This is a genomic window from Variovorax sp. TLI9-5A (genome assembly GCF_056867935.1).
Genome location: NZ_CP200310.1, coordinates 5,001 through 115,953 on the forward strand (window position 1 = coordinate 5,001; position 110,953 = coordinate 115,953).

Sequence of the window (110,953 nt, forward strand, 5' to 3'; positions counted from 1 at the left end):
GGGCCGTGTCTCAGTCCCAGTGTGGCTGGTCGTCCTCTCAGACCAGCTACAGATCGAAGGCTTGGTGAGCCTTTACCTCACCAACTACCTAATCTGCCATCGGCCGCTCCATTCGCGCAAGGTCTTGCGATCCCCTGCTTTCATCCGTAGATCGTATGCGGTATTAGCACAGCTTTCGCTGCGTTATCCCCCACGATTGGGCACGTTCCGATGTATTACTCACCCGTTCGCCACTCGCCGCCAGGATTGCTCCCGCGCTGCCGTTCGACTTGCATGTGTAAGGCATGCCGCCAGCGTTCAATCTGAGCCAGGATCAAACTCTATAGTTCGATCTTGATTTTTGCGTCCAATCTCGCGATTGAACAAAACTCACAAAAACGGAATTGAAGTGAACTTCACTTCTATTCTCATGAGCGTTTTAAGTCTTGCGACTTGTTCCGAAGAACTTGTGCAATTACCTTCAAACGCCCACGCTTATCGGCTGTAATTTTTTAACGATCACCGAAGCAACTTGTCGTTTACTTCGTTTGCTTGCTGCGATCAGCGAAGCCTTGTAGTCTAGCACGATTTTTAAAGAATCGCCAAACTTTTTTCGCTTTCCATTTCTTCGTTTTTCGCAACTCACAACTTTCATTGTCAGCCGCCGAAGTCATTTCAGCGAAGCCTTGCAGTCTAGCACGATTTTTTCAAATCTCACCAACTATTTTGGCCTTTTCACATCCACCAACTTCTTTCGCAACCCGCAACTTTCATCGCAAGCCACTGAAGCAGTTCGTTTCAGCGAAGCCTTCGATTATGCACCGTTTTTTAAGAACCGGTCAACTTTCGAAGACTTTTTCTTCACCACCACAACCAGAACCCCGAAGAGACCGGCCGCATCAACAACCAAGCGGCTGTCAGTAGCGAAGCCCACGAGTATATGACAGATTTTGAAGCGCTGGCAACTGGCTGAAGATCTTTTTCACCGCACGACCCCGCACACAAGCAAGGCAAGCAGCGCAGCCATGAAAAAAGCCGCCCTCGGGCGGCTTCCTCGTATCCAGCGCTTCGCTACTCAGTAATAGCGCGAGCTGTTCATGCGGCGCATCGCTTCGTACAGCGTGGGCATGCGCACTTCCTGCGAACGGGCGCTCATGCGGGCCAGTGCATCGATCTTTGCGGCTTCGGCTGCGGGCACGGTGCCTTCCGATTGCTGACGCCACATGGCAGCCTGCAGTTCTTGCATCACGCGCGGGTCGCTCTGTGCGGTAGCAAGGAAACGGGCATCCGCACGCGCTGCAGCGCGGCGTCCAGCAGCGGCACGCCAAGCGGCGGCAAGGCCGCTCTGACGAACCGAGCCGGCGAACAGTGCGAACAAGGCAATGGCTGCAACGCAGAACACCGTCCAGGCAGCGAGCAAACCGCCTTCGTTCCAGTTGGAAACGAGCGATTCGGTCACCACCAGCACTGCCGCAGCAATGGCGACGATCAACAGGGCGATGAGCGGGCGGCTGCCATTGGCGCCGGCACGGGCGGCCTGGATCTGGCCGAACAGGACTTCGGCGCGACGCACGCCGGGGTGGACAGTAGGTTGGTCAACGTGAACGAAGCTGGTCATGATGCATCCCTCCTGGGACAGTGGTAATCAGTGGTGGCGAACAAGGCCGATGGGGTGATATTAGGGATTACCCCAGTGTTTATCCACTTTATCTTTCTGATGTTTATCATTCACGAGACTGATGGACGTCAACTTTCGCACGCTTGACCTCAACCTGCTCCGCGTCTTCGACGAGGTGATGGCCGAGCGCAACCTCACGCGGGCCGCCCGGAACCTGTCGATCACCCAGCCGGCGGTGAGCAACGCACTACGTCGCCTGCGCGAGGTTCTGGGCGACGAACTGGTGCGCCGTTCAGGCGCAGGCGTGGAACCCACCCCTCGAGCGCTCGCCCTGTGGCCAACCGTGCGCGACGCCCTGCGCCAGCTTCAGCACACGCTGGCCCCCGGCGAATTCGATGCAGGCACGGCCGACACCACCTTCCTGTTGGCGATGGCCGACGCCACCGCGGCCGAGCTCATCCCGGGCCTGGTGCAGATCGCGGAAAAGGAAGCGCCCGCCATTTCCCTGCGAGTGCTGCCGCTGACCACGCGCGACCCGCGCCGCATGCTCGAGCAGGAAGAAGTGGACATGGCCGTCGGCTACTTCCCGGCCGTGATCGCAAGCCTCGCGGCGCGTGGTCAATCGGGGGTGGGGGTGCCGTTCGAGACCCAGCGGCTCTATCTGGGCCAATATGTATGCGTGATGCGGCGCGGCCATCCGCTGGCGGATGCGCCGCTGACGCTCGACGACTATTGCGCGGCCCGGCACCTTCTAGTGAGTTTTTCAGGCCGGCCATACGGCTTCATCGACCAGACGCTGGGCGCCATGGGCCGCGAGCGGCGCATCGTGGTGACGGTGAACCAGTTCTTCACCGCGGGCCGGGTGGTCGCCAATTCGGATCTGCTGACGGTGCTGCCTCGTCACTTCGTGACCGTGACCGGCATCGACGACCAGCTGGTGCTGCGCGACCTGCCTTTCGACCAGCCGCCGGTGCACGTGGATGCGATCTGGCACCGGCGCGCCCAGCACGGGCACTCTCACGAATGGCTGCGGGATGCGCTGTTGCGCTCGGCAGCCGCGGCTTTCGCCGGGTCGGTCCTCGGACAGAAGGTGCCCGACTGACCTGTCTGCTAACTACTTACTAGCCAATCAGCGAACGACGCTGAGCCAGGCGCTGGCTGCGGCGCGCAGTTCCTGGGCGTGGTGGGCACCACGGCCGGCGCGCATGTCGGCGCTTTCCATCAGTGCGGCGGCGTGGCTGGCCGGGGCATTGGCGCTGGAAGAACGGAAGAAACGGGCCACTTGGGCGATGAGGCTGAACATGATGGTGCGCGGCTCGTGGCTGCGCTGGAGTGGTTGATGCCTCAAGAATAAGGGTTAACCCTAGAAGATCAAGCCAAACCTTATGCGTGTCATGCATGGGGCAATTCACCTAGACTGCCTCGACGATGAAGCTGCAACTGCTGTCCGACCTGCACCTGGAGTCCCATCCCAACTTCCGCGCCGAGCCCCTGCCCGGCGCCGACATGCTGATCCTGGCGGGCGACATCGGCTCCTACCAGCAGGGCTCCCGCCTGACCGACTCCGATTTCGGCCTGGGCCGCTTCTCCCCCCGCAATGGCTGGCCGGTGCCCGTGATCTACGTGCCGGGCAACCACGAGTACGACAACGTCGACTTCGACGAGACCCATCAGCGACTGCGCGCCCTCTGCGACGAGCTCGACATCATCTGGCTGGAACGCGAAACCCGGGTGATCGAAGGCATCCGCTTCGTCGGCACCACGCTCTGGGCCGATTTCGACGCGCTCGCCGAGCCGACCGACAGCCTCGCCGAGGCGCTCAAGAAGCGCGGCAAGGCCATGCGCGCCGCCGATTTCTATCTTGAAAAAGCGGCCACCATGCGTAACGGCGAGCTCTTCCTCGCCACGCAACTGCGCGACCAGGCACTGGCCTGCCAGGACTGGCTCAAGCAGGCACTGGTCGAGCCTTTCGACGGCACCACGGTGGCCATCACCCACTTCGCGCCCAGCCTCGAGAGCGGCGATCCGCGCTACGGCCTGACACCCGGCACCGCAGGTTTCTGCAATGCCCTCGACGAGCTGCTGCCCCACGCCAAGCTCTGGCTGCACGGCCACCTGCACTGCCCGTCCGACTACGTGAAGAACGGCTGCCGCGTGGTCGCCAATCCGCTGGGCTACGCGCGCAACGGCGAGCAGGAAGGCTACAAGCCCCAGTTGCTGATCGAGGTGCCAGGCGCCCGGTAACGGCCGGCAACGCCTTCGCCGCCACGGCTGTGTAGACTGGCCCGATTCCATCGGACCGATGGGGGAGCGCGCCATGACGCAGCAGCAGAAACAACAACGACGTCGCCACTTCCTGCAGCAGGCCGCCGGCGCAGCCGCGACCACCGGGCTGCTCTCCTTCTGGCCGCAAGCCTTCGCCCAGAAACCGGCCGAGGCGACCGGCGGCAGGGCCATGGGCCAACTCTCGATGGCCGAGATGTCGCGCCGCCTCGCCGCCGGCAGCCTCAGCAGCAGCCAGCTCGTGGAAGAAGCACTGGCCGCCATCCAGAACCCCGCGGGCGAAGGCGCGCGCACCTTCATCCGCGTGCATGCCGATTCGGCACGCGCCACCGCGGCCCGGCTCGACGCCGAACGCAAGAGCGGCCGCCCCGCCGCCTCGCCCATCGCCGGCATCCCGATCTCGCTGAAGGACCTGTTCGACGAGGCCGGCGTCACCACGCTCGGCGGCTCGATGGTGCTGGCCGGCCAGCCGCCGGCTGCGCGCGACGCCATCGTGGTCGAGCGGCTGCGGCGCGCGGGCGCGATCGTCATCGGGCGCTCCAACACGGTCGAGTTCGCCTACACCGGCCTGGGCATCAACCCGCACTACGGCACGCCGAAGAACGTCTACGACCGCGCGACCGGCCGCATCCCCGGCGGCTCGACCTCGGGCGGCGCGATCTCGCTGACCGACGGCATGGCGGCCGGCGCCATCGGCACCGACACCGGCGGCTCGCTGCGCATTCCGGCGGCCCTCAATGGGCTGGTGGGCTTCAAGCCGACGCAGCGGCGCATTCCGCTCGATGGCGTGCTGCCGCTGTCGACCTCCTTCAACTCGGCCGGGCCGATGGCATGGACGGTGGAAGACTGCGCCCTGCTCGATTCCGTGCTCGCCGCCGAACTGCCGCGCCCGCTGCGCGTGCTGCCGATGCGCGGCCTGCGCTTCGCGGTGCCCAAGACCTTCTTCCTGGACGAGCTCTCGCCGCCGGTGGCCGCAGCCTTCGCCTCGGCGTTGGCCAAGCTCTCCGCCGCGGGCGCGACGATCACCGAGCTGCCGATGGCCGAGTTCGCGAAGGCGCCGACCATCAACCCACGCGGCATGATCACCGCCGCCGAAGCCTTCACTTGGCACCGCGAGCTCATCAAGACAGGCGCCGCCAAGTACGACCCACGCGTGCTGGCACGCATCAAGACCGGCGAGACCATCACCGCGCCCGACTACCTGCAGCTGCAGGCGCTGCGCCGCCAGTTCATCCGCTCGATCAACACCGCGGCCGCGAGCTACGACGCGATGCTGATGCCCACCACGCCCGACATCGCGCCGCCGATCGCCGAGGTGCTGAAGGACGACGACACTTATTACCGGATCAACGCCCGCATGCTGCGCAACCCCTCGGTGGTGAACCTGTTCGACGGCTGCGCGCTCTCGGTGCCCTGCCACGACGCGGGCACAGCGCCGGTGGGGCTGATGGTGGCGAGCATCGGCAACACCGATCACCGGCTGCTGGCGGTGGGCGCGGCGGTGGAAGCGGTGGTGACGCCACGGCGCGCACTCAGCATCAGCAGCTGAGCGCCGAAGCCGAAGCGGCTCTCAGCGCGCGGCCAGGCCGTCGAAGCAGGTCGCGAGCACCAGTTCGACGATCTGCTCGTCGCTCTGCTGCCCGCCGGCCTTCAGGAAGCCGAGCACCGGATCGCAGGCGCGCGCGAACAGCGTGTAGAGCACGGCGATCGCCGGCAGCTTGGAATTGAGCGATCCATCGACCTGCGCGGCCTGGATCCAGCCGCCGAGCCGGTCGCTGATGGTCACGAGGCGGTCGAGATAACCGCGGTTGTTCATCAGCGCGGCGCGCAGGCTTGAGTTCTGGTGCGGCAGCAGGGGCATCTCGCCGGCAAGCTGCACTTCCACGGCCCGGCGCACCACGGCGCGCAGCTTGGCGACCGGCTTGTCGTCTGCCGGCAGCGAGTCCAGGAAGTCCAGCGTGCGCTGCATGATGCGCACCATCGCGGCGGCCGCCAGGTCTTCCTTGCTCGGGAAGTGCTTGTAGAGGCTGGCCTTGGCGATGCCAACCGCCGCCGCGACCTCGTCGACCGTCATCGATTCGAAGCCCTTTTCCGCCAGCAGGCGGTTGGCGGTCTGCACGATGGCCTCTTCCCGGGCCTGCAGCATCTGCTCCTTGAACGAGATCCTGGCGGGGGCGGTAGCGCTCATATGGCCGGAATTCTAGTCAGCCCCGTCACCAGACAAACGGGGCGAGTGCAGAAATACCGGACAGTCTCTTGCGGACCGGCCGGTTGCCCTCGTCAGAACTCAAGCTCCGCCGCGGCCCTTGGACACCAGCTTGATGCCCGGCATCAACTCGGCCGCCAGCTCGGGCCGTTCCAGCGCGTAGTCGAGGTTCATGCGCGCGATCTCGACGTGCTCCTCGCCCAGCGCCTGCGCCCGCGAGCCCTGGCCGCGCTCGATGGCCTGCACCATCGCATGGTGCGTGCGGTGGGCCTGCCGCATCCATTGCTGGCCCTCTTCCATCGACGACTGCATCGGCAGCATCGCGCTCGGAGCGGCGAAGGGCTGGCCGCCGAGCATGTCCATCACCCGCTTGAGCGCGAGGTTGCCGCAGCCTTCGATGATCAGCTTGTGGAAGCGGTCGTTCATCTCGACGTAGGCCGCGTAGTCGTCGATCTCCATGCTGGGCTTGTTCACGGCGCGGTCGCCGTCTTCCAGGCATTCCTTCAAGTCGCGCAGCAGCTGGCGCGAGGCGCCGTCCTCGGCCAGCAGGCGCGCGGCGAAGCCTTCGATCACGCCGCGCACGCGGATGGCGTCGGCCACTTCCTGCGAGGTGAAGCGGCGCATCTGGTAGCCGCCACTGGGCGACTGCTCGATCAGCCCTTCGTGCTCCAGGCTGGCCAGTGCCAGCCGCACCGGTGTGCGCGAAGCCTCGAGCTTCTCGGCCAGCGGGATCTCGGCCAGCCGCTCTCCGGGCCCGAATTCGCCCTTGAGGATCATGTCGCGCAGTTGCACGAGCACGCGGGATTGTTGGGAGTCCATGGGCGAATTCTAGGAGACGGGCCCGGCATTGCACGCAGCGTATTTACTCTGGCTCGGTTGTTGCATGCATTGCTTCACAACCAGTGTCAAAAACCGACGATACGCTCAGCGTTTACCCTGATTTTGGCCCTTCCAGGCCCCAGATTGGGGCGATTTGGCAGATGAAAGTTTGACCGTGATCGAGGATCACCAAGACAATGCATGCAGTTGCATGCAATGAATGCAAGCCTCTTTCCACAGTCCCCACGATGGAGCCCGCACGATGATCAGCGCCGAGCAAAACGATTTCATCACCCGCGTCGGACCCGGCGCCCCCGCCGGCAAGCTGCTGCGCCGCTACTGGCAGCCGGTGGCCCTGGCCGACGAACTGGCGGGCCCGCGCCCGGTCAAGCCGGTGAAACTCATGGGGCAGGACTTCGTCCTGTTCCGTGACGAAAGCGGCCAGCTCGGCATGCTCGACCGCGACTGCCCGCACCGCGGCGCCGACCTCGCCTTCGGCCGGCTCGAAAACGGCGGCATCCGCTGCGCCTTCCACGGCTGGCTGTTCGACGCCAAGGGCAACTGCCTCGAGACCCCGGCCGAGCCCGCCACCAGCAAGCTGTGCAGCCGCATCAAGCAGTCGGCCTATCCGGTGGTCGAGAAGAGCGGCGTGGTCTTCGCCTACATCGGCGAGGGTGAGCCCCCCGCCTTTCCCGAGTTCGACTGCTTCGTCGCACCAGACAGCCACACCTTCGCCTTCAAGGGCCTGTTCGAGTGCAACTGGCTGCAGGCGCTCGAAGTGGGCATCGACCCCGCGCACGCCTCGTACCTGCACCGCTTCTTCGAGGACGAAGACACCTCCGGCAGCTACGGCAAGCAGTTCCGCGGCGCCTCGGCCGACTCCGACATGCCCATCACCAAGGTGCTGCGCGAGTACGACCGCCCCGACATCAGCGTGGAGCCAACCGACTACGGCTTTCGCCTGAAGGCGCTGCGCAAGCTGTCCGAAGACACCACCCACGTGCGCGTGACCAACGTGGTGTTCCCGCAGGCTTTCGTGATCCCGATGAGCGCCGAGATGACCATCTCGCAATGGCACGTGCCGGTGGACGACACGCACTGCTACTGGTACGCCATCTTCACCAGCTTCACCGGCCCGGTCGACAAGCAGCAGATGCGCGACCAGCGCCTGAAGCTCTACGAGCTGCCCGACTACACCTCGCGCAAGAACAAGCGCAACAACTACGGCTACAGCATCGAAGAGCAGCTGACCGAAACCTACACCGGCATGGGGGACGACATCAACGTGCACGACCAGTGGGCGGTGGAGTCGCAAGGCGCCATCCAGGACCGCACCCGCGAGCACCTGGGCAGCACCGACAAGGGCATCATTGCCTACCGCCGTGTGCTGGTGAAGGCCATCGAAGCCACGCTGGCCGGCGAGAGCGCGCCGATGCTCATCGACGCGGCACAGGCCAGCGCGATGACCGGCCCGCCCTCCATCGACGGCATTGGCCGCAACGTCAGCGACGAGGCAGCCACCGAGGCCTACTGGCAGGACGCCGACCGCGCGCGCCGCCTGAAGTCCGACTGGGCCTCCGCACGGCTCGCCGCCTGAGCACGCACGCCATGAGCAGCAGCCACACATTCGTCGACCGCTTCGGTCTCTGGTCCGACGACCAGCACGCGCAAGCCAGGGAGCTGGTGCGCCGCATCGACAGCGGCGAGGTCGACCTCGTGCGCTTCGCCTGGCCCGACCAGCACGGCATCCTGCGCGGCAAGACGCTGGTTGCCACCGAGGCGCGCTCGGCCCTCTGGGAAGGCGTGAATCTCACCTCGACCCTGCTGGCCAAGGACACATCCCACAAGACCGTGTTCCCGGTGTTCACGCAAGGCGGCGGCTTCGCCATCGAAGGCCTGCAGGGCGGCGCGGACTTCACCATCGTGGCCGACCCCGCCACGTTCAAGGTGCTGCCATGGTCGCCGCGCACCGGCTGGGTGATGTGCGACGCCTACATGGCCGACGGCAAGCCCTGCCCCTTCGCCACGCGCCAGATCCTGCAGCGCGCGGTGCGCCAGCTCGACGAGCTGGAGCTGGACTTCATCGCCGGCCTCGAGGTGGAGTTCCACGTCTTCAAGCTCGACGACGCCCGCATGGGCCTGTCCGATTCGGGCCAGCCCGGCGAGCCGCCGCGCGTGTCGCTGCTGTCGCACGGCCACCAGTACCTCACCGAGTTGCGCTACGACCGCGTCGACGGACTGATGGAACTGCTGCGTTCGCAGCTGCTGGCGCTCGGCCTGCCGCTGCGCTCGCTCGAAATCGAATTCGGCCCGAGCCAGTTCGAGCTGACCTTCGGCCCTACCGCCGGCGTGATGCCGGCCGACACCATGGTGCTGCTGCGCAGCGCCATCAAGCAGATCTGCCAGCGCGCCGGGCTGCACGCCACTTTCATGTGCCGCCCGAAGATTCCGAACGTGATGTCCAGCGGCTGGCACCTGCACCAGTCGCTGCGCCGCAAGAGCGACGGTGTCAACGCGTTCATGCCCGAGACCGAGGGCCAGACGCTCAGCGAGATCGGCATGCACTACCTGGGCGGCCTCAAGGCGCACGCCTGCGGCGCGGCCGCGCTCGCGAGCCCCACCATCAACGGCTACCGGCGCTACCGCCCTTTCTCGCTGGCACCCGACCGCGCGATCTGGGCAAGAGACAACCGCGGCGCGATGCTGCGCGTGCTCGGCGGCGTGGGGCAAGGCGCCTCGCGCATCGAGAACCGCGTGGGCGAGCCGACGGCCAACCCGTACCTGTACCTGGCGTCGCAGTTGTTCTCGGGGCTCGACGGCATCCGCAACAGGATCGACCCCGGCCCCTCGGCCGATGCGCCCTACGAAACGCCGGCCGAGCAGCTGCCGCGTTCGCTGGGCGACGCCCTCGCCTGCCTGCGCCGCGACGAGATGCTCAACGCGCAGCTGGGCAAGACTTTCGTCGACTACCTCTGCCACATCAAGGAAGCGGAAATCGCCCGCTTCAACCTGGAAGTCTCGGAGTGGGAACACCGCGAGTACTTCGACATGTTCTGAAAACCATGCCCACGATCCACTACATCCTCAAGGACGGCACCACGCGCGACGTCGACGCCAAGGTCGGCGCCAGCGTGATGGAAACCGCCATTCGCGGCAACGTGCGCGGCATCGACGCCGAGTGCGGCGGCTGCTGTTCCTGCGCCACCTGCCACGTCTACGTGGACGACGCCTTCATCGATCTGCTGCCGCCGCCCGACGACATGGAGAGCGCGCTGCTCGATGCCGTGGCGTCCGAGCGCCGGCCCGGCTCGCGCCTGAGCTGCCAGCTCGGCATCACCGCGGCCTTCGATGGCCTCACGGTGCGCGTGCCCGATACCCAGGTTTGACGCCTTCCTCGGGCATCATCGGCCGCCTTGCTTGCACCCGGTTACACGACAGCGGCGCCCGAGCGGGCGCATCCATTCCACCTGAAAGGCCTTTTTCCATGACGCCAATGACGACGATGACCAAGAGAACCATCCTCTCGACCCTGCTGCTGGCCGGCCTCGGCCTAGGCCTCGCGGGCGCCGCGATGGCGCAGACCGGCGGCGAGCCGCTGCGCATCGGCCTCATCGCCACCTACTCGGGCCCGTACGCCGACTACGGCCGCCAGTTCGACGCCGGCATCGCGCTCTACCTGAAGGAGCATGGCGGCAAGGTGGGCGGCCGCGCGGTCGAGATCATCAAGAAGGACACCGCCGGCCCCGCGCCCGACGCCGCCAAGCGCATCGCGCAGGAGCTCATCGTGCGCGACAAGGTGAGCGTGCTCACCGGCCTGGACTTCAGCCCCAACGCGTACGCCGTGGGCGCCATCGCCACGCAGGCGAAGATTCCGACCATCGTGATGAACGCAGCCTCCTCGGCCATCACCACCAGCTCGCCCTACGTGGCGCGCCTGTCGTTCACCGTGCAGCAGGTGACGGACCCGATGGCGCGCTACATGCTCAAGGAAGGCATCAAGGACGCCTACACCGTGGTCGCCGACTACGCCTCGGGCGTCGATGCGGAGACCGCCTTCAAGAAGACCTTCACCGCCGGCGGCGGCAAGGTGTCGGGCGAAGTGCGCACGCCGATGAACAACCCCGACTTCTCGGCCTACGTGCAGCGCATCAAGGACGCCAAGCCCCAGGCCGTGTTCTTCTTCTTTCCCTCGGGCGTGATGCCGCCGGCCTTTTTGAAGGTGTGGAAGGAGCGCGGCATGGAGCAGGCCGGCATCAAGCTCTTCGCCACGGGTGAGGCCACCGACGACAGCTACCTCGACGCCACCGGCGACGTGGCGCTGGGCCTGGTCACCAGCCACCACTACTCGTTTGCGCATCCCTCGCCGAAGAACCAGAAATTCGTGAAGGACTTCGCCGCCGACAACGGCACCAAGCTGCGCCCGAGCTACTTCGCCGTGACCGCCTACGACGCGATGGCCGCCATAGACCTGGCGCTCGCCAAGACCAAGGGTGATACCGCCGGCGACAAGTTCATGGAGGCGCTCAAGGGCCTGAGCTTCGAAAGCCCGCGCGGCCCGATCGAGATCGACCCGGCCACGCGCGACATCGTGCAGACCGTCTACATCCGCAAGACCGAGCGGGTGAACGGCCAGCTGGTGAACGTGGAGTTCGACAAGTTCGAGCGCGTGAAGGACCCGGCCAAGGAAGCCGCAGCCAAGTAAAAGCCAGCCAGTTCGTCAGCCAGCAGGAAATTCATGGGCATCGTGATCTTCGACGGAGTGGCCTACGGCATGCTCCTCTTCCTCATCGGCGTGGGCCTGTCCATCACGATGGGGCTCATGAATTTCGTCAACCTCGCGCACGGCAGCTTCGCGATGGTGGGCGGCTATGCCGCGAGCGTGCTGATGAGCCGGTTCGGCCTGGGCTTCGGCCTCTCGCTCGCGGCCGCCTTCGTGGCGGCGGCCGTGCTGGGCGCGGTGCTGGAATTCGTGTTCTACCGGCGCCTGTACCGCGCACACCCGCTGGACCAGGTGTTGCTGTCGATCGGCGTGGTGTTCGTGTCCATCGCCGCCTTCACCTACTTCTTCGGTCCGACGATGCAGCCCTTCGCGCTGCCGCCGGCGCTCGACGGGCAGGTTTCGCTGGCCGGCCTGGAAGTGGGCCGCTACCGGCTCTTCCTGATCGTCTGCGGCGTGCTCGTGCTGGCCGCGCTGCTGCTGGGCCTGGGCAAGACGCGCTACGGCGCGATGGTGCGCGCGGCGGTCGACAACCAGCGCGTGGCCGGCGGCACCGGCATCCACGTGCAGCGGCTCTTCTTCCTGACCTTCTCGCTGGGCTGCGGCCTCGCGGGCCTGGGCGGCGCGCTGAGCCTGGGCATGCTGGGGCTGGAGCCCTCGTTCCCGCTCAAGTACCTCGTCTACTTCCTGATGGTGGTCTGCGTGGGCGGCGCGGGCACCGTCACCGGGCCTTTCGTCGCGGCGCTGCTGGTCGGCATCGTCGACGTGGCGGGCAAGTACTACCTGCCCGAGGCGGGCGCATTTCTCATCTACGTCTTCATGATCGTCATGCTGCTTGTGCGGCCGAACGGCATCGTCGCGAAAAAGGGGCTCGCATGATGACGAAAGCCCTGCTGAACCTTTCCCCCGCGCAGCTGCGCATCGCCGAAGCCGCCTTCTGGCTGGCGCTGGCCTCCAGCTTCTTCCTGCTGCCCGACAAGCTCACGCTGATGAGCCAGGTGCTGATCTTCGGTCTCTTCGCGGTATCGCTGGACATGGCGCTGGGCTACGCGGGCATTCTCACCGTGGGCCACGCGGCTTTCTTCGGCGCGGGCGCCTACGCGGCCGGCCTGCTCGCCAAATACGGCTGGAGCGAGCCCTTCAGCGGCCTCGTGTTCGCGCTCGCGGTGTGCGGCGCGCTGGGCTATGCGCTGAGCTACCTGGTGGTGCGCGGCGCCGACCTCACGCGGCTGATGATCACCATCGGCGTGTGCGTGCTGCTCTACGAGCTGGCCAACCGGCTCTCGGGCATCACCGGCGGCACCGACGGGCTGCAGGGCGTGGTCATCGCGCCGGTGCTCGGCCTGTTCGACTTCGACCTCTACGGCAAGACCGCGTTCTGCTACGCCTTCGGCGTGGTGCTGGCGATGTTCCTGCTGGTGCGGCTGGTGCTGCGCTCGCCCTTCGGCCTGGCGCTGCGCGGCATCCACGACAGCCGCAAGCGCATGACCGCCATCGGCTCGCCGGTGGAAGCGCGGCTGCGCATGGCCTACGCCTTCTCGGCGGCGGTGGCGGGCGTGGCCGGCGCGCTGCTGGCGCAGACCACGCAGTTCGTGGGCATCGAGTCCATCAGCTTCAACCGCTCGGCCGAGGTGCTCATCATCCTGGTGCTCGGCGGCACGGGGCGGCTGTACGGCGGGATGATCGGCGCCATCGTCTACATGCTGGTGCACGACTGGTTCGCCGACATGAACCCGCAGTACTGGATGTTCTGGCTCGGCATCTTCCTGATCGCCGCGGTCATGCTGGGACGCGGCGGGATCATGGGCGCGCTCTCGCGCTTCGTGCGCACGGGGAATGCACGATGAGCAGCACGACGACGACAAACACCCTGCGCACGCGGGACCTCGGCGTGCGCTTCGGCGCCTTCCAGGCCGTGGCCGACGTGAACCTCTCGCTCGAACCGGGCGCTCGGCAGGCGCTGATCGGCCCCAACGGCGCGGGCAAGACCACGCTCATCAACCTGCTGACAGGCGTGCTCAAGCCCACCAGCGGCAGCATCCACATGGGCGGGACCGACATCACGCGCCTGCCCGGCGACAGGCGCGCCCGAATGGGGCTGGCGCGCACCTTCCAGATCAACACGCTCTTCCCCAGCCTCACGCCGCTGCTGTCGGTGGTGCTGGCGATCAGCGAGCGAGAAGGGCTGGGCGCCACCTGGTGGCGGCCGCTGAAGGGCTGCACCGCGGTGTTCGACGAGGCGCATGCCTTGCTGCGCACGCTGAGGCTCGACGGCCTCGCCGAGGTGCCCGTGGCAGAGCTGGCCTACGGCAAGCAGCGGCTGCTCGAGATCGCGCTCGCGCTCTCGGCCAGGCCCCGCATCCTGCTGCTCGACGAGCCCGCCGCCGGCGTACCGGAGGACGAGAGTGGCGAGCTGTTCGAGGCCATCGCGGCGCTGCCGCCTGACATCAGCGTGCTCTTCATCGAGCACGACATGAAGCTGGTCTTCCGCTTCGCCCGCCGCATCTCGGTGCTCGTGGGCGGCCGCATCCTCACCGAGGGCACGCCCGCGGAAATCGGCGCCGACCCGCGCGTGCGCGAGGTCTACCTCGGCAGATCGCACATCCATCACCACCCACACTCTCATGCCTGAAGCACTCGCCTTCGACAACGTCACCGCCGGCTATGGCAACGCCGTGGTGCTCGACCGGCTCGATTTTTCGCTGCAACAGGGCGAGAGCCTCGCCATCCTCGGGCGCAACGGCGTGGGCAAGACCACGCTGCTCGAGACGCTGATGGGCAACACCCGCGTGATGCAGGGCGCGATCCGCTGGCAGGGCACGGACATCGTGCGCTGGCCCTCGCACCAGCGCGTGCGCGCGGGGCTGGGCTGGGTGCCGCAGGAGCGCGAGGTGTTCCCCTCGCTCACCGTCGAGGAGAACCTCACCGTCATCTCGCGGCTGGGCGGCTGGAACCTCAAGCGCGTCTACGACTTCTTCCCGCGCCTGCGCGAGCGTCGCGGCAACTACGGCAACCAGCTCTCGGGCGGCGAGCAGCAGATGCTCGCCATCGGCCGCGCGCTCATGACCAACCCGAAGCTGCTGTTGCTCGACGAACCCATGGAAGGCCTGGCGCCGATCATCGTGGAGGAACTGGCTGCGGCGATCCGCCGGCTGTGCGAATCCGAAGGACTCGCGTCGATCGTGGTCGAGCAGCACCCGGTGCTCGCGCTGGAGATGACGCACAAGGCGATCGTGCTGGAGCGCGGCACGGTGGTGCATGCGGGGCCGAGCGCGGAGCTGGCAGCCGACCAGGAATTGCTGGAGGGCTTGCTGGGCGTCGGGGTTTGATGCCGGGACACCGCGGAACCGGCTTTGCCGGGCCGCAGGTGTCGCCCCCGGAGAGGGGGTCGGCGCACGACACGAAGTGCGAGGAGCCTGGGGGAGTGCCTAGCTCAGCATCTGGCCGCGGCTGCCGATCACGGCCACGTCCACGAACTGCCCGCCTTCGCGGTTGGTGCGTCCGTAGTTGATCTTCACGCCGCCGAGGTCGAAGTTCTCGATGCTCGCGAGCCCCGACATCACCGATGCGCGGGTAAGCGAGGCGCCGGCGCGGCGCATGCCTTCGGCCAGCACTGCCGCATTGAGGTAGCCCTCCAGGCTGGTGAGCGAGAACTCCTTGACGCCGTTGGCCGCCATGTCGGCCTGGTAGCGGCGCACGATCTCGAACTTGGTCGAGTACGGCGAGGGCACCACGATCACGAAGCCCAGGCCCTTGGCCAGATCGCCCATGGCCGACAGCGCGCTGGCGGTGATCGACAGGCCGTAGGCCGAGCTGCTGTTGCCTGCCTCGCGCAGCGCCTTCAGGAACACCGGCGCCGTGCCGGCCAGCCCGACCACCACCACCTGCGGCTTGGCCTTGGCGACGGCGATGGCGGCGGGGCCCACTTCCATGCTGGTGGTGTTGGGCGTGGTCGCGATGACCGCCGGCTCCAGCTTGGCCTTGGCCAGCGCGTTCTTGAAGGCCGCGAGCACCGACTGGCCCAGCGGGTCTTCGGAATGCACGAGGCCGATGCGGCTCTGGCCCAGCACGGCGGCGGTGCTCACCAGCTTCTCGACTTCCTGGTCGTAGTTGGCGCGCACCCAGAAGGTGTTGGGAGAGTTCTTCTTGCGCAGCGAGATGGTGCCGGTGATGGGCCCCACCACGGCCATGCCGGGCACCGCGTCCATCACCTCGGCCGTCTGGCGCGTGCCCAGCGGATGCACCAGCGCGAGCACGGAGCTGTCCTTCTCGAAGGCCAGCGCGTTGGCCTTGGCCACGTCGGGCTTGAAGGTGTCGTCGGCCATCACGAGCTCGACCTTGGTGCCGTTGATGCCGCCCGCCTTGTTCAGCGCGTTGAAGAAGGCGCTGGAGCCCTGGTACAGGCCCTGTCCGTTCGCCTTCTCGACGCTGCTGTTGTCGAAGGTCGTTCCCACGCGCAGCGGCCGGTTCTGCGCGAGCGCCGGAAAGCCGAGGCCGGCGGCGGCAGTGGCGGCGGCCAGCCCGGTCAGCGCACGCCGACGGCTATTGGAAAGCGGCGCAATCGACTCGCGCGGCATAGGAACGGTCATGGTCGAAGTCTCCGGAAATGAATGCGTCTGTGACAAAAGTTCACACTCTTGCGAGGAATGTAACGCACCTTCCCTCGCCGGAGATGACCTCGGCGGCTACTTCGTGGCCGGCTTCGGCATGGCCGCCACATAGCGCGCGTCGGTCAGGGTGCCGAGGAAGGCGCTGATCTCGTCGATCTCCTCGTCGGTCAGCGCGGGCGTGGTGCCGGGGCGACGGTTCATCGGCGTGGAATTGACGTTGATGTTGCCCCGGTAGGCGGCGGGCACGTCGTCGAAGGTCGGCTTGCCGTGGTACCACTTCGCCGGGTCGGTGGAGCGCGTGGCGTAGAACGCGACGGCGTCGCGCAGCGTGGTGAACACGCCGTTGTGCATGAAGCTCTGGCGCACCGCCACGTTGCGCAGCCCCGGCGTGCGGAAGTAGCCGCACCACTGGTTCGGCTCCGGCCAGCGCAGTTGGGCCGCCGTGCGGCACAGGCCGTTGTCGAAGCGGCGGAGATCGCGGTTGGCCGGCAGCGAGAGGTTGCGCGGCACGGCGATGGCGTCGTAGCCGAAGTCGGTGAAGAGCGAGCGCTCCGGCCGGCTCGCCGTGTCCGACAGCGTGTGGCACGACATGCAGTTGCCCTTGTCGGGGTTCTTGAACAGCGCGAGGCCGCGCATTTCCTGCGGGCTCAGCGGCGTGCGCTTGCGCAGGTAGTCGTCGAAGCGCGAGCTGAAGGGCGCCATCTCGTCGCTCTGAAGGTAGGCCTGCAGCGCCTGGCCGATGCCCTTCACGGCCTGCTCCGGGTCGCGCAGCACGCGGGGACCGAAGGCCAGCGACATCGCGGGCGCGAGGTCGGTGCCGTGCAGCTTGCGCAGCAGGCTCTGCGGCGAGGCGTTGTTCATCTCGTCGCGGTCGAACAACGGGCCGCGCGCCTGCTCGGCCAGCGTGTCGGCGCGGCCATCGGCGAAGAGGCCGCCGAAGGGCGAGGCGAAAGGCGCGTCGTCGTCCTGGTAGAAGTGCCGCCGTGGCACATAGCGCACATACAGCAGCGACGGCGCCGTGCGCGCGCTGAAACGCCCCGGGCGGCTGCCCTGCGGCGTGCGCGGCCCGGCCAGCGAGGGCGCGTTCAGCGTCGAGGTGAAGGCGCGCAGCGGATCGTGGCAGCTCGCGCACGAAGTGCCCTGCGGCTGCGACAGCCGCGTGTCGAAGAAGATGCGCTTGCCCAGCGCGGCCAGCGCCGGGTCGGACTTGAACGTGGCTTCGGTGGGATCGATGCGCGCGGAGACCTTCGGCGTGGCGCCGATGCGCTCGATCACCACGCTCGGCGGGCCGCCCGGGTTGATCTCCACGGTGGTGGCAGCAGTGGCGGCCACGCCCGGCCAGACCAGGCAGGCAGCCACCATCGCCAGCGCGGCACGCATCGTCACGGCGTCAGGAAGCCCGTCTTGTCGCAGGCCAGGGTCCGGCCGGTCTGCACGCAGGTGGCGAGCAGCTTGCCTGCCACCGTGTAGGCCTTGAAGGTCCAGCCCACGCCGGGCGAGGCCTTGCGCTCCATCAGCATGAAGCCGAAGCTGCTGTGGTGCGTGATGCGGTCGACCGTCACGTCCGGCGCGGGCGTGGTACCGGGCGCCAGCGGATCGGGCAGCGCCACGTCGAGGTTGTCGCCGCCGTTGCCCGACACCAGTGTCGCGGGATGGTCGGTGGCGAAGTTCAGCGCCTGGAAGTCGTGCACGTGGCCGTGCAGCGCGATGTGCACGCCGCTCGGGTAGTAGGCCTTGGGGTTGAGGTTGCTCATCACCGACTGCAGCGCGAGGTTGCCCGAGGCCGGGGTCTGACCCGCGACCGGCGCGAAGGCCAGGATCGGGTGATGGTTGGTGAACATCGTGGTCGTGATGCCGGGCTTGGCGGCCAGCGTCGCGACGGTCTGGAACTGCTTCTGGTAGGCGATGAACTGCGGATCGTTGGTCGCCAGCGCCGCCTTGCCGGCCTTGGCCGAATCGAACACGATGACCTGCGAGCCAGTGCCCAGCTGTACCGCGTATGGCTCGGAATAGTTGCCGGTGCTGTCGTTGGCCGGGTCGTTGCACGAACGCTTGTCGGAGTACGGGCGCGGATCGAGGAAGCGCATCCAGCCCTGGCCGCCGCGCGCGCATTCCTCGTGGTTGCCGCGCACCACGATCCAAGGCGCCTTGGCCAGCAGCGGCGCGGCCGGCTTGAAGAAGTCGGCCTGCCAGGTGTCCCAGCCATAGCCCCAGGGGCTGTCCTTGCAGCCGGCGATGTCGTCGGGGCAGACGTTCTCGCGGTAGTGGTAGTCGCCGATGTGCAACACCAGGTCGGGGTTGAAGCCCGCGCCGGTGGCCGCGAGCGGTGCGAAGGGCCACACGGTGCTGTCGTTGCAGGGCTGGTAGGCCTTGTCGGCCTTCTTCAGGCGGCAGCCGGTGTCGGCCAGCACCAGAACGCGCTGCGGCTCGGCCTTGGGCAACGGCAGCGTGCGGCTGCCGATGGCGGCCTGCTTGGCGTCGGCCGGCAGCGTGGTCTCGCAGGCCGAGACGGGAAAAGCGGAGGGCTTGGAATCGGCCGGGTCGCTGGCCGTGGTGCGCAGCGCCATGGTGCCGGCGCCCACGCGCAAGGTCATGCGCGTCACCTTGCCGTCGATCGTGATCTGCGGGCACACGGCGTTGGCATCGGCCGTCGTGTCGGCCGACGGTGCGGTGTAGCTGGTGATGGCACGCGCGATGGCGGCATTGTTGTCGCCGATCTCCACCCAGGCGGCCTGCAGGTTGGCATCGGCCGAGGCGGCGTCGGGCTGCGGGGCTGGGGCCGGCGCCGGGGCCGGAGCGGGTGCCGGGGCCGCCGGCGGCCCCAGGACGATCGACTGGCTGTTGCCGCCGCCGTTGCAGCCCTGCAGCAGGATGGCGGTGCAGGCCAGGCCGGCCAGCCAGCGCAGGTCGCGCATGGCGCGCGGCGCGGGGGCCGCGGTGAGTGTGGTGCGCATCTTGGAATCCCTCTGGTTGTTGTGTCGTGGGACGCCGCAATCTAGAGGGCCAGTGTGCAAGCCGTATTACATGGCCGCAGGCGCGCCGCGGGCGCGCATCGATGAAGGAACCGCTACAGCAACTCTTCGCCCACGATGGGCAGCAGCAGCCAGTTCTTGAAGCGCAGCCAGAGGAATTCGCCGGGCTCGTCCTCGTGGACGATGTCGCCGCCGGCATCGTCGTACTCCAGCCACTGCACGCGCCGGCCGTTGGGCGCGAGCCGCAGCCGGTAGCCGAGGTTGACGCGCTCGCCGCTCATGAGCCTGTCGTAGTCCTTCACCAGCTCGGGGCTGTCGATGACCAGCCCCATCTCGGTGTTGACCGCGGCGGAGCGGTGGTCGAGGTTCATCGAGCCGACGAAGAACCGGTCGTCGTCGACGATCGCCAGCTTGGCGTGCAGTCGGCTGATCGATTTGCCGAAGTCGCCGAAACGCCCCGATTTTCCGGTGAGCGTGGGCGCGATCTCGTAGATGGTGACGCCGATCTTCAGCATGTCGGCGCGGTAGCGCTCGTAGCCCGCGTAGGCCAGCGGCTCGTCGGTGGCGCCCAGCGAGTTCGTCACCACCGTGATGCGGCCGCCGCGCTCGATGGCCGCCTTCATCATCGCCATGCCGTGCGCGCCCGGAATGAAGTACGGCGAGCCGATCTTCACCTCGCGCTTCGCCGAATTGATGACGCTCAGCGCGCCTTCGGTCACGCTGCCGGCGTAGGCGGCATCGGGCTTGCGCGTGATCTTCTCGGGGTCGTCCACGAACAGCGTCGACGGCGCCCAGTAGCGCTCGACGTTGCCCGCGATGAGCTGCTGCCCCACGGGCGACTTGTCGAGCACGTCGCGCTGGTGCATGGCCACGTCGGGCACCGCCGTGCGCGCGATGGCGTCGAAACGCTTCTGCGCCTCTTCCACCGGCATGCGCAGCGGCGCGATCTGCCCGATGGGGCGCACGTGCTCGCTGTTCCAGTAGCGGTCGAAGCCCTCCGACATCTGGCGCACCACCGGGCCGCTGGACAGCACGTCCATGTCGATGAAGTTCGCCGCCGTGCTGCGCATGAAGTATTCGTTGGCGATGTTGCGGCCACCCGAGACCGCGAAGCTGTTGTCGGCCACCAGCAGCTTGTTGTGCATGCGGTGGTTGATGCGGCCGAAATCGGTCAGCGAGAACAGCAGCCGCGTCGCCAGCGAGTCGGCGCGCGATGGCAGCGGGTTGAACAGCCGCACCTCGATGTTCGGGAAGGCCGACAGCGTGCTGAACACCTCGTCCTCGCCCGCGGTGTAGAGGTCGTCCACCAGCAGCCGCACGCGCACGCCCCGCGCCGCGGCCTCGCGCAGTTCCTTGAGGAACAGCAGGCCGACATCGTCCTTCTGGATCAGGTAGTACTGCACGTCGAGCGACTTCTCGGCGTGCCGCGCGAGCGAGATGCGCGCGTCGAAGGCGAAGGCCGCTTCCGGCAGCAGCCGGAAGCCCGAGAGCGCCGTCGATCCGCCCGGCGTGCCCTTGGCCGCCAGCTGCCCCAGTTCGGTCTGCGAAACGTCGGTGATCGCCGTGACCACCGGGCGCGGCTGCGGCGGCGGCAGGCTCGCGCAGCCCGCCAGCCAGAGGGCGGCGGCGCCCAGTGCGAGAGCGGCGAATCGGCGGACGATGGAGGCGCGCATGGGCCGAACTGTAGCTCGCGGCGGGCCCGGATGGCGGGCCTATCATCGAAGCGAAACAAAAGGAAAAGAAGCGTGCTCAACGGCTTGTGGCTGGGTTTCTTCGGGGTGGCGGCATTGGCGGCGCTGGTGCGCTGGCTGGTGGGGGGCGACCCGACCGTGTTCGCGGCGCTGGTCGAGGCGCTGTTCGCGATGGCGCGGCTGGCGGTCGAGGTGATGGTGCTGCTCTTCGGCACGCTCACGCTGTGGCTGGGCTTCCTGCGCATCGCCGAGGCGGCGGGGCTGGTGGGCTGGCTCGCGCGCCTGCTGGGGCCGCTCTTCCGGCGGCTCATGCCGGGCGTGCCGGCGGGGCATCCGGCCCTCGGCCTCATCACCATGAACTTCGCGGCCAATGCGCTGGGGCTGGACAACGCCGCCACGCCCATCGGCCTGAAGGCCATGCGCGAGCTGCAGCGGCTGAACCCCGACCCGGTGACGGCCACCAACGCGCAGATCCTCTTCCTGGTACTCAATGCCTCGTCGCTGACGCTGCTGCCTGTCACCATCTTCATGTACCGCGCGCAGCAGGGCGCGGGGGACCCGACGCTGGTGTTCCTGCCGATCCTGCTGGCCACCAGCGCCTCCACGCTGGTCGGGCTGCTGTCGGTGGCGGTGGCGCAGCGCCTGCGGCTGTGGGACCCGGTCGTGCTGGCCTACCTGGTGCCGGGCGCCCTGCTGCTGGGCGGCTTCATGGCGCTCCTGGGCACGCTGTCGGCGGCGGCCATCGCTTCGCTGTCCTCGCTGCTGGGCAACCTGACCCTGTTCGGTGTGATCGTCGTGTTCCTGCTGGCGGGGGCGATACGGCGCATCAAGGTGTACGAATGCTTCATCGAGGGCGCGAAGGAAGGCTTCGACATCGCGAAGAACCTGCTGCCGTACCTGGTGGCGATGCTGTGCGCCATCGGCGTGCTGCGCGCGTCGGGTGCGCTCGACTTCGCGCTCGGCGGCCTGCGCTGGCTGGTGACGGCGGTGGGTTTCGACGCGCGCTTCGTCGACGCCATGCCCACCGCGCTGGTCAAGCCCTTCTCGGGCAGCGCGGCCCGCGCGATGCTGATCGAGACCATGAAGAGCCAGGGCGTCGACAGCTTCCCCGCGCTGGTGGCCGCCACCATCCAGGGCAGCACCGAGACCACCTTCTACGTGCTGGCCGTGTACTTCGGCGCGGTCGGCATCCAGCGCACGCGGCACGCGGTGTCGTGCGCGCTGCTGGCCGAGCTGGCGGGCGTGGTGGCCGCCGTCGCGGTGTGCTACTGGTTCTTCGGCTGAGCCCTGGGCTCGACGACCGGGAACATCGGCTCGAAGGTGTCGAGCATCGACATCAGCTCCGCCAGCTTCGCGCGGTCGCCGTCGATCTTCACCTTGCCGGCGAGCACCGCCGCCGGGAAGCTGGTTTCCTTCAGCGTGATCGCGTCCAGCGTGGCGCGGCTCAGCGTCACGGTGGCGTCGGCGTCCGGCTGGCGCCCGGTGATGTGCGTGAGCGCCGAGTTTTCCAGCGTCAGCACGAACTGCTGGTTGGAATCGGTGAAGTTCCAGTTGATGGCCATCTTCTTTCCCTCGGCCTTGGCGGCGTTCAGCCGCACCCCGAGAAAGTCGAAGAACAGGTCGTTGCTCACGGCCTTGAGCGAATCGGCATTGGCGCTGTTGCCGGCCGCGATCTTCGGCACGCCGTTGCGCAGCTCCATCGCGCCCACGAGATACGCGCTGCGCCAGGTGCCGGCCTCCGACTGGTAGCCCATCTGCTCCAGCGCGTCGGCGCCCAGTTCGCGGGCCGCACGGTTGGCCGGGTCGGCGTAGACCACCTGGCTCATCGCGCTGGCCACCCAGCGGAACTCGCCCTTCCTGAAATCTTCGCGGGCGCGCGCGAGCACCGCATCGGCGCCGCCCATGTACTCGACCGTCTTCTTCGCGTAGGCCACCGGCGGCAGCGGGTTCAGGTTGGCGGGGTTGGCGTCGTACCAGCCCAGGTACTTCTGGTACACGGCCCTGGCGTTGTGCCGCAGCGTGCCGTAGTAGCCGCGCGCCGACCACTCCTGCTCCAGGCTCGCGGGCATGCGCAGCGTCTCGGCGATGTCGGCCGCCGTGTAGCCCTGGTTGAGCAGGCGCAGCGACTGGTCGTTGATGAATTTGTACATGTCGCGCTGCTTCTTCAGCAGATCGACGATGCGCTCCTGCCCGAAGGTGGGCCAGTGGTGCTGCGCGATCAGCACCTCGGCCTTGCCGCCGAAGGCCACGCGCGCCTCGTCGATGTACTTCGACCACAGGTTGCCATCGCGCACCTCCGCACCGCGGATGGTGTAGAGGTTGTGCATGTTGTGCGTCACGTCCTCGGCCATGTTGAGCACGCGGAACTGCGGCAGGTACATGATCATTTCCGACGGCGCCTCGGAGCCCGGCACGAGCCGGAAGACGAACTGCACGCCGTCGATGCTGCGTTCCTCCGTCGGCTTGTCGATGGTGGACGTGGGCGCGATCAGCGACATGGTGCCGCGCGCCAGCGCCTTGCCCAGGCCGGTGTCGACCTGCCCGCGCACGCCCGGCGGCAGCAGCGTGCCGAACTGGTACTGCGAGCGCCGGCTCATCGCGTTGCCCGCGAGGATGTTCTCGGCCACCGCCGTTTCCATGAAGCCCGAGGGTGCGAGCACCTGTACCTTGCCGGCCTTCACGTCGGCCTCGTCGATCACGCCCTTCACGCCGCCGAAATGGTCGGCATGGCCGTGCGTGTAGATCACCGTGCCCACCGGCTTGCGCGGGCGGTGCTGGTAGTAGAGCTCCAGCGCGGCGCGCGCGGTCTCGGCGGCCAAAAGTGGATCGATGACGATCAGCGCGCTGTCGCCTTCCACGATCGTCATGTTCGCGATGTCGAACCCGCGCACCTGGTAGACGCGCTCCGTCACCTTGAAGAGGCCATGGATCGCGTTGAGCTGCGCCTGCCGCCACAGGCTCGGATTGACGGTATCGGCCGGCGCGTCGGTCTTGAGGAAGTCGTAGGGCTTCATGTTCCACACCGGGCGCGTGCCGGAGCCCGGTACCAGCGCGTCGGGCACGGTGCCGACGAAGCCGTGCATCGCGTCCTCGAAGTCCTGCCGGTTGGCGAAGGGCAGCGTCTTCGCCATCTCGGCATTGGCCTGCAGCGTGGAGGGCTCGGACGCCTTGGGCGCGGTCTGCGCGACGGAAGCCGACGGCGCGCCCAGCATGCACGCAAGGGCAACGAGCGCAACGCAGAAGGAGGAAGGAGCGGACGAGGAAGATGTCATCCGGCGATTCTGCGAAGCACCAGAACCATTGGCAAATGCAAAATATGCGCTTCCTTTTGAAGCAAAACGCAAAATGCAGCTTCGCCAGCTCCAGCATCTCGTCGCCCTCGCCGACCAGGGCAGCTTCGGCCGCGCGGCCCAGGCGGTGCATCTTTCGCAGCCTGCCCTCTCGCGCAGCATCGAGAACCTGGAAGAGAACCTGCAGGCGCGCCTGGTCGACCGCGCCTACGGCAGCGTGCGCTTCACCCAGGCCGGCGAACTGGTGCTGGCGCGCGCCCGCGAGCTGCTGGCCGATGCGCAGCAGATCGCGCGCGACGTGCTGCAGCTCGAAGGCCTTGCCATCGGCAGCCTTGCGGTCGGCTTCGGCCCCTTTGCCGCCGGCACGCTGGGCCGCGCGGCGCTCTCGCTCATGACGCAGCGCCACCCGCAGCTGCAGATGCGCATGGAAGTGGCCGACACCGCCACGCTGTGCGAGCGCCTGCACCGCCGCGAGCTCGACCTGTTCGTGGCCGACACGCGCGACCTGACCAAGCAGCAGCCCGGCCTGAAGCTCGCGCGGCTGCCCAACCTGCCGGTGTCCTTCTTCGTGCGGCCGAAGCACCCGCTGCTGAAGCTCAAGCCCCAGCCGACGACGCTCGAAAAGCTCATGGCCTACCCCGTCGCCGGCCCTCGCCTGCCGGCGGAGGTGGCGCTGCAGTTCGACCGGGTGGCCCCGCGCGGCGACCGCGGCGTGTTCAACGTGACCTGCGACGACGCCGGCACGCTGCGCCACCTGGCGCTCACGGCCGACGCGGTCATCCTCGCGCCGGTCGCACCCGTGCCGGGCCACGACACAGACACCCTCGTTCCCCTGCCCGTGGCAGGGCTGGAGCGCATGCAGACGCACTACAGCCTCGTCACGCTGGCCGCGCGCACGCCCTCCCCGGCCGCCGCCGCCTATACCCGGCTCGTGGCCGAGTTGATGGACCCGCTCGGGCAGGCCGGCGGGCGCTGAGCCAAAATGGCCCTCCGCCTTCAAGCCTTTGCTTCTTTTCAGTGACCACTCCCCGCCGGGCCCAGCCGCCCTCCTTTTCGTCCGACGAGTTCCGTGAAGCCCTCGGCATGTTCGCCACCGGCGTCACCGTCGTGACCGCGCGCGCGGCGAACGGCACGCTGGTCGGCCTCACGGCCAACTCCTTCAACTCGGTGTCGCTGACGCCGCCGCTGGTGCTGTGGAGCCTGTCGCGCGCGGCCGGCTCGATGCCCGCGCTCAGCGCCGGCTCGCACTACACGGTGAACATCCTCGCGGCCAACCAGAAGGCACTGGCCGAGCGCTTCGCCGCCAAGAACATCGACCGTTGGGCCGACGTGGCCTTCACCGAGGGCCTGGGCGGCGCGCCGGTGCTGGTGGGCGCCGCGGCCAGCTTCGAGTGCTTCAACCGCAGCCGCTATGACGAGGGCGATCACGTGATCTTCGTCGGCGAGGTGGAGCGCTGCTCGCACGATGCGGGCGCATCGCCGCTGCTCTTCCACGGCGGGCGCTTCTACACAGAGCATCCCTTGTGACCTGTCGCCCTGCGCTCCTGCTTGTCCTGCTGCTCGCCGCGCAGACCGGCACGGCGCAGGAAGCCGCGGCGCCGGTCAAGCAGAACTGGTTCGACGACCCGTTCTTCCAGATCTCGTCGGGCCTGCCGGCCTGCGCCGTGCCCGAGGGCCCGTTCTATACAACCGAGGAACGCCGCCTGCAGACCCACTCGCGCCTGGAGCGCGGCACCACCTGCTGGCTGGCCGGCAAGTGCGCCGACAGCAACGCCTACCGCTACGACAAGCCGCTCGCGCCCAAGGTACGCGCCGCGCTGCTGGCCGTGCCGGGGGTGAAGAAGGGCAGCGTCTGGGTCGTCATCCAGCGTCGCTGGGTGTACCTGCAGGGCTGCGTGCCGGACGCGGCGCTCGCAAAGAAGCTGGAGCGCGCCGCGCGCGCGGTGGCCGACGTGGAAACCGTGGTGCCCGACCTGATGACGGGCACGCGCGGCAAGCCGCCCTATCCGGTGGCAGATCGCTAGTGCGACCAGATGTCTGCCTTCAACGAGCTGTCTACTGATCAATAACAGTCACGATGGCACCGAGAAAGAATGCCGGGCCATAACAAGGGCGTAGAAAGTGATCCTCGATACGCCAGACTGAGGCAACCGAACAGTTTTCTCTCGGGGCGGAAAAAAAAGTCCTCAACCGGACGACGCCTCCCGGCAACGTCTTGGGGATTGCGAGCTCGCGCTCCAGGGAGACGAGTTGCAAACGAGATTTCGCGGAAAGGTGCTCGGCGGATTGCCCGGCGGGGTCGAGGCTCGGATTGTCAATTCGCGCAAGGCGCCTTCCTGTCCAGCAAATCTCCCCGATGTTCTGGACTTCCCAAATTTTCTCGAAGACTTCGCCGCCATTGACGACAGCGTGATGAGGAACCGTGACATCGGCGTTGAGCAATGCAACATCGCGCTCATCATGCAACCCAACAGCACAGCTGGACTGCAAAAATCCGGGTGCTTGCTCGCTTCTCGGGGTGTTCATGTTCCCGTACAGTCGAAGCAGCGCAATGGGTGAAACCTCCACCGCCACCGCGAGGCGCAGCAGGGTCTGCACAGAGGGATCACGCGTCGTGCCGTCTATCAACTTATAGAGATAGGATCGCGCGAGACCTGCTTCGACCGCGATGGTCTTGAGCGTCTTTCCAAGTTCACGAGCCCTGCGCATCAAAAGTCCGCGGAGCCTCGCCTGAGTGTTGGCCTCCATCGCGGCAGCGGCATGCTGTGCCATATGCATCGACATCAGTGCGCTTCGAAATTAAGCGCCACTACTCCGATCACGATCATGACGACACCCGCCACTCTCTGAAACGTCATCGACTCGCCAAACCAGGCGATCCCGAGTACAGCCGTCAATGCGGTGCCACAACCTGCCCACACGGCGTATGCCAATCCCACTTCCAGGTGTCTGACTGAGATGGACATGAGCCAGATAGCTGCCGCATAAGACGCGCCGACCACCAGCGAAGGAAAAGGGCGTGTGAATCCATCTGCATACCGGAGAGCGATAGTCCCGACAACTTCGGCGACAACGCTGGCCGCGAGCAGCAGCCACGATAACGTTTGCAAGCCCACCAAAATACCTCCCGTCCCTGCATCTATACCGGATGCAGAGCCATACGAGGGGAAGCGGTACCCGAAACGAAGGTCGAATGCTAACGGAGGCGGTCCGCGAGCCTATGTAAAAACCTAGATGCGTCCCAGCCTATCGCGCAGAAAACCATGGAAGTGCTCCATGCCCGCTTCAAGCTGCGACTGATAGGGGCCGCATTCCGTTGTGCCTCGACTCCTCAGCGCAAAGCGCCCTTCCTGCATTCGCTCGCCGATCTGGTTGTCTTCTATCGCTGTCTCAAGATACGCACTCGCAGCCAGCGCGGCCATCGCCTCGCCATCTTCGAACGCCTTCAAGCGTTGCGGGTGGTAATACTCCACCACGTTCACAGAGCGCTCCGGTCCCCTGGGATAGATAGTCGACACCACAGTCACCAACGGGTACCACTCAATCATCACGTTCGGATAGATCAGCAACCACATGGCTCCTATCTGCGGCAGACCGTCCGCATAGTAAGTTCGCACCGCCTGATGCCACGCCTCATAGGTCGCACTGTTCCCAGGCTGCTCCAGTCCTTTGTGGAAAGCGACGGTCTGAGCACTCCAGTTCGAACCGAAGAACCATTGAAGCTCATCACAGGAAACGAAATGTCCTAGCCCGGGATGAAACGACGCGACGTGATAGTCCTCCAGATAGAACTCCAGGAAGGTCTTCCAGTTGTACTTGCAGTCATGAACTTCCATATGCCCGAAGTAGCAAGAATCGAATTCAAGCAGCGATTTAATGGACGGCGGCACATCGTCGAGCTCCGCAATCGCATTTGTTTCCCCCATGAAATACAGACCATTCCATGCTCTGGTTGGAAACCGCTCGAGCTGGACACATGGCAACTCTGAAAACTTCGGTGCCGCCACCAAGACACCTGAACCGTCATATGTCCATCTGTGCATAGGACACGACAGGCGTTTTGAGTTGCCCATGCCTTGAAGAATCGTCGCTTGGCGATGGCGACAGACGTTGGACATCAACTGGATCCCCTGCCCTCCATGGACGAGAGCCAAGCCATTGTGATGGTGCGGCAGCACACAATAGTCATAGAGCGACGGTACGAGCAGGGAATGCCCCGCGTATCGCGGCAATTTGCTGAATATTTCTTGTTGCTCGCGCTCGAGCAATGCCTCATCGAAATATGCAGTGACTGGCAGCTGCGGTCCTTGCCGCAGCGTCGCTGAAAAGTTCTGATCTGAGCGCCACATTCTTGAACTCCCTTGGAAAAGAAGCTCAGTCTGGAATTGGCGATTGCTCTCAAAGTGACGGCGTGTCCACCGAAGAGGACGCTGTGCTCGAGTCAAGCACCTGTAGTCAAAGCGGCAATCAGCTCCCCAGCGCCGACTCGTGCCAATGCCGCAGCAGCAGCCGCCCGATCGCGCTCACCACCAGGAAGAAGAGAAAGCCCAGCAGCGTCGCCGCGATCACCTCTGCGAACAGCAGCGCGGTGTACATGCGCCCCTGCGCGAACACGATCTGCACGCCGAGCCCGCCTTCGGCATTGCCCGAGCCGATGATGAATTCGCCCACGATGGCGCCGATCACCGAGAGCCCCGCCGAGATGCGCAGCCCCGCGAAGATGTGCGGCAGCGCGCCCGGCAGCCGCAGCTTCCAGAACGACACCAGCCCGCCCGCGCGGTGCAGCGCGAACAGCTCCGCGAGATTGCGCGAGGTCGAGCGCAGGCCGAGCATCGTGTTGTTGATGATCGGGAAGAGCGACATGATGAAGCTCACGATCACCACCGACAACTCGTTGTAGCCGAACCAGAGCACGATGAGCGGCGCGATCGCCACCACCGGCACGGTCTGCAGCAGCACCGCGTACGGATACAGGCTGCGCTCCAGCAGCCGCGACTGCGCCAGCACCGCCGCACCCGCGATGCCGATGACGATGGCCAGCGCGTAGCCCAGCAGTGCCTCCTTCAGCGTGGAGAGCGTCGCACCCGCGAGCGTTGCGGCGTTCTCCACGGTGGCGGCCGCGACCTCCTGCGGCGATGGCAGCAGGTAGCCCTTGCCCTGGTAGACGGTGGCGCTCAGCAGCCACCAGAAGCCGATGGCGAGCAGCGCGACCACCAGCACGGGGGCGGCGTTGCGTGCGAAGGCCAAGGCAGGCGAGGAAGAAGATGAGGAAGAACGCGTCATCGTCGTTTCCTCAGGCGACCGCCTGCGCATGATGCTGCGCGCGCAGCACCGCCGTCACCTGTCCGGTGAGCGCCGCGAAGTCCGCGCTGGCGCGCAGCTCGGGCGCACGCGGGAATGCGAAGGGCACGTCGATCACGTCGAGGATGCGTCCCGGCCGCGGCGACATCACCACCACCCGGTTCGAGAGATACACCGCCTCGTGCACGTTGTGTGTCACCAGCACGCCGGTGAAGCCGGCCTGCCGCCAGAGTGACGAGAGCTCCTCCTGCAGCACGTCGCGCGTGAGTTCGTCGACGGCCGCCAGTGGCTCGTCGAGCAGCAGCAGCCCCGGCCGCAACGCCAGCGCGCGCGCCAGCGACAGCCGCATGCGCATGCCGCCCGAAAGCTGGTGCGGGTACAACTTCTCGAAGCCCGCAAGCCCCACCAGCTTCAGCGCCTCGGCCGCACGCGCCCGGTAGCTCGCGGGCGCATGGCCTTCGAGCTCCATCAGCAGCTGCGCGTTGCGCTCCACGGTGCGCCAGGGCAGCAGCGCGGCTTCCTGGAACACGAAGGCGGTCTCGATGCCGTCGGGCCGCGTGCAACGGCCCGTGCTCGGCGCGATGAGCCCCGCCATGATGCGCAGCAGCGTCGACTTACCGCAGCCAGAAGGTCCGACGATGGAGACGAATTCGCCGGAGCGCAGCGCGAGGTCGACCGTGCCCAGCGCCTGCAACCCGGAGTCGAAGCGCTTGGACACGCCCTCCAGCCCGACGGCCGCACCGCTCATGGATTGCAGCCCGGCACCAGCGTGCGGTCGTAGCCCTGCTTCACGTCGAAGTCGGCGGGCAGAAAGGCCACGCTGCGCAGCTGCCCTCCAAGCTCGCTCCAGCGTGCATCCGTCATGCAGCCGATGCGGCCCAGGTCGTGCGAGATCAGCGTCTCGATCATTTCCTTGTTGGCCGCGTCGTAGACCTCGGGCGTCATCTGCTTGTTCATGCCGGTGATGAGCGGCTTGAGCCCCGAGGGGTTGCGCACGTAGTTGGCCCAGCCCTTCTGCACCGCGGCGATGGTGGCCTTCACCAGCGCGGGGTTCTTGCGGATCATCTCGTCGGTGGTGAAGAGCACGTCGTAGGGCCGGTAGCCCAGCGAGGCCAGCGTGATCTGCTGCACCTGCACGCCGGCCGCGGCCATGCGCGCGGGCAGGAAGAGCGAATAGCCCTGCTGCACCATCTTCGGGTCGTTGCGGAACAGGCCGAGGTCGCCGCTCACCGGGATCTCGCGCGTGCCCGCGAGCTTGAACTGCTTCTTCGTCCACTCCCAGTAGGCGTTGCCGATGTTCACCGCGAAGGTGCGGCCTTGCAGGTCGGCAATGGACTTCACGGCCGGGTCGGCGTGGTAGACCAGCGTGTAGGGCACGTAGTCGAGGTGCGCGAACACCGCGCGCACCGGCGCGCCGCGCAGGCGGGCCAGCAGCACGTCGTCGGCGTTGCCGATGCCGAACTCGGCTTGGCCCGAGGCCACCTGCGGAATGGTCTGGATCTTCGGGCCGCCCTGCAGCACGCTGATCTCGATGCCGGCCTCGCGGCCGAGCTTGTCCTGCTGGGCCTGCCAGTAGCCGGCCTGGTCGGGCTGGGCGAACCAGTTGCTGAGGATGCGCACGGGCTTCGGTGCGTCGGCAGCCTGCGCGCCGAAAGGCAGCACCGCCGCCAGGGGCAGCGCGAGGCGGCGAAGAAGGGAGGAAATCATGATGCGGAAGCCTCGAGCCATGGAAGTTGGGCGGCGGTGTAGCGGAAGGTCTGGAACACGCTGTTCTGGCGGCCGGGTACGTACTTGCGCGCGGCCTCGTCGGGGTATTCGGCGAACCAGGGGATCACGTACTCCCACACCACCTCGCCGGCCGGCGTGACCTCGAAGAGCCGCCCCGTGGCCGACTCGGTGACGTGCGTGTTGCCGTTGGGCAGGCGCTGCGCGCTGCCCATGTAGGCGGTGTAGAAGGCGTTGACCAGCTCGTCCGCGTACTGCCACACGACCTCGTTGGAGGCCGGGTCGATTTCGAGGACGCGCGAGAACGCCACATGCTTGCCGGTGCGGAAGTTGCCGTTGTCGAAAGCAAGAACGTTGCCGTTCTCCAGCGCGACCGGCGCGTGCTGGTGCGACAGCACCGACGGCGGGATGTGCAGCTTCACGCCGCCCGTGGCGCGGTCGATGCCGACGATGCCGGAGGTCGTGCGCAGGCTCATCAGCACCAGCCCCTCGGCCGTCACGTCGAGGCCGTTCACCAGCGGCCAGTGGGTACGGCCGAAGCCGGGGTGGATGGGGAAGTCTTCCGGCGCGAGGTGCTCCCAGGCCTTCCATTCCCACACCAGCCGGCCGTCGCGGTCGACCTCGCGGATCACGTCGCCGTACATAACCTCGTCCGGACCATGGGCCGTGCCGCCCGGCACCCGTTCGGCGAAACCTGCCGGCACCGGCGCGCATCCGGCGTAGAGCAGGTGGCCGTTAGCGAGCCAGCGCGCGTCATGGTGGTGCGTCGGGTCCTGGAAGCGCCAGACGATCTCGCCTTCAGGCGTGGCCTCGTAGAAATCGCCGCCGTGCCACAGCGACCAGGCGGGGTAGATCTCGGGCGAGTCGGCGTGGTTGCCGTTGTAGCCGAGGTTGCCGTTGGGCAGGATCACGGCCGCGCGGCCCGGGCGCACCGGCATCTTCCACTGGTGCGCGACGCGGCCCTCGATGTCGATCAGGTAGACGTTGCCGTCATCGGTCTGCGGCGCGATCAGGGTGTAGCCGCCGGCGCTCAGCGCCGGGTCGTGGGCGATCAGGCCGGTGCCGCGGCGGCGCTGGGTGATCTGGTCGACGGTGGTGGTGGTCACGGAAACGAACCTCGGGAGATTGAAGACGGTGCAAATCTAGGCTGCATCGCCCGTCAGGAAAATCTGTTTGTTTCGTACGGTGCGTATAGAAAATCCATACACTCGCCACCCATGCGCGCCATCTCCCAGACCTTCCGCTGTTTCGACGAAGTGGCCCGGCGCGGCTCGGTGCGCAAGGCCGCCGAGGCGCTGCACCTCACGGCTGCTGCCGTGCACCAGCAGGTGCTCAACCTCGAGGAGCAGGTGGGCACGCCTCTGTTCGACCGGCTGCCGCGCGGCATGCAGCTCACCACCGCGGGCGAGATCATGGTGGCCGCCGTACGCCGCGGGCAGCGCGACTTCGACAACGCGCTGGCGCAGGTGGAAGACCTGCGCTCGCTGCGGCGCGGCCACATCAACGTGGCGGTGCCGCATTCCTCCGCCGAGCAGCTGGTGCCGGAGGTCATCGAGACGGCGATGAAGAACTACCCCGGCGTGACCTACGGCGTGCGCTCGGGCAGCGGCGAGAACATCCTGAAGTGGGTGGCCAACGGCGAGTCGGACATCGGCTTCTGCCTGCGCCGCAAGCCGCCGCCGGGCGTGGAGGAGATCCGCAGCTTCCCGCAACACCTCGGGCTGGTCACGCCACCGGGCCATCCGCTGGCGGCGCTGGGCAAGCTGCCGCGGCTGCGCGACTGCCTGGACCACCCTCTGATCCTCATGACGCCCGACACCGAGCTGCGAGCCATGGTCGACCAGATCGACCACCGCGAACACCGCAAGGTGCGCCCGCTGGTGGAGACCAGCTCGGTCGCGATGGTGCGGCGGCTGGTGGCCGGCGGCACTGGCATCGGCTTCCTCATTCCCGAGAACGTGGCCGAGGACGTTGAGCGCGGCAGGCTGGTGTGGACCGGCCTGGCCGACCCCGGCGCGCGCTCCTTCAGCTGCCTCTACCAGCGCACCGGCCAGACGACCACGGTGGCCATGGGCATGTTCCTGCAGTTCCTGGAGGCCGCGCTGCAGTCCATCGGCCAGCGCTTCGAGCGGCAGGCGCCGCTGCCCGCGCTGGATGCCTTCGCGCAGTGAGCACACGGCAGAGAAAACGCGGGCGCGATACGATCATCGGATGAATCCGGCGACTCCTCGCCGCGAACGACGATCCGAATGATCCAGCGCAAGACTCACCTCGACGGCCTCGCCATCGGCCTGCTCATCGCCTGCTGCGCCTTCTGGGGCCTGCAGCAGATCCTCATCAAGACCACCGTGGCCGAGGTGCCGCCGATGTGGCAGGCCACGATCCGCATGGTCGGCGCGACGGCGCTGCTGTGGCTGTGGTGCGTGTGGCGGCGCGTGCCGCTGTTCGAGCGCGACGGCACGCTGTGGCCGGGCCTGCTGGCGGGCGTGCTGTTCTCGGGCGAGTTCGCCGGCATCTACCTGGGGCTGCAGCACACCAGCGCGTCGCGGCTCACCGTGTTCCTCTACACCGCGCCCTTCTGGGTCTCGCTGCTGCTGCCGCGCTGGGTGCCGGCCGAGCGGCTGCGCGGCTTCCAGTGGCTGGGGCTCTTCATCGCCTTCTCGGGCGTGGTGCTGGCCTTCAGCGAGGGCTTCGGCCACCTGAGCTCGTCGCAGCTCATCGGCGACGGCATGGCGCTGGCGGCCGGCATGCTCTGGGGCCTGACCACGCTCACGCTGCGCACCACGCGCCTTGCCACGGCCAGCGCGGAGAAGACGCTGTTCTACCAGGTGGCGGTCACGGCGGCGATGTGCCCGGTGCTCTCGCTGGTGCTCGGCGAGCACTGGGGCTTCTCGTACTCGGCGTGGGCCTGGACTTCCATCGGCCTGCAGACCGCGGTGGGCGCCTTCGCCAGCTACCTCGCATGGATGTGGCTGCTGCGGCACTACCCGGCCACGCAGATGTCGTCCTTCACATTCCTCACGCCGCTCTTCGCGCTGGTGTTCGGCGTGGCGCTGCTGAAGGAGCCGCTCACGGCGCAGCTGATCGTGGCGCTGGTCGGCGTGGCGCTGGGCATCGTGCTGGTGAACCGGCGGCCTGCGGTACAACGCAGCGCATGAGCAGCAAGACCACCCGATTCCAGCCCGTCCTCGACGAGATCTTCGCCACCCTGCGCCCCAGGCTAGGCCAGGGCGGCACCGTCGCCAGCTACATACCGGCGCTCGCGCGCGTCGATGCGCGTCAGTTCGGCATCGCGCTGCGCACCTGCGAGGGCGAGGAGGCCGGCGCGGGCGACTTCGAGACGCCCTTCTCCATCCAGAGCGTGTCCAAGCTCTTCACGCTCACGCTCGCCATGCAGCGCATGGGCGACGCGCTATGGGAGCGCATCGGCCGCGAGCCCTCGGGCAACCCGTTCAACTCGCTGGTGCAGCTGGAGAACGAACAGGGCAAGCCGCGCAACCCCTTCATCAATGCCGGCGCCATCGCGGTGGCCGACCGGCTGGTGAGCCAGGCCAGGGCCGGCGGCGGCAGCGCCAAGGCCGACATCCTCGCGCTCATGTCGAACCTGTGCGGCGAGCCCATCGCCTTCGACGACGAGGTGGCGCAGTCGGAGGCCGACACCGGCTTTCGCAACATCGCGCTGGCCAACTTCATGAAGAGCTTCGGCAAGATCGACAACGACGTCGAGACCGTGCTGGACACCTACTTCCACCAGTGCGCGCTGCGCATGAGCTGTCGCCAGCTGGCGCGCGCCGCCGCCTTCCTGTGCCGCGATGGCGCCCACCCCATCGACGGCGAGCCCGAGGTCACGGGCGAGCGGCAGACGCGCCGCATCAACGCGCTGATGCTCACCTGCGGCACTTACGACGCGGCGGGCGACGTGGCCTTCTCCATCGGCCTGCCCTGCAAGAGCGGCGTGGGCGGCGGCATCGTCGCGGTGGTGCCCGACAGGCTCACGCTGTGCGTGTGGTCGCCCGCGCTCGACGCCACCGGCAATTCGCTGCTGGGCATGAAGGCGCTCGAAATGTTCGTGGCGCGCACGGGGCTCTCGGTTTTCTGAGCCATTGCCCCAGGGCGATCAGGCGGCCGCGGCCACCGGCGCGGTGGCCAGGCAGCCCATGCCGTCGAGCGCCGCCTCCACGGCCTCCTCCAGCGGCGTGTGCGGCTCGCGGCCGAGGAAGGCCACCAGCTTCGCGTTGTCCATGCCCACCGGCGTACGCCACAGGTAGCGCATCTCGCGCATTTCGCGAAAGGTGACGAAGAAGGGCGAGGCCAGCGTCAGCAGCCACCACGGAAAGGCCGACACGCCGACCCTGGCACCGGTACGCCGCGCCACCACCTTGCGGATGGCGCCGCTCATGCGCGTGCCGTCGGCGTCCCAGTGGCCGGCCATGTGGAAGCGTGCGAAGGGCTCCAGCCTCTCGCGGCGCGCGAGCAGTTCGACCATGGTGCGCGCCACGTCGGGCAGGTACGACCACTGGTGGCCGACGCCGGGGCCGCCGGGATAGCTCACGGCCTTGACCGGCTGCCCCGCCTTCACCAGTCCTTGCGAGAACCAGTTGTTGCCGGCCTTCGGCCCGAAGAAATCGCCAGCGCGCACGATCAGCACGCGCGCGCCCTGGCGGCTGGCCTCTTCCAGGCGCCGTTCCATCTCGACGCGGATCGCGCCCTTGCGGGTGAGCGGGCGCTGCGGCGAGTCCTCGGCCAGCAGCGGGAAGGCATCGGGTCCGAAGTTGTAGACCGTGCCCGGCAGCACGATGGTCGCGCCTTCGGCCTTGGCGGCGGCGATGGTGTTGTCGAGCATCGGCAGCACCAGCTGAGACCAGCCGCGGTAGCCCGGCGGGTTGACCGCATGCACGATGACCGAGCAGCCCGTGGCGGCGCGGCGCACTGCCTGCTCGTCCATCGCGTCGCCAGCCAGCCAGGTGATGCCTTCGCGCTTTCCTTCCTGCGTATCGCGCTTCAGCGCGCGCACCTGCCAGCCTGCATCGCGCAGCTGGCGGGCCACTTCGCCGCCGATGCCGCCCGTTGCGCCGAGAACCAGGACCGTGTCCCCGCGTGCCGTGTCGTTTGCCATGGAATGCTCCAGAAGTTGTTGCCGATGGAAGAATTCTGGAACCACGCCGGCTCTATTGGAATTGCCGAACATGAGCTATCAGCCATACATTTATGTATGACCTCGAACATCGGCTGGGAGCTCTACCGCACTTTCCTGAGCGTGCTGCGCGAGGGCTCGCTCTCGGGCGCGGCACGCGCCCTCGGCATCACCCAGCCCACGGCCGGGCGCCATGTGGCGGCGCTCGAGGAAGCCTTGGGCACGGTGCTCTTCACGCGCTCGCAGACGGGCCTGCTGCCCACCGAGGTGGCGCTGGCGCTGCGCACGCATGCCGAGGCCATGGAAAGCACCGCCGCCTCGCTGGAGCGCGCTGCCAGCAGCCAGGGCGAAGGCGTGCGCGGCGTGGTGCGCGTGTCGGCCAGCGAGGTCGTCTGCGCGGAAGTGCTGCCGCCCATCGTCGCGAGGCTTCGCGAGACACACCCGGCGCTGAAGGTCGAGCTGGTGTCGACCAACCGCGTGCAGGATCTGCTGCGGCGCGAGGCCGACATCGCCGTGCGCATGATGCGCCCCAGGCAGGAGCAGCTGGTGGCGCGCCGCATCGGCAACATCGAGCTGGGCTTTCACGCGCATCGCGACTATCTCGAGCGCCACGGCACGCCGCGCAAACTGGACGAGCTGGCCGCCCACTCGCTGATCGGGTACGACCAGCCCACGGCCTTCGTGCGCAACGCGGGCAAGTCGCTCAAGGGCTTCACACGCGACACCTTCTCGCTGCGCACCGACAGCGACCTCACGCAGCTCGCGTTGATCCGCGCCGGTGCCGGCATCGGCATCTGCCAGGTGGCGCTGGCCGCCTGCAACCCCGCGCTGGTGCGGCTGGTGCCGCGCGGCTTCTCGCTGAAGCTCGACACCTGGGTCACGATGCACGAGGACCTGCGCGGCAGCCCGCGCTGCCGCGTCGCCTTCGACGCGCTGGCCGACGGCCTCGCGCACTACATCGGCGCAGCCGGGACCGGGGCGAAAATGCCCCGTGCCAGAACGATAGCGACCGAATGACCGAACACACGACAGACCCCGACACCCTCCCCCTGCAGGAAGACCGCCTCTGGCGCGACGACCGCTGGACCGCACGCATCATCAAGAACGAGGAAGACGACGGCTGGGCCGTCGAGATGACCCGCCACGGCGACCCCGAGCCGGCGCTGGTCGGCCCCTGGACCATGGGCCGCGACAAGAAGAACCCCAAGCCGCTGGACGGCCCCGCCTTCTCCACGCTGGTGAAGACCGCCGCCGAAGTCATCCGCCGCCACGAGCAGCAGCTGCACGCCAGCCTCAACAAGAGCGTGACCGTCACCGCGCGCGACGAACGGCGCGTGCGCGTGGCGCTGGCCATCGTGCCCGACGAGGACAACCCCACGGCCACGCTGAGCGCCTACGACGACGCCGACGACTCCGAACTCGCCAGCGTGAGCGTGTCGCCCGCGTTCAGGCTCACGGCCAGCAGCGCGAGTGCGTGGATCGAGTCCGGCTACGCGCGGCCGCGCTGACGCACCGGGTACCAGCGCAATCAGCGAAATGACGTATGTGCAGCCCGCGCTGAGTTGAGAACAATCGGCTTCGACGACAGAACCCGTTGCACCGCAAACAAGCCCGAATCGGTTGAACACCGGCTCGGGCTTTCTTGTTCGTGCCTTGCCTTTCTTTCTCAACCACCCTTCAGGAGCAGCGTCATGAGACATGGTGATATTTCGAGCAGCAGCGATTGCGTGGGCGTCGCGGTCGTCAACTACAAGATGCCCCGCCTCCACACCAAGGCCGAGGTGCTGGACAACGCCCGCAAGATCGGCGAAATGCTGGTCGGCATGAAGAAGGGCCTGCCGGGCATGGACCTGGTGATCTTTCCCGAGTACTCCACGCACGGGATCATGTACGACGAGAAAGAGATGTACGACACGGCCGCCACCGTGCCGGGCGAGGAGACGGCCATCTTCGCCGACGCCTGCCGCCGCGCCAATGTGTGGGGCGTGTTCTCGCTGACCGGCGAGCGCCACGAGGAGCATCCGCACAAGGCGCCCTACAACACGCTGATCCTCATGAACAACAAGGGCGAGATCGTCCAGAAGTACCGCAAGATCATGCCGTGGGTGCCCATCGAGGGCTGGTATCCGGGCGACCGCACCTACGTGAGCGAAGGCCCCAAGGGCATGAAGATCAGCCTGATCGTCTGCGACGACGGCAACTACCCCGAAATCTGGCGCGACTGCACGATGCGCGGCGCCGAACTCGTCGTGCGGTGCCAGGGCTACATGTACCCGTCCAAGGAGCAGCAGATCCTGGTGTCGAAGGCCATGGCCTTCATGAACAACACCTACGTGGCGGTGGCCAACGCGGCCGGCTTCGACGGCGTGTACTCGTACTTCGGCCACTCGGCGCTGATCGGCTTCGACGGCCGCACGCTGGGCGAATGCGGCGAGGAGGAGATGGGCATCAACTACGCCGAGCTGTCGATGAGCCTGATCCGCGACGCGCGCAAGAATGGCCAGTCGCAGAACCACCTGTTCAAGCTGCTGCATCGCGGCTACACCGGCACCATCAATTCGGGCGACGGCGACAAGGGGCTGGCGGCCTGCCCCTACGACTTCTACACGAAGTGGATCAACGACCCCGAGGGCACGCGCGAGATGGTGGAAACGCTCACGCGCAGCACGGCGGGCACGCCGGAGTGCCCCATCGAGGGCATTCCGAACGGGCTGGCGCAAGGCCGATGAATATGGCTCAGGCCTGGCTGAAGGTCTTCAGCACCTCGAGCACGCTCAGCGTGGCGCCGTCGAGCAGCGCATGCTGGCGATGCGCGATGCCCACGCGGCGCGTGAGCTTCGGGCTCACCGGCAGGATCTGCATGCGGTCGTTGGCGGGCACGATGTCGGTGGACTGCTGCAGCGGCAGCAGCGCGGCGCCGTAGCCGGCGGCCACGAGGCTGCGCATGGCGGCGTCGTAGTTGAGCTCGATGCGCGCGCGCGGCGCAAAGCCGGCGGCAGCGAACCATTCCATGGTGAGGCGGTACATGTGCGTGGTCGCCTCGTTGAAGATCAGCGGCTGCGCCGCCAGCCATGCCGGCGTGACGCGCTTCGGCGCTTTCCAGCGGCGCGGCACGAAGGCCATCATGGGCTGTTCGCACCAGGGCGTGACGACGATGCCGCGCAGCGGCGGCTGGGGAATGGCGACCAGGCCGATGTCGAGCGTGCCCGCGGCCAGCCGCTCCATCGCCTCGAAGGAGCCGCGAATGCTCACCTCCACGTCGATGCCCGAGTGCTCCGCGCCCAGCGCCTCCAGCACCTGCGGCAGCAGGTCGACCAGCACGCCGGTGGATGTGCCCAGCCGCACCCGCCCAACCCGACCCTCGGCCTGCCGCTTGACCGCCTCCACCGCGTCGTCGGTGTCACGCAGCAGCTTGCGCCCGCGCTCCACCAGCGCCGCCCCGGCCGCCGTCGGCGTGATGCGCCGGTTGCCGCGCACCACCAGCGGCGCGCCCAGGCGCGATTCGAGTTCGCTGATGTGCAGGCTCACCGTGGGCTGGGCCAGGTGCAGCGCCTGGGCCGCGGCCGAGAAGGTGCCGAGGTCGACGATGGCGATGAGGGTGCGCAGTTGGTCGAGGTTGAGCTGTCGCATCGGGGGGTCCAGTATCAGGAAGCCTGATTGGCAGGCTCAGGATTCTCAACTTCCACAATATCACGCCCGGCGGGAAGATGAGCTCACCAACCAAGGAGCCCATCGTGACAGCGCACAAGCCAACGTCCTTTCATCAACGCCTGATCCAAGCCCTGCGCGGCTGGCGCCGCCGCGTGGTGAATCGCCGCCGCGCACACGCCGACTCGCAGCACCTCGCCGGCATGAGCGAACACGAGCTGCGCGACCTGGGCATCGGACGCAGCGAAGTGCCCGGTCTGCTGGACGAGCACCGGTACTGAGCGCGGGGCCTTTCTCCGGCATCTTCTTCAGGTAGCGCTCCTGTTTTGAGGTTCAAATCGGGGGCGTGCCCAAGCCAGCCTCACACGCCAACCAGGTTTCCATCGAACTCACCTCGCCGCAGTCGGTGAATGGCCGGCGCGCGGCTTTCCAGTCGCTGTGGCTGCTGGTGCGCATGCAGCATGCCCACGAGGCCGGCGCGGGCCTCGTACGGCTGGCCGACCTGCGCGGCGAGGTCTCCGACGCCAGCACCCTGCGCATGGTGGTGAGCCGCGCCTTCCGCGACTTCAAGACCTGGGGCATCGACGCCGGCTGGGGCGAGGACACGCAGCGCGAGCCTCGCTTCCTGAATGCCGAGCGGCGCAGCCAGGGCCCGTTCTGGCTGCCCGCCGCCGAAGCGAAGCGCGTGCGTGTGCTGGTGGAAGGCCGCGCCGCCACCGCGGCCGAAGTGGCATCCTTCCTCGGCCTGCGCTCGCGCGCCTCGCGCCAGGCCGCCGGATCGCCGCCGCCCGACGCGGTGCATCTGCAGGACGCGGCGTTCTGGAAGCAGCTCGTCGCCTCGCAGCAGGCGGCGCGGCAGGGTCGGTTGATGGCGCCCGTCGCCGGCGAAAACGCAGGAGGCAGCGCACTCGAATCGATCCGCCTCGCCGGCACGCTGGCCGCCACCGACTTCCAGCGCGCGCTGGTCACGCTCAACGAGGCCATGCTGTGGCGCCGGCTCGGCGACAACGAGCAGGCGCGGCGCCGGCTGCAGGCGCTGAAGAAGCAGCGGCTCGCGCACCACGTGGCGGGCAACGACTACCTGGGCGCGATGGAGTGCATCGTCTCCGCGTGGTGCGCCTACACGGCGCGCGACCTGCCGCTGGCGCAGTCGCTGCTGAGCGGCATGGCCGAGGACGCGGTGCGCGCCCTGGTGCTGCGCCATCACCCCGACGTGCGCTTCGAGTGGTGCAACCTGTGGGCGCTGGCCTGCCGCTCGCGCGCGCTGGCGCTGTCGACCGACGACAAGCCCGCGGCGGCCGCACTGGCCGAGGAGTCGCTGCAGCGCTTCGGCGAGGCGCTGGCGGCCGCCTTCGAGTCGCACTCCTTCGACGCGGCCCAGCACGTGGCCGCCAACATGGGCATGGCCGCGTGGCTGTTCGACCGCGTGGGCCTCACCGACCTGCCCGCGCTGGCGCACGACGGCAACAGCGACACCACCCGCCGCGCGGTGCAGTGGATCGCCTTCAGCGAATGGCTGTGCGGCCACACCGACGGCCAGGGCCGCTCGGCGTGGAACGCGATCTACCTGATGCGCATCGCACGCGGCCACTGCCGGCCCGAGCGGCAGCCCACGCTCGCCCAGTTCCGCGCGCAGAAGCCGCTGGACCCGGCAGCCATCTCCAAGCTGGCCGGCCCGCTCGCCGACGCCTTCGACTCGACGAACTGGCCCGCGCGCTGGGTGCAGGTGGCGCAGGCGCGGCTGGCCGACCACCAGGCCGGACGCCGCCGCTATCCGGGCCTGCAGCACTGCAGCCTGCTCTTCGAGCACGCGTGGTACGCGGCGCATGCCGGCGAACTGAAGGCGGCCGAGCAGTCGCTGGCGCTGCTGCGCGAGGCGCTGCCCCAGCTGGTGCCCAGCGACCGCGCCTACTTCACCGAATCGTGGAACGACACGCTGCCGGCCGAGCTGGTGCTCGAAGCGAAGCCGCCGCGCCGCCCCGCCGCGCGCAGGAAACCCGCGTCGCGCGTGGGTGTGGCACGCTAGCCGGATACGTTGTCATCCCAGCATGTCCGACAAGCCCGACGACCCCATCGACCTGTCCGCGCACCGCGAACGCCGCGCTCGGCAGCAGCAGCAGCAGCGCCAGCGGGAAGAGCAGCGCGGCGCCGGATCGCAGCAGCCGGAGCCCGGTCCCGAGGAGGTGCCCTGCGCGCGTTGCGGGGAGCTGATCTACGGCAAGGTGCGGCAGTGCCCGCACTGCGGCGTGCACTTTCTCGGCGGCGCCGCGGCCTTCGCTCCGAAGCCGAAGATGTCGCTGCGCGCCAAGTGCTTCCTGGTGCTGGTCGCCGTGGTGCTGCTGATGATGGGCCTGAGCGACGACATCGCCCGCTGGTGGTGGTAGCGGCTCAGCGCGTGGCGCCTGCCGGCGCGGCCGTCGACTGGCGCACCACCAGCTCGGGGCGCAGCACCACGGTCGAAGCCGACATCGAGTGGCCGTCGATCTCCTCGAACAGCATCTCGGCCGCGCGCCAGCCCAGCTCGCGGTGCGGCAGGCGGATGGTGGTGAGCGGCGGGTCGACCATGTCGACCAGCGGCATGTCGTTGTGGCCGGTGACTGAAATGTCCTGCGGCACGCGCAGTCCCGCCTCGCGCAGCGCGTCGTAGGCGCCCAGCGCCACGAGGTCGTTGCAGCACACCACGGCCTGCGGCGCGGCGCCGGCATCGAGCATCTGCTTCATCGCGGCGGCGCCGGCCTCGCGGCTGTAGCTCGCGCACTCGACCACGCGGAAGAGCTTCATGCGGTGGTCGCGCAGCGCCTGCTCCACGCCGAGACGGCGGCCCACGCCGGTGGGAATGGTCTGCGGGCCCGCCAGGTGCGCGATGCGCTTGTGGCCCAGGCCCACGAGGTGGTCGACCGCGAGCTTCATCGCGAGCCGGTCGTCGCTCACCACCGCCGGCAGGCGCCCGGTTTCGTCGGCGCGGTTGACCAGCACGGCCGTCATGCCGGCCTTGGTGACGAAGTCGACCAGCGGATCGTCGCGCGTGGCAGTGGCCATGACCACGCCATCGACGCGCTGCGCCAGCATGCGCTCCAGCACCGGCCGCGCCAGTGCCGGGTCGACCACGTTGGTGACGAACACGAAGTAGCCGCGTGCGGCCGCGCTGGCCTCGATGCCCTGCAGGATCGGCGGGAATACCGCGTTGGTGATGTCGGGCACCAGCACGCCGATGGTGTGAGTGCGGCCGGTGCGCAGCGCCGAGGCCGCGCGGTTGGGCCGGTAGCCCAGGCGCTGCGCCGCCTCCTCGACCACGCGCAGCACCTCGTCGCTGATGAGCGAGCGCTTCTCGGGGCTGAGCGCACGCGAGACGGTGGACACGTGCACGCCAGCGGCGCGGGCGACGTCGCGGATGGTCACGGTGGCTGAAGTGGAAGGTTGCTTGGCGCTCATTGGTGCAAACGATTGTCGCCGGGCTGCATGGCTTCGGGTGGCTTTCCCTCATTCCCGATCCCCGGATTCCCTCCATTTTACTTTTCGGCGATTTGGACTAATATCATGCAAACGATTGCAGAGACTCGCCATGAACATCGCCACCTCCCCCCACTCGGTGCTGGGCCATGTGCTCGACGCCATGCGGCACACGCCCGACCCACGGCTGCGCACCGTGATGGAAGCAGTCACGCGCCACCTGCACGCCCTGGTACAGGAAGTGAAGCTGACGGAAGAGGAGTTCGAGCAGGCGCTCGAATTCATCGTCGCCATCGGCCACGCCACCGGCGAGACCAAGAACGAGGTCGTGCTGGCTGCCGACATCCTGGGCGTGTCGACCGTGGTTGCGCTGCAGAACAACCAGGACCCGCAAGGCGAATCGCCCGCCGCCCTGCTCGGCCCCTTCTGGCGCGCGAACGCACCGGCCTGCGCGCAGGGCGAGAACATCGCGCGCTCGGGCACGCCGGGCGTTCCGCTCGAGGTGACAGGCACGGTGCGCGACCACCAGGGCCGCCCGGTGGACGGCGCCACCGTCGACGTGTGGCAGGCCTCGCCCGTCGGCCTCTACGAGAACCAGGACCCGTCGCAGGAGAACATGAACCTGCGCGGGCGCTTTTCCACCGACGCCGAGGGCCGCTTCCATTTCCGCAGCGTGCGTCCCGCCGGCTACCCGGTGCCGACCGACGGCCCCTGCGGCGTGCTGCTGCGCGCGCAGCGGCGCCACCCGAACCGGCCCGCGCACCTGCACTTCATGGTGAGCAAGCCGGGCCACAAGGTGCTGATCACGCAGGTGTTCGCCGATGACGACGAGAACCTGGAAAGCGACCCGACCTTCGGCGTGACGCGCCGGCTCATCGGCCGCTTCGCGCTGGCGCCCGACGGAAAAAGCGCATCGCTGCATCACGACTTCGAGCTTGAACCCGGCGAGATGAAGTTTCCCCGCCCGCCGATACCTTGACCACCCCCAGGCTTCGCGCACTTCGTGTCGCTGCGCCAACCCCCTTCGAGGGGGCAACACCAGCGGCCCGGCAGAGCTGGTTCCGCGGTGTTCCACGAAACGGCACCGCCCCCTTCAACCCACTCTTCTCCAATCCATGAGCTTCGACCCAGTCTCCAGACTCGACGGCAAGGTCGCCGTCATCACCGGCGGCCTCGGCGCCATCGGCTATGCCACGGCCACGCGCCTGGCCGCGCTCGGCGCCAGCTGCGTGCTGCTGCACCGCAAGGGCGACGATGCGGCGGCGCGCGCAGCCGCCCTGCCCTCGGTCAGCGGCCAGCGCCATGCGGCGATCCGCGCCGACATCGTCGACACGCCCAGCCTCGTCGCCGCCGCCGCCGAGGTGAAGGCCACGTTCGGACGCTGCGACATCCTTGTCAACAGCGCGGGCCATACGAAGCCGGTGCCGGCCGGCGACCTCGACGCGCTGACCGACGAGCTCATCGACGACATCGTGCGCGCCAACTTCCGAGGCGCGTTCGCCACCATCCGGGCCTTCGCGCCGCTGCTGAAGGCGAGCGGCGATGGGTTGGTGGTCAACATCTCATCCATCGCGGGCTTCACGGGCGTGGGCAGCAACCTCGCCTACGTGGCGGCCAAGGCGGGGCTCGACGTGGTCGGCGACGCGCTCGCCAAGGCGCTGGCACCTGCCGTGCGCGTGGTGTCGGTGTCGCCGGGCGCGGTGGAATCGGGCTTCGTGCCCGGGCGCGGCGCGGAGTTCGCCAGCAAGATGGCCAGCACCACGCCGCTGGGCCGCATCGGCCAGCCCGAGGACGTGGCGGCCACGGTCGAGGCGCTGGCCACCACCATGCGCTTCGTGACCGGCACGCGCATCGTGGTCGACGGAGGGCGCCACCTGTGAGCAACAACACCAAGACCCTCATCACCTGCGCCGTCACGGGCAATCTCGTGAAGCCAGAGCAGACACCGCACCTGCCGATCACGCCGGTGCAGATCGCCGACGAATGCCTGGCCGCGGCCGAGGCCGGCGCGAGCCAGGTGCACATCCACGTGCGCAACCCGGAGACCGGCAAGCCGTCGATGGAAGTGGATCTGTACCGCGAGGTGGTGGACCGCATCCGCCGCGGCAACCGCGAGCTGATCGTGAACCTCACGACCGGCCCGGGCGGGCGCTTCATTCCCGGCGAGGACGACCCGAAGATCGCCGCGCCCGGCACCACGCTGCTGCCGCCCGAGAAGCGCGTGGAGCACATCGCGCTCATCCGGCCCGACGTGTGCTCGCTCGACCTGAACACCATGAACTCCGGCCCCGACGTGGTCATCAACACCCCGAAGAACGTGCGGCGCATGGCGAAGGTGATGCGCGAGGCGGGCGTGAAGCCCGAGCTGGAGATCTTCGACTCGGGCGACATCAACCTCGCGCTCGACCTGATCGCCGACGGCACGCTCGACGGGCCGGCCATGTGGACCTTCGTCCTCGGCGTGAAGTACGGCTTCGCGCCCACGCCCGAGACGCTGCTTTACGCACGCAACATGCTGCCGCGCGGCGCCTTCTGGAGCGCCTTCGGCATCGGCCGCATGGAATTTCCGATCGTCGCGCAGGCCTGGCTGCTGGGCGGCCATGTGCGCGTGGGCATGGAGGACAACATCTACCTGGAGAAGGGCGTGCTCGCCGAGAGCAACGCCCAGCTCGTGGCGAAGGCGCGCGACATCCTGCAGAGCCTGGGTGGCGAGATCGCCAACCCGCGCGAGGCGCGCGCCATGCTGGGCCTGCCCGGTGCGAGGAGCTGAACGATGAGCGTCGCAGCCATGCACACCGCCCACAGCTCCCGCGCGTTGCGCGTGAACGAGAAGGCCGCCGACCTCGATGCGCTGCGGCTCGAAGCCGCGCCGCAGCCGGAACCCTCGCCGCCGCCCGGCCACGCCGTGGTGCGCATCGCCGCCGCGGCCGTGAACCCCAGCGACGTGAAGGCCACGCTGGGCATCATGCCGCAGGCCGTGTGGCCTCGCACCCCGGGACGCGACTTCGCGGGCACCGTGGTGAGCGGCCCTTCGGAGTGGATCGGCCGCGAGGTCTATGGCTCCGGCGGCGACGTGGGCATCACCCGCGACGGCTCGCATGCGCGCTACCTGGTGCTGCCCGAGCAGGCGCTGCGCGCCAAGCCCCGGGGCATTTCGATGGACGAGGCCGGCGCCGTGGGCGTGCCCTTCGTCACCGCCTACGAGGGCTTTCGCCGCAGCGGCATGCCGCAGGCCGGCCAGACGGTGCTGGTGCTGGGCGCCAACGGCAAGGTCGGGCAGGCGGCGGTGCAGCTCGCCTCGCAGGCCGGCGCGCGCGTGATCGCGGTGCAGCGGCACGCGGGTCCCTTCCAGGGCTTCGCGAGCGGGCCGGTGGACACGATCGACGCGCGCCACCATGCCGACGTGGGCTCGCGGGTGCGCGAGCTGACGGATGGGCGCGGCGCACACATCGTCTACAACACCGTGGGCAGCGCCTACTTCGAGGCCGCCAACAAGGCGATGGCCAAGGGCGCGACGCAGATCTTCATCGCCACGCACGACCGCGCGGTGCCCTTCGACATCTTCGCCTTCTACCGGGGCATGCACACCTACGTGGGCATCGACTCGCTGGCGATGGACTGCATCGCCAGCACCGCGCAGCTCGACGCGATGCGCGAGGGCTTCGAGCGCGGCACGCTCAAGCCCTTTCCGGTGGCGCGCCACTTCACGCTCGACGAGGCGCACGAGGCCTACCGGCTGGTGCTCTCGGGCAGCACCGACCGCGTCGTGCTGCGGCCCTGAACCCTTTCCGGAGCACATACATGCACGTTACCCGCTTCGCCGAGGCGCCGCACTACGAGGCGCCCAACCATTTCGACATGCGCTGCCTGCGCCTGCAGGGCAAGGAGGCCGGCCCTTCGACGCAGATGTGGATGGGCATGAGCCAGATCCTGCCCGGCGGCCACACCGGCCTGGACGGCTCGCCGATGGAAAAGCTGTATCTGGTGCTCGAAGGCCAGCTGCACGTGGTCGGCGAGATCGACGGCGCGCACCAGGAAGAAGTGCTCGGCCCCTACGACAGCTGCCGCTTCGCGCCCGGCGAGAAGCGCCAGCTCGAAAACCGCGGCAACCGCCCCGTGCTGGTGGCACTGGTGATGCCGAACGCGCCGCCCGCGTAGCGCCCTTTCCTCTTCTCTTTTCCCGGTCATTCATCGCTCAACCAAATAGATCAACGGAGACAAGACGCATGAAGAAGACTTTCAACTGGAGCCGCCGGCAGACGCTGGCAGCCGCGACAGCCATCGCGGCCTGCGCGCTCACGGGCGCCCACGCGCAGGGCAACTGGCCCGGCACGCAGGCGGTGAGGCTGGTCGTGCCCTTCACGGCAGGCAGCGGCACCGACATCGTCGCGCGCCTGGTGGCCGAGAAGCTGGGGCCCGCGCTGGGCACCAGCGTGATCGTGGACAACAAGCCCGGTGCGGGCGGCACGCTGGGCGCGGCCATCGTGGCCAAGTCGCCGGCCGACGGCTACACGCTGCTGGTGCACTCGGCCGGCCACCTGGTGAACCCGTGGATCTACAAGGGCCTGTCGTACGACACCATCAAGGACTTCACCGGCATCACGCCGATGGCCAGCCTGCCCAACGTGCTGGTGACCGCGCCCTCGCACTTCGCCGACGTGAAGGACCTGGTGGCCAAGGCGAAGGCCAAGCCCGGCGGCCTCAACTACGGCTCGGCCGGCAACGGATCGGCCACGCACATGAACGCCGAGGTGTTCCGCCTCGCGGCCGGCGTCGACGCGCAGCACGTGCCCTTCCGCGGCACGCCCGAGGCGATGACAGAGGTGATGGCCGGACGCGTCGACTGGTTCTTCGCGCCGATGGTGTCTGCCCTGCCGCTGATCCAGAGCGGCAAGCTGCAGGCGCTCGCGGTGGGCACGGGCAAGCGCTCTTCCGCGCTGCCCAGCGCGCCCACCACGGTGGAAGCCGGCGTGCCGGGCTCGGAGTACCTGTTCTGGGTCGGCCTGTTCGCGCCCGCGAAGACGCCGCAGCCGGTGGTCGACCGGCTGCAGGCCGAGGTCGCGAAGATCATGGTGTCGCCCGAGCTGAAGGAACGGCTGGAGAAGCTGGGTGCGGAGCCCTTCACCATGCCTTCGGCGCAGTTCAACAAGTTCATCGTCGAAGAGACGGCGAAAGCCCAGCAGGTGGTCAAGGCCGCCAGCATCAAGGTCGACTGACATGGCACGCACACTCTTCACGGCGGCTGCCATCGCCGCCAGCCTGCTGCTGCCTGTCGCAGCGCGCGCACAACCGGCGGACCTTGTCGTCACGAACGCGAAGATCGCCACGCTCGATGCGGCCGGCACCATGGCGCAGGCGATCGCTGTGCGCAACGGTCGCATCGTGGCCGTGGGCAGCGCGGCGCAGATGGGAGCCTTCACGAGCCCCGCCACGCGCACGGTCGATGCGGGAGGCCGAACCGTCATTCCGGGCCTGATCGACTCGCACATGCACGCAGTGCGCGCGGCGCTGAGCTACTCCACCGAGGTCAACTGGATCGGCGCCGGCACCATCGCCGAGGCGATGGCGCGCATCCGCGCCGCTGCCGCCAACGCACGCCCCGGCGGCTGGCTGATCGTGGCCGGCGGCTGGACCGAGCAGCAGTTCGCCGAGCGCCGCCGCCCCACGCTGGCCGAGTTGCAGGAAGCGGCGCCGAACAACCCGGTGTACGTGCAGCTCTTCTACGAGGCCGTGGTGATGACGCCCAAGGCGCTGGAAGCGCTGGGCGTGGCGCCCGGCACGCTGCCCGCCGGCATGAAGCCCGTGGCCGACGGCGCGCCTGGCTGGATGAGCGGCGACATCGTCGGCATCTCGGCGCTCTTCGACAAGCTGCCCAAGCCGACCTACGACGACAACATCGCCGGCACGCGCGCCTTCTTCACCGAGCTCAACCGCCTGGGCATCACCGGGCTGGTGGACCCGGGCGGCTTCAGCATCGCGCCCTCGCAGTACGCCGCGCTCTTCGAGCTGTGGCGCGAGAAGGCGCTGACGCTGCGCGTGGCCTACAGCGTGTTCGCGCAGAAGCCCGGTGCCGAGCTGCAGGAGTTTCGCGACCTCACGCAGATGCTGCCGATGGGCTTCGGCGACGACATGCTGAAGTTCAACGGCCTGGGCGAACGCGTGACGCTCGCGATGTACAACAACAACTTCCCCGACGAGGCCGCGAAGGCCAAGTTCTACGAACTCGTCAAGTGGGCCGCCACGAAGAAGCTGGCCGTCACCATCCACTGGCAGGAGAACGGCTCGGTCGACCACCTGCTGGGGCTGTACGAGAAGCTGAATGCTGAAGTGCCGATCAAGGACCTGCGCTGGTCCATCGCCCACCTCGACGACGCCTCGCCCGAGACGCTCGCGCGCATGAAGGCGCTGGGCATCGGCTGGACCATGCAGGACGCGATGTACTTCCAGGGCGACCGCGCGCTGGCCATGCGCGGCGACGCCGCGCGGCGCATGCCGCCCATAGGCACCGCGCTGCGCGCCGGCGTGAACGTGGGCGCGGGCACCGACGCGCACCGCGTGGCCTCGTACAACCCCTTCGTCGCGCTGCAGTGGATGCTCGACGGCAAGACGGTGAGCGGCAAGACCATGCGCGGCCCCGACGAGACACCGACGCGCGAGCAAGCGCTGCGCCTCTACACGCAGGGCAGCGCCTGGTTCAGCTTCGACGAGAACAGGCGCGGCACGCTCGAAGTGGGCAAGCTCGCCGACTTCGCCGTGCTCGACCAGGACTTCTTCAGCGTGCCGCTGGAGCGCATCGGCAAGACGACCTCGCTGATGACGGTGGTGGGTGGGCGCGTGGTGTATGCGGCGCGGCCGTTCGGTACGACGGGCACGGCGGGCACCACGGGTGCCTCGGCGCCTTCCGCGCCCTGAGGCGGGCTCAAAGCCCGAGCGCGTGCCGCACCCGCTCGCGCAGCACTGGCAGCACGTCGCTCTCGAACCACGGGTGGTGCTTGAGCCAGCCCGTGTTGCGCGGCGACGGATGCGGTAGCGGAATGAAGCGCGGCGCATAGTCGGCGAAGGCCTGCACGGTCTCGGTGACGCCGGCGCCCGCCTTCCTGCCGAGGAAGTGGCGCTGCGCGTACTGGCCGATGAGCAGCGTCAGCTCCACCTGCTTCATCTGCGCGAACAGCTTGTCGTGCCACAGCTCGGCACATTCCCTGCGCGGCGGCAGGTCGCCGCTCTTGCCGCGGCCGGGGTAGCAGTAGCCCATCGGCACGATCGCCACGCGCGCGGCGTCGTAGAACACCGCGCGGTCGATGCCCAGCCAGCGGCGAAGCTGGTCGCCGCTCCTGTCGTTCCACGGCACGCCCGTCTGGTGCACCGTGAGGCTGGGCGCCTGGCCGACGATCAGCAGCCTGGCGCTCGCGCTCGCCTGCACCACGGGCCGGGGGCCCAGCGGCAGGTGCACCGCGCACGCGCGGCAGGCGCGGACCTCGGCAAGCAGTGCCTCCACGGCCTCAGTCTGCGAACGGCTTGAAGAAGGCGTTGAGTTCGGCGCCCGGCGCGGCGTCGGCAAAACCGTCGAAGCGCCCGTCGGCCAGCGTGCGCGCGGCGCGGATGAAGCCACCCCATGCCGCGCGCGCCAGAGCGCCGCCCACGCTGACGCGGCGCACGCCGAGTTCGGCGATGTCCTTCATCGTGAGTTCGCTGGGCGCGCCCACCAGCACGTTGACCGGCCGGGGTGCGACGGCGGCGACCACCGCCGCGATCTGCTCGCGGGTCTTGATGCCCGGCGCGTAAAGGCAGTCGGCGCCCGCGTTGGCGTACGCCTTGAGCCGCGCGATGGCGTCGTCGAGATCGGGACGGCCGACGAAGAAGTTTTCGGCGCGTCCGACCAGCAGCACGTCGGCGCCGGATGCGTCGATGGCCTTGCGCGCGGCGCGCAGGCGCTCCACGGCCACGTCGACGGGGAACAGCGGATCGGCGGCGTTGCCCGTCGAGTCCTCGATGGACAGGCCCGCCACGCCCATCTCGATGGCGAGGCTCACGCTCGCGGCCACACCCTGCGCATCGGCGGCGAAGCCGTTCTCGAAGTCGGCGTTCACCGGAAGGTCGGTGGCTTCCACGAGTTCGCGCAGGTGCGCGAGGATGTGCTCGCGCGACATCGCGCCGTCCGCATGCCCCTGCGACCACGCGAAGCCGGAGCTGGTGGTGGCCAGCGCCTTGAAGCCCAGGCCTTCGAGAAAGCGCGCGCTGCCCGTGTCCCACGGGTTCGGAATGACGAAGCAGCCTTGTTCATGCAGGGCACGGAAGTCGGCGCGTTTCTGGGCGATGGTGCGGGTCATGGGGCCTCGGCTTTTGAGAGAGTTCAAGACGGTGGGCCGGCCATTCTGACGCAGCCCCGCATCTTCAGCACGCCCTCAGCACTCGACCACGTTCACCGCGAGACCGCCGAGAGAGGTTTCCTTGTAGGTGGCCTTCATGTCCTCGCCGGTCTGCTTCATGGTGCGGATCACGGCATCGAGCGACACGTAGTGGCTGCCGTCGCCTCGCAGCGCCATGCGCGCCGCGTTGATGGCCTTCACGGCGCCCATCGCGTTGCGCTCCACGCAGGGAATCTGCACCATGCCGCCGACCGGGTCGCAAGTGAGGCCGAGGTTGTGCTCCATGCCGATCTCGGCCGCGTTCTCGACCTGCGCAGGCGTGGCGCCGAGCACCGCGGCAAGCGCGCCGGCGGCCATCGAGCAGGCCACGCCCACCTCGCCCTGGCAGCCGACCTCGGCGCCCGAGATGGAAGCGTTGGTCTTGTAGAGCATGCCGATGGCCGCGGCGGTGAGCAGGAAGTCGACGATGCCCTCGTCGCTGGCCTGCGGCACGAAGCGCTGGTAGTAGTGCATCACGGCGGGCACCACGCCCGCCGCGCCGTTGGTGGGCGCGGTGACCACGCGGCCGCCGGCGGCGTTCTCCTCGTTCACCGCCATCGCGAAGGCGTTGACCCAGTCCATGGCCGCGAGCGGATCGGCCGCGCCGGCCTGCGCGAGCAGCTCGCGGTGCAGCTCGGGCGCGCGGCGGCGCATGCGCAGCGGGCCGGGCAGCGCCTGAGCGGCCAGCGGGTTGTCGACGCCGAAGCCGCGCTGCACGCACTGCTGCATCACCTGCCACACGCGCAGCAGGCCGGCGCGCACCTCGGCCTCGGGCCGCCATGCGCATTCGTTGCGCATGACGAGCGCGGCCACCGAGATGCCGTGGTCGCGGCACTGCGCCATGAGTTCGTCGCCGGTGGTGAAGGGATGCGGCACGGCGGATGTCGCCGCGGCCGTCTGGGCCACGGCCTGCCCGCCCTCGACGACGAAGCCGCCGCCGACGGAGAAGTACGTGCCCTCGGCCAGCACGCCGCCGTCGGCCGCGAAGGCGGTGAAGCGCATCGCGTTGGGATGCTCGGCCAGCGACTCTTCGCCCTTGAAGGCGATGTCGCGCACGCGGTCGAAGGCGATGGGCGTGGTGCCGAGCAGCTCGAGCCGGCCGGTGCGGCGCAGCGCCTCCAGCCGGGGCTGCACGGTCTCGGGCCGCACGGTGTCGGGCGCGTCGCCGAAGAGGCCGAGGATCACGCCCTGGTCGGTCGCGTGGCCGTGGCCGGTGGCGCCCAGCGAGCCGAACAGGTCCACATGCAGCCGCGCGACCTGTGCGAGCACACCGCGCGCTTCGAGCGACCGCGCGAACATCAGCGCGGCACGCATCGGCCCCACGGTGTGCGAGCTGGAGGGACCGATGCCGATCTTGAAGATGTCGAAGGCGGAGAGCATCAGCGCATCATGCTCTCATCTCTCGATGCAGGAAGCTGCTGTTTGACCAGTGCCACCCAGTAGGCCGCGCCCAGCGGCAGGATGTTGTCGTTGAAGTCGTAGTACGGGTTGTGCACGTTCGGGTCGTTCGGGCCTTCGCCCGCGCCGATGCCGATGTAGGCGCCGGGGCGCTTCTGCAGCATGAAGGCGAAGTCTTCCGAGCCCATGGCGGGCGGGATGTCGGTGTGCACCTGCGCGCGCTCGACCAGGCTGGCGGCGGCGGAGATGGCCGCATCGGTCTCGGCGGGCGTGTTGACCACGCCGGGGTAGCCGCGGCGGTAGTCCAGCGCCACCTTCGCGCCGTGAGTGGCTGCCACGCCGTCGCAGATCTGCTGCATGGCGGCCTGGGTCTGGTCCTGGATGCCGGCATCCAGCGTGCGCACGGTGCCGCGCAGCACCACGGTCTCGGGAATCACGTTCCAGGTGTCGCCGCCGTGGATCTGCGTGACGCTGACCACCGCCGAGTCGGTGGCGCCGGTGCGGCGGCTCACGATGGTCTGCAACGCGTTCACCAACTGCGCCGAGACCACCACCGAGTCGATGCCGGTCTCGGGCATGGCGCCGTGGCTGCCCTTGCCGGTGACGACGATCTCGAAAGTGTCGAGAAAGGCCGTCATCGTGCCCTTGCGGATCGCGAACTGGCCGCGCGGCAGTGCCGGAAAGTTGTGCATGCCGTAGACGGCGTCGGCGGGGAATTGCTCGAACAGGCCCTCGTCGACCATCACGCGGCCGCCGCCCTCGTTCTCTTCGGCGGGCTGGAACACGAAGTGCACCGTGCCCTTGAAGGGCCTGTGGCGCGAGAGGTGCTCGGCCGCGCCCAGCAGCATGGCCGTGTGGCCGTCATGGCCGCAGGCGTGCATCTTGCCGGCGCACTTCGAGGCGTGCGGCTGGGTGCCCAGCTCCTGCATGTTGAGGGCGTCGAGGTCGGCGCGCAGCGCGATGCTCGGGCCCTCGCCGTTCTTCAGCGTGCCCACTACGCCGGTGCCGGCCAGGCCGCGATGCACCGGCAGGCCCATCAGCATCAGCGCGTTGGCGACGACGTTGGCGGTGCGGTGCTCCTCGAAGGCGGTCTCGGGGTTGGCGTGGATGTCGCGGCGCCAGGCCAGCATGCGGGCGCGGGTGTCTTCGGCGATTTCGGGGTCGCGGTACATGGGATTGATCTCGGTGGGTGGATAGGAACTGGACGGACTTTTCGGGGGTTGGCGAAGCGACACGAAGTGCGCGAAGCCTTGGGGGCGAGACTTGTTCGTCAGTGGAAGAATTCGGCGATCACGGTGGCACCCAGGAAGGTGCCGGCAGTGGCGGTGAGCGACACCACCACGATGCGCCAGCCCAGCTGGCGGAACACGGGCATGTCCTTCGCGACCGAAAAGCCGGCCAGCGCGAGCACCGGCGTGGTGAAGGCCAGGAAGTTGAGCTTGGCGGTGATCGCGATCAGCGCGTCGGAGAACGGGAACAGCCCCGGGATGCCCGCCACCGTGGCCACCACCGACAGCACCAGCACCATCGGCAGGCGCGGCACCAGGCGCTTGATGCCCTCGACGATCAGCGCGATGGCCACCACGGCGGCCAGGCCTTCGAGCGACACCAGCACCGGCACCTTGTAGGTCAGCGAGTTGCCGATGAGCACGCCGCCGCCCACCACCGCCCAGGCGATGAGCGTGTCGCGCAGCGGCAGCGCGCCGCCATGCCCCACGCTGACTTGCGACACGGCGCCCGTGCCCGCCGCGTCCTGCGCGCCGCGCTTCGAGAAGCGGCCCAGCACCGGCTCCAGCTTGCCGTAGAGCCACGAGCACAGCGGCAGCGACAGGAACAGCGTGAAGTAGAAGCCCACCACCGTCGTCAGCAAGTTCGACGCGGCGGCGATGGCGGTGAGCTGCGGCAGCATCTCGGCCGGCTGCTGCGCCGCGATGGCGCCCAGCGCCGCAGCCATCAGGCTGCCCGAGCCCACGCCGGCGCCCATGGCCAGCGAGCGCGGGTCGAAGATGTGCAGGCTGGCGACGAAGCCCGCCAGCACCGCGATGAAGAGCGCGCCCAGCACGGTGCCGGTGATGTACTCGGCCAGCACGCCGCGGCCCTCGGGCGAGGCCATGCCGTACTTCTCTCCGATGATCACCAGGTTGCCCTCGCGCCCCACCGAGAAGGTGGCGCCCACCGCCTCGCGCTTGATGCCCAGCAGCAGCGCCAGCGGCAGGCCCAGCGCCAGGGTGCCCAGCGCGTGGCCGAACTCCTGGAACAAGAGCGCCCAGCCGGCCTGCTTCACCTGCGGCAGCGCGGCGCCCACCGTGAGGCCCAGCTTCACCACGAACAGCAGCAGGCCCGCGTTCAGCAGGCCGCCAGCGAAGGATTGCTCGGCCGTCGCCACGCGCACCACGCCCGGCAGGCGGCGATGCGCGATGCCCCATGCGGCCGCGATCAGCAGCGCCCACAGCATCGGCAGCAGCGCCACCTTGCCCGGGCCGACGCTGAACTGCACCGGACCGATCAGCTCGGCCACGGCCACGACGGCCAGGGTGACGAGCGCGAGCCGGAGTTTTCCGGAGGCCGACGACGAAGCGCCGGGAGCGAGCGAAGTGGGGGTGGAAGCAGCGGATGTCATCGGTTGGGGCATCGTGTGGCGCAGCGGCGGCTGCGGGCTGCCGGGAAGTTTCGGATCGCCTGCCTCTTGCATCAATGGCCGCGAATCGAGATATTCGTTGCATTGAATGCAACACTCAGGAGACGAAGGCCATGGACGACAAGCTCGACACGCGCCGCGTGCGCTACTTCATGCAGGTGCTGGACAGCGGCTCCGTGCGCGGCGCCGCCGAGGTGCTCGACATGGACCCCTCGGCCGTGAGCCGCGCCATCGGCATCCTGGAGCAGGAGTGCGGCCTGCCGCTGCTGGAGCGCCACGGACGCGGCGTGGTGCCCACCGACGCGGGCCAGATGCTGGCCGGCTACGTGCGGCGGCAGAACAGCCAGAAGCAGCACCTGATGGCGCAGCTGGACAGCATCCGCAAGATCGAGCGCGGCCACATCGACATCGTGGCCGGCGAGGGTTATGTGGACTGGCTCATGCGCCACAGCCTGCGCGACTTCATGACCTCGCATCCGAAGATCACCATCGACCTCGACGTGGCCAGCACCGACGAGATCGTGCAGCGGGTGGTGGAGGAGCGCGCCCACATCGGCATGCTGTTCCAGCCGCCCAAGGACGAGCGGCTGACCTCGCACCAGTCGCACTCGCAGCCGATTCAGGCGATGGTGCTGCGTTCGCACCCGCTCGCCCAGTTGAGCCGGCCGCTGACGCTCGGCGACCTGCAGCCCTACCCGGGCGCCACGCTGCACCGCAGCTTCGGCGTGCGCCAGCACATCGAGGCCGCCGAGATCAGCGAGGGCGTGCGCCTGCCATCGCTGCTGACCACCACATCCTTCAGCGCGCTCGGGCACTTCGTGTCGGCGGGGCTGGGCTATGCGCTGGGCACGCGCATCTCGCTCACGCCCAATGCCAGCAACCCGGAACTGGTCGAACTGCCGATGAAGAACCCGCTGCTGTCTCAGGGCCGATCGCACATCGTGTCGCGCCACGGGCGCATGCTCTCGCCGGCCGCGGCGGAGTTGCTTCGGCAGGTGGTGGCGGACATGCGGCGCTTCGCGGAGACCAAGCCTTCCGAATGACGATGAAGGGCTTCGTTTGCGCGCCGTGGCCCTTCGGTGTTCTGATCGGGCCCCACGATGCTCTACGTTACCGCCCTCTTCATCCACCTGCTGTGCGCCGCCTTCTGGGTCGGCGGCATGGCGACCATGCACTTCGCCGTGCGCCCCTCGGCCGTGGCTACGCTCGAACAGCCGCCGCAGCGCCTGCGCATGATGGCCGCGACGCTGCGGCGCTTCTTCGTGGGGGTGGACGCATCGGTCACGCTGCTCTTCGTGACCGGCGTGGCGATGATCCTTGCCGGCGGCGGCTTCCGCGGACTGCACTGGCGCATCGAGGCCATGATGAGCATCGCCATCGTGATGGCCGCCATCTATATCTACATCCGCGCCTCGGTGTTCAGTGCGATGCGCCGCGCGGTGGATGAAAGCGCCTGGCCGGTGGCTGCTGCGCGGCTGAACATGGTGCGCAAGCTGGTGACGGTGAACCTTGCGCTGGGCGTGATCGTGTTCGGCGTGGCGACCATCGGGCGCGCGGGCTGAACGGGCCCCGGGGCTGTCGCGCAGCCGCGAGCCCGCGTCGTCGATCCGGCCAGCGGTCTGCTCAGACCAGGTTGAGCTCCACCTCGATGTTGCCGCGCGTGAGCTTGGAATAAGGGCAGGTCTGGTGCGCGGTGTCGACCACGGCGCGTGCGGTCTCGCGGTCGAGGCCGGGCAGGGTCACGTTCAGGCGGGCCTGCAGGAAATACTGGCCCTCTTCGAGCACGAGGTCGACTTCGGCATCCACCGACAGGTCGGCCGGCAGCTTGACCTTCAGCGTGCCCGCGGCCTTGCCCATCGCGCCGATGAAGCATGCCGACCAGCCCGCCGCGAACAACTGCTCGGGGTTGGTGCCCGTGCCGTTGCCGCCGGGGGGCGACAGCTGGATGTCGAGGTGGCCGTCGCTGCTGCGCGATGCGCCGAGGCGGCCGCCGGTGGTGTGGGTCTTGCCGGTGTAGAGGACTTGCTTTTCGGTCATGGTGGCTCCTTGCATGAACAATGATTCGGAATGAGGCCCGGCTGTCGAAGGCCTCGTCGCTTCGTGCGATGTGCGTCGAAAGCGATGCAGGAATTACATCGACGCGCTGTATCCGCGATGTGTCGAACCACCGGCCGATTTGCATGCGCGTGTGTACGCTGCGCCATGCAGACACAGTGGCGTACAAATCTCCGGACGGAGGGAATCAGGAAAAAGGAAGGCTCAGGCCGCCGGGCCCTTGAGCTCGATGGTGTTGCCGTCGGGGTCGGCGATGTAGATCGAGGGCCCGTTGCCCTCGGCGCCGAAGTTGTTCTGTACCTCGCCGTGCACCGCGACGCCATGCTCGGCCATCAGCGTGCGGATGACGGCTTCGTCGAAGGGCTCGATGCGCAGGCAGACGTGATCGACGTTGCGGCCTTCCGCACCGGCGAGCGCCCCACCCTGCCTGCCCAGCGGGCCATCGTGCGTGACGAGGTCGATCAGGCTGGTGCCCGCGCGCAGGTGCACGAGCCCCAAGTCGTCGCGGCGCTTCTCGACGGCGCAGCCCAGCACGCCGCGATAGAAGGCGATGGAACGCTCGGCATCCTTCACGCGCAGCACGACATGGTCGATGCGCAGCACCGAGAAAGCGGGCATGGGCATCGGGCTGACCATGGCCTCTTCCTTCTTTTTCTCTTTCGTCTTCAGACCACGCCGGCCGACCGCAAGGCCTCGAAGCGGGACGCGTCGATGCCCATTTCCGCCAGCACTTCCTGCGTGTGCTGGCCCAGCGCCGGCGGCGCATGGCGCAGCACGGGCGGCGTGGCCGACAGGCGCAGCGGGCTCGCCACGCCGGTGATGCTGGCGATGCCGTCGCCCGCGTCGCGCGGCAGCGTGACCGCCAGGCCGCGCGCCTTGACCTGCGCATCGTCGAAGGCCTGCGCGATGTCGTTGATCGGGCCGCAGGGCACGGCCTTGTCTTCGAGCAGCGTGACCCACGCGGCCGTGGTGCGGGTGCGGGTGAGCTCTTCCATCATCGGGATCAGCACGCCGCGGTGCTTCACGCGCAGGGTGTTGGTGGCGAAGCGCGCGTCGGTCGCCCACTCGGGGTGGCCGCCGGCCTCGCAGAAGCGCGCGAACTGGCCGTTGTTGCCGATGGCCAGCAGCATCGCGCCGTCCTGCGTCGGGAAGTCCTGGTACGGCGCGAGGCTGGGGTGCGTGTTGCCCTGGCGTCCGGGCGGCTTGCCGGTGTTGAGGAAAGCGCTGGCCTGGTTGGCGAGGATGGCCATGCCCACGTCGAGCAGCGCCATGTCGATGTGCTGGCCCTCGCCGGTGCGATCGCGCACCTGCAGCGCCGCGAGGATGGCGGTGCTGGCGTAGACGCCGGTGAACAGGTCGGTCAGCGCCACGCCCACGCGCAGCGGGCCGCCGCCGGGCACGTCGTCGGGACGGCCGGTGATGCTCATCATGCCGGTCATGGCCTGGATCATCAGGTCGTAGCCGGCGCGCTCGGCGTAGGGGCCGTCGTGGCCGAAGCCGGTCACGCTGCAGTAGATGAGGCGCGGGTTGGCCGCGCGCAGGCTCTCGTGGTCGAGGCCGTACTGCTTCAGGCCGCCGGTCTTGAAGTTCTCCACCACGATGTCGGCCTGCGCCGCCATCTGCCTGAGCAGCGCCTGCCCGTCGGGCGTGGCCATGTCGACCGTGACCGAGCGCTTGTTGCGGTTGCAGGCCGTGAAGTAGCTGGCCTGGTCGGTGTCGTTGCCGTCCGCATCCTTGATGAAAGGCGGGCCCCAGGTGCGCGTGTCGTCGCCGACGCCGGGGCGCTCGATCTTGACGACGTCGGCGCCCAGGTCCGCGAGGATCTGCGTGCACCACGGGCCCGCGAGCACGCGGGAGAGGTCGAGGACCCTGATGCCGTCGAGTGCTGCGGGCTTGGTCATGCGGCTCAGTTGGCGAAAGCTGCGATGCCGGTGATGGCGCGGCCCAGGATCAGCGCGTGAATGTCGTGCGTGCCTTCGTAGGTGTTGACCACCTCCAGGTTCACCAGGTGGCGGGCCACGCCGAACTCGTCGCTGATGCCGTTGCCGCCCATCATGTCGCGCGCCATGCGGGCGATGTCCAGCGACTTGCCGCAGTTGTTGCGCTTCATGATCGAGGTGATTTCGACCGCAGCAATGCCCTCGTCCTTCATGCGGCCCAGGCGCAGGCTGCCTTGCAGGCCAAGCGTGATCTCGGTCTGCATGTCGGCCAGCTTCTTCTGGATCAGCTGGTTGGCGGCGAGCGGGCGGCCGAACTGCTTGCGGTCCAGCGTGTACTGGCGGGCGCGGTGCCAGCAGTCTTCGGCGGCGCCGAGTGCGCCCCATGAGATGCCGTAGCGGGCGCTGTTGAGGCAGGTGAAGGGACCCTTGAGGCCCTGCACTTCGGGGAAGGCGTTCTCTTCGGGGCAGAACACGCCGTCCATCACGATCTCGCCGGTGATGCTCGCGCGCAGGCCGACCTTGCCGTGAATAGCGGGGGCGGTGAGGCCCTTCATGCCCTTCTCGAGCACGAAGCCGCGGATCGGGCCGACGGCACCGCTCTCGCTGACTTCCTTGGCCCACACCACGAATACGTCGGCGATGGGCGAGTTGCTGATCCACATCTTGGAGCCGGTGAGCGAGTAGCCGCCGGGCACCTTCTTGGCGCGCGTGGCCATGCTGCCGGGGTCGGAGCCGTGGTCGGGCTCGGTCAGGCCGAAGCAGCCGATCCATTCGCCGGTGGCGAGCTTGGGCAGGAACTTCTGCTTCTGCGCCTCGGAGCCGAATTCGAAGATCGGCACCATCACCAGCGAGCTCTGCACGCTGGCCATCGAGCGGTAGCCCGAGTCGACGCGCTCGACTTCGCGGGCGATCAGGCCGTAGGCGACGTAGTTGAGGCCCGGGCCGCCGTACTGCTCGGGGATGGTGGGGCCCAGCAGGCCGAGGGCGCCCATTTCACGAAAGATGGCGGGGTCGGTCTCGCCGGTGCGGAAGCCTTCGAGCACGCGGGGCGCGAGGCGCTCCTGGCAGTAGGCATTGGCCGCGTCGCGGATCATGCGTTCTTCGTCGGTCAGCTGCTGGTCGAGAAGAAGGGGGTCGTCCCAGTGGAATTGCGCTTTGGCGGCCATGTGGCTGTCTCCGGAAAAGGGGGAAAGAGAAGAGAGAGAGAAAACAGGGGAATGGGGCGATGCTAGCCACGCGAGGGCCATGACGCAAACGAGGAATCCGCACCCAGATATGCGTTCGTAGAATGTCTTGCAAGATGTTCGAGCGGCTCCTCCATTGGTGAGCCTTCGATTCCATACATACACCCGAGGCATACATGCGCCGCAAGATCCCGCCCCTGCAGACCCTCGTGTGCTTCGACGCCGCCGCGCGCCACGAGAGCTACACGCGCGCCGCGCAGGAACTGGCCCTCACGCAGAGCGCGGTGTCGCGCCAGATCGGCACGCTCGAAGCCTTCCTGGGCGTGGCGCTGTTCCGCCGCACGCGGCACGGCGTGGCGCTCACGGCCAGCGGCGCGGCCTACGCGCGGCAGATCAGCAAACGGCTGGAAGCGATGGAGCGCGACACGCTCGACGCCATGGCGCACCAGGGCGAAGGCGGCTCGCTCTCGCTGGCGGCCGTGCCCACCTTCGCCACCCGCTGGCTGATGCCGCGCCTGAAGGGCTTCGCGGCGCTGCAGCCCGACGTGGTGGTGCACATTGAGACGCGCACCCGCCCCTTTCTCTTCGCCGATGCGGAGTTCGACGCCGCCCTCTACGCCGGCACGCCCGCGCAAGTCGAGAACTGGGCCGGCACGCGCGCGCTGCTGCTGATGCACGAGGACGTGGTGCCGGTGTGCAGCCCCGCCCTGCTGCCGCGCGGCAAGGCCGTGACACCCGCCGCCATCGCCAAGATGCCGCTGCTGCAGCAGAGCACGCGCCCCGACGGCTGGCGCCAGTGGTTCGACGCGCAACAGATCGACGCACCCAATGCGCGCGGCGGCCCCCGCTACGAACTGTTCTCCATCCTCGCCGCAGCCGCATCGCACGGCCTGGGCGTGGCGCTGATGCCGACGATGCTGGTGGCCGACGAGCTCGCGCGCGGCGAGCTGGTGGTAGCCTGCGCGCGGCCGCTCTCGGGCGAACGCAACTACTACCTCGTGACGCCCGAGCGGGCCGACCAGCGGCCGCTTCTGAAGTTCTTCAGCGACTGGCTGCTGGAGCAGGCGCGACAAGGCTGAAGAACAACCCGTGCCGCGCGTTCCCGCCGTGCAATGCGTTCGACGAGAAGACGCGGGCCTTCGAATGCGACATCTGCATTCCGATCGCGCCGCTGTGAACGACACAATCCACAGCTAACGCAGCGTGATGCCGAGCGAGTCGAAGGGCGCGTCGAACTCGGCGCGCCAAGACTGGCCGGGCTCCAGCGGCCAGGCATCGGTCCAGGTGCCGGTGGTGACCACGTCGCCGGGCATCAGGGCCGGTGCGCCTGCGCGGCGGTGTGGCTGCCATGCCGAACACGATCTCCGGTTCGAGGCGCGGCTGGCAGAGCTTGTCGAGGCTTACTTCGCCGGTGCCGCCGCTGCTGCGCGTGAGCGTGGTGTTCCACACGGTGCCCCAGATGGGCGCGTAGACCTCGTAGCGGGGCCAGATCATGCGATTGGTGAAACCGATCTTGTAGCCCACGGCCCGCTCGCCGCGCGCAGTGCGAAGCGTGCGCAAGGCCAGTGCCTGCTGGTAGGCGGCGTCCACATCGGCGGCGATCGGGAGCGGGCGATCGGCGGGCCACAACAGGCCCTGGTCGTAGTGGTCGAGAACGGCCTGGGGTGTCATGGCGTCAGCCCTTCCCGTCAGCGCTTTGCGGGCCGGGCACCTTCCCGGGCATAGGCCTCGATCAGCGCCGGAAAGGCGTCCATCTCGGGCAAGGCGCCAAAACTGTGCTTCGCGGGCGTCGTGGCCCAGGGCAGCTTCTCGTCGGTCCATGTCTCGACGAAGGGCTCGACCCATGCGTGGCTGTCGAGCATCGACGGACGGAGGTTGACGAAGTAGTCGAGCCCCTCGGTGCGCGTGAACATCCAGCTCTTGCAGTGCGGGCAGAAGTAGTGGTGCGAATCGTCGCCGTGCAGTCCGCCGATGACGGGCTCGCCCGACACCACCTCGAAGCCCTGCGCGGGGATGGCGAGCGAGAGCGAGAAGGCGCTCGCGCTCATGGTCTGGCAGCCGGTGCAGTGGCAGGCCATCGACAGCAGCGGCGGCGCGCTGATGCGCAGGCGCACCTGGCCGCAGCGGCAGCCGCCGGTCCAGGGGAGTTGCCAGTCGCCGGGTTGATCGGGGGATCGATTCGAGGTGCTCACAAGGTCTCCGTTCAGGTTGTCGTTGTCGGCGTTGCCGATGCCGCCGCAGCGCTCTTCTTCGGCGGCGAGACGCGCGGCGCCTTGAACGGCCCCGTGACTTTCTCCAGCCAAGGGTCGCAGACGGCGCGCAGCTCAGGGTCCACGTCGAACTGCGGATCGCGCGCGTCGAACAGCACCGACTTCTTCGCCTGCGCGCGCACCAGCGAGAAGGCGTTCTTCTCCGATCGGCTGTTGTCGAACATCAGCGTCATGTTCGCGATCTGCGCCGCGTGGCCGACCGCCGCCTGCGTGCGGGGAAAGCGCTCGATGAGCTTCTTGCGGTCCACGTCGTGGCCGCCCTGCTGCTTGCGCGTGCTCACGCGGAAGACGGACATGTCGACCGACACCAGCCCCACGAAGAGCAGCACGACGAAGTAGCCGGCCTCCTGCATCGCGCGAATGTCGTCGGCCTTCGACTCGTGGCCGCCGCCGGGCAGCGGCTTCCAGTGCGAGAAGACGGTTTCGAAGGCGAAGGGCATGCGCTGGTCCATCACCAGGCTCTTGAAGGCGCGCACGCCCTTCTGCGAGAGCACCTGCCAGCGCTCGTCGTCGTCGCGCAGGCGCTGGGCCCAGCCGGGGATGTGTCCGGTGGCGGGGTCGGCGTCGGGCAGGATGGACATCATCATGCGGTCGGCGTTGACCAGCGGCAGGCGCAGCGAGGGCGCCAGGCGCGAATACCAGAGGGTGGACTTGCCGGAGCCGTTGTGGCCCGCCAGAACGAAGGCCACCGGACGCGGGCCCTTCGTCTGCTCCAGCAGTTTCTCGAGCTTCGGCGGTCGGCTGCTGCTCACGCCTTGCTCGCGCGGAACCTGCCGTCGACCATGCGGCCGATGACCTTGGTGCCGTCGGCCGCTTCGCGCACGATCTTGCTCGGGTCGGGCGGATAGGCCGAATAGGCGTACACCTTGGCCGCGTTGGGCCCGCGGAAGACCACCGACCTGTCGATGCCGGGCTTGCCCAGGGCGCGGGCCGCCTTCTTCATCAGCACCGTGGTGTTGTCTTCGGGCCGAACCTCCGGACGCGGCGCCTTGCCGACCTTCACCAGCGTCATGCCGCGCCCCAGCACGGCCACCGGGCGGCCCTGCACCAGCTGCCCTGTGGAGCTTTCGCGCGCAGTGGTTTTTTCTCTTGCCATAGAGGGATGATCGCTCAAAACCGCGAGCAGCCTCTGCCTGGCCTTTCAAAGCCCGCGACGCGAGCCCGCGCGGAAAGCCGCGTCCGGAAACGGCGAGCCCCGCAGCACCGAAGACGGGACACTGCGTGCATGACAGCAGCAACCCCAGCCTCCCTGGTCGACGCTCTCGACTGGCCCCGCATCGAAGCCGGCATCGCCGCCCGCGGCTGCGCCACCACCGGCACCGCGCTCTTCACCCCGACCGAATGCGCCGCGCTCGTGGCCATGTACGACCGGCCCCGCCATTTCCGCAGCCGCGTGGTGATGCAGCGCCACGGCTTCGGCCAGGGCGAGTACCAGTACTTCGCCTATCCGCTGCCGCCCAAGCTGGCGGCATGGCGCGGCGCTCTTTATGAACGCCTCGCGCCGCTGGCCAACGCATGGGCAGCGGCGATGGGCCAGCCGGCCGACTATCCAGCGGAGCACGCCGCGTATCTCGCGCGCTGCCACGCGGCCGGCCAGGAACGCCCCACCCCGCTGCTGCTGCGCTACGACGAGGGCGATTACAACTGCCTGCACCAGGATCTGTATGGCGACCTGCAGTTTCCGCTGCAGCTCACGGTGCTGCTGAGCGAGCCGGGCCGCGACTTCACCGGCGGCGAGTTCGTGCTGACCGAGCAGCGCCCGCGCATGCAGTCGCGCGCCGAGGTGGTGTCGCTCTCGCAGGGCGAGGCTGTGATCTTCGCGGTCAACCAGCGGCCGGTGGCCGGCACGCGCGGCAGCTACCGCGTGACGATGCGCCACGGCGTGAGCCGCGTGTGTTCGGGGCGCCGGCACACGCTGGGCATCATCTTCCACGACGCGCGCTGACGCGTCGCCCTCCCTGCAGCTTCGCCGGACTGGTCTAGACAGGTCAACGCCGCAGCGGCACCGTGCAGTACCGCACGGAAGACCGAAGTCGAGCGAAAATCACGCCCGCTTCCGCGCAGCCACGGACCCCGACACCAACGATCGGGGCCGTGGGCCTGACGGAAGCCGGCCCGCGGCTTCGGCCTTGCGGCGTCGAGTGGTTGTCAGGGAGCTGTATGAACAAGAACTCGTCCGGAAATCCGGAAGCGGCTGGAAAGCCGTCGGTCCAATCTGTCACAGGAGCGTCGCCCCCCACGGTGGCGCTCGTGGCGCCGCCGGGGCGCTCACGCCGCTTCAGGGTGGACGTGGGCACCATCGTGAGCGCGGTGGCGCTGGCGCAGTCGCTGCTGCTGGTGTCGCTGGGCTACTGGGGCTCGCAGAGGCTGGTGTCGCGCATCGGCGTGTCGGCGCACAAGTCGAACCACGACCGCACCGAAGACAAGGTGCTGGCCTTCCTGCAGAAGGCGGAGTCGGTCATCAACGCGGTGGGCACCGCTCCCAGCCTTCAGCCGGCCGGCGAGCATTCCGAAAGAACGGCAGAGCTGCTCTGGACGCTGCTGCAGCAGTCGCCCGAACTCGACAGCATCTACGTGAGCAACGAGAGGGGCCAGATGCTGATGGCCCTGCGCTATCCGGTGCCGGCCATGCGCCACATCGAGCTGGGCGATGGCTTCACGACCGAGACCTGGCAGTACAAGCTGCCGCTGGACGCGGAGGCCGACGTGCAGCAGCGCTACGCCACCCAGCGCCTGGGCGCCTTCCGCAGCGACTACAACCCGACCAAGCGCGGCTGGTACATGCAGGCCTGCAAGGCGGGCGGGCCGATATGGACGCAGCCTTATGTATTTGCCGCGGCGCAGGAGCTGGGCGTGACCTACGCGCTGCCCAGCCAGCGCAGCTACCCGGGCGGCTCGCAGAGGCTGGTGGTGGCGGGCGACGTTTCGCTCGGGCGGCTTTCGGAATTCGTGCGCCAGTTCAACAGCGACGGCTACGGCGACAGCGCGCTGCTGAGCGCCGACTTCCACGTGCTCGCGCGCAGCGACCTGCCCGGCGTGCTGCACAAGCTGGAGTCGCCCAGCGGCGTGCTCGGCGCATTGCACGCCCACATGATGGCGGCCGGCACGGCGGGCAGCGGCAAGGACGCGGAGTTCTCCTTCACCTACGAAGGCCACCGCTACCTGGTGCAGACATCGCGCATCCCGAGCACCGGCTGGCAACTGGTGAGCTGGGTGCCCGAAGACATGCTGCTGGGCGACCTGCACCGCGCGGTGCTGTGGGGCCTGGGGCTGGCGGTGGCCTTCCTGGTGATCGCGCTGTTCATGTCGCTGAAGCTGTCGAAGCTGGTGACCGCGCCGGTGGAGAACCTTTCGCACATCGCCCGCCGCATCGGCCTGCTCGAACTCGACAACCTGCCGCGCGAACCGAGTCGCGTGCTCGAGATACAGCACCTGGACCAGGCGCTGGACGACTCCGCGCGCAGCCTCAAGGCCTTCAGCAAGTTCGTGCCGGTGGACGTGATCAACCAGCTCATCGACGAAGGCCACGCGCTCGCCCCTTCGGGTTCGCCGCGCCGCGTGACGGTGATGTTCACCGACGTGGAAGGCTTCACCTCCATCTCTGAGTCGCTGGACACCGACGTGCTCGTGGGCATGCTTACCGAGTACTTCAACCTCGCAACCGGCGTGTTCGCGCGACATGGCGGCGTGGTCGACAAGTTCATCGGCGACGGCATCATGGTGCTGTGGGGTGCGCCTTCCGACCTGAAGGATGCGGAGTACAAGGCCTGCCTGGCCGCGCTGGAACTGCACGTGGAGATGGACGATCTCAACCGCAAGTGGGCCGAACAGGGCCTGCCCGAGTTCCGCACCCGGGTGGGCATTCACACGGGCACGGTGATCGCGGGGGTGCTGGGCTCGAACGACCGGCTCTCGTACACCGCGTTCGGCGATGCGATCAATGTGGCGAGCCGCATCGAGGGCATCAACAAGCAGCTGGGCACGCAGGCGCTGATATCGGAAACCACCTTTGCCGGGCTCGATGGCCGGCTGCATGCGCGGCGCATCGAGGAACAGGTGGAGCTGCGCGGCCGGCAGACGCGCATGGTGCTCTACGAGCTGGTGATGTCGTGACCGGCGCCTAGCGCGGCGCCTGCGTGACGCGCACCAGCACGAGGTCGGCGCTGGTGGCTCCGCCTTGGGTGAGCACGGAATACTGCGTGTCGTTGATGAACAGCAGCTGGTCGCCTCGCGTGATGCGCGCCGACACCGCATAGCGCATGCGCGGGTCGATACGCGCGGCATCGACCTTCAGCTCGTAGGCGAAGGGCACCTGCTTGCCGTTGGCCTTGATGCGCTGCTCGGCGAGCACCTTCGAGGGCGCGTCCATGAGCGACACGTCGAGCAGCTGCACCACGATGTCGGCCGCGGGGTCGAGCGCAATGCGTTCGCGGTAGGTGACCGTGCCGGTCACGCGCAGCTGCGCGGTGCCGCCCGCTGCCGGCGAAGAGGGCACTGCACAGGCGCTCAGCAGCGAGGCGCCCGCGATGGCGGAGAACATGAGGAGGCTGGTGCGTCTTTTCATCCGCCCATTATGCGGAGGCACGCTGCGCGGCAAAGGTCACGTACCAATCGAGGCTGCCCGGGTTTGCCATTGCTTCACGGTTGACAACCTTTTCGATCGGCTGGCCCAGCAGCAGCTTCTTGATCGGCAGCTCCTGCTTCTTGCCAGAGAGCGTGCGCGGTATCTCGGCCACCTGGAAGATGTCGTTGGGCACGAAGCGCGGCGAGAGCGATGTCTTGATGGCGTTGTTGATCTTCGCGCGCATGGCGTCGTCGAGCGCCACGCCGGGACGCAGCACCACGAAGAGGGGCATGTAGCTGTCGCGGCCCAGGTATTCGAGGTCGACCACCATCGAGTCGAGCACCTCGGGCAGGCCCTCGACGGCGCTGTAGATCTCGCTGGTGCCCATGCGCAGGCCCTGGCGGTTGATGGTGGCGTCGCTGCGGCCGTAGATGATGCAGCCGCCGTCCTCGCCGATCCTGATCCAGTCGCCGTGGCGCCAGACGCCGGGGTAGGTGTCGAAGTAGCTCGATACGTAGCGCGCGTTGCCCTCGTCGCCCCAGAAGTACAGCGGCATCGACGGAATGGCCTTGGTGCACACCAGCTCGCCCACTTCGCCGATGACCGGCTGGCCCTGCTCGTTCCAGGCTTCGACCGCATGGCCGAGTTCGCGGCACTGCATCTGGCCCGGCACCTCGGGCAGGTCGCGGTTGCCGCCGACGAAGGCGCCGCAGAAATCGGTGCCGCCAGAGATGTTGCACCACCACACTTCCTTCGAGCCCGCATCGAGGATCTGCTTCGAGCCCCAGCGCTGCACTTCCTCGGGCAGCGGCGAGCCGGTGCTGCCCAGCGCGCGCACGCGCGAAAGGTCGCCGCATTCCTTCGCGACGAGCCCGGCCTTCATGCAGTTGGTGAAGTAGGCCGCGCCCGCACCGAAGAAGGTGACCTTGTGGCGCGCCACGAAGCGCCACAACACGCTCCAGTCGGGCTTCTCCTTGCTGCCCGCCGGGTTGCCGTCGTAGATGCAGATGGTGGCGCCGAAGGCCATGCCCGAGAGCTGCGAGTTCCACATGACCCAGCCGGTGGAGCTGTACCAGTGGTAGCGCTCGCCGAAGTTGTTGGCGCCATAGCTCGCGCCCACGTCGTTGTGCAGGCCGCAGGCGTGCATGGTGAGGATGATGCCGCCCTGCCCGTGCACGATGGGCTTGGGCAGGCCGGTGGTGCCGCTCGAGTAGACGATCCAGATCGGGTGGTCAAAGGGCAGCCATTCGGGCTCGAAGGCGGCGATCTCGCCATCGTCGCGCGCGATGGCCTGCGTCCATTCGACATCGTGCGGCACCGCATCGGCCGCATAAGGCGAGTTCACCAGCAGCAGCTTCTGCACGCTGGGCAGCTGCCCGCGCAGTTCCCGAAGCACCGCGCCGCGGTCCAGCGGCTTGCCGCCGTAGTGCACGCCGTCGACGGCGATCAGCACTTTCGGCTCGATCTGGCGGAAGCGGTCGGCCACGGCGGCCGTGCCCATGTCGGGCGCGCACACGCTCCAGATCGCGCCGATGCTGGAGCATGCGAGAAAGGCCACCATGGTCTCGGGCACGTTGGGCATGTAGGCCGCAACGCGGTCGCCGCGCTTCACGCCCAGCGACTTCAGCGTGAGCGCGACCGATGCGACCTGGCGGCGCATCTCGGGCCACGACATCTCGCGCACTTCGCCGAGCTCGTTGTCGCTCACGATGGCGGGCATGCCGGCGGCATGGGCCGCGTCGACATGGCGCAGCACCTCTCGCGCGTAGTTGACCTGGGCGCCCGGGAACCAGCGCGCGCCGGGCATGCGCGATTCGGCAAGCACCGCCGTGTGCGGCGTGGGCGACTCGATGCGGGCGTAGTCCCAGATGCTCTGCCAGAAGGCGTCGAGCTCGGTGACGGACCAGCGCCACAGGGCGTCGTAGCTGTCGAATGCGAGGCCGCGCGTCTCGCGCAGCCAGTCTTGGTAGAGGCGGATCTGGGGGATGTTGGGAGCGGGCATTGCACGAGCGTAGCGCCGCGAACGACCGTGCTCAATGAGGGTTGACCTCAGGGTTTGTACGCGTGTTCAATGTTTTTGTACAAGCGTTCAATACGGCCCCGATGAGTACCCGCATACCCACCGCAAAGCGCCAGGTCTCGCGCGCCCCGGCACAGGCCATTGCCGCAGTCGCCATCGAGACTGCGAAGCCCGATCGCAAGCACGCGATCCTGCTGGCGGCCGAGAAGCTTTTCGCGCAGCACGGCTACCACGCGGTAACGATCCGCCAGATCGCCGAGGAGGCCGGCGTGCCGCTGGCGCTGGTGGGCTACTACTACGGACAGAAGCACGAGCTGTTTCACGCGATCTTCGAGCACTGGGGCCACTCCATCGAGGCGCGGCTGGCGGGCCTGGCCGCGGTGGACATCGACCCCGACGACGCGCGCACACTGCCGCGGATCATCGAAGCCTTCACCGCGCCCGTGCTGGCGCTGCGCGCGAGCGCCGAGGGCGAGTACTACGCGCTGCTGGTGGCGCGCGAGCTGTATCACGCAACCGAGGAAGCCGACCGCGTGCTGCGCGCCTACTTCGATCCGCTGGCCGAGGCCTACATCGACGCGCTGCACCTCGCGATGCCGCACGCCACGCGCGGCCAGGCCGCATGGGCCTACCAGTTCGCGCTGGGCTCGCTACTGCATCACCTGAACGACAGCCGCATCGAACGGCTCTCGCGCGGCGAGAACACGCGCGCCGACCCGGCCGTGGCGCCGATGCTGGTGAGCTTCATCGTCGGCGGCCTGCGTGCTGCCCTGCCCCGGCCCAAGACCCCACGCAAGAAAACCACCTCCAGGAGACAGAAGACATGATGAAACGACGCACCCTGCTGTCGGCGCTCGCCGCGGCTTCGGCTGCCGCGGCGCTGCCTTCACGCGCCCAGTCCACCACGAAGATCGTGTTCGGCTACACGGCCGTGACCGACTTCGCATCGGTGTTCGTGGCCGCAGAGGAGGGCTACTTCAAGAAGCGCGCGCTCGAGGTGGAGCTCAAGTTCATCCCGCTGAACTCGACGATCCCGGCCGCGCTGCAGTCCGACTCGCTGCAGATCGGCGGCCCCACGCCTTCGGTGTTCCTGCAGGCGGTGGACGGCGGTCTCGACCTGGTGCTGGTGGCCGGCGGCGGACTCACCTCGAAGACGATCACCGGCTTCGGCCTGGTGGCGCGAGCGGGCTCGGGCATCAAGAGCGCGCAGGACTGCGTGGGCAAGAAGATCGGCGTGCCAGGCCTGGGCGCCTTCCTGCACGTGACCTTCCGCGCATGGCTGAAGGACAGCGGCGTGGACTACCGCAAGGTCAACTTCGTCGAAGCCGCATTCCCGCAGCATGCCGACCTGCTGCGCGGCGGCTCGGTCGACGCGGTGGTGTCGGCCGATCCGTTCATGAGCCGCATCACCGAGAGCGGCGCGGGCTACGTAGCCTCCTACTACTCGACCTTCCTGCCCGAGAACAACCAGACCATCGTGCACGCGGCCAAGCGCGAGTGGGTGGCGAAGAACCCGGCGGCGGCGCGCGCCTTCCGCGAGGCGCTGGTCGAGGCCGCCGCCTTCATGCAGCAGCCGAAGAACGACGCCAAGGTGCGCGCATCGATCGGCAAGTACATCAAGCTGCCGCCCGACGTGCTGGCCAAGGTGCAGGTCTCGCCGCCCGGCCCCGTGGTGACCGACAAGCAGCTTTCCTACTGGACCGGGCTGATGAAGGAGCAGGAGATGCTCAAGACGAACATCGACGTGGCGAAGCTGGTGGCGAAGTGATCGCAGCACCCGCTCCAGTCACCGCGCGCGCTGCATTGCAGCCGGGCGCCTTTCACGCATCGGCCGGCGCCGCCACGCAAGCCTCACCTTTCCTGCGCTTCGACGGCGTGGCCATCCGCCTCGGCGGTCGGGAGATCCTCTCGCCCACTTCGTTCGACGTGGCGCGCGGCGAGTTCGTCTGCATCGTCGGCCCCAGCGGCTGCGGCAAGACCACGCTGCTGCGCGCGGCCAGCGGGCTCGTCACGGCCAGCGCGGGCGAGGTGCGGCGCAACGGCGTGAAGATGACCGAGCCCTCGCGCGAAGTGGCCTTCGTGTTCCAGGACTACGGACGCGCCCTGCTGCCCTGGCGCACAGTGGAAGGCAACGTGAGCCTCGCGCTCGAGGCGGCCGGCGTGCCAGCGTCCGAGCGCGCACCGCGCATCGCCGACGTGCTCGGCAAGGTCGGCCTCGCCAAGCATGCGCACAAGTTCCCGGTGCAGCTCTCGGGCGGCATGCAGCAGCGCGCGCAGATCGCCCGCTGCCTCGCGCAGAAGCCCGAGTTGATGATGATGGACGAGCCCTTCGGCGCGCTGGATGCGCTCACGCGCCAGAGCCTGCAGGACGAGCTCGCGCGGCTGGTGCGCGAGGACGGGCTCACTGTCCTCTTCGTCACGCACGATCTCGAAGAGGCCATCTACCTCGGCGACCGCGTGATCGCACTGCAGGCCAACCCGGGGCCGGGCCGGCCCAGCCTCGCGCGGATGATCGACGTGAAGATCCCGCGCCCGCGCGACCAGCTCTCGACCAAGGAGCATCCGGAATACCTGCATCTGCGCCGCGAACTCTTCGCCTTCATCGAGCAGGGCCATGACTGACAGCCGCTTCTACCGCTGGCTGCGGCCTTGTGTGTTTCCCGTGGTGCTGGTCGGCGCCTTCGAGTGGTATGCGCGGCGCGCAGCGGCCCTTGGCAGCGACGCGCTCGCGCCGCCCAGCGCTGCGGCGAAAGCCTTCGTGGGTGCCGCCATGGACGGCTCGCTCTGGACGGCCACCGGCTTCACGCTGGGCACCGCCGCGCTCGGGCTGCTGCTTGGCGCGGTGCTCGGCATCGCATTCGGCGTGATGCTCGGGCTCTCGCGCCGCGCGGCACAGCTGGGCTCGGTTTCCATCGAAGTGCTGCGGCCCGTTCCATCCGTCGCGCTGATTCCGCTTGCGATGCTGGGCTTCGGCTTCGGCGTGCGCATGGAGCTGGCCATCGTCGCCTTCGCCACCTTCTGGCCGCTGCTGGTGCTGGTGCAGGCGGCGGTGCAGCAGGTCGAGCCGCGGCTGCTCGAAGTCAGTCGCGTGCTGGGGCTGTCGGCGCGCGAGCGAGCCTTCAAGATCGTACTGCCGGCCATCGTGCCGCGCCTCTTCGTCGCGCTGCGCCTTGGCGTGGCAGTGGCGCTGGTGGTGGCGGTGACCGTGGAGATCGCGGCCAACCCGAACGGCATGGGCTACGCGATGATGATCGCGCAGCAGAGCTTCGACCCCGCGCTGATGCTCGCCTGGCTGGGCTGGATCGGCATCGTGGGCTTCGCGGTCAACGCGGGCATGCTGGTGCTGCAGCGCGCGGTGTCGCGGCGCATGGGGGTGCCGTCATGAGCGACGACAGCCGCATCGGCCTGTACAGGTTCGGCTCGCTGGGCGTGCTGCTGGCGCTCGTTGCGCTGTGGTGGATCGCGAGCAATGCCGGCTGGGTGAGCCGCGTGTTCCTGCCGACGCCGCAAGCCACCTTCGCAAGCCTGCTCGAAGGGCTCAATCTTTCGGGAAGCGGTGAAGGCAGCGGCGAGCTGCTCGGCTTCACGCGCGCCACGGTGGGCCGGATGATCGAAGGCTGGCTGCTCGCCTCGCTCTTCGGCGTGTTGCTGGGCGCGGCCATCGGCGTGTCGCCATCGGTGCGCGCATGGATTCAGCCGACGCTCGAATTCATCCGCCCCCTGCCCGCCTCCGCGCTGCTGCCATTGGCCATTTCCATCTTCGGGCTGAACCCCGGCATGGTGCTCTTCGTGGTGGCTTTCGGCGCGATGTGGCCGGTGCTGCTGGCCACGGTGCACGGTTTCGCCGCCGTGGAGCCGCGCCTCGCGGAAGTGGCGCGCTGCCTGCAGATGTCGCGCGCGGCGTACATCTGGAAGATGGGCCTGCCCAACGCGATGCCCGACATCCTGGCCGGCATGCGGCTGGCGCTGACCATCGCGCTGATCGTCGCGGTGGTGGGCGAGATGATCGCCTCGCAAAGCGGCCTGGGCCAGGCCATCCTGCTGGCCGCGCGCGCCTTCCGTGCGAGCGACCTGTTCGCCGGCATCGTGCTGCTCGGGCTCATCGGCTTCGTGAGCAATGCGCTGCTGGCCTTCGCGGAACAACGCCTGCTGCGCTGGCAGCGCCCCTGATTCCTTCGTCTTCCTCCAACACGTACACCCCACAAGGAGTTCCCATGCCACGCAAATTCGTCGACCTCTCGATCTTTCTCGAAAACGACGTGCTCTCCGACCCGCCGGCCTTCGCGCCGAAGATCCAGTATTTCACGCACGAGCAGACCTACGAACAGATCGAGCCCTTCTTTCCCGGTTTGAAGAAGGAAGACCTGCCCGACGGCGAAGGCTGGGCGGTGGAGCTGGTGCAGCTGTCGACGCACAACGGCACGCACCTCGATGCGCCCTATCACTTCCACTCGACCATGGACAAGGCGCTGGGTGAGAAGAAACCCGCCATCGCCATCCATGACGTGCCGCTCGAATGGTGCTTCCAGCCCGGCGTGAAGCTCGACTTCCGCCACTTCGCCGACGGCTACGTGGTGACGGCCGCCGACGTCGAGGCCGAGCTGAAGCGCATCGGCCACACGCTGAGCCCGCTGGAGATCGTGGTGATCAACACCCGCGCCGGCTCGCGCTACGGCCACCCCGACTACGTGTCGGCTGGCGCGGGCATGGGCTACGAGGCGACGATGTACCTGCTGGAGCGCGGCGTGCGCCTCACGGGCACCGACGCATGGAGCTGGGACGCGCCCTTCGTGCACACCGCGAAGAAGTACGGCGAGACGCACGACGCCTCGCTGATCTGGGAAGGCCACAAGGCCGGCCGCGACATCGGCTACTGCCACATCGAGAAGCTGCACAACCTGGAGGCCCTGCCGCCCACGGGCTTCTACATCAGCTGCTTTCCGCACAAGATTCGCGGCGCTTCGGCCGGGTGGACGCGCGCGGTCGCGATCTTCGACGACGCGCTGATGGCTTCGGCATGAGGTCGCGTTCATGAGCATCGCACTCAACCACACGCACGACGTTCACGCGCGCAGCTGGGTCGAATCGGCCAACGCGACGGACAGCGACTTTCCGATCCAGAACCTGCCGCATGCGGTGTTCCGCCGCGCCGGCAGCGCCGAGGCATTTCGCGGCGGCGTCGCGATCGGCGACCAGGTGCTGGACCTGGCCGCGCTCGTCACGAAGCAGCAGCTCGATGGCCTCGCGCTCGACGCGGCGAAGGCAGCCGCGCTGCCGGCGCTCAACGACTTCTTCGCACTCGGTAACGGCGCTTGGAAAGCGCTGCGCCACGCGCTCTTCGAGCTGCTGAAGAACGACTCGCCCATCGCCGCGGTGCAGGCCGTGCGCGAATGCCTCGTGCCGCAGGCCGACGTCGAATACACCGTGCCCGCTCGCATCGGCGACTACACCGACTTCTACACCTCGATCGACCATGCGCTGAACATCAGCCGCCTGATGAACCCCGATGGCGACGTGACGCCCAACTTCCGCTGGATCCCGATCGCGTACCACGGGCGCGTCTCCACCATCGGCGTGAGCGGCCAGCGCTTTCATCGGCCGATGGGACAGGCCATGGCACCGGGCGCGAAGGCGCCCACGTACCACGCCTGCGCACGGCTCGACTACGAGCTGGAGCTGGGCGTGTGGATCGGCAAGGGCAACGCGCAGGGCGACGCGATTGCGCTCGAATACGCGGACGAACACATCTTCGGCATCTGCCTGCTGAACGACTGGTCGGCGCGCGACATCCAGTTCTGGGAAATGGCGCCGCTCGGGCCCTTCTTGGCGAAGAACTTCGCCACCACGATCTCGCCGTGGATCGTGACGATGGAGGCGCTCGCGCCCTACCGGCAGGCATGGACCCGTCCGTCGAACGAGCCCCAGCCGCTGGCCTACCTGGAGCATGCGGCGAACCGCGAGAGCGGCGCGCTCGACATCCGGCTGGAGGTCTGGCTCGAAAGCGAGAAGGCGCGCCGGGAGAAGACCGGGCCATCGCGCCTTTCCTCCACCAGCTTCAGGCACCAGTACTGGACCGTCGCGCAGATGGTGGCGCACCACACCATGGGCGGCTGCAGCCTGAACCCGGGCGACCTCTTCGGCAGCGGCACGATCTCGGGCCCCGGCGAAGGCGAAGCGGGCGCGATCATCGAGCTGACACGCGCGGCGCAAAGCCCCGTGACGCTTGCCAATGGCGAACAGCGCGGCTTTCTCGAAGACGGCGACGCGGTGCTGCTGCGCGGCTGGTGCGAGAAGCCGGGGCATGCGCGCATCGGGTTCGGGGAGAGCCGGGGGACCGTGTTGGCGGCAAAAGGCTGAACTGAAGCACCAAAGAAAAAGGCCACCTGATGAGGTGGCCTTTTTGCAATTTGGAGCGGGAAAAGAGTCTCGAACTCTCGACCTCAACCTTGGCAAGGTTGCGCTCTACCAACTGAGCTATTCCCGCGTGAGCCTCAGATTATATAGCGATCTTTGGCGGATTCTTCCGGATCCCGGAAAAAAGTTCTTTTTTCCCCTTGCCGGGGTGATTTCAGGCGTCGAACACCATCGAGCGGTGCATCGACACGCCGGCCGTCAGCCCGTCCGCCGATGCCAACGTGGCGTTGGAGAACATCATCGCGAGATCGCCCGCGCCGTAGACGCCGGGCACGGTCGTCATCTTCATCGCATCGACGCGCAGCACCTTGCCGAGCGGACCATCGTCGAAGGCGCAGCCCAGCCGTTCGGCCAGCGGGCTAGCGGGCCGCGTGCGCGGCGCCACATAGAGCGCATCGATCGGCACCAACCTGCCGTCGTCGATGCGCAAGCCGGCCAATTCGTTCGCCTCGCCTTCCAGGCCGGCGATGCGCCCGGGTTCGATGACCACGCCACGCGCCTGCAGTTTCGCGCGCGCCTCGGCATCCGGCCCTTCGCCGCCATTCAGGAAGAGCGTGGTCGGGCCCCATTCGGCGATCAGCAGTGCATGGTCCGGCGGCAGCGCGCCGTGGTGATAGAGCACGCCCAACCGGCGCTCGCTGAACTCGTAGCCATGGCAATAGGGACAGTGCAGCACGCGCGAGCCCCAGCGTTCGCCGATGCCTGGAATCTCCGGCAGGCCGTCCTGCACGCCGTAGGCCAGAAGCAACTTGCCGGCCGAGCGGCGTTCGCCGTTGCTCAGCGACACGGTGAATCCGCCCGCCTCGCCGGCGGCCGCTTCCACCACAGCGGCCTCGACGAACTCGACGGTCGGATACGCAAGCAGCTTCTCGCGCGCATCCGCAATCATCTTCAAGGGCGGCACGCCGTCCTGCCCGAAGAAGCCGTGAGATGCGGCGGCGAAGCGGTTGCGCGGTGCGCCGGTGTCGACGACGCAGACCTTCCGTCGTGCCCGTGCAAGCTGCATGGCAGCGGAAAGGCCAGCAAAGCTGCCGCCCACGATCAGAGCGTCATGACGCATGTTCGATGTCCTTCAATGTGAAGCCGCCGCCTGTCATGCGGCGATGGAAGTCCCTGGAAAGATCGGCCAGCGTGATGCTGTTGAAGCGCCGCAGCAGCAGCGCCTCGGCCTCGTCGCAGACGCCGTCGAGCGCCGCGTTCACCGCCTGCTCGACGATGCAGCCCGGGCTCTCGGTGCGGTTGCCCATGGCCAGCAGCGCGGGCGCGCCCACGGCGTTGTGGATGTCGCCCAGCGTCACGGCCGACAAGGTGCACGACAGCACCCACCCGCCGCCATGCCCCTTGGCCGAACTCACGAACCCCGACTGCCGCAGGCCGGCCATGAGACGGCGCACGACCACCGGATTCGTGCACATCGCGACCGCGAGCGACTCGGAGGTGACGGGTGTCTTCATCTCGGCCATGTGCAGGAGCACGTGGAGAACGGCTGAAAGCTTGCTGTCTCTTTTCATGCAACATTATGAGTTGCATAAATATCTATTCTGCTGAAGTATGGCTTCCAGCCCTTCGAAGAGAGAGGCTTTAAATTGCGATCGCGGAGGAAATCCCTCTTGTGTGGCATTCCGAGCAAGAGTAGATTTCTTCTCGCTTGGGCTAAAGGGTGTTAAGTCAAAAATGGAGTCACGAAAACGTGACTCGTGGAAATCGAAAGATTTCTGATACCTGCTAGACACACGTGCTTGCATTGGCCTCCAATCAGGGAAGAGAGCGTCTTGCAAGCTCGTTGTGCCTCGGTAGCGCACGCTTCTGACGAGTCGAAGCGACACTGGCGGCCCAGGGGTAAAAACTGCTGGCGTTCTCCCACTTTTCTCGGAGCTGACGAGAGGCCTCGCATATCGCGAGGTCCGCTTTGAGAAAGGAGCCAAGAAATGGCCAAGAAGAAGCGTAGGCGCCCAAGTCGTCAGCGGGCATCGCGGAAGCGCATGAGCATCCTGATAGTTCAGTGCGTCATAAGGGTCATCAGACTCATCTGTGCGCTTCTTGAAATCGGGAGCTTGCTACGGATGACCCCTGATCCGTGCACTCGACGCATGAGATGCCAGCCTCATGCGGTGCTTGGTTGTAGTGGTGCGTTGTTCTCTTTGCACAGGTGAACATGTCCGCGGCAAAAACCTATCCACTCAATCAGAGCCCTCTCTACAAACTTGAGAGCAAACGCAAGCTGGCAAAACTCCTCTTTTGGGATTTGTCTCGGTTACAAGCGTTGGTCAATCGGACCGACAACTACCGGCCCAGGAAAACCGTTCATGCCAATAAGGAGCGATCTTTGGAGGTTCCGAAGCCTGCACTAGAGAGCATCCAACGTCGACTCTTTCAACTGCTGGATAGGCTCGAGAAGCCAGATTACATGCATTCCGGGCACAAAGAGCGTTCCTACATTACGAATGCGCAAGTCCATGTCGGATCTGTTTGGCTTCTCAAGCTCGACATCAAGAAGTTCTATGCATCTGTCTCTTCTGCGCGCGTCTACAGATTCTTTGAGGGCGCGATGGGATGCAGCCCCGACGTCGCAAGTCTGCTCGCGAAGCTTTGCACCGCAGGTGGGCACCTTGCAATTGGCAGCCGCGTAAGTCAGTTGCTGGCCTTCTTCTCGGCGAAGCCGATGTTCGATGAACTCCACGAGCATGCGCTCGCGCACGACATCAAAGACAGCTACTACGTAGACGATCTGACTTGGTCAGGAACACACGCTACAGCTCGCTTTCTATGGGAAGCGAAGCAGATCATCTACCGTCACGGCTTCGAATATCACAGGGCTCGCCTGTACGCGCCAGACGAGCCAAAGCTCGTAACAGGCGTCAGGATCGTCGGTAGCCGGATAGCTGTGCCACCCCATCGCGAGCGTGAGTTATGGGAAGCGACACGGGCTTTGCAGAAATCAAACGCCTGCGCGGATCTGAAGGTTGCCGACGCGTTGATCAGCAAGGCGGCTGCGTACGCGCAAGTCGAGAACAGATTTCGGCGGCAAGTAAGGCAACTGCAAACGCTCAAGACCTCGATCAAACTCAAGACGTCCTAAAGAGGTTGGTGGCGCCTACAACGACAAATCGCCCCATCTCTCGTCAGGCCGCTCTTGCCCTCACCGCCGCCAGCCGACCGAATCACTTCATGTCCACTTCCGTAACGATCACCCGGAAGTGTTGCAGGATGTGCAATCGGTCATCCAACTGACGTTTTCCGCAGCCATCTGACGCCTTCGCACTCTCATCGTCGATCCAGCGCCCTAACGCACAAGCCCCCGTTTCCGCCGACGGCCGGTTCCCACGCGCGTGGGCGAACATGGCGCACACGGCGACAGATCGCGGCCCGGCCATGGTTGCACCCGAATCGATCGAACCCCGGTCGGTTCATGAAACCGTGACCACGCTACGAAAGGAACAGTCACCCATGAAGCAACAACAGCAACACAACCGCATCGTCCTCGGCGCCCTGCTCGCAGGCCTGCTGGCCATCGGAGGCGTTGCCCAGGCGCAAGGCGTCGGGGTCGGCGTCGGCGTCAATGCCGACGTGAATGCCTCGGGCTCCAGCACCGGCACGCGCGGCGGCGCGGCGGCGGCGACCGGCGCCAATACGGGGGCCAACGCGAACACGAACGCAGGCGGTGCAGCCAGCGGCGCGACAGGCACGGCCGGCAATGCCGTCGGCGGCGTGCTGGGCGGCGCCACGAATGCGGTCGGCGGAGCGACGAACGCAGTGGGCGGCGTGACCAACACCGTGGGCGGCACGCTCGAAGGCGCCACCGGTGCGGTCGGCTCGGCCGGCGGTGCGGTGAAGGCGCCTGCCGTCGGCGCGAAGGCTCACGGCAAGGCCCAGGGTTCGGGCGCTGTCGACATCAAGAAGTAACGACGACAGCAGTCCGATGACAAAGGCCCGCGGTGCCGGAGCGCCGCGGGCCTTTTCACGTTCTGTCGCCTAGTCGGCCGGCTTGAGCTTGAACAGGCTCGTGACCTCCGCATCGAGCATCATCAGCTCGCGCTGGTTGAAGAGCCGCCAGCGCCAGCGCAGGATTCCGAGCGTCGGTCGTTTTTCGGAGCGGCGCACCTCGATCACGTCGGCCACCAGCCGCAGCGCGTCTCCCGGGCGAACCGGGTGGGGCCAGCGCACGTGTTCCAGCCCCGGCGAGGCAAAGGATTCGGAACCGGCCAGCGCTGCTTCCACCACCAGCCGCATCGCGATGGAGCAGGTGTGCCATCCGCTCGCAATGAGCCCGCCGAAGGGGCTCTCGGCCGCCGCTTCCGCGTCGGTGTGGAACCACTGCGGGTCGTAGGCCCGCGCGAACTGCAGAAGCTCGGCCTCGGTGAGCACATAGGGCCCGGCCTCGATGACCTGGCCCGCGTGGAAGTCGGCGAACTTCATTCGCCGCGGCTCAGTAGGTTTCGAGGTGCAGGCGGCCTTCGCGCTTCAGCGCCGCGCCCACCGTGTCCCAGTCGAGCCCCGCATCCTTCGCCACGTCGCGCAGCGCGAGCACCACGCCTTCTTCCATGCTCTTGAGCCCGCACACGTAGAAGTGGCTGGCGCCGTCCTTCAGCAGTGCGGCCAGGTCGGCGGCGCGCTCACGCATCAGGTCCTGCACGTAGCGCTTGGGGCTTCCCGGCGTGCGCGAGAACGCGAGGTTGATGTCGATGAAGTCCTTGGGCAGCGACTGCAGCGGGCCGAAGTACGGCAGTTCCTGCTGCGTGCGCGCGCCGAAGAACAGCATCAGCTTGCCGCCCTCGAACTTGCCGCTCTTGCGCAGCCGGCGGCGCCATTCGGTCATGGCGCGCATGGGCGCGCTGCCGGTTCCGGTGCAGATCATCACGATGTGCGACTTGGGGTGGTTCGGCATCAGGAAGGAGGAGCCGAAGGGCCCCACCACCTGCACCGTGTCGCCCACCTTGAGGTCGCACACATAGTTGGAGCACACGCCGCGCACCGGTTCGCCTTCGTGGTCCTCGGTCACGCGCTTCACGGTGAGCGAAACGTTGTTGTAGCCGGGGCGCTCGCCATTGCGCGGGCTGGCCACCGAATACTGCCGCGCATGGTGGCGCTTGCCGATGGCATCCACGCCCGGCGGCACGATGCCGATCGACTGGCCCTCGAGCACCGGGAACGGCACCACGCCGAAGTCGAGCACGATGTGGTGCGTCTCGCTGTCGAAGCCGGCCTCGGTGCAGTTGAAGTTGCCCACCACGGTGGCGGTGGTCGGCGTCTTCGGCGGAAAGAGGTTGGTGTAAGCATGCGCGGCCGACCAGGGCGGCACGGTGGCGCCGTACTGCGCGGAGTTGAAGGCCGGCTCCAGCGACTCGACCGCTGCCTGGGCCTGCGCCTGGGTCTGCGCGGGCGCGGCAGCCTCAGCGCCGCCGGCGGCCTCGGCCGACACGCCGGCCGCCTCAAGCTCTTCGGGCGAGAGCTCGGCGGGCAGCGATTCCCAGGTGAGCTGCTCCTCGATGGAATACGCGCGCACCAGCGGCATGGTGCGCCAGTTGTCGATCGAGCCGGTCGGGCACGGCGAGATGCAGGCCATGCAGCCGTTGCAGACGTCGGCGCGCACGACGTAGTTGTTGTCGTCGTGCGTGATCGCGTTGACCGGGCAGGTGGCCTCGCAGGTGTTGCAGCGGATGCAGATCTCGGGGTCGATCAGGTGCTGCTTGATGACTCCGGCTTCAACGGCCATGTCCATGTTCTTTCTCCTTTCCCTCTCCCCTTAGGGAGAGGGTCAGGGTGAGGGGGCAGCAGCTTGTCGTGGGGACGCTGCCACCCTCACCCCCGCCCTCTCCCCAAGGGGAGAGGGAGTCATACCCCAATACCAATCAACCGAACCGCACGTACTCGAAATCCACCGGCTGGCGGTTGATGCCCATCACCGGCGGCGAGATCCAGCCGGCGAACTTGCCCGGCTCCACCACGCGGCCCATCAACGATGCCACGAAAGCGAAGTCTTCGGCACTGGGCAACCACTCGTCGCGCTTGGCGGCCCATTCCATGTCGTTCACCACGCGGCCTTCGGGCGACATCTTGATGCCCGCGAGTGCGCCGATCTGGCGGTTGAATGCCTTGTGTGGCACCACCAGGCGGGTCGGGATGCCGGCCTTCTCCAGCACCTTGTTCCAGCGGCCCACGCCGGCCACCGAGTCCTTGATGAAGTCGTCGCGCAGCACTTCGTTGAGCGCGTTGAGCATCGGCACGTCCTTCTCGACGAGCTGGCCGTCCTTCACTTCCAGCACCTTGTAGGTCTGGCCCTTGAGCACGTGGTCGTCGGTGCGCTTGCCCTCCTCGTAGCGGCCCTTCAGGCCCGAGCTGTAGAAGATGGCGGCGTTGCTCGACTGGTCGGCGCCGAACAGGTCGATGGTCACGCTGTAGTGGAAGTTCAGGTAGCGCTGGATGGTGCCCAGGTCGATGCAGCCGGCCGCGCGCACCTTCTGCGGGTCGTCGGTCTTCAGCTCGTTCATGACCTGCGCGGTGCGCGCGATGACGCGCGACACGCCGCTTTCGCCCACGAACATGTGGTGCGCCTCTTCGGTCAGCATGAACTTCGTGGTGCGCGCCAGCGGGTCGAAGGCGCTTTCGGCCAGCGCCGAGAGCTGGAACTTGCCGTCGCGGTCGGTGAAGTACGTGAACATGAAGAACGCAAGCCAGTCGGGCGTGCGCTCGTTGAAGGCACCCAGGATGCGCGGGTTGTTCTCGTCGCCCGAGGTGCGCTGCAGCAGCGCCTCGGCTTCCTCGCGCCCGTCGCGGCCGAAGTGCTTGTGCAGCAGATAGACCATCGCCCACAGGTGGCGGCCTTCTTCGACGTTGATCTGGAACAGGTTGCGCAGGTCGTACATGCTGGGCGCGGTCAGGCCCAGGTGGCGCTGCTGCTCCACCGACGCGGGCTCGGTGTCGCCCTGCGTCACGATGATGCGGCGCAGGTTGGCGCGGTGCTCGCCGGGCACGTCCTGCCAGGCCTTCTCGCCCTTGTGGTCGCCGAAGTGGATCTCGCGGTTGGCGTCGCCCGGGTTCAGGAAGATGCCCCAGCGGTAGTCGCGCATCTTCACGTGGCCGAACTGGGCCCAGCCCTGCGGGTCGACGCTCACCGCCGTGCGCAGGTACACCTCGTGGTTGGTCGAGCCCTCGGGGCCCACATCGTCCCACCAGTTGATGAAGTTGGGCTGCCAGCCTTCGAGCGCGCGCTGCAGCGTGCGGTCTTCGCCGAGGTTGACGTTGTTGGGGATCTTCTCGCTGTAGTTGATCGTGCTCATCGTTGTTCCTTGGGTTCTTGCGGGGCTGCGCTATCAGACGCGGTTCATGTCGAAGCCGGCTTTCTGGCCGGTGCCGTAGACCTTGAGCGCACCTTTCTCGCCGACGGCGTTGGGGCGGTTGAAGATCCAGTTCTGCCAGGCGGTGAGCCGGCCGAAGATGCGGGTGGCCATGTTCTCCTTGCTCGCGAAGCGCAGGTTGGCTTCGAGGCCGGTGAGCGCGTCGGGCGACATGGCGGCGCGCTCCTCGATGACGATGCGGATCTCGTCGTCCCAGTCGATGTCGTCGGGTGCGGCGGTGACCAGGCCGAGCTTCAGTGCCTCGTCGGCGTCGAGCGCCTTGCCGGCGGCGGCGCGCGCGGCTTCCAGCGGAGCGGCCTCCTCATAGAAGCGGCGCTGCAGGCGGCTCTGGTCGTTCACCATCGGGAAGAAGCCGAAGTTGAATTCGTCGAGCGTGAGCTTGGGCGCGCGGTCGGCGTCGTCGGGCAGCGCGAGCATGTACGTGCGGTCGGCCGCGAAGGCCAGCTCGGCCAGCGTGCCGGCGAAGCAGGAGCCGGATTCGATCAGCGCGAACAGGCTGCGCGAGGAAACATCGAGGCGTGCCAGCGTGCGGCGCAGCGCGCCGATGGTTTCGCGCACCAGCCAGTGGTCCTTGTTGGCGAGCATCACCGCGTCCGACGCGAGCACCGCGGCGGCGTCGCCCTCCGTCTTGAGCAACCAGGTGCCGATGTCGAGTTCGTTGGTGCGCAGGTTGAGGATGGCGTCGTCGAGTTCGCGGCACATCGCCAGCGGCCACCATGCGGCGCCGGCTGCCTCGATGGCGGCGATGTCCGACGGCTGCGCGCCGGTGGGCGCCTTCACGGTGATGGTGGCGGTGCGCTTGCTGCGGTCGATCTGCACATCGACGTTCGCGTACGAAATGCCGTCGGCGCTGTCGGTGCGCTCCAGGCGGGTCAGCGCCACGCCCTTGCCATTGGCCGGGCGGTCGCTAGCGGCGGCCAGCTGCGAGGCGCGTTCCTGCACGGCGGCGGCGAACTGCGCGGGCTTGGCCACGGCGTCGACCAGGCGCCATTCGACCGCGCGCTGGCCGCGCACGCCCTCGACGCTGGTGCAGAAGATGTCGGCGAGGTCATGGCGCACGTGGCGCTTGTCGGTCACGCGGGTCAGGCCGCCGGTGCCGGGCAGCACGCCGAGCAGCGGCACTTCGGGCAGCGAGACGGCGGAGGAGCGGTCGTCCACCAGCAGGATCTCGTCGCAGGCCAGCGCCAGCTCGTAGCCGCCACCCGCGCAGGCGCCGTTGACGGCCGCGAGGAACTTCAGGCCCGAGTGCTTCGAAGAGTCCTCGATGCCGTTGCGCGTCTCGTTGGTGAACTTGCAGAAGTTCACCTTCCAGGCGTGACTGGAGACGCCCAGCATGAAGATGTTGGCGCCGGAGCAGAAGATGCGGTCCTTGCCGCTGGTGACGATCACGCTGCGCACCTCGGGGTGCTCGAAGCGCACGCGGTTCAGGGCGTCGTTCAGTTCGATGTCCACGCCCAGGTCGTAGCTGTTGAGCTTGAGCTTGTAGCCGGGGCGGATGCCGCCGTCTTCCGCGATGTCGAGCACGAGGCGCGCGATGGCGCCGTCGAAGCTCAGCGACCAATGCCGGTACTGGCCGGGTTCGGTGCGGTAGTCGACGCGCTGGGGCGCCTGGAGCGTGGTGGTGTCGGTCATGCGGAAGTCTCCTGTGGGGCAGTGTTCGGAAACCGTGAACAGGAAAGATAATGCACTTTACTGCTCCGATGACATGCATCATGCTGCATGCAAGCAGGCAAGTCAATGCCTGCTGCACTTTTTTTCAGATTTCAGAAGGCCGAAAGGCGCCTAGGCCATTCCCATGGACTGTCGAGCCACCGCCCGCAGGGTCTGGAAGCTCTGCGGCAGCGTCTTGCCGCTGGTGTCCACCGACAGGTCGGCCTTCGAATAGAAGGCGGCGCGGCCGTTCAGGATGCGGCGCAGGTCTTCCATCGCTTCCTTGCTGGCGGCCATCGGGCGGGTGTCGCCCTGCGCTGCCACGCGGCCCATGTGCTCCTCGGGCGCGGCCTGCAGCCATACGGTGGTGCAGTGCGCGAGCAGCTCGTTGAAGGTGGCCGGGTCGGAGACGATGCCGCCGGGCGTGGCGATCACCACCTCGCTGTAGATCTGCACCGCTTCTTCCAGCGCGCGGCGCTCGTAGCGGCGGTAGGCATTGGTGCCGTACAGGTCGTGGATCTCGCGCACGCTGCAGCCGGCGAGCTTCTCGATTTCGCGGCTGAGCTCGATGAACGGGATCTCCAGGTCTTCCGCCAGCATCTGCCCCAGCGTCGACTTGCCCGCCCCGCGCAGGCCCACGAGCGCGATGCGCCGGTGCCGTGCCGGGTCGACCGAGGCGGTGCCCAGCAGCTCGCCGATGGCCACGCGCACCCGGCGCAAATCGGCCTCGCTGCGGTGCTCCAGCAGTTCGCGAATGAGCAGCCACTCGGGCGAGCTGGTGGTGACGTCGCCCACCAGTTCGGCCAGCGAGCAGTGCAGCGCGCCGGCCACTTGCTGCAGCACCAGAATGGATGCATTGCCGATGCCGTATTCGAGATTGGCCAGGTGGCGCTCCGACACGTCGGCCGCGACGGCCACCGCCTTGCGCGTGAGGCCGCGCTGCGCGCGCAGGTTGCGCACGCGATCACCCAGCGCCGCCAGCAGCGGATTCTTCGCCTCCCCGGCAGGCGCAGCGCCGTTACCGCCATTGCCGCTTTCCAGCGCGGCGGCCAGCGCCGCGTCTACATGCTCGTTCATGCAATTCCTCGTTCTTCGCCGGGATTGTGCGCGCTCAGGGTAAACACCATAGATGCACTATATTGCTTGACACTCATTGTCTCGATGCTTATTGTTCGGCCACACGCAAGATACTGCACGCGCAGTGATCCTGCAAGGTAGTCCATAAGTTCGAGGCCCACGATGTCCGACCACAGCAGCACCACCACCACTGGCAAGGAAGCATTTCATCAGCTGATTGCCGGCCTGACCGCCGAAATCGCCGGCAAACCACTGGACGGCGCGCTCGACCAGTGGCTCAACGCCCACCACGGCGCCGGCAGCGCAAGCTTCGAGCAGCTGCGCCAGGCCTGCATCGGTGGCGTCGCCGAAGGCTGGCTCTGCGAGCGCGAGGGCGGCGGCATCAGGTACGGCCGCGTCTTCAAGGCCGAAGACGCCCTGCACCGCTTTTCGGTCGACGTGGTCGACATGCAGGACATCGCCGGCCCGCACCACACGCATCCCAACGGCGAGATCGACCTGATCATGCCGCTCGACGGCGCGGCCGCCACCTTCGACGGCCGGCCCGCGGGCTGGTGCGTCTATGGCCCCGGCACCGCGCATCGCCCGACCGTGGCCCAGGGCCGCGCGCTCGTCCTGTATCTCTTGCCCGAAGGGCAGATCAAGTTCACCGTATGAGGCACTCCCCCAGGCTTGCCCACTTCGTGTGGCCGCCAACCCCCTCGCCGGGGGCAACACCAGCGGCCCGGCAAAGCCGGTTCCGCGGTGTTTCCCGAATCTGCCCGCATCGAGACCCCATCCAATGACCGAGCTTCTTCCCAACTATGTCTCCGGCCGCTGGCAAAGCGGTTCTAGCACCGGCACGCCGCTGTTCGACCCGGTGCTGGGCACCGAGCTCGCGCGCGTCGACGCCACCGGCCTGGACCTGCCGGCCGCCTTCGCCTTCGCCCGCGAACAGGGCGGCAGCGCGCTGCGCGCCCTCACCTACCGCCAGCGCGCGGGGCTGCTCGCGGCCATCGTGAAGGTGCTGCAGGCCAATCGTGACGCCTATTACGAGATCGCCACCGCCAACTCCGGCACGGTGAAGAACGACTCGGCCGTGGACATCGACGGCGCGATCTTCACGATCGGCCAGTACGCGAAATGGGGCGACGGCCTCGGCGACGTGCGCGCGCTGCGCGATGGCGATGCGGTGAAGCTCGGCAAGGAGCCGGTGTTCCAGTCGCAGCACCTGCAGGTGCCGACGCAGGGCGTGGCGCTCTTCATCAACGCATTCAACTTCCCCTCCTGGGGCTTGTGGGAGAAGGCCGCGCCCGCGCTGCTCTCGGGCGTGCCGGTGATCGTGAAGCCCGCCACGGCCACCGCCTGGCTCACGCAGCGCATGGTGAAGGACGTGGTCGATGCTGGCGAGCTGCCCGCCGGCGCGCTTTCCATCGTGTGCGGCAGCTCGGCCGGCCTGATGGATGCGCTACAGCCCTTCGACGTAGCCTCCTTCACCGGCTCGGCCGAGACGGCGGCGGTGATCCGATCGCACCCGGCCGTGGCGCAGCGCTCGGTGCGCGTGAACATCGAGGCCGACAGCCTCAACAGCGCCCTGCTGCTGCCGGGCGCCACGCCCGGCAGCGACGCCTTCAACCTGCTCGTGCGCGAAGTGGTGCGCGAGATGACGGTGAAGTCGGGCCAGAAATGCACCGCCATCCGCCGCATCCTGGTGCCGGCGGAGCTCTATGACGCGGCGGCCGAAGCCATCGGCGCCAAGCTCGCGGGCATCACCGTCGGCAATCCGCGCAACGAGAGCGTGCGCATGGGTTCGCTGGTGAGCCGCGCGCAACTCGGCTCGGTGCGAGAAGGCCTGGCGGCGCTGTCCGCCCAGACCACCGTGCTGCATGACGGCCGGAACAAGCCCCTGGTCGATGCCGACCCGGCTGTCGCCGCCTGCATCGGCCCTGTGCTGCTGGGCGCGCGCGACGCCGATGCCGCGCAGCAGGTGCATGACGTGGAAGTGTTCGGTCCTGTCGCCACGCTGCTGCCCTACCGCGATCTCGCGCACGGCATCGCGCTGGCGCATCGCGGCCAGGGTTCGCTCGTCACCTCCATATATGGAAGCGACGACGCTGCGCTGGCGCAGGCCGCGCTGGCGGTGGCCCCGAGCCACGGCCGTGTGCACATCATCAGCCCCGAGGTGGCGCAGGCCCAAACCGGCCACGGCAACGTGATGCCGATGTCGCTGCACGGCGGCCCCGGCCGCGCGGGCGGCGGCGCCGAGCTGGGCGGACTGCGCGCGCTCGACTTCTATCACCGCCGCGCGGCGGTGCAGGCGAGCCCCGGCGTCATCGCCGCGCTCGGCCTCTAGAGAAAAGAACACGGCCGAAGGAGACAGACACCATGACCCCACCCCCACGATTCAACTTCGCCGGACATCTGTTCGACCTCAACCGCGAACGCGCCGCCCGCACTGCCTACATCGACGACCGCGGCACGCTGAGCTACGGCCAGCTCGAGGAGCGCTCGCGCCGCCTGGCCGCCGCGCTGCAGGCCGCCGGCATCCGGCGCGAGGAGCGCGTGCTGCTGCTGATGCTGGACGGCAACGACTGGCCCGTGAGCTTCCTCGGCAGCCTCTATGCCGGCGTGGTGCCGGTGGCAGTGAACACGCTGCTCACGCCCGACGACTACGCCTACATGCTCGACCACAGCCGCGCGCAGGCGGTGCTGGTCTCGGGCGCGCTGCTGCCCACGCTGCAGGAGGCGATGTCGCGCGGCGGGCACGAGGTGCGGGCGCTCTTCGTGTCGCAGCCCACCGGCGCGCTGCCCGAAGGCGCGCAGGAATTCGACGCCGCGCTCGCCGCCGTCGAACCGCTGGCTGCGCCAGTGACCACCGCATCGGACGACCCGGGCTTCTGGCTGTATTCCTCCGGCTCCACCGGCAAACCCAAGGGCACGGTCCACACGCACGCCAACCTGTGGTGGACGGCCGAGCTCTACGGCAAGCCGGTGCTCGGCCTGACCGAGGACGACGTCTGCTTCTCTGCCGCCAAGATGTACTTCGCCTACGGCCTGGGCAACGCGCTGACCTTCCCGCTCTCGGTGGGTGCCACCGTGGTGCTGATGGCAGAGCGCCCGACGCCCGATGCCACCTTCCGCCGCTGGGTGGAGCACAAGCCGACCGTGTTCTTCGGCGCGCCCACCGGCTTCGCGGGCATGCTCGCCTCGCCCAGGCTGCCCGCTCGCGAGGCGGTGGCGCTGCGCATGTGCTCCTCGGCCGGCGAGGCATTGCCGGGCGAGATCGCGCAGCGCTTCAAGCAGCACTTCGGCTGCGAGATCATCGACGGCATCGGCTCCACGGAGATGCTGCACATCTTCATTTCCAACCGCCCCGGCGACGTGCGCTACGGCACCACCGGCCGGCCGGTGGAAGGCTACGAGGTCGAGCTGCGCGGCGAGGACGGCCGCCCCGTGCCCGACGGCGAGGTGGGCGACCTCTACATCCGCGGCCCGAGTTCGGCGCTGATGTACTGGGCCAACCGCGAGAAGTCGCGCGAGACATTCCAGGGCGGCTGGACCAAGAGCGGCGACAAGTACACCCGCGACGCCGACGGCTACTTCACCTACGCCGGGCGCAGCGACGACATGCTCAAGGTCAGCGGCATCTACGTCTCGCCCTTCGAGGTCGAGGCCACGCTGATGCAGCATCCCGCCGTGCTCGAGGCGGCGGTGATCGGCAAGGAAGACGCCGACGGCCTGACCAAGACCAAGGCCTTCGTGGTGCTGAAGGACGGGGGCGCGGCCACCGAGGACGAGCTCAAGGCATTCGTCAAGGAACGCCTCGCGCCCTACAAGTACCCGCGTTTTCTCGAATTCGTGGCCGAGCTGCCGAAGACGGCGACGGGGAAGATCCAGCGGTTCCGGCTGCGCGAGAAGGAAAGGCAGGCATGACGTCCCCGCGTTGTCCCCTCTCCCGCTCGCGGGAGAGGGAGAGGGAGCAAAACCCATGAGCGCCGGCGTCAACGGCGCGAGCCACCCCGACTTCGCCACCATCGACTGGCGCGGCCGCACCGTGCAGATCGAATGCCAGTGGATCGCCCCCGAGCGCACCAGCGCCCCGCTCGTCGTGTTCCTGCACGAAGGCCTCGGCTCGGTCGCGATGTGGAAAGACTTCCCCGCTCGGCTGTGCGAAGCCGCCGGCGTGCGCGGCCTCGTGTTCTCGCGCCCCGGCTACGGCCGCTCCACGCCGCGCGCGGAAGACGAGGTCTGGGACGTCGACTTCATGCACCGCCAGGCGCACGAGGTGCTGCCCGCCCTCTTCGCCGCGCTCGGCCTGAGCGACCAGAAACCCTGGCTCTTCGGCCACAGCGACGGCGGTTCGATCTCGCTGCTGTACGCCTCGCGCTTTCCGGACGAGGTGGCGGGCCTCGTGGTGCTGGCGCCGCACATCTTCGTGGAGGACGTGACGGTGGCGAACATCGAGAACGCGCGCACCGCCTACCTCGGCACCGACCTGCCGCAGAAGCTGGGCCGCTACCACGACAGCGCCGACTCCGCCTTCTGGGGCTGGAACCGGATCTGGCTGCACCCGCCCTTTCGCGACTGGAACATCGAGAACGAACTCGACACCATCCGCTGCCCCGTGCTCGCCATGCAGGGCATCGACGACGAGTACGGCACCCTCGCGCAGATCCGCGGCATCGCCGCGCGCGTCGGTGGTTGCGAGCTGCTCGAAATCCCTCAATGCGGGCATTCCCCGCATCGCGATCAGCCGGATCGTGTCATCGTCGCGGCCACGTCCTTCATCACCAAAAACAGGAGACAGACACCATGACAATCCGCACCGCCCGCGTGGCCCTCACGGCCATCGCCTTCGCTGCCCTCACATCGGCTGCAGGCGCACAAGGCACAGGCAAGCTCAAGGTCGGCCTGATGCTGCCCTACAGCGGCACCTACACCGCCCTGGGCGTGGCCATCGAAAACGGCTTCAAGCTCTACGTCGACGAGCAGGGCGGCAAGCTCGCCGGCCGCGAGATCGAGTACTTCAAGGTCGACGACGAGTCCGACCCTGCCAAGGCCACCGACAACGTCAACAAGCTCATCAAGCGCGACAACGTCGACGTGATCGTCGGCACCGTGCACTCCGGCGTGGCGATGGCCATGGCCAAGGCGGCCAAGGAAAGCGGCACCGTGCTGATCGTGCCCAATGCCGGCGCCGACGCGGTGACGGGCCCGATGTGCGCGCCCAACATCTTCCGCAGCTCGTTCAGCAACTGGCAGCCGGCCTACGCCATGGGCGAAGTGGCGGCCAAGCAGCAGGGCAAGAAGAAGGCGATGACCATCACCTGGAAGTACGCGGCGGGCGACGAGTCGGTCGCCGGCTTCAAGGAAGGCTTCGAGAAGAACGGCGGCAAGGTCGACAAGCAACTCACCCTGCCCTTCCCCAACGTGGAGTTCCAGGCGCTGCTGACCGAGATCGCGGCGGCCAAGCCCGACGCCGTGTACGCCTTCTTCGCGGGCGGCGGCGCGGTGAAGTTCGTCAAGGACTACCAGGCCGCCGGCCTGAACAAGACCATCCCGCTGTACGGCCCCGGCTTCCTGACCGACGGCACGCTCGACGCGCAGGGCGAATCGGCCCAGGGCATGCTGACCACGCTGCACTACGCCGACGGCCTGAACACCGCGCGCGACAACGCCTTCCGCGTGGCCTACGCCAAGTCGTTCAAGCTGCAGCCCGACGTGTACGCGGTGCAGGGCTACGACGCCGCCCAGATGCTGGGCGTGGGCCTGAACGCCACCAAGGGCGACATCTCGAAGAAGGCCGAGTTCGCAGCCGCCGTCGAGAAGGCGAAGATCGACAGCCCGCGCGGCGCGTTCACCGTGAGCAAGTCGCACAACCCGGTGCAGGACATCTACCTGCGCAAGGTGGAGGGCAAGGAGAACAAGCTGGTGAGCACGGCCATCAAGGGCCTCGCTGACCCCGCTCGCGGCTGCAGGATGTAAGCACACCCCCAGGCTTCGCGCACTTCGTGTGCTGCGCCAACCCCCTTGCAGGGGGAGACACCTGCGGTCCGGCGAAGCCGGTTCCGCGGTGTCCCGCGAACTGCATCCCTCCTCAACGATCCCGCCCTGAGAGAACCTCCTCGTGGATTTCGGAACCTTTCTTGTCCAGTGTCTGAACTCGGTTCAGTACGGACTGCTTCTCTTCCTCGTGGCCTCGGGGCTGACGCTGATCTTCGGGATCATGGGCGTCATCAACCTCGCCCACGGGAGCTTCTACATGATCGGCGCGTACATGGCGTTCTCGCTCGCGCCGCTGTTCGGCGACCAGTTTTTGCTGATGCTGGTGGCCGGCGTGGTGCTGGCGGCCGTCTTCGGCTACCTGCTCGAATGGGCCTTCTTCAGCTACCTCTACCAGCGTGATCACCTGCAGCAGGTGCTCATGACCTACGGCCTGATCCTGGTGTTCGAGGAGCTGCGCTCCATCCTCGTGGGCAACGACGTGCACGGCGTGAAGGTGCCCGCGTGGCTCGACGGCAGCTTCGCGCTGGGCAGCGTCATGAGCTACCCGTGGTACCGGCTCTTCGCGTCGGCCGCCTGCATCGTGCTGGCCGTGGGCCTGTACTGGGTGGTGAACCGCACGCGCCTGGGCATGATGATCCGCGCCGGCGCGAGCAACCGCGACATGGTGCGCGGCCTGGGCATCGACGTGAAGCGGCTCTACCGCATCGTGTTCGCCGCGGGCGTGGCGCTCGCGGCGCTGGCCGGCATGATCGCCGCGCCGATGTCCTCGGTGTATCCGAACATGGGCGCGAGCGTGCTCATCATCTGCTTCGTGCTGGTGGTGATCGGCGGCATCGGCTCCATCACCGGGGCGCTGGTGGCCTCGCTGCTGGTGGGCTTCGTCGACACCTTCGGCAAGGTGTTCTTCGCGGACCTGAGCGGCATCGGGATCTATCTGCTGATGGCCATCGTGCTGATCTGGAAGCCCGAGGGGCTGATGGGGAAGCGGGCATGACGGCCATGAAGAAGAGTTCATTCCTGCTGCCCGTGGCCTGCGCGGTCGCCATCGGCGTCGCCGGCCCGCTCATGGGCAACTACGCATCGGACTTCATCGTGAAGGTGATGATCCTCTCGATCTTCGCGCTGAGCCTGGAGCTGCTCGTTGGCATGACCGGTCTCGTGAGCCTGGGCCATGCGGCGTTCTACGGCATCGGCGCCTACGTGACGGTGCTGGCCTCGGGCAACGAGGGCGGCAACTTCGCGCTGCTGCTGCCGCTGTCCATGGGCGCGGCGGCGCTCTACGCGCTCTTCGTCGGCGCTTTGAGCCTGCGCACGCGCGGCGTGTACTTCATCATGGTGACGCTGGCCTTCGCGCAGATGGCCTTCTTCGTGTTCCACGACACCAAGGTCGGCGGCGGCAGCGACGGCATCTACATGTACGTGCGGCCGGCCATCGGCGCGCTCGACCTGGAGAACCGCACCGTGCTGTTCTACGTGGTGCTGGCCTCGCTGGTGTTCACCTACGCCCTGCTGGCGCTCATCCGGCGATCGCGCTTCGGCGCGGCGCTGGCGGGCATCCGCGTGAACGAGCAGCGCATGCGCGCCGCCGGCTTCGCGGTGTACGGCTACAAGCTCGCGGCCTTCGTGCTGGCCGGTGCGCTGGCCGGGCTCGCGGGCTTCCTGCTGGCCTCGCGCGACGGCGTGGTCAACCCCGAGCTGATGGCCTGGCACAACTCGGGCGAGGTGCTGCTGATGGTGATCCTCGGCGGCCTCGGCCACCTGCGCGGCGCGGTGATCGGTGCGGTGGCGTTCACGCTGCTGAAGGAAATCTTCTCCACGCATGCGGTGATGGGCCCGCTGGCCGACCACTGGCAGCTGACGCTGGGGCTCACGATCATCGTGTTCGTGGCGCTGCTGCCCAAGGGCCTGATCGGCCTGGTGCAGCGTCTGTCGCCGAAGGGGGCCGCATGACGACGACCACCGCACTGCTTTCCGTCGAGAAGCTCACGCGCCGCTTCGGCGGCCTCACCGCCGTCAACGCCGTCACGCTCGATCTGCACGTGGGCGAGGTGCATGCCGTGATCGGCACCAATGGCGCCGGCAAGTCCACGCTCATCAACATGCTCTCGGGCGAGATCGAGGCCAGCGAGGGCCGCATCACGCTCGAGGGCGTGGACATCACCGGCCGCGCGCAATGGAAGCGCGCGCGCGACGGCGTGGGCCGCAGCTACCAGCGCACCACCATCTTCCCGGAGTTCAGCGTGCACGAGAACTGCCGGCTCGCCGCGCAGGCCGCCACGCCGAAGCCCTGGGCGATCTGGCAGTCGTCGCGCGGCTGCGCCACCAGCAGCGCTTCGGCCGACGCGGCGCTGGAGGCCGCCGGCCTCGCGCACGAGGCGCAGCGCATCGCCGGCACCATGAGTCACGGCGCGCAGCGCCAGCTCGAAGTGGCGATGTGCCTGGCCACCAACCCGCGCGTGCTGCTGCTGGACGAGCCCCTCGCCGGCATGGGCGCCGAGGAAACCGACCGCATGCTCACGCTGCTCGCGCGGCTGAAGGCCACGCACGCGATCCTGCTGGTGGAGCACGACATGGACGCCGTGTTCCGCATCGCCGACCGCATCACGGTGATGGTGAACGGCGCGGTCATCGCCACGGGCAACCCGACCGAGATCCGCGAGAACCCGGAAGTGCGCACCGCCTATCTTGGGGAAGACCACTGATGCTGCTCGTACGCGACCTCAACACCTACTACGGCAACAGCCACATCCTGCGCGGCGTGCATGCCGGCATTCCTGCGGCCACCTCGGTCGGCCTGCTCGGGCGCAACGGCATGGGCAAGACCACGCTGATCCGCACCATGATGGGCTACGTGCGCCCCGCGTCGGGCGAAGTGCAGGTCGACGGCCGCACCGTCACCGGCCTGCCGCCCGAGAAGATGGCACGACTGGGCATAGGCTACGTGCCCGAGGGGCGCGGCATCTTCCCCAACCTGTCGGTGCGCGAGAACCTCGTGATGAGCGAGCGCGCGGGCATCGATGGCCGCCGCGAATGGACCTTCGACCGCGTGATGGCAACCTTCCCGCGCTTGTCCGAGCGGCTCTCGAACGGCGGCCAGCAGCTCTCGGGCGGCGAGCAGCAGATGCTCTCCATCGGCCGCGCGCTCATGACCAACCCGCGCCTCTTGATCCTCGACGAGGCCACCGAAGGCCTCGCGCCGCTGATCGTGGCCGAGATCTGGCGCGTGATCGGCGAGATCCGCGCAACAGGCATCGCCACGCTGATCGTCGACCGCGACTACCGCAAGGTGCTCGCGAACACCGATCTCGCGGTGGTGATGGAGAAGGGGCAGATCGTGCGGCATGGAGCGTCGGCGGATCTGTGGGGCGAGCCGCATGCGCTGGAGGAGCTGCTCGGCGTCTGAAAATCGATACCGGGATGCTCGGGATTCAAGGGTCGTCTCTTTTCGAAAGCCTTCGAATCTCGCCTTCCGCAATTTCGCGGTGATGTGTTGACTCTTCGAGCGACAGGTACTCCTCGTACTTTTCGATGGCACGACCGAACTCCCCTGCATCTTCGAGCTGGCACGCCTCGAACATGAAGCGCGTGAGCAGCTTGTTGGACTCCGGGTATGGCGAGGGCGCGTTCAGATAGGCTGGCTTCAGTTCGGGCCGGAGCAGGTATATCTGCTGCTCGATCTCGAATATCCCGGCAAGGATCTCGCCGATCCGCCCGATGTTTCCTCGAACGGGTTCGAGCCTGGCGTCCCGTATCTCCGACGCTGCACGGTCGAGCAATCTGGCCGCCACGGTGAGAAGCTGGTGGATGGATTCGGGTGACGCCATGCCAACTACCGGTTCAATGGCCCGCTTGCGACACCGCGTCGACCGGCACTCGCAACCAATAGCACTCCCCCGTTTTCGGAATGCTGCGAACGACGAAGCCGCGTTTTTCCAGAACACGCCGAAGCTTGAGGTTGGGATTCGCGCAATGCACCGCATGAACCCGCCACTCGACGAAGGCCAGGCCTTCACGCCTGGCATAGCGATTGGCCAGCGACGCCACGCTCGGCAACGCGCCCTCGCCGCCACCATCGATGTGCGCAAGCTCCATGACCAGCGCGTCGCCATCCACCTTGAACCGGCCGAGCATGTTGGCGCTGCCCGCGTTGAAAACGAGTGGCTCGTCTTTCAGAACGATCGCCTGGAGTTCTTCATTCGGCAACTGAAGAACTTCGTCTACGGTGTAGCCCTCCAGCAGGACCTGTGACATGCGCAAACCTCCTCGACTGCGAAAAGGCAATCGTCAGGAAGCGTAACCGAAGGGGTTCTCCACCGGGTTTCACCTCTGTCCTGCGACAGCGCGACAGCCGAATGATGGACGGCTGCACGGCCCCGGCCTGGCCGTGCGCACCCCATTCCCCTCCACTCGCGAGGCTGCGCATGACGTCCCTGCAATCGCGCCACATCGACAACGTCTACTCCATTGCCACCGGCACCGCGCTGGTGGCCGATCCGGCGCAGAGCCTGGTCCACAAGTCGTGGGCGCGCTGCGTGCGCGACCACGGGCTCGATCCGTCGAAGCCGACGCCCGCGCGCATCCTCCCGGCGCAGGAGGTGCGCGCGCACCAACAGCAGCTCGAACATTTCCTGCGCGCCGCGCGCGCAGGCATGGAGGACATCTATCGCCGCGTGGCCGACCTGGGCTACATGGTGCTGCTGACCGACGCCGAAGGCATCACCGTCGACTACATCGGCAACCCCGCGTGGGACGACCAGCTGCGCAAGGCCGGCCTCTACCTGGGCGCCGACTGGAACGAGGCGCACGCGGGCACCTGCGGCGTGGGCACCTGTCTGGTGGAGCGCCAGCCGATGACCTGCCACCAGACCGAGCACTTCGACGCCACGCACATCGCGCTCACCTGCACCACCGCACCGCTGTTCGACCACAGCGGCAAGCTCACGGCGATCCTCGACGTGTCGGCGCTGCGTTCGCCCGAAGCCAGGGAAAGCCAGCATCTCGTGCGGCACCTGGTGGCCATCTACGCGCGGATGATCGAGGACGCCGACTTTCTGCGCAGCTTCCGCGGCCACTGGATCCTGCGGCTGGGCAGCGCCTTCGGGCTCGTCGACGTGGCGGGCGAGGTGATGCTGGCCTTCGACGAAGGCGGCACCGTGGTGGGCGCGAACGGCGGTGCGCGGCAGGCCTTCGCGGGGCGAGCGCTGGGCGGCGCGATATCCGAATGGCTGCACATGCCGATGGATGCGATCTGGCGCATCGGCAATGGCGGCGCGTCGGCCATGCCCTCTGCCCACACGGTGCTGCTGCCCGGTGGCGGCGAGTACCACGCGTCGCTGCTGGCGCCACGCGTGCGCAGGCCTTCGGTCGCCGCCCCTGCGTCACCCGCCGCACGCCCGAACGACCGCCTGCCGCCGCTGGAGCGCATCGCGGGCGACGATCCGGCGATGCAGAAGCTGCTCGCGCAGGCGCGCCGCCTGGTGGACCGGGGCATCCACGTGCTGGTCGAGGGCGAGACCGGCAGCGGCAAGGAAGTGCTGGCCCGCGCGCTGCACGGCGCGAGCAACCGCGCGGCGATGCCCTTCGTGGCGGTGAACTGCGCGGCCATTCCCGATTCGTTGATCGAGAGCGAGCTGTTCGGCTACACGCCCGGCAGCTTCACGGGCGGCCGCGCCAAGGGCATGAAGGGCCTGATCGCGCAGGCCGACCGGGGCACACTGTTCCTCGACGAGATCGGCGACATGCCGATGGCGCTGCAGACGCGACTGCTGCGCGTGCTCTCCGAAGGCGAGGTGCTGCCGCTGGGCGCCGAGTCGCCTCAGCGCGTGGACATCGCCGTGGTGGCCGCGACGCATCGGCACCTGCCCGGGCTGGTGGCCTCGGGGCGCTTCCGCGAGGATCTCTATTACCGGCTGTGCGGCGCGGTGCTGAAGCTGCCGCCGCTGCGCGAGCGCGGCGACATGCGCTATCTGATCGAGGGCATGTTCAACGAGGAGGCTGCGGCGATGTCTTCGCCCGCGCGGCTGTCTGAAGACGCGATGCGACGGCTGCTGGCGCACGACTGGCCGGGCAACCTGCGGGAGCTGCGCAATGTGCTGAGGCTGGCGCTGGCGCTGTGCAGCGATGGACGGGTCAGCGCAGAAGACATCCAGCTCCAGTTACCCGCACGATCGGGCAACGTCGCCCCGGCCATCGCGGCCCGTGTCGCCGCCCCTTCGTCCGACGACGCAGACGGCATCGCCGCCACCGAGCTGATCGAACTTCTCAGGCGCCACCGATGGCACGTGGCACGTGCGGCCGACGAACTTGGCCTGAGCCGTGCCACGGTGTACCGGCACATGAAGCGCCACGGCATCGCGCCGCCGCGCAGGCGAGAGGGCCGGCCGTTGGCGGACGCCTGAGACGCGCTGCGACAGTTGTCTCGTCTTCGTCGCATGCGGCGTGCGACAAACGCTTCCGCTGCGACAAAACCCCGCGCAAGTCATTGATCCATCGTCGCCCCTCGCACGGCACGAAATCTGCGCAATGCATGCCGCGCCGCCCCCAAGGCGCCGCGCATCCATCAACAACGCAACGGAGACACTCAATGACAGACCCCACCACCGGCCCCACCCGGGCCGCGGCCCAATGGCTCACCGACTTCGCCGCCGCGCTCGCGGGCGGCGACATCGAAAAGGCCGTCTCGCTGTTCGAGCCCGACAGCTTCTGGCGCGACCTCGTCGCCTTCACCTGGAACATCCGCACGCAGGAAGGCCCCGAGGCGATCCGCGCGATGCTGCAGGCGCGGCTGGCCGACACGCAGCCCACGGCCTTCGCTGTCGAGGGCGAGGCGACCGAGGCCGATGGCGTGGTCGATGCATGGTTCACCTTCGAGACGCGCGTGGCGCGCGGGCGCGGCCACCTGCGGCTGCGCAACGGCAAGGCATGGACGCTGCTCACCACCATGACGGAACTGAAGGGCTTCGAGGAGAAGACGGGCGACAACCGCGTCAAGGGTGCGGAGCATGGCGTGCACAAGGGCCGCAAGAACTGGCTGGAGAAGCGCCGCGACGAAGAAGCAACGCTGGGCTACACCGAGCAGCCCGAGGTGGTGATCATCGGCGGCGGCCAGGGCGGCATCGCGCTGGGCGCGCGGCTGCGGCGGCTGGGCGTGCCGACGATCATCGTGGAGCGCAACGCGAAAGCCGGCGACTCCTGGCGCAAGCGCTACAAGTCGCTGTGCCTGCACGACCCGGTCTGGTACGACCACCTGCCCTACATGCCCTTCCCCGACGACTGGCCGGTGTTCGCGCCCAAGGACAAGATCGGCGACTGGCTGGAGATGTACACGAAGATCATGGAGCTCAACTATTGGAGTTCCACCACCGCGAAGAAGGCGCGCTTCGACGAGGCAACGCAGCGCTGGGAAGTGACAGTCGAGCGCGAGGGCAAGCCGGTGGTGCTGCGGCCGAGGCAGCTGGTGTTCGCGCTGGGCGTGTCGGGCTACCCGAACGTGCCGAAGGTGGCGGGCGCGGAGAACTTCAAGGGCGACCAGCACCACTCCAGCCAGCATCCCGGGCCCGAGGCCTATGCCGGCAAGAAGTGCGTGGTGCTGGGTTCGAACAATTCGGCGCACGACATCTGCGCGGCGCTGTGGGAGCACGACGCGGACGTGACGATGATCCAGCGCTCGTCGACGCACATCGCGCCCTCGCAGTCGCTGATGGAGCTGGCGCTGGGCGGGCTCTATTCGGAGCAGGCGGTGAAGAACGGCATCGACCACCACAAGGCCGACCTGATCTTCGCGTCGGTGCCCTACAGGATCATGCACACCTTCCACATCCCGGTGTACGAGGAGATGAAGAAGCGCGACGCCGACCTGTACGCGCGGCTCGAGAAGGCGGGCTTCCTGCTGGACTTCGGCGTCGACGGCTCGGGCCTCTTCATGAAGTACCTGCGGCGCGGCTCGGGCTACTACATCGACGTGGGCGCCTCGGAGCTGGTGGCCAACGGCAGCATCCATCTGAAGAGCGGCGTGAACATCGAGCGGGTGAACGAGCGCTCGGTCACGCTGACCGACGGCACCGAGCTGCCGGCCGACCTGCTGGTGTACGCCACCGGCTACGGCTCGATGAACGGTTGGCTGGCCGACCTGATCTCGCCGGAGATCGCCGACAAGGTCGGCAAGTGCTGGGGCCTGGGCTCAGATACGCCGAAAGATCCGGGCCCGTGGGAAGGCGAGCTGCGCAACATGTGGAAGCCCACGCAGGTCGACAACCTGTGGTTCCACGGCGGCAACCTGCACCAGTCGCGGCACTACTCGCAGTTCCTGGCGCTGCAGCTGAAGGCGCGCATGGAAGGGATCGACACGCCGGTTTACGAACGGGCACCGTCGCACCACGTGCGCTGAGCGGGTGTTACTTCCCTCTCCCGCTTGCGGGAGAGGGCCAGGGTGAGGGTGAGTGCCTCCAATGAGACGCCGCACTCGAATGGACGCCGCAGCCCTCACCCCAACCCTCTCCCCGATGGGAGAGGGAGCGAGCTCTCATTCGCTGATGAACCGCCGCAGCCCTTCGAGGTCGATCACGGTGATGCCGCCGTATTCGATGCGGAGGAACCCCGCTTCCCTCAGCCGGTTCAGCGCCGCATTGCAGCGCTGGCGCGACACGCCCGACAGGTTCGCGATCTCCTCCTGCGAGGTCTGCAGGTGCGGCTCGCTGCCCGGGTGCAGCCAGGGGTGGAACAGCCCCGCCAGCGCGCGCGCCACCTGGCTGTCGGCGTCGAGCAGGCGGTGCGCCGCGTAGTTGCCCATGAACCAGTGCAGCCGCTCGTTGATCTGCTGCAGCAGGAAGTGATCGAAGCCGCGCTGCGTGCGGTGCAGCCACTCGAAGGTTTCCAGCGGCAGCGCCGCCACCCGGCTGGGCCGCAGCGCGATGATGTCGGCCGAGCGCGGCAGTGCGCGCAGCAGTGTGCCTTCGCCGAACCAGCTGCCGACCGAGAGCCCGCCGAAGGTCACGGAGCGCCCGTCGCTGGAGGTGATCGACCACTTGAGCAGGCCTTCGAGCGTGCCGTACCAGTGCATCGGCGTGTCGCCGCGCCGGCACAGCGCGGCACCGGCCGCCACCTCGACCTCGCGCATCTCGTCGAGCACGCGCTCGCCCGCGCTCACGTCGAGCAGCGGGAACCAGGCCGAGCCTTGCAGCAATTGCGGGATGGTCAGCGATGCCGCCCTGGGGGCCGGCTTCGTCGTGGGCATGGAATGAAAGCTCCTGAAGGCGCGGGTGCGTAAACCCTGAGCCCAAATGTCGTCGCGATGACTGAGTGTGCCTGCGCACCCAAAAATAATAGCGCGGCCCCCATGAAAGACACCAGGAGCCCGAGCATGTCGAAGCGCAAAGTGATCGTGACCATCGCCCCCACCGGCGGCATGGCGCACAAGTCGCAGAACCCCCACCTCCCCACCCAGCCCGCCGAGATCGCGGCCGACGTGCTGCGCTGCTGGAACGCCGGCGCCAGCGTGGTCGCCATCCACGCGCGCCGCCCGGACGACGGCGCCACCTGCGACGCCAACGTGTACCGCGATATCAACAGCCGCATCCGCGCGGCCGGCTGCGACATCGTCATCAACAACTCCACCGGCGGCGGCGTGCACGGCGACATGGTGAAGCCGCTGGCGGGCGACCGCTGGGAGATCGCCTGGGAAGAGCGCATCAAGGGCATGGACGCCGGCGCCGAGATGTGCACGCTGGACGCCACCACGCTCAACCTGAGCTTCGAGGGCAGGCAGATCCTGATGGACACGCCCATCACCCGCGGCCGCGAGCTGGCCGCCGGCATGAAGGCGCGCGGCATCAAGCCCGAATGGGAGGTGTTCAGCCCCACGCACATCCTGCAGGACACGACCACGCTGATCGGCGAGGGCCACGACGACGAGCCCTACTTCATCAACCTGGTGATGAACGTGCACCGCAACTTCCAGAACGCGATGCCGTATTCGCCGCGCTTCCTGCAGATGATGGTCGACACGCTGCCCAAGGGCAGCATCTTCTGCGTGAGCGGCATCGGCCCCTCGCAGCTGGAGGCCAACGTGGCGGCGCTGCTGCTGGGCGGCCACGCACGCGTGGGCCTGGAAGACAACCTCTACTTCCGCCAGGGCGAGCTGGCCACCAACGTACAGCTCACCGAGCGCATCGTGCGCGTGATTCGCGAGCTCGACATGGAAGTGGCCACGCCCGCCGAGGCGCGACAGATGATGGGCCTGCCGCGGGTAGGCACGCCGAGGCCCGAGTTCGCGTTGGGCTGAACCGGCACGCAAAAGAACAAAGAACGGAGACAGATCGAATGAACATTTCCCGCACCGCACTGGCCCTGGTGCTCGGCACGGCATTCGCCGCAGGCGCCTCGGCCCAGGTGTCGGACGACGTGATCCGCATCGGCTTCATCAGCGACATGTCGGGCATCTACCGCGACTACGACGGCCCGGCCGGTGCCGAGGCCATCCGCATGGCGATTGCCGACATGGGCGGCGCCATCGGCGGCAAGAAGATCGAGCTGGTCACTGCCGACCACCAGAACAAGCCCGACATCGCCGCCGCGAAGGCTCGCGAGTGGTTCGACGTGCAGAAGGTCGACATGCTGATCGGCGGCGTCAACTCAGGCGCGGCCATCGCCATGGCGGGCGTGGCGGCCGACAAGAAGAAGCCGTACTTCGTGGTGGGCTCGGGTGCGTCGAGCCTCACCAACGAGTACTGCTCGCCCTACACGGTGCACTACGCCTACGACACGGTGGCCATGGCCCGCGGCACCGCGAGCGCGGTGGTCAAGGCCGGCGGCAAGAGCTGGTACTTCGTGGCGGCCGACTACGCCTTCGGCGCGGCGCTGCAGAACGATGCAACCAAGACCGTGCTGGCCAGCGGCGGCACGGTGTCGGGTTCGGTCAAGCATCCGCTGGGCGCGAGCGATTTCTCGTCCTTCATGCTGCAAGCACAGAATTCGAAGGCGCAGGTGCTGGCGCTGGCCAACGCGGGCGGCGACACGGTGAACGCCATCAAGTCGGCGGCGGAGTTCGGCCTCGGCAAGAACATGAAGCTGGCCGGCATGATCATCACCATCAACGACGTGCATGCGCTGGGCCTGAAGGCATCGCAAGGCATGTACCTCACCGACAGCTGGTACTGGAACCAGAGCCCCGAGTCGCGCGAATGGGCGCGCCGCTTCTTCGACAAGCACAAGCGCATGCCCTCCTCCTTCCATGCCGGCGACTACTCGGCCGCGCTGCAGTACCTGCAGGCGGTGAAGGCAGCCGGCACCGACGACCCCGACAAGGTGATGGCGCAGTTGCGCAAGACGAAGTTCAATGACATGTTCGTCAAGGGCGGCTGGCTGCGCGACGACGGGCTGATGGTGCACGACATGCACCTGATGCAGGTGAAGACGCCGGCCGAATCGAAGGAGCCCTGGGACTACTACAAGGTGGTCGAGCCCATCCGCGGCGAGGCCGCATGGACGACCAGGGCCGAGAGCCGCTGCGCGCGGTGGAAATCGTCATGAGCATGAACGCATCCGCATCTTCTTCGTCTTCCTCGACCGGCGTGAAGCGCGTGGCGGTGGTCGGCACCGGCGTGATCGGCGCGAGCTGGGTCGCGCACTTCCTCGCGCACGGGCTCGACGTGAACGCGACCGACCCCTCGCCCGGCGCCGAAGAGCGGCTGCGCGAGGCGGTGGCGAAGCACTGGCCCACGCTGGAGCGCTTCGGCCTCGCGCCCGGCGCGTCCGTCGACCGCCTGCGCTTTCACGACAGCCTGGAAGACGCAGTGTCGGTGGCCGACTTCGTGCAGGAGAACGGCCCCGAGCGCATGGATTTCAAGATCGAGCTGTTCCGCCGCATGGATGCGGCCGCGCCGCCGGAGACGATCCTTGCATCCAGCTCCTCGGGCCTTGCGATCAGCGGCGTGCAGTCGGGCTGCGCGCATCCGCAGCGCGTGGTGCTGGGGCATCCGTTCAACCCGCCGCACCTGATTCCGCTGGTGGAAGTGATCGGCGGCGAGCAGACCTCGGCCGAAGTCATCGAGCGCACGATGGCCTTCTACGCGGCCATCGGCAAGCGGCCGATCCACGTGAAGCGCGAGGTGAAAGGCCACATCGCGAACCGGCTGCAGGCGGCGCTGTGGCGCGAGGCCTTCCACCTCGTCGACCAGGGCGTGGCGAGCGTGGCCGACATCGACACCGCCATCGCGCACGGGCCCGGCCTTCGCTGGGCGGTGATGGGACCGTTCATGAACCTGCATCTGTCGGGTGGCGCAGGCGGCATCGAGCATGTGCTCGCGCACCTGGGCGGGCCGATCGAGGACTGGTGGAAGGACCTGGGGGCGCCGTCGATGACAGCCGAGCTCAAGCAGAAGGTGGCGCAAGGCGTGTCACAGGAGTTGGGTGCACGCCGAACTGGCGATCTCGAATCGGCCCGTGACACCCTGCTGTTAAACCTGATTCGCGCGAAGGCTGATACCGGCAAGCTCGATTAGATGGAACCTTGCTCTTGTCGGGTGTTGAGCGCCTTGTTCGGGGCGCGATCACGCCCAGAGGGATCGGCCCGCATAAGCATGGCGTCCATCGTGAACAGGGCACCGGGTGCTCCCCGCAGCGAAATAAAGGAGGAGCCCGAAGGGCGGGGGACATTCGCGGAGGGGAGTACCCGGTGGCCTGTGCACGCACCCCGAACAAAACCCGGAACAAAAAAATGACCGACTTCCTCCACGACGAAAACCTGATCGCCCCACCCCGCACGGTGCGCATCGACTTCGACGATGGCTCCTTCGCGTTGCGCTCGCCGATGGCGCTGAAGCCGTATGCGCGATGCATTGGCGAATGGATCGAACGCTGGGCCAGCGAAACGCCCGACGCGCTGGCCTTCGCGGAGCGCGACGAGAGCGGCGAAGGCTGGCGCAAGCTGGACTACCGCGCGCTGCGCCAGGCCGTGGGCTCGGTGGCGCAGGCGCTGCTCGACATGAAGCTGCCGGCGGACCAGCCGGTGGTGATTCTTTCGGACAACGCCATCGACCACGTGGTGCTGATGCTCGCGGCCATGCATGTCGGGCGCGCCGCCTGCTCGCTCTCCAGCGCCTATTCGCGCATGGCGAAGGACACCTCGCGGCTGCACGGCATGCTGCAGGCGCTGAAGCCCGCGCTCATCTACGCCTCCGACGCGAAGGTGTACGGCGGCTCGCTCACGGGCAGCGGCGTGGAGGCCGTCACGGTGTTCAGCCTCAATGCCGGCGCGCACCCGGGCGCCATCGCCTTCGACAGCCTGCTCGCGGCGAAGGAAACGCCCGCCGTGATGGAAGCCTTCGCCGGCGTGCTGCCCGACACGCACGCCAAGTACCTGCTGACTTCCGGCTCCACCGGCAAGCCCAAGGTGGTCATCAACACGCACCGCATGCTGTGCGCCAACCAGCAGATGATGGCGCAGACCTGGCGCTTCCTTTCGCAGGAGAAGCCGGTGCTGGTCGACTGGCTGCCCTGGAGCCACACCTTCGGCGCCAACCACAACCTGCACATGGTGCTGTGCCACGGCGGCGCGCTCTACATCGACGAGGGCCGGCCTGCGCCGGGACTGATCGAGAAGACGGTGCGCAACCTGCGCGAGGTGAAGCCCACGCTGCTGTTCAACGTGCCGCGCGGCTTCGACATGCTGCTGCCTTTCCTGGAGGCCGACGAGGCGCTGGCCGCCGACGTGCTCTCGCGCCTGCGCCTGGCCTTCTACGCGGCGGCGGCGCTCGCGCCCTCCACCTGGAAGCGGCTCGAAGCGGTGGCGGCGCGCGTGCGGCCCACGCGGCCGCTGTGGCTCACCACCTCGTGGGGCGCAACGGAGACATCGCCCGCCATCACTTCCGCACACTGGAAGCTCGACGGCGCCGGCTGCATCGGCGCGCCGCTGCCGGGGCTGGAGCTGAAGTTCGTGCCCAACGGCGAGAAGCTGGAGATGCGCGTCAAGGGCGTCTCGGTGTTCCCCGGCTACCGCGATGCGCCGCGCGAAACCGCGCAGGCTTTCGATGAAGAAGGCTACTACCGCATCGGCGACGCAGGCTTCCTGGCCGACCCGTCGCAGCCCGCGCAGGGCGTGATCTTCAACGGCCGCGTGGCGGAGGACTTCAAGCTCTCCACCGGCACCTGGGTGTCCGTGGGCACGCTGCGCGTGAAGCTGGTGTCGCTGCTCGCGCCGCATGTGCAGGACATCGTGCTCACCGGCCACGACCGCGACGAGATCGGCATGCTGGTGTTCGCGAGCCCCCAGGGCGCCACGCTTGCGCCGCAGGCCATGGGCGAACGCCTCGCCAGCGTGCTGCGCGCGCTGCGCAACGAGGGCGCGGGCTCCTCGCAGTGCCCCGCCTGCGCGCTGGTGCTGGCAGAGCCGCCCAGCCTCGACGCGGGCGAGATCACCGACAAGGGCTACATCAACCAGCGCGCGGTGCTGACGCGGCGCGCGGCCGATGTGCAGCGGCTGCATGCACGCACATCGGGCGATGAACAGGTAGTGCGGCTGGAAGGCTGACCGCTTCCTTCTCCTGGAGCGCTCAGGCCTGCTCGAACAGCTCCAGCAGCGTGTTCTTCAGCCAGCGGTGCAGCCCCGAGGTCTCATGGCGCTGGTGCCAGAACAGCTCGATGATGCGCGGCGGCGCCTCCAGCGGCACAGGCATCTTGCGCAGGCCGGTCAGGCGCGGAGGCTCGAACTTCTCGGACCAGGGAAGCACCGCGATCAGGTCGGAGCGGCGCACCACCTCGTATGCCGCGCCGTAGTGGTTGACCGTCGCGACCAGGTTGCGCTGCAATCCGCGGCTGCGCAGGAACAGGTCGTAGGTCGGCGTGGTCTTGCCGACCAGGCTCACGTCCACGTGGCGTGCGGCAAGGAATTTCTTCAGCGGAATCCTCTCGGCCCGCGCCAGCGGATGGCCGGCACGCATGATGCAGACAAAGTCCGGCGACCACAGCGCCCGTGACTTGAGGAACGCCGGCCGCCGCACTTCCTCGTTGTAGACGCTGATCGCGAAATCGGCCTTGTTGTCGGCCAGCACCGGGCCGAAGTCGACCAGCGTGTTGGGAATGGCGTGAACCTGCATCGACGGCGCGACCTTGCCGAGCCGTTGCGCCAGCCGCGGCACCACGATGGACGACACGTAGTCGGACATCGCGATGCTCACGCTCGCCGTGCTGCGCAGCGCGTCGAACTGCTCGACGTCCAACGTCGCGCGGATCGCATGCAGCGATTGCGACAGCGGCTCCCACAGGTCGATGGCGCGCCGCGTCGGGTTGACGCCCGCGCCGCTGCGCACGAAGAGCGGATCGTCGAAGGTGTCTCGCAGCCGGCGCAGCGCATTGCTGACCGCGGGCTGCGTCAGCGACAGCTTGCTGGCCGCGCGCGTGACGTTGCCCTCGGTCATGAGGGCCTCGAACACCTTCAGCAGGTTGAGGTCGGCATTGCGGTAGTTCATCGCGCGTCCTCTTCGTCCATTCATTCACAGAGTCAATAAACACAATCACGCATATAAATTTGTCGTGATATCCCCGCGATCCTACGATCTGCCGCTTCTCCGCACCACCGAAGTCGAGGGATTCACATGACCATGCTGTCGGCCCGCATCGAGCGCCTGCCGTTCTCCGGTTTCCATCGGCGCCTGCTTCTCATGGGAGGCCTGGGCTACACCTTCGACGCGATGGACGCGGCCGTGATCGCCTTCGTGCTGCCGGTGCTGCGCACCGAATGGGGGCTCAGCAGCGTGCAGATCGGCGTGCTCGCCAGCGCGAACTTCATCGGATTCTTCTTCGGCGCGCTCGCGGCCGGCACCTGCGGCGACCTGTTCGGGCGGCGCAGGGTGATGATGTCGGCCCTCGCCATCTACTGCGTGGCCTCGCTCTTCAGCGGCATGGTCGACAGCTGGACGCTGTTCCTCGGCCTGCGCATCGTGGCCGGCTTCGGCGCCGGTGCCGAGAGCGCGATCATCGCGCCCTACCTCTCGGAGTTCGTGGCGCGCCGCTACCGGGGCACCTTCACCGGCGCGCTCGCGGGTTTCTTCTCATTCGGCTTCGTGGCCGCCGCGCTGCTGGGCTACTTCATCGTGCCGGCGCATGCACAAGGCTGGCGCATCGTGATCTTCATCACCGCGATGCCGGTGCTGCTGCTCCTGTGGTGGCGCCGCGCGTTGCCGGAATCGCCGCGTTGGCTCGAAAGCCAGGGGCGGCAGGCGGAGGCGGCCGCGATCGTGGATGCGATGGAATCCGACACCGTGCGCCGTGGCCTCGCGCTGCCCGCGCTCAACGAGGAAGACGTGGCCGCGCCACCGCCCAGCAACAGCCGCGGCGGCCTGCTGAAGAACTACGCCACGCTGGTCTCGCGCAAGCTGATGCGCATCAGCGTCATGACGTGGCTGATGTGGCTGTCGATCACCTTCAGCTACTACTCCTTCTTCACCTGGATACCGAGCCTGCTGATCCAGAACGGCATGACCATCACCAAGAGCTTCGGCTATTCGCTGGTGATGTACCTCGCGCAGATCCCTGGCTACTTCTCCGCCGCATGGCTCAACGAGAAGATCGGCCGGCAGGCCACCATCGTGGGCTACATGCTGCTGGGCGGCATCGCGGCGCTGGGCCTGGCCTTCACGCACAGCGACACGCAGATCATGGCGGCGGGCGTGCTGCTGTCCTTCTTCATGAACGGCACCTACGCTGGCGTCTATGCCTACACGCCGGAGGTGTTCCCGACGCAGGTGCGCGCGACCGGCTCCGGCCTGGCCTCGGCCATCGGGCGCATCGGCGGCATCACGGCGCCGATCCTGGTGGGCTTCATCTACCCCTCGCTGGGCTTCGCGGGCGTGTTCGGCATGACGACCGCCGTGCTGCTGCTGGGCGCGGCGGCCGTCACCTTCATGGGCATTCCCACGCGCGGCCGCTCGCTGGAAGACATCGCGGCAGCGGAGCTTTCCTGAGAGACATCGACCAGACACCCATGCAACCGAACGTGAACAGCAATCTCATCGACGAATCGCTCTCGGCCGTGGCACGCGCGCACGCCGAGACGCAGCAGCCGCAGGCCACCTTCGACGCCATCGACAAGGCGCTGGCCGCCACCGTGGGCCACCGGCTCTTCACGATCCTGGTCCATCACCGCGCGGCGCGCGAGTCGGAGCGCGTCTACACCAACATGCGCGATGCCTACCCGGTGGGCGGGCGCAAGCCGATCACCGATTCGCCCTGGATGCAGCAGGTGATGCAGCAGGGCCAGCCCTACATCGGCCGCACGGCCGACGACATACGCGACGTGTTCTTCGACCATGCGCTCATCGAGTCGCTGGGCTGCCGCAGCGTGCTGAACATTCCGCTGCGCTGGCGCGGCGAGACACTGGGCACGCTGAACCTGCTGCACCAGGAGAACTGGTACGGCACGCAGCACGTCGAGACCGCGCGCGTATTCGCGCAGCTCGCGGTGCCGGCACTGATGGCCGCCGCCGACTGAATGCCTGAATGAACGCCTTCACAGGAGCCCCTTCACCATGACGAACGCCGTACTGTTCCAGAACGCCCATCTGCTCGACCCGCAGCGCGTCGAGCTGCTGGAAGACCACCATATCCTCGTGGAGGACGGCGTGGTGCGCGAGGTTTCCGACAAGCCCATCCACAGCTCCTCGGCCCGCGCCATCGACGTGAAGGGCAAGACCGTGATGCCCGGCCTCATCGACCTGCACGTGCATGTGATCGCGGTGGAACTCAACCTCGCGCGGCAGGTGCATATGCCCAACGTGCTGGTGACGCTGCGCAGCGTGCCGATCCTGCGCGGCATGCTGCGGCGCGGCTTCACCACGGTGCGCGACGCGGGCGGCGCGGGCTTCGCCTTCAAGCAGGCGGTCGATGCCGGGCTGGCGCAGGGCCCGCGCCTCTTCGTCTCGGGCCGCGCATTGAGCCAGACCGGCGGCCACGGCGACATGCGCGCGCGCTCCGACTACATGGGCAACGGCGACGGCGTGTGCGCCACCTGCGTGCGCGTCGGCGCGCTCGCGCGCGTGGCCGACGGCGTGGACGCGGTGCGCAAGGCGGTGCGCGAGGAGCTTCAGATGGGCGCGGACCAGATCAAGATCATGGCCTCGGGCGGCGTGGCCTCGCCCACCGACCCGGTGGGCGCCTTCGGCTACAGCGAGGACGAGATTCGCGCCATCGTGGCCGAGGCGCAGGGGCGCGACACCTACGTGATGGCGCATGCCTACACGGCAGCCGCCATCGCGCGTGCCGTGCGCTGCGGCGTGCGCACCATCGAGCACGGCAACCTCGTCGACGCGCCCACCGCCACGCTCATGGCGCAGCTCGGCGCCTACGTGGTGCCCACGCTCGTCACCTACGACGCGCTGGCCACCGAGGGCGAGAGCCTGGGCCTGCCGCCGGAGAGCGTGGCGAAGGTCGCCAGCGTGCGCGAGGCCGGCCTGCGCTCGCTGGAGATCTACAAGGCGGCCGGCGTGAAGATGGGCTACGGCTCCGACCTGCTGGGCGAATCGCAGCGGCTGCAGAGCGACGAGTTCCGCCTGCGTGCCGAGGTGC

Annotated in this window: 108 protein-coding genes, 1 tRNA gene and 1 rRNA gene (2 of these 110 only partly in view); 63 read left to right on the forward strand and 47 right to left on the reverse strand. The window is 67.9% G+C overall.

Translation table 11 applies throughout. From position 1 onward, the window contains the following. Positions 1-329, reverse strand: a 16S ribosomal RNA gene (locus AC1VNX_RS00025); it reaches 1,206 nt to the left of the window's first position. A gap of 725 nt (positions 330-1,054) precedes the next feature. Continuing rightward, the gene (locus tag AC1VNX_RS00030; RefSeq protein WP_483154899.1) at positions 1,055-1,597 is read right to left on the reverse strand and encodes a hypothetical protein; all 543 of its coding nucleotides are present in this window, start codon (positions 1,595-1,597) and stop codon (positions 1,055-1,057) included. Between the two features lie 121 nt (positions 1,598-1,718). On the opposite strand from AC1VNX_RS00030, the gene AC1VNX_RS00035 reads away from it, so the two are divergent. Beyond that, positions 1,719-2,699 carry a LysR family transcriptional regulator gene (locus tag AC1VNX_RS00035; protein WP_301504402.1) on the forward strand — a complete coding sequence of 327 codons (981 nt, stop codon included), beginning with the start codon at positions 1,719-1,721 and terminating at the stop codon, positions 2,697-2,699. A 27-nt stretch (positions 2,700-2,726) separates the two neighbouring features. On the opposite strand, the gene AC1VNX_RS00040 is transcribed toward AC1VNX_RS00035, so the two are convergent. Beyond that, on the reverse strand, positions 2,727-2,945 hold the full coding sequence (locus AC1VNX_RS00040; protein WP_483154900.1) for a hypothetical protein: 219 nt from the start codon (positions 2,943-2,945) through the stop codon (positions 2,727-2,729). Positions 2,946-3,025: 80 nt separating this feature from the next. Between AC1VNX_RS00040 and AC1VNX_RS00045 the strand changes: the two genes are divergently transcribed. Together AC1VNX_RS00045 and AC1VNX_RS00050 are read left to right on the forward strand one after the other, a co-directional pair. Further along, positions 3,026-3,841 carry a metallophosphoesterase gene (locus AC1VNX_RS00045; RefSeq protein WP_483154901.1) on the forward strand — a complete coding sequence of 272 codons (816 nt, stop codon included), beginning with the start codon at positions 3,026-3,028 and terminating at the stop codon, positions 3,839-3,841. Positions 3,842-3,914: 73 nt separating this feature from the next. Next, positions 3,915-5,429, forward strand: a complete 1,515-nt coding sequence (locus tag AC1VNX_RS00050; RefSeq protein ID WP_483154902.1) for an amidase — start codon at positions 3,915-3,917, stop codon at positions 5,427-5,429. Positions 5,430-5,450: 21 nt separating this feature from the next. On the opposite strand, the gene AC1VNX_RS00055 is transcribed toward AC1VNX_RS00050, so the two are convergent. Both AC1VNX_RS00055 and AC1VNX_RS00060 read right to left on the reverse strand, forming a co-directional pair. Then, positions 5,451-6,068 carry a TetR/AcrR family transcriptional regulator gene (locus tag AC1VNX_RS00055; protein WP_483154903.1) on the reverse strand — a complete coding sequence of 206 codons (618 nt, stop codon included), beginning with the start codon at positions 6,066-6,068 and terminating at the stop codon, positions 5,451-5,453. A gap of 99 nt (positions 6,069-6,167) precedes the next feature. After that, the gene (locus AC1VNX_RS00060; protein WP_483154904.1) at positions 6,168-6,905 is read right to left on the reverse strand and encodes a GntR family transcriptional regulator; all 738 of its coding nucleotides are present in this window, start codon (positions 6,903-6,905) and stop codon (positions 6,168-6,170) included. 262 nt (positions 6,906-7,167) lie between these two features. Here AC1VNX_RS00060 and AC1VNX_RS00065 point away from each other — a divergent pair, with 262 nt between their 5' ends. The 8 genes from AC1VNX_RS00065 to AC1VNX_RS00100 all read left to right on the forward strand — a co-directional run bounded on the left by AC1VNX_RS00065 (position 7,168) and on the right by AC1VNX_RS00100 (position 14,951). Further along, a complete protein-coding gene (locus AC1VNX_RS00065; RefSeq protein ID WP_483154905.1) occupies positions 7,168-8,502 on the forward strand; it encodes an aromatic ring-hydroxylating dioxygenase subunit alpha in 1,335 nt (444 codons plus the stop codon). Positions 8,503-8,513: 11 nt separating this feature from the next. After that, the gene (locus tag AC1VNX_RS00070; protein ID WP_483154906.1) at positions 8,514-9,962 is read left to right on the forward strand and encodes a glutamine synthetase family protein; all 1,449 of its coding nucleotides are present in this window, start codon (positions 8,514-8,516) and stop codon (positions 9,960-9,962) included. A 5-nt stretch (positions 9,963-9,967) separates the two neighbouring features. After that, the gene (locus tag AC1VNX_RS00075; RefSeq protein ID WP_301504416.1) at positions 9,968-10,291 is read left to right on the forward strand and encodes a 2Fe-2S iron-sulfur cluster-binding protein; all 324 of its coding nucleotides are present in this window, start codon (positions 9,968-9,970) and stop codon (positions 10,289-10,291) included. A 107-nt stretch (positions 10,292-10,398) separates the two neighbouring features. Beyond that, entirely contained in the window at positions 10,399-11,607 is a 1,209-nt protein-coding gene (locus AC1VNX_RS00080) for an ABC transporter substrate-binding protein (RefSeq protein WP_483154907.1), read from the forward strand. A gap of 33 nt (positions 11,608-11,640) precedes the next feature. Beyond that, positions 11,641-12,501 (forward strand): branched-chain amino acid ABC transporter permease, encoded by an 861-nt coding sequence (locus AC1VNX_RS00085; RefSeq protein ID WP_483154908.1) that lies wholly within the window; start codon positions 11,641-11,643, stop codon positions 12,499-12,501. Next, positions 12,498-13,469, forward strand: a complete 972-nt coding sequence (locus tag AC1VNX_RS00090; protein ID WP_483154909.1) for a branched-chain amino acid ABC transporter permease — start codon at positions 12,498-12,500, stop codon at positions 13,467-13,469. The genes AC1VNX_RS00085 and AC1VNX_RS00090 overlap by 4 nt, the downstream gene beginning before the upstream one ends. Next, positions 13,466-14,254 (forward strand): ABC transporter ATP-binding protein, encoded by a 789-nt coding sequence (locus AC1VNX_RS00095; RefSeq protein WP_483154910.1) that lies wholly within the window; start codon positions 13,466-13,468, stop codon positions 14,252-14,254. Before AC1VNX_RS00090 ends, AC1VNX_RS00095 begins: the two co-directional genes overlap by 4 nt. Beyond that, positions 14,247-14,951 (forward strand): ABC transporter ATP-binding protein, encoded by a 705-nt coding sequence (locus tag AC1VNX_RS00100; RefSeq protein WP_176665556.1) that lies wholly within the window; start codon positions 14,247-14,249, stop codon positions 14,949-14,951. Before AC1VNX_RS00095 ends, AC1VNX_RS00100 begins: the two co-directional genes overlap by 8 nt. Before the next feature lie 99 nt (positions 14,952-15,050). Here the strand turns inward: AC1VNX_RS00100 and AC1VNX_RS00105 are convergent, their stop codons facing one another. From AC1VNX_RS00105 to AC1VNX_RS00120, 4 genes are all read right to left on the reverse strand, one after another. Continuing rightward, positions 15,051-16,211, reverse strand: coding sequence for an ABC transporter substrate-binding protein (locus AC1VNX_RS00105; RefSeq protein ID WP_483154911.1), 1,161 nt, complete (start codon positions 16,209-16,211; stop codon positions 15,051-15,053). Between the two features lie 96 nt (positions 16,212-16,307). Next, complete coding sequence (locus AC1VNX_RS00110; protein WP_483161848.1) at positions 16,308-17,594, reverse strand: cytochrome-c peroxidase; 1,287 nt, start codon at positions 17,592-17,594, stop codon at positions 16,308-16,310. A gap of 20 nt (positions 17,595-17,614) precedes the next feature. Beyond that, positions 17,615-19,186, reverse strand: coding sequence for a metallophosphoesterase (locus tag AC1VNX_RS00115; RefSeq protein ID WP_483154912.1), 1,572 nt, complete (start codon positions 19,184-19,186; stop codon positions 17,615-17,617). Positions 19,187-19,299: 113 nt separating this feature from the next. Beyond that, the gene (locus AC1VNX_RS00120; RefSeq protein ID WP_483154913.1) at positions 19,300-20,877 is read right to left on the reverse strand and encodes a phospholipase D family protein; all 1,578 of its coding nucleotides are present in this window, start codon (positions 20,875-20,877) and stop codon (positions 19,300-19,302) included. Positions 20,878-20,949: 72 nt separating this feature from the next. On the opposite strand from AC1VNX_RS00120, the gene AC1VNX_RS00125 reads away from it, so the two are divergent. Next, entirely contained in the window at positions 20,950-22,179 is a 1,230-nt protein-coding gene (locus tag AC1VNX_RS00125) for a nucleoside recognition domain-containing protein (RefSeq protein ID WP_483154914.1), read from the forward strand. Here the strand turns inward: AC1VNX_RS00125 and AC1VNX_RS00130 are convergent. Then, the gene (locus AC1VNX_RS00130) at positions 22,161-24,167 is read right to left on the reverse strand and encodes an alkyl/aryl-sulfatase (protein ID WP_483154915.1); all 2,007 of its coding nucleotides are present in this window, start codon (positions 24,165-24,167) and stop codon (positions 22,161-22,163) included. The genes AC1VNX_RS00125 and AC1VNX_RS00130 overlap by 19 nt on opposite strands. A gap of 73 nt (positions 24,168-24,240) precedes the next feature. Between AC1VNX_RS00130 and AC1VNX_RS00135 the strand changes: the two genes are divergently transcribed. The 3 genes from AC1VNX_RS00135 to AC1VNX_RS00145 are packed head-to-tail and all read left to right on the forward strand — an operon-like array spanning position 24,241 to position 26,209. Then, positions 24,241-25,161: a LysR family transcriptional regulator gene (locus tag AC1VNX_RS00135; RefSeq protein ID WP_483154916.1), complete on the forward strand. Its 921-nt coding sequence runs from the start codon at positions 24,241-24,243 to the stop codon at positions 25,159-25,161. Positions 25,162-25,202: 41 nt separating this feature from the next. After that, positions 25,203-25,712 carry a flavin reductase family protein gene (locus AC1VNX_RS00140; protein WP_483154917.1) on the forward strand — a complete coding sequence of 170 codons (510 nt, stop codon included), beginning with the start codon at positions 25,203-25,205 and terminating at the stop codon, positions 25,710-25,712. Beyond that, positions 25,709-26,209: a BON domain-containing protein gene (locus tag AC1VNX_RS00145; protein WP_483154918.1), complete on the forward strand. Its 501-nt coding sequence runs from the start codon at positions 25,709-25,711 to the stop codon at positions 26,207-26,209. Before AC1VNX_RS00140 ends, AC1VNX_RS00145 begins: the two co-directional genes overlap by 4 nt. A gap of 31 nt (positions 26,210-26,240) precedes the next feature. On the opposite strand, the gene AC1VNX_RS00150 is transcribed toward AC1VNX_RS00145, so the two are convergent. From AC1VNX_RS00150 to AC1VNX_RS00180, 7 genes are all read right to left on the reverse strand, one after another. Then, entirely contained in the window at positions 26,241-26,969 is a 729-nt protein-coding gene (locus AC1VNX_RS00150) for an NBR1-Ig-like domain-containing protein (RefSeq protein WP_483154919.1), read from the reverse strand. After that, complete coding sequence (locus AC1VNX_RS00155; RefSeq protein ID WP_483154920.1) at positions 26,969-27,301, reverse strand: DMT family transporter; 333 nt, start codon at positions 27,299-27,301, stop codon at positions 26,969-26,971. The genes AC1VNX_RS00150 and AC1VNX_RS00155 overlap by 1 nt, the downstream gene beginning before the upstream one ends. 114 nt (positions 27,302-27,415) lie before the next feature. Beyond that, positions 27,416-28,534 carry an aromatic ring-hydroxylating oxygenase subunit alpha gene (locus AC1VNX_RS00160; protein WP_483154921.1) on the reverse strand — a complete coding sequence of 373 codons (1,119 nt, stop codon included), beginning with the start codon at positions 28,532-28,534 and terminating at the stop codon, positions 27,416-27,418. Between the two features lie 118 nt (positions 28,535-28,652). After that, a complete protein-coding gene (locus AC1VNX_RS00165; RefSeq protein ID WP_483154922.1) occupies positions 28,653-29,468 on the reverse strand; it encodes an ABC transporter permease in 816 nt (271 codons plus the stop codon). Between the two features lie 10 nt (positions 29,469-29,478). Further along, positions 29,479-30,234, reverse strand: coding sequence for an ABC transporter ATP-binding protein (locus AC1VNX_RS00170; RefSeq protein WP_483154923.1), 756 nt, complete (start codon positions 30,232-30,234; stop codon positions 29,479-29,481). Beyond that, a complete protein-coding gene (locus AC1VNX_RS00175; RefSeq protein WP_483154924.1) occupies positions 30,231-31,193 on the reverse strand; it encodes an ABC transporter substrate-binding protein in 963 nt (320 codons plus the stop codon). Before AC1VNX_RS00175 ends, AC1VNX_RS00170 begins: the two co-directional genes overlap by 4 nt. After that, positions 31,190-32,317, reverse strand: coding sequence for an aryl-sulfate sulfotransferase (locus tag AC1VNX_RS00180; protein WP_483154925.1), 1,128 nt, complete (start codon positions 32,315-32,317; stop codon positions 31,190-31,192). The genes AC1VNX_RS00175 and AC1VNX_RS00180 overlap by 4 nt, the downstream gene beginning before the upstream one ends. A 111-nt stretch (positions 32,318-32,428) precedes the next feature. Between AC1VNX_RS00180 and AC1VNX_RS00185 the strand changes: the two genes are divergently transcribed. The 3 genes from AC1VNX_RS00185 (at position 32,429) to AC1VNX_RS00195 (ending at position 35,310) form a co-directional block, all read left to right on the forward strand. Next, the gene (locus tag AC1VNX_RS00185) at positions 32,429-33,382 is read left to right on the forward strand and encodes a LysR family transcriptional regulator (RefSeq protein ID WP_483154926.1); all 954 of its coding nucleotides are present in this window, start codon (positions 32,429-32,431) and stop codon (positions 33,380-33,382) included. Positions 33,383-33,460: 78 nt separating this feature from the next. Continuing rightward, on the forward strand, positions 33,461-34,369 hold the full coding sequence (locus AC1VNX_RS00190; RefSeq protein ID WP_483154927.1) for a DMT family transporter: 909 nt from the start codon (positions 33,461-33,463) through the stop codon (positions 34,367-34,369). Further along, the gene (locus tag AC1VNX_RS00195; RefSeq protein ID WP_483154928.1) at positions 34,366-35,310 is read left to right on the forward strand and encodes a glutaminase; all 945 of its coding nucleotides are present in this window, start codon (positions 34,366-34,368) and stop codon (positions 35,308-35,310) included. Before AC1VNX_RS00190 ends, AC1VNX_RS00195 begins: the two co-directional genes overlap by 4 nt. 18 nt (positions 35,311-35,328) lie before the next feature. Here the strand turns inward: AC1VNX_RS00195 and AC1VNX_RS00200 are convergent, their stop codons facing one another. Next, on the reverse strand, positions 35,329-36,327 hold the full coding sequence (locus AC1VNX_RS00200) for an NAD-dependent epimerase/dehydratase family protein (RefSeq protein ID WP_483154929.1): 999 nt from the start codon (positions 36,325-36,327) through the stop codon (positions 35,329-35,331). Between the two features lie 96 nt (positions 36,328-36,423). Between AC1VNX_RS00200 and AC1VNX_RS00205 the strand changes: the two genes are divergently transcribed. The 3 genes from AC1VNX_RS00205 (at position 36,424) to AC1VNX_RS00215 (ending at position 39,074) form a co-directional block, all read left to right on the forward strand. Next, positions 36,424-37,362, forward strand: a complete 939-nt coding sequence (locus AC1VNX_RS00205; RefSeq protein ID WP_483154930.1) for a LysR family transcriptional regulator — start codon at positions 36,424-36,426, stop codon at positions 37,360-37,362. Further along, positions 37,359-37,853 (forward strand): hypothetical protein, encoded by a 495-nt coding sequence (locus tag AC1VNX_RS00210; protein WP_483154931.1) that lies wholly within the window; start codon positions 37,359-37,361, stop codon positions 37,851-37,853. Before AC1VNX_RS00205 ends, AC1VNX_RS00210 begins: the two co-directional genes overlap by 4 nt. A 183-nt stretch (positions 37,854-38,036) precedes the next feature. After that, on the forward strand, positions 38,037-39,074 hold the full coding sequence (locus tag AC1VNX_RS00215) for an aliphatic amidase (RefSeq protein WP_483154932.1): 1,038 nt from the start codon (positions 38,037-38,039) through the stop codon (positions 39,072-39,074). 7 nt (positions 39,075-39,081) lie between these two features. On the opposite strand, the gene AC1VNX_RS00220 is transcribed toward AC1VNX_RS00215, so the two are convergent. Next, positions 39,082-39,975, reverse strand: a complete 894-nt coding sequence (locus AC1VNX_RS00220; RefSeq protein ID WP_483154933.1) for a LysR family transcriptional regulator — start codon at positions 39,973-39,975, stop codon at positions 39,082-39,084. A 104-nt stretch (positions 39,976-40,079) separates the two neighbouring features. Between AC1VNX_RS00220 and AC1VNX_RS00225 the strand changes: the two genes are divergently transcribed. The 3 genes from AC1VNX_RS00225 (at position 40,080) to AC1VNX_RS00235 (ending at position 42,377) form a co-directional block, all read left to right on the forward strand. Beyond that, positions 40,080-40,274, forward strand: coding sequence for a YjiS-like domain-containing protein (locus tag AC1VNX_RS00225; RefSeq protein ID WP_483154934.1), 195 nt, complete (start codon positions 40,080-40,082; stop codon positions 40,272-40,274). Between the two features lie 65 nt (positions 40,275-40,339). After that, entirely contained in the window at positions 40,340-42,019 is a 1,680-nt protein-coding gene (locus AC1VNX_RS00230) for a hypothetical protein (RefSeq protein WP_483154935.1), read from the forward strand. 22 nt (positions 42,020-42,041) lie between these two features. After that, positions 42,042-42,377 carry a hypothetical protein gene (locus AC1VNX_RS00235; protein ID WP_483154936.1) on the forward strand — a complete coding sequence of 112 codons (336 nt, stop codon included), beginning with the start codon at positions 42,042-42,044 and terminating at the stop codon, positions 42,375-42,377. A gap of 4 nt (positions 42,378-42,381) precedes the next feature. On the opposite strand, the gene AC1VNX_RS00240 is transcribed toward AC1VNX_RS00235, so the two are convergent. Further along, entirely contained in the window at positions 42,382-43,425 is a 1,044-nt protein-coding gene (locus AC1VNX_RS00240; protein WP_483154937.1) for a LacI family DNA-binding transcriptional regulator, read from the reverse strand. Between the two features lie 130 nt (positions 43,426-43,555). Between AC1VNX_RS00240 and AC1VNX_RS00245 the strand changes: the two genes are divergently transcribed. From AC1VNX_RS00245 to AC1VNX_RS00275, 7 genes are all read left to right on the forward strand, one after another. Beyond that, complete coding sequence (locus AC1VNX_RS00245; protein ID WP_483154938.1) at positions 43,556-44,422, forward strand: dioxygenase family protein; 867 nt, start codon at positions 43,556-43,558, stop codon at positions 44,420-44,422. A gap of 136 nt (positions 44,423-44,558) precedes the next feature. After that, positions 44,559-45,323, forward strand: coding sequence for an SDR family NAD(P)-dependent oxidoreductase (locus AC1VNX_RS00250; RefSeq protein ID WP_483154939.1), 765 nt, complete (start codon positions 44,559-44,561; stop codon positions 45,321-45,323). After that, complete coding sequence (locus tag AC1VNX_RS00255; RefSeq protein WP_483154940.1) at positions 45,320-46,213, forward strand: beta-keto acid cleavage family enzyme; 894 nt, start codon at positions 45,320-45,322, stop codon at positions 46,211-46,213. Before AC1VNX_RS00250 ends, AC1VNX_RS00255 begins: the two co-directional genes overlap by 4 nt. 3 nt (positions 46,214-46,216) lie before the next feature. After that, positions 46,217-47,224, forward strand: coding sequence for a quinone oxidoreductase family protein (locus AC1VNX_RS00260; RefSeq protein WP_483154941.1), 1,008 nt, complete (start codon positions 46,217-46,219; stop codon positions 47,222-47,224). Between the two features lie 20 nt (positions 47,225-47,244). Continuing rightward, the gene (locus tag AC1VNX_RS00265; RefSeq protein ID WP_126020541.1) at positions 47,245-47,601 is read left to right on the forward strand and encodes a cupin domain-containing protein; all 357 of its coding nucleotides are present in this window, start codon (positions 47,245-47,247) and stop codon (positions 47,599-47,601) included. Between the two features lie 68 nt (positions 47,602-47,669). Next, on the forward strand, positions 47,670-48,659 hold the full coding sequence (locus AC1VNX_RS00270; RefSeq protein WP_483154942.1) for a Bug family tripartite tricarboxylate transporter substrate binding protein: 990 nt from the start codon (positions 47,670-47,672) through the stop codon (positions 48,657-48,659). A 1-nt stretch (position 48,660) separates the two neighbouring features. Continuing rightward, positions 48,661-50,355, forward strand: a complete 1,695-nt coding sequence (locus tag AC1VNX_RS00275; RefSeq protein ID WP_483154943.1) for an amidohydrolase — start codon at positions 48,661-48,663, stop codon at positions 50,353-50,355. A gap of 7 nt (positions 50,356-50,362) precedes the next feature. Here AC1VNX_RS00275 and AC1VNX_RS00280 read toward each other — a convergent pair whose 3' ends face one another. From AC1VNX_RS00280 to AC1VNX_RS00300, 5 genes are all read right to left on the reverse strand, one after another. Beyond that, positions 50,363-50,938 (reverse strand): uracil-DNA glycosylase family protein, encoded by a 576-nt coding sequence (locus tag AC1VNX_RS00280; RefSeq protein ID WP_483154944.1) that lies wholly within the window; start codon positions 50,936-50,938, stop codon positions 50,363-50,365. Between the two features lie 4 nt (positions 50,939-50,942). After that, complete coding sequence (locus tag AC1VNX_RS00285; protein WP_483154945.1) at positions 50,943-51,770, reverse strand: isocitrate lyase/PEP mutase family protein; 828 nt, start codon at positions 51,768-51,770, stop codon at positions 50,943-50,945. 75 nt (positions 51,771-51,845) lie between these two features. After that, the gene (locus tag AC1VNX_RS00290; protein WP_483161849.1) at positions 51,846-53,231 is read right to left on the reverse strand and encodes an L-serine ammonia-lyase; all 1,386 of its coding nucleotides are present in this window, start codon (positions 53,229-53,231) and stop codon (positions 51,846-51,848) included. Beyond that, positions 53,228-54,418, reverse strand: a complete 1,191-nt coding sequence (locus AC1VNX_RS00295; protein WP_483154946.1) for a M20 aminoacylase family protein — start codon at positions 54,416-54,418, stop codon at positions 53,228-53,230. Before AC1VNX_RS00295 ends, AC1VNX_RS00290 begins: the two co-directional genes overlap by 4 nt. A 98-nt stretch (positions 54,419-54,516) precedes the next feature. Next, positions 54,517-55,878 (reverse strand): DUF3100 domain-containing protein, encoded by a 1,362-nt coding sequence (locus AC1VNX_RS00300; protein WP_483161850.1) that lies wholly within the window; start codon positions 55,876-55,878, stop codon positions 54,517-54,519. Between the two features lie 119 nt (positions 55,879-55,997). Between AC1VNX_RS00300 and AC1VNX_RS00305 the strand changes: the two genes are divergently transcribed. Then, the gene (locus tag AC1VNX_RS00305; RefSeq protein WP_483154947.1) at positions 55,998-56,927 is read left to right on the forward strand and encodes a LysR family transcriptional regulator; all 930 of its coding nucleotides are present in this window, start codon (positions 55,998-56,000) and stop codon (positions 56,925-56,927) included. Between the two features lie 57 nt (positions 56,928-56,984). Further along, positions 56,985-57,446 carry a CopD family protein gene (locus AC1VNX_RS00310; protein WP_483154948.1) on the forward strand — a complete coding sequence of 154 codons (462 nt, stop codon included), beginning with the start codon at positions 56,985-56,987 and terminating at the stop codon, positions 57,444-57,446. A gap of 61 nt (positions 57,447-57,507) precedes the next feature. On the opposite strand, the gene AC1VNX_RS00315 is transcribed toward AC1VNX_RS00310, so the two are convergent. The 4 genes from AC1VNX_RS00315 to AC1VNX_RS00330 all read right to left on the reverse strand — a co-directional run bounded on the left by AC1VNX_RS00315 (position 57,508) and on the right by AC1VNX_RS00330 (position 61,045). After that, the gene (locus AC1VNX_RS00315; RefSeq protein WP_483154949.1) at positions 57,508-57,921 is read right to left on the reverse strand and encodes an organic hydroperoxide resistance protein; all 414 of its coding nucleotides are present in this window, start codon (positions 57,919-57,921) and stop codon (positions 57,508-57,510) included. Positions 57,922-58,143: 222 nt separating this feature from the next. Beyond that, positions 58,144-58,575 carry a VOC family protein gene (locus tag AC1VNX_RS00320; RefSeq protein ID WP_483154950.1) on the reverse strand — a complete coding sequence of 144 codons (432 nt, stop codon included), beginning with the start codon at positions 58,573-58,575 and terminating at the stop codon, positions 58,144-58,146. 29 nt (positions 58,576-58,604) lie between these two features. Continuing rightward, positions 58,605-59,840 (reverse strand): CaiB/BaiF CoA transferase family protein, encoded by a 1,236-nt coding sequence (locus AC1VNX_RS00325; RefSeq protein ID WP_483154951.1) that lies wholly within the window; start codon positions 59,838-59,840, stop codon positions 58,605-58,607. A gap of 5 nt (positions 59,841-59,845) precedes the next feature. Then, the gene (locus tag AC1VNX_RS00330) at positions 59,846-61,045 is read right to left on the reverse strand and encodes an acyl-CoA dehydrogenase (protein WP_483154952.1); all 1,200 of its coding nucleotides are present in this window, start codon (positions 61,043-61,045) and stop codon (positions 59,846-59,848) included. A 194-nt stretch (positions 61,046-61,239) separates the two neighbouring features. Between AC1VNX_RS00330 and AC1VNX_RS00335 the strand changes: the two genes are divergently transcribed. Further along, positions 61,240-62,142, forward strand: a complete 903-nt coding sequence (locus tag AC1VNX_RS00335) for a LysR substrate-binding domain-containing protein (protein ID WP_483154953.1) — start codon at positions 61,240-61,242, stop codon at positions 62,140-62,142. Here AC1VNX_RS00335 and AC1VNX_RS00340 read toward each other — a convergent pair. Genes AC1VNX_RS00340 through AC1VNX_RS00355 form a run of 4 tightly spaced genes read right to left on the reverse strand, consistent with a single transcriptional unit; the run spans position 62,105 to position 64,429 of the window. Next, positions 62,105-62,734 (reverse strand): hypothetical protein, encoded by a 630-nt coding sequence (locus AC1VNX_RS00340; protein ID WP_483154954.1) that lies wholly within the window; start codon positions 62,732-62,734, stop codon positions 62,105-62,107. The genes AC1VNX_RS00335 and AC1VNX_RS00340 overlap by 38 nt on opposite strands. A 17-nt stretch (positions 62,735-62,751) precedes the next feature. Next, the gene (locus AC1VNX_RS00345) at positions 62,752-63,255 is read right to left on the reverse strand and encodes a GFA family protein (RefSeq protein WP_483154955.1); all 504 of its coding nucleotides are present in this window, start codon (positions 63,253-63,255) and stop codon (positions 62,752-62,754) included. Positions 63,256-63,266: 11 nt separating this feature from the next. Continuing rightward, a complete protein-coding gene (locus tag AC1VNX_RS00350) occupies positions 63,267-64,085 on the reverse strand; it encodes a zeta toxin family protein (RefSeq protein WP_483154956.1) in 819 nt (272 codons plus the stop codon). After that, positions 64,082-64,429 carry a hypothetical protein gene (locus AC1VNX_RS00355; protein ID WP_483154957.1) on the reverse strand — a complete coding sequence of 116 codons (348 nt, stop codon included), beginning with the start codon at positions 64,427-64,429 and terminating at the stop codon, positions 64,082-64,084. Before AC1VNX_RS00355 ends, AC1VNX_RS00350 begins: the two co-directional genes overlap by 4 nt. Positions 64,430-64,558: 129 nt before the next feature. Here AC1VNX_RS00355 and AC1VNX_RS00360 point away from each other — a divergent pair, with 129 nt between their 5' ends. Then, positions 64,559-65,278, forward strand: a complete 720-nt coding sequence (locus AC1VNX_RS00360) for a 2OG-Fe(II) oxygenase (RefSeq protein ID WP_483154958.1) — start codon at positions 64,559-64,561, stop codon at positions 65,276-65,278. 215 nt (positions 65,279-65,493) lie between these two features. Continuing rightward, a complete protein-coding gene (locus AC1VNX_RS00365) occupies positions 65,494-67,446 on the forward strand; it encodes an adenylate/guanylate cyclase domain-containing protein (protein ID WP_483154959.1) in 1,953 nt (650 codons plus the stop codon). A gap of 7 nt (positions 67,447-67,453) precedes the next feature. Here the strand turns inward: AC1VNX_RS00365 and AC1VNX_RS00370 are convergent, their stop codons facing one another. Beyond that, positions 67,454-67,897 carry a YbaY family lipoprotein gene (locus tag AC1VNX_RS00370; RefSeq protein ID WP_483154960.1) on the reverse strand — a complete coding sequence of 148 codons (444 nt, stop codon included), beginning with the start codon at positions 67,895-67,897 and terminating at the stop codon, positions 67,454-67,456. Between the two features lie 7 nt (positions 67,898-67,904). Beyond that, a complete protein-coding gene (locus tag AC1VNX_RS00375; protein ID WP_483154961.1) occupies positions 67,905-69,899 on the reverse strand; it encodes an acetoacetate--CoA ligase in 1,995 nt (664 codons plus the stop codon). A gap of 101 nt (positions 69,900-70,000) precedes the next feature. Between AC1VNX_RS00375 and AC1VNX_RS00380 the strand changes: the two genes are divergently transcribed. Genes AC1VNX_RS00380 through fahA form a run of 7 tightly spaced genes read left to right on the forward strand, consistent with a single transcriptional unit; the run spans position 70,001 to position 76,274 of the window. After that, the gene (locus AC1VNX_RS00380; RefSeq protein ID WP_483154962.1) at positions 70,001-70,744 is read left to right on the forward strand and encodes a TetR/AcrR family transcriptional regulator; all 744 of its coding nucleotides are present in this window, start codon (positions 70,001-70,003) and stop codon (positions 70,742-70,744) included. Further along, entirely contained in the window at positions 70,741-71,685 is a 945-nt protein-coding gene (locus AC1VNX_RS00385; RefSeq protein WP_483154963.1) for an ABC transporter substrate-binding protein, read from the forward strand. The genes AC1VNX_RS00380 and AC1VNX_RS00385 overlap by 4 nt, the downstream gene beginning before the upstream one ends. Beyond that, positions 71,682-72,539 (forward strand): ABC transporter ATP-binding protein, encoded by an 858-nt coding sequence (locus AC1VNX_RS00390; RefSeq protein ID WP_483154964.1) that lies wholly within the window; start codon positions 71,682-71,684, stop codon positions 72,537-72,539. The genes AC1VNX_RS00385 and AC1VNX_RS00390 overlap by 4 nt, the downstream gene beginning before the upstream one ends. Next, on the forward strand, positions 72,532-73,302 hold the full coding sequence (locus tag AC1VNX_RS00395; protein WP_483154965.1) for an ABC transporter permease: 771 nt from the start codon (positions 72,532-72,534) through the stop codon (positions 73,300-73,302). The genes AC1VNX_RS00390 and AC1VNX_RS00395 overlap by 8 nt, the downstream gene beginning before the upstream one ends. Further along, positions 73,299-74,087: an ABC transporter permease gene (locus tag AC1VNX_RS00400; RefSeq protein ID WP_483154966.1), complete on the forward strand. Its 789-nt coding sequence runs from the start codon at positions 73,299-73,301 to the stop codon at positions 74,085-74,087. Before AC1VNX_RS00395 ends, AC1VNX_RS00400 begins: the two co-directional genes overlap by 4 nt. A 44-nt stretch (positions 74,088-74,131) precedes the next feature. After that, entirely contained in the window at positions 74,132-74,938 is an 807-nt protein-coding gene (locus AC1VNX_RS00405) for a cyclase family protein (protein WP_483154967.1), read from the forward strand. 10 nt (positions 74,939-74,948) lie between these two features. Beyond that, entirely contained in the window at positions 74,949-76,274 is a 1,326-nt protein-coding gene (gene fahA / locus AC1VNX_RS00410) for a fumarylacetoacetase (RefSeq protein ID WP_483154968.1), read from the forward strand. A 51-nt stretch (positions 76,275-76,325) separates the two neighbouring features. Here the strand turns inward: fahA and AC1VNX_RS00415 are convergent. The 3 genes from AC1VNX_RS00415 to AC1VNX_RS00425 form a co-directional block, all read right to left on the reverse strand. Further along, positions 76,326-76,401, reverse strand: a tRNA-Gly gene (locus AC1VNX_RS00415). 84 nt (positions 76,402-76,485) lie between these two features. Then, positions 76,486-77,391, reverse strand: a complete 906-nt coding sequence (locus AC1VNX_RS00420; protein ID WP_483154969.1) for an NAD(P)/FAD-dependent oxidoreductase — start codon at positions 77,389-77,391, stop codon at positions 76,486-76,488. Beyond that, positions 77,381-77,842, reverse strand: a complete 462-nt coding sequence (locus tag AC1VNX_RS00425; protein WP_483154970.1) for an RrF2 family transcriptional regulator — start codon at positions 77,840-77,842, stop codon at positions 77,381-77,383. Before AC1VNX_RS00425 ends, AC1VNX_RS00420 begins: the two co-directional genes overlap by 11 nt. A gap of 644 nt (positions 77,843-78,486) precedes the next feature. On the opposite strand from AC1VNX_RS00425, the gene AC1VNX_RS00430 reads away from it, so the two are divergent. Further along, on the forward strand, positions 78,487-79,410 hold the full coding sequence (locus AC1VNX_RS00430; RefSeq protein ID WP_483154971.1) for a reverse transcriptase family protein: 924 nt from the start codon (positions 78,487-78,489) through the stop codon (positions 79,408-79,410). 368 nt (positions 79,411-79,778) lie between these two features. Beyond that, positions 79,779-80,234 (forward strand): adhesin, encoded by a 456-nt coding sequence (locus AC1VNX_RS00435; RefSeq protein WP_483154972.1) that lies wholly within the window; start codon positions 79,779-79,781, stop codon positions 80,232-80,234. 69 nt (positions 80,235-80,303) lie between these two features. On the opposite strand, the gene AC1VNX_RS00440 is transcribed toward AC1VNX_RS00435, so the two are convergent. The 5 genes from AC1VNX_RS00440 to AC1VNX_RS00460 all read right to left on the reverse strand — a co-directional run bounded on the left by AC1VNX_RS00440 (position 80,304) and on the right by AC1VNX_RS00460 (position 86,413). Further along, positions 80,304-80,747, reverse strand: coding sequence for a MaoC family dehydratase (locus tag AC1VNX_RS00440; RefSeq protein ID WP_483154973.1), 444 nt, complete (start codon positions 80,745-80,747; stop codon positions 80,304-80,306). Positions 80,748-80,757: 10 nt separating this feature from the next. Then, the gene (gene boxA / locus AC1VNX_RS00445) at positions 80,758-82,050 is read right to left on the reverse strand and encodes a benzoyl-CoA 2,3-epoxidase subunit BoxA (protein ID WP_483154974.1); all 1,293 of its coding nucleotides are present in this window, start codon (positions 82,048-82,050) and stop codon (positions 80,758-80,760) included. 130 nt (positions 82,051-82,180) lie between these two features. Next, positions 82,181-83,608: a benzoyl-CoA 2,3-epoxidase subunit BoxB gene (boxB, locus tag AC1VNX_RS00450; RefSeq protein WP_093195708.1), complete on the reverse strand. Its 1,428-nt coding sequence runs from the start codon at positions 83,606-83,608 to the stop codon at positions 82,181-82,183. 33 nt (positions 83,609-83,641) lie between these two features. Continuing rightward, a complete protein-coding gene (gene boxC, locus AC1VNX_RS00455; RefSeq protein WP_483154975.1) occupies positions 83,642-85,318 on the reverse strand; it encodes a 2,3-epoxybenzoyl-CoA dihydrolase in 1,677 nt (558 codons plus the stop codon). Between the two features lie 150 nt (positions 85,319-85,468). Then, entirely contained in the window at positions 85,469-86,413 is a 945-nt protein-coding gene (locus AC1VNX_RS00460) for a helix-turn-helix transcriptional regulator (RefSeq protein WP_483154976.1), read from the reverse strand. A 162-nt stretch (positions 86,414-86,575) separates the two neighbouring features. Here AC1VNX_RS00460 and AC1VNX_RS00465 point away from each other — a divergent pair, with 162 nt between their 5' ends. The 9 genes from AC1VNX_RS00465 to AC1VNX_RS00505 all read left to right on the forward strand — a co-directional run bounded on the left by AC1VNX_RS00465 (position 86,576) and on the right by AC1VNX_RS00505 (position 95,801). Next, positions 86,576-87,070: a DUF4863 family protein gene (locus AC1VNX_RS00465; RefSeq protein WP_483154977.1), complete on the forward strand. Its 495-nt coding sequence runs from the start codon at positions 86,576-86,578 to the stop codon at positions 87,068-87,070. Positions 87,071-87,194: 124 nt separating this feature from the next. Then, on the forward strand, positions 87,195-88,745 hold the full coding sequence (locus tag AC1VNX_RS00470) for a 3,4-dehydroadipyl-CoA semialdehyde dehydrogenase (protein ID WP_483154978.1): 1,551 nt from the start codon (positions 87,195-87,197) through the stop codon (positions 88,743-88,745). Between the two features lie 32 nt (positions 88,746-88,777). Further along, entirely contained in the window at positions 88,778-90,325 is a 1,548-nt protein-coding gene (locus tag AC1VNX_RS00475) for a benzoate-CoA ligase family protein (RefSeq protein WP_483154979.1), read from the forward strand. Between the two features lie 55 nt (positions 90,326-90,380). Continuing rightward, a complete protein-coding gene (locus AC1VNX_RS00480; RefSeq protein ID WP_483154980.1) occupies positions 90,381-91,208 on the forward strand; it encodes an alpha/beta fold hydrolase in 828 nt (275 codons plus the stop codon). Further along, complete coding sequence (locus AC1VNX_RS00485; RefSeq protein ID WP_483154981.1) at positions 91,205-92,377, forward strand: ABC transporter substrate-binding protein; 1,173 nt, start codon at positions 91,205-91,207, stop codon at positions 92,375-92,377. The genes AC1VNX_RS00480 and AC1VNX_RS00485 overlap by 4 nt, the downstream gene beginning before the upstream one ends. 142 nt (positions 92,378-92,519) lie before the next feature. Next, on the forward strand, positions 92,520-93,392 hold the full coding sequence (locus AC1VNX_RS00490; RefSeq protein ID WP_483154982.1) for a branched-chain amino acid ABC transporter permease: 873 nt from the start codon (positions 92,520-92,522) through the stop codon (positions 93,390-93,392). After that, on the forward strand, positions 93,389-94,348 hold the full coding sequence (locus AC1VNX_RS00495; protein ID WP_483154983.1) for a branched-chain amino acid ABC transporter permease: 960 nt from the start codon (positions 93,389-93,391) through the stop codon (positions 94,346-94,348). The genes AC1VNX_RS00490 and AC1VNX_RS00495 overlap by 4 nt, the downstream gene beginning before the upstream one ends. Then, positions 94,345-95,100, forward strand: a complete 756-nt coding sequence (locus AC1VNX_RS00500) for an ABC transporter ATP-binding protein (protein WP_483154984.1) — start codon at positions 94,345-94,347, stop codon at positions 95,098-95,100. The genes AC1VNX_RS00495 and AC1VNX_RS00500 overlap by 4 nt, the downstream gene beginning before the upstream one ends. Next, positions 95,100-95,801, forward strand: coding sequence for an ABC transporter ATP-binding protein (locus AC1VNX_RS00505; protein WP_483154985.1), 702 nt, complete (start codon positions 95,100-95,102; stop codon positions 95,799-95,801). Before AC1VNX_RS00500 ends, AC1VNX_RS00505 begins: the two co-directional genes overlap by 1 nt. Positions 95,802-95,826: 25 nt before the next feature. Here the strand turns inward: AC1VNX_RS00505 and AC1VNX_RS00510 are convergent, their stop codons facing one another. Beyond that, positions 95,827-96,222: a hypothetical protein gene (locus AC1VNX_RS00510; protein ID WP_483154986.1), complete on the reverse strand. Its 396-nt coding sequence runs from the start codon at positions 96,220-96,222 to the stop codon at positions 95,827-95,829. Positions 96,223-96,235: 13 nt separating this feature from the next. Continuing rightward, positions 96,236-96,649, reverse strand: a complete 414-nt coding sequence (locus AC1VNX_RS00515; protein WP_483154987.1) for a hypothetical protein — start codon at positions 96,647-96,649, stop codon at positions 96,236-96,238. A gap of 170 nt (positions 96,650-96,819) precedes the next feature. Here AC1VNX_RS00515 and AC1VNX_RS00520 point away from each other — a divergent pair, with 170 nt between their 5' ends. Together AC1VNX_RS00520 and AC1VNX_RS00525 are read left to right on the forward strand one after the other, a co-directional pair. Further along, entirely contained in the window at positions 96,820-98,796 is a 1,977-nt protein-coding gene (locus tag AC1VNX_RS00520; RefSeq protein ID WP_483154988.1) for a sigma-54-dependent Fis family transcriptional regulator, read from the forward strand. 185 nt (positions 98,797-98,981) lie between these two features. Next, the gene (locus AC1VNX_RS00525; RefSeq protein WP_483154989.1) at positions 98,982-100,784 is read left to right on the forward strand and encodes an NAD(P)-binding domain-containing protein; all 1,803 of its coding nucleotides are present in this window, start codon (positions 98,982-98,984) and stop codon (positions 100,782-100,784) included. A 135-nt stretch (positions 100,785-100,919) separates the two neighbouring features. On the opposite strand, the gene AC1VNX_RS00530 is transcribed toward AC1VNX_RS00525, so the two are convergent. Then, positions 100,920-101,630, reverse strand: coding sequence for a Crp/Fnr family transcriptional regulator (locus AC1VNX_RS00530; protein WP_483154990.1), 711 nt, complete (start codon positions 101,628-101,630; stop codon positions 100,920-100,922). 126 nt (positions 101,631-101,756) lie between these two features. Between AC1VNX_RS00530 and AC1VNX_RS00535 the strand changes: the two genes are divergently transcribed. From AC1VNX_RS00535 to AC1VNX_RS00550, 4 genes are all read left to right on the forward strand, one after another. Next, on the forward strand, positions 101,757-102,677 hold the full coding sequence (locus AC1VNX_RS00535; RefSeq protein ID WP_483154991.1) for a beta-keto acid cleavage family enzyme: 921 nt from the start codon (positions 101,757-101,759) through the stop codon (positions 102,675-102,677). A 38-nt stretch (positions 102,678-102,715) separates the two neighbouring features. After that, the gene (locus AC1VNX_RS00540) at positions 102,716-103,924 is read left to right on the forward strand and encodes an ABC transporter substrate-binding protein (RefSeq protein WP_483154992.1); all 1,209 of its coding nucleotides are present in this window, start codon (positions 102,716-102,718) and stop codon (positions 103,922-103,924) included. Positions 103,925-103,926: 2 nt separating this feature from the next. After that, a complete protein-coding gene (locus AC1VNX_RS00545; protein WP_483161851.1) occupies positions 103,927-104,895 on the forward strand; it encodes a 3-hydroxyacyl-CoA dehydrogenase NAD-binding domain-containing protein in 969 nt (322 codons plus the stop codon). 215 nt (positions 104,896-105,110) lie between these two features. After that, positions 105,111-106,922, forward strand: coding sequence for a feruloyl-CoA synthase (locus tag AC1VNX_RS00550; protein ID WP_483154993.1), 1,812 nt, complete (start codon positions 105,111-105,113; stop codon positions 106,920-106,922). Positions 106,923-106,944: 22 nt separating this feature from the next. Here the strand turns inward: AC1VNX_RS00550 and AC1VNX_RS00555 are convergent, their stop codons facing one another. Then, positions 106,945-107,859: a LysR family transcriptional regulator gene (locus AC1VNX_RS00555; RefSeq protein ID WP_483154994.1), complete on the reverse strand. Its 915-nt coding sequence runs from the start codon at positions 107,857-107,859 to the stop codon at positions 106,945-106,947. 126 nt (positions 107,860-107,985) lie between these two features. Here AC1VNX_RS00555 and AC1VNX_RS00560 point away from each other — a divergent pair, with 126 nt between their 5' ends. The 3 genes in view from AC1VNX_RS00560 to AC1VNX_RS00570 are tightly spaced (at most 37 nt apart) and all read left to right on the forward strand, a layout consistent with a single transcriptional unit that may run on beyond the window. Then, a complete protein-coding gene (locus tag AC1VNX_RS00560) occupies positions 107,986-109,353 on the forward strand; it encodes an MFS transporter (RefSeq protein WP_483154995.1) in 1,368 nt (455 codons plus the stop codon). 20 nt (positions 109,354-109,373) lie between these two features. Further along, complete coding sequence (locus tag AC1VNX_RS00565) at positions 109,374-109,880, forward strand: GAF domain-containing protein (RefSeq protein WP_483154996.1); 507 nt, start codon at positions 109,374-109,376, stop codon at positions 109,878-109,880. Positions 109,881-109,917: 37 nt separating this feature from the next. After that, a protein-coding gene (locus tag AC1VNX_RS00570; RefSeq protein WP_483154997.1) for a metal-dependent hydrolase family protein crosses the window boundary here: on the forward strand, positions 109,918-110,953 show its 5' portion. The gene runs 224 nt beyond the window's last position; only the first 1,036 of its 1,260 coding nucleotides appear in the window; it begins with the start codon at positions 109,918-109,920; its stop codon lies off the right edge, out of view.

Coding starts and splice junctions, on each gene's coding strand:
- AC1VNX_RS00560 (WP_483154995.1), top strand. CDS start 107,986: ATGACCATGCTGTCGGCCCGCATCGAGCGCCTGCCGTTCTCCGGTTTC.
- AC1VNX_RS00440 (WP_483154973.1), bottom strand. CDS start 80,747: ATGAAGTTCGCCGACTTCCACGCGGGCCAGGTCATCGAGGCCGGGCCC.
- boxA (WP_483154974.1), bottom strand. CDS start 82,050: ATGGACATGGCCGTTGAAGCCGGAGTCATCAAGCAGCACCTGATCGAC.
- AC1VNX_RS00335 (WP_483154953.1), top strand. CDS start 61,240: ATGCGCCGCAAGATCCCGCCCCTGCAGACCCTCGTGTGCTTCGACGCC.
- AC1VNX_RS00285 (WP_483154945.1), bottom strand. CDS start 51,770: ATGACCCGCACCATCGCCCAGAAACGCGCCGACTTCCGTGCCCTGCAT.
- AC1VNX_RS00325 (WP_483154951.1), bottom strand. CDS start 59,840: ATGACCAAGCCCGCAGCACTCGACGGCATCAGGGTCCTCGACCTCTCC.
- AC1VNX_RS00105 (WP_483154911.1), bottom strand. CDS start 16,211: ATGACCGTTCCTATGCCGCGCGAGTCGATTGCGCCGCTTTCCAATAGC.
- AC1VNX_RS00565 (WP_483154996.1), top strand. CDS start 109,374: ATGCAACCGAACGTGAACAGCAATCTCATCGACGAATCGCTCTCGGCC.
- AC1VNX_RS00495 (WP_483154983.1), top strand. CDS start 93,389: ATGACGGCCATGAAGAAGAGTTCATTCCTGCTGCCCGTGGCCTGCGCG.
- AC1VNX_RS00420 (WP_483154969.1), bottom strand. CDS start 77,391: ATGCGTCATGACGCTCTGATCGTGGGCGGCAGCTTTGCTGGCCTTTCC.
- AC1VNX_RS00300 (WP_483161850.1), bottom strand. CDS start 55,878: ATGCCCCAACCGATGACATCCGCTGCTTCCACCCCCACTTCGCTCGCT.
- AC1VNX_RS00355 (WP_483154957.1), bottom strand. CDS start 64,429: ATGGCAAGAGAAAAAACCACTGCGCGCGAAAGCTCCACAGGGCAGCTG.
- AC1VNX_RS00205 (WP_483154930.1), top strand. CDS start 36,424: ATGACCTCGAACATCGGCTGGGAGCTCTACCGCACTTTCCTGAGCGTG.
- AC1VNX_RS00380 (WP_483154962.1), top strand. CDS start 70,001: ATGAGTACCCGCATACCCACCGCAAAGCGCCAGGTCTCGCGCGCCCCG.
- AC1VNX_RS00520 (WP_483154988.1), top strand. CDS start 96,820: ATGACGTCCCTGCAATCGCGCCACATCGACAACGTCTACTCCATTGCC.
- AC1VNX_RS00175 (WP_483154924.1), bottom strand. CDS start 31,193: ATGATTTCCTCCCTTCTTCGCCGCCTCGCGCTGCCCCTGGCGGCGGTG.
- AC1VNX_RS00500 (WP_483154984.1), top strand. CDS start 94,345: ATGACGACGACCACCGCACTGCTTTCCGTCGAGAAGCTCACGCGCCGC.
- AC1VNX_RS00475 (WP_483154979.1), top strand. CDS start 88,778: ATGACCCCACCCCCACGATTCAACTTCGCCGGACATCTGTTCGACCTC.
- AC1VNX_RS00530 (WP_483154990.1), bottom strand. CDS start 101,630: ATGCCCACGACGAAGCCGGCCCCCAGGGCGGCATCGCTGACCATCCCG.
- AC1VNX_RS00260 (WP_483154941.1), top strand. CDS start 46,217: ATGAGCGTCGCAGCCATGCACACCGCCCACAGCTCCCGCGCGTTGCGC.
- AC1VNX_RS00085 (WP_483154908.1), top strand. CDS start 11,641: ATGGGCATCGTGATCTTCGACGGAGTGGCCTACGGCATGCTCCTCTTC.
- AC1VNX_RS00070 (WP_483154906.1), top strand. CDS start 8,514: ATGAGCAGCAGCCACACATTCGTCGACCGCTTCGGTCTCTGGTCCGAC.
- AC1VNX_RS00035 (WP_301504402.1), top strand. CDS start 1,719: ATGGACGTCAACTTTCGCACGCTTGACCTCAACCTGCTCCGCGTCTTC.
- AC1VNX_RS00535 (WP_483154991.1), top strand. CDS start 101,757: ATGTCGAAGCGCAAAGTGATCGTGACCATCGCCCCCACCGGCGGCATG.
- AC1VNX_RS00515 (WP_483154987.1), bottom strand. CDS start 96,649: ATGTCACAGGTCCTGCTGGAGGGCTACACCGTAGACGAAGTTCTTCAG.
- AC1VNX_RS00340 (WP_483154954.1), bottom strand. CDS start 62,734: ATGACACCCCAGGCCGTTCTCGACCACTACGACCAGGGCCTGTTGTGG.
- AC1VNX_RS00435 (WP_483154972.1), top strand. CDS start 79,779: ATGAAGCAACAACAGCAACACAACCGCATCGTCCTCGGCGCCCTGCTC.
- AC1VNX_RS00540 (WP_483154992.1), top strand. CDS start 102,716: ATGAACATTTCCCGCACCGCACTGGCCCTGGTGCTCGGCACGGCATTC.
- AC1VNX_RS00315 (WP_483154949.1), bottom strand. CDS start 57,921: ATGACCGAAAAGCAAGTCCTCTACACCGGCAAGACCCACACCACCGGC.
- AC1VNX_RS00550 (WP_483154993.1), top strand. CDS start 105,111: ATGACCGACTTCCTCCACGACGAAAACCTGATCGCCCCACCCCGCACG.
- AC1VNX_RS00060 (WP_483154904.1), bottom strand. CDS start 6,905: ATGGACTCCCAACAATCCCGCGTGCTCGTGCAACTGCGCGACATGATC.
- AC1VNX_RS00485 (WP_483154981.1), top strand. CDS start 91,205: ATGACAATCCGCACCGCCCGCGTGGCCCTCACGGCCATCGCCTTCGCT.
- AC1VNX_RS00400 (WP_483154966.1), top strand. CDS start 73,299: ATGAGCGACGACAGCCGCATCGGCCTGTACAGGTTCGGCTCGCTGGGC.
- AC1VNX_RS00090 (WP_483154909.1), top strand. CDS start 12,498: ATGATGACGAAAGCCCTGCTGAACCTTTCCCCCGCGCAGCTGCGCATC.
- AC1VNX_RS00470 (WP_483154978.1), top strand. CDS start 87,195: ATGACCGAGCTTCTTCCCAACTATGTCTCCGGCCGCTGGCAAAGCGGT.
- AC1VNX_RS00250 (WP_483154939.1), top strand. CDS start 44,559: ATGAGCTTCGACCCAGTCTCCAGACTCGACGGCAAGGTCGCCGTCATC.
- AC1VNX_RS00110 (WP_483161848.1), bottom strand. CDS start 17,594: ATGGTGGCTGCCTGCCTGGTCTGGCCGGGCGTGGCCGCCACTGCTGCC.
- AC1VNX_RS00365 (WP_483154959.1), top strand. CDS start 65,494: ATGAACAAGAACTCGTCCGGAAATCCGGAAGCGGCTGGAAAGCCGTCG.
- AC1VNX_RS00135 (WP_483154916.1), top strand. CDS start 24,241: ATGCAGCTTCGCCAGCTCCAGCATCTCGTCGCCCTCGCCGACCAGGGC.
- AC1VNX_RS00295 (WP_483154946.1), bottom strand. CDS start 54,418: ATGTACCGCGACCCCGAAATCGCCGAAGACACCCGCGCCCGCATGCTG.
- AC1VNX_RS00100 (WP_176665556.1), top strand. CDS start 14,247: ATGCCTGAAGCACTCGCCTTCGACAACGTCACCGCCGGCTATGGCAAC.
- AC1VNX_RS00310 (WP_483154948.1), top strand. CDS start 56,985: ATGCTCTACGTTACCGCCCTCTTCATCCACCTGCTGTGCGCCGCCTTC.
- boxC (WP_483154975.1), bottom strand. CDS start 85,318: ATGACCGACACCACCACGCTCCAGGCGCCCCAGCGCGTCGACTACCGC.
- AC1VNX_RS00330 (WP_483154952.1), bottom strand. CDS start 61,045: ATGGCCGCCAAAGCGCAATTCCACTGGGACGACCCCCTTCTTCTCGAC.
- AC1VNX_RS00385 (WP_483154963.1), top strand. CDS start 70,741: ATGATGAAACGACGCACCCTGCTGTCGGCGCTCGCCGCGGCTTCGGCT.
- AC1VNX_RS00045 (WP_483154901.1), top strand. CDS start 3,026: ATGAAGCTGCAACTGCTGTCCGACCTGCACCTGGAGTCCCATCCCAAC.
- AC1VNX_RS00065 (WP_483154905.1), top strand. CDS start 7,168: ATGATCAGCGCCGAGCAAAACGATTTCATCACCCGCGTCGGACCCGGC.
- AC1VNX_RS00235 (WP_483154936.1), top strand. CDS start 42,042: ATGTCCGACAAGCCCGACGACCCCATCGACCTGTCCGCGCACCGCGAA.
- AC1VNX_RS00150 (WP_483154919.1), bottom strand. CDS start 26,969: ATGTCGATGCATATGGCACAGCATGCCGCTGCCGCGATGGAGGCCAAC.
- AC1VNX_RS00360 (WP_483154958.1), top strand. CDS start 64,559: ATGACAGCAGCAACCCCAGCCTCCCTGGTCGACGCTCTCGACTGGCCC.
- AC1VNX_RS00030 (WP_483154899.1), bottom strand. CDS start 1,597: ATGACCAGCTTCGTTCACGTTGACCAACCTACTGTCCACCCCGGCGTG.
- AC1VNX_RS00510 (WP_483154986.1), bottom strand. CDS start 96,222: ATGGCGTCACCCGAATCCATCCACCAGCTTCTCACCGTGGCGGCCAGA.
- AC1VNX_RS00185 (WP_483154926.1), top strand. CDS start 32,429: ATGCGCGCCATCTCCCAGACCTTCCGCTGTTTCGACGAAGTGGCCCGG.
- AC1VNX_RS00545 (WP_483161851.1), top strand. CDS start 103,927: ATGAACGCATCCGCATCTTCTTCGTCTTCCTCGACCGGCGTGAAGCGC.
- AC1VNX_RS00080 (WP_483154907.1), top strand. CDS start 10,399: ATGACGACGATGACCAAGAGAACCATCCTCTCGACCCTGCTGCTGGCC.
- AC1VNX_RS00320 (WP_483154950.1), bottom strand. CDS start 58,575: ATGGTCAGCCCGATGCCCATGCCCGCTTTCTCGGTGCTGCGCATCGAC.
- AC1VNX_RS00370 (WP_483154960.1), bottom strand. CDS start 67,897: ATGAAAAGACGCACCAGCCTCCTCATGTTCTCCGCCATCGCGGGCGCC.
- AC1VNX_RS00275 (WP_483154943.1), top strand. CDS start 48,661: ATGGCACGCACACTCTTCACGGCGGCTGCCATCGCCGCCAGCCTGCTG.
- AC1VNX_RS00095 (WP_483154910.1), top strand. CDS start 13,466: ATGAGCAGCACGACGACGACAAACACCCTGCGCACGCGGGACCTCGGC.
- AC1VNX_RS00270 (WP_483154942.1), top strand. CDS start 47,670: ATGAAGAAGACTTTCAACTGGAGCCGCCGGCAGACGCTGGCAGCCGCG.
- AC1VNX_RS00165 (WP_483154922.1), bottom strand. CDS start 29,468: ATGACGCGTTCTTCCTCATCTTCTTCCTCGCCTGCCTTGGCCTTCGCA.
- AC1VNX_RS00555 (WP_483154994.1), bottom strand. CDS start 107,859: ATGAACTACCGCAATGCCGACCTCAACCTGCTGAAGGTGTTCGAGGCC.
- AC1VNX_RS00220 (WP_483154933.1), bottom strand. CDS start 39,975: ATGCGACAGCTCAACCTCGACCAACTGCGCACCCTCATCGCCATCGTC.
- AC1VNX_RS00425 (WP_483154970.1), bottom strand. CDS start 77,842: ATGAAAAGAGACAGCAAGCTTTCAGCCGTTCTCCACGTGCTCCTGCAC.
- AC1VNX_RS00050 (WP_483154902.1), top strand. CDS start 3,915: ATGACGCAGCAGCAGAAACAACAACGACGTCGCCACTTCCTGCAGCAG.
- AC1VNX_RS00195 (WP_483154928.1), top strand. CDS start 34,366: ATGAGCAGCAAGACCACCCGATTCCAGCCCGTCCTCGACGAGATCTTC.
- AC1VNX_RS00405 (WP_483154967.1), top strand. CDS start 74,132: ATGCCACGCAAATTCGTCGACCTCTCGATCTTTCTCGAAAACGACGTG.
- AC1VNX_RS00240 (WP_483154937.1), bottom strand. CDS start 43,425: ATGAGCGCCAAGCAACCTTCCACTTCAGCCACCGTGACCATCCGCGAC.
- AC1VNX_RS00160 (WP_483154921.1), bottom strand. CDS start 28,534: ATGTGGCGCTCAGATCAGAACTTTTCAGCGACGCTGCGGCAAGGACCG.
- AC1VNX_RS00265 (WP_126020541.1), top strand. CDS start 47,245: ATGCACGTTACCCGCTTCGCCGAGGCGCCGCACTACGAGGCGCCCAAC.
- AC1VNX_RS00430 (WP_483154971.1), top strand. CDS start 78,487: ATGTCCGCGGCAAAAACCTATCCACTCAATCAGAGCCCTCTCTACAAA.
- AC1VNX_RS00120 (WP_483154913.1), bottom strand. CDS start 20,877: ATGCGCGCCTCCATCGTCCGCCGATTCGCCGCTCTCGCACTGGGCGCC.
- boxB (WP_093195708.1), bottom strand. CDS start 83,608: ATGAGCACGATCAACTACAGCGAGAAGATCCCCAACAACGTCAACCTC.
- AC1VNX_RS00190 (WP_483154927.1), top strand. CDS start 33,461: ATGATCCAGCGCAAGACTCACCTCGACGGCCTCGCCATCGGCCTGCTC.
- AC1VNX_RS00460 (WP_483154976.1), bottom strand. CDS start 86,413: ATGAACGAGCATGTAGACGCGGCGCTGGCCGCCGCGCTGGAAAGCGGC.
- AC1VNX_RS00375 (WP_483154961.1), bottom strand. CDS start 69,899: ATGCCCGCTCCCAACATCCCCCAGATCCGCCTCTACCAAGACTGGCTG.
- AC1VNX_RS00075 (WP_301504416.1), top strand. CDS start 9,968: ATGCCCACGATCCACTACATCCTCAAGGACGGCACCACGCGCGACGTC.
- AC1VNX_RS00215 (WP_483154932.1), top strand. CDS start 38,037: ATGAGACATGGTGATATTTCGAGCAGCAGCGATTGCGTGGGCGTCGCG.
- AC1VNX_RS00245 (WP_483154938.1), top strand. CDS start 43,556: ATGAACATCGCCACCTCCCCCCACTCGGTGCTGGGCCATGTGCTCGAC.
- AC1VNX_RS00505 (WP_483154985.1), top strand. CDS start 95,100: ATGCTGCTCGTACGCGACCTCAACACCTACTACGGCAACAGCCACATC.
- fahA (WP_483154968.1), top strand. CDS start 74,949: ATGAGCATCGCACTCAACCACACGCACGACGTTCACGCGCGCAGCTGG.
- AC1VNX_RS00200 (WP_483154929.1), bottom strand. CDS start 36,327: ATGGCAAACGACACGGCACGCGGGGACACGGTCCTGGTTCTCGGCGCA.
- AC1VNX_RS00055 (WP_483154903.1), bottom strand. CDS start 6,068: ATGAGCGCTACCGCCCCCGCCAGGATCTCGTTCAAGGAGCAGATGCTG.
- AC1VNX_RS00465 (WP_483154977.1), top strand. CDS start 86,576: ATGTCCGACCACAGCAGCACCACCACCACTGGCAAGGAAGCATTTCAT.
- AC1VNX_RS00480 (WP_483154980.1), top strand. CDS start 90,381: ATGAGCGCCGGCGTCAACGGCGCGAGCCACCCCGACTTCGCCACCATC.
- AC1VNX_RS00170 (WP_483154923.1), bottom strand. CDS start 30,234: ATGAGCGGTGCGGCCGTCGGGCTGGAGGGCGTGTCCAAGCGCTTCGAC.
- AC1VNX_RS00130 (WP_483154915.1), bottom strand. CDS start 24,167: ATGACATCTTCCTCGTCCGCTCCTTCCTCCTTCTGCGTTGCGCTCGTT.
- AC1VNX_RS00395 (WP_483154965.1), top strand. CDS start 72,532: ATGACTGACAGCCGCTTCTACCGCTGGCTGCGGCCTTGTGTGTTTCCC.
- AC1VNX_RS00525 (WP_483154989.1), top strand. CDS start 98,982: ATGACAGACCCCACCACCGGCCCCACCCGGGCCGCGGCCCAATGGCTC.
- AC1VNX_RS00210 (WP_483154931.1), top strand. CDS start 37,359: ATGACCGAACACACGACAGACCCCGACACCCTCCCCCTGCAGGAAGAC.
- AC1VNX_RS00115 (WP_483154912.1), bottom strand. CDS start 19,186: ATGCGCACCACACTCACCGCGGCCCCCGCGCCGCGCGCCATGCGCGAC.
- AC1VNX_RS00305 (WP_483154947.1), top strand. CDS start 55,998: ATGGACGACAAGCTCGACACGCGCCGCGTGCGCTACTTCATGCAGGTG.